Origin of the sequence: Microbacterium alkaliflavum, assembly GCF_044325405.1 — a bacterium.
Classification (GTDB): domain Bacteria; phylum Actinomycetota; class Actinomycetes; order Actinomycetales; family Microbacteriaceae; genus Microbacterium; species Microbacterium alkaliflavum.
This window is the reverse complement of the sequence record NZ_JBIQWL010000015.1, coordinates 1-86,341: the sequence shown is the minus strand read 5'-3', so window position 1 is coordinate 86,341 and position 86,341 is coordinate 1. Positions and strand designations below refer to the sequence as shown.

General features: G+C 67.7%; 91 protein-coding genes. 52 read left to right on the top strand and 39 right to left on the bottom strand.

Annotated features, from left to right (window positions below):
- Positions 1 to 674 precede the first annotated feature (674 nt).
- A complete protein-coding gene (locus ACH3VR_RS22200; protein ID WP_397558520.1) occupies positions 675 to 1,061 on the top strand; it encodes a LexA family protein in 387 nt (128 codons plus the stop codon).
- A gap of 80 nt (positions 1,062 to 1,141) precedes the next feature.
- Positions 1,142 to 2,416: a Y-family DNA polymerase gene (locus tag ACH3VR_RS22195; RefSeq protein ID WP_397558523.1), complete on the top strand. Its 1,275-nt coding sequence runs from the start codon at positions 1,142 to 1,144 to the stop codon at positions 2,414 to 2,416.
- On the opposite strand, the gene ACH3VR_RS22190 is transcribed toward ACH3VR_RS22195, so the two are convergent.
- Positions 2,413 to 2,820 carry a hypothetical protein gene (locus ACH3VR_RS22190; RefSeq protein WP_397558519.1) on the bottom strand — a complete coding sequence of 136 codons (408 nt, stop codon included), beginning with the start codon at positions 2,818 to 2,820 and terminating at the stop codon, positions 2,413 to 2,415. The two genes, ACH3VR_RS22195 and ACH3VR_RS22190, sit on opposite strands and share 4 nt — an antisense overlap.
- A 42-nt stretch (positions 2,821 to 2,862) precedes the next feature.
- The gene (locus ACH3VR_RS22185) at positions 2,863 to 3,189 is read right to left on the bottom strand and encodes a histone-like nucleoid-structuring protein Lsr2 (protein WP_397558518.1); all 327 of its coding nucleotides are present in this window, start codon (positions 3,187 to 3,189) and stop codon (positions 2,863 to 2,865) included.
- A 154-nt stretch (positions 3,190 to 3,343) separates the two neighbouring features.
- Here ACH3VR_RS22185 and ACH3VR_RS22180 point away from each other — a divergent pair, with 154 nt between their 5' ends.
- The 8 genes from ACH3VR_RS22180 (at position 3,344) to ACH3VR_RS22145 (ending at position 8,079) form a co-directional block, all read left to right on the top strand.
- The gene (locus ACH3VR_RS22180) at positions 3,344 to 3,871 is read left to right on the top strand and encodes a hypothetical protein (RefSeq protein ID WP_397558517.1); all 528 of its coding nucleotides are present in this window, start codon (positions 3,344 to 3,346) and stop codon (positions 3,869 to 3,871) included.
- Positions 3,868 to 4,110 (top strand): hypothetical protein, encoded by a 243-nt coding sequence (locus ACH3VR_RS22175; protein WP_397558516.1) that lies wholly within the window; start codon positions 3,868 to 3,870, stop codon positions 4,108 to 4,110. The genes ACH3VR_RS22180 and ACH3VR_RS22175 overlap by 4 nt, the downstream gene beginning before the upstream one ends.
- A complete protein-coding gene (locus ACH3VR_RS22170) occupies positions 4,107 to 5,042 on the top strand; it encodes a DUF3560 domain-containing protein (RefSeq protein WP_397558515.1) in 936 nt (311 codons plus the stop codon). The genes ACH3VR_RS22175 and ACH3VR_RS22170 overlap by 4 nt, the downstream gene beginning before the upstream one ends.
- A 2-nt stretch (positions 5,043 to 5,044) precedes the next feature.
- Positions 5,045 to 5,320: a hypothetical protein gene (locus ACH3VR_RS22165; protein WP_397558514.1), complete on the top strand. Its 276-nt coding sequence runs from the start codon at positions 5,045 to 5,047 to the stop codon at positions 5,318 to 5,320.
- A 176-nt stretch (positions 5,321 to 5,496) separates the two neighbouring features.
- On the top strand, positions 5,497 to 6,156 hold the full coding sequence (locus ACH3VR_RS22160) for a type IV toxin-antitoxin system AbiEi family antitoxin domain-containing protein (protein ID WP_397558513.1): 660 nt from the start codon (positions 5,497 to 5,499) through the stop codon (positions 6,154 to 6,156).
- The gene (locus ACH3VR_RS22155; RefSeq protein ID WP_397558512.1) at positions 6,149 to 7,207 is read left to right on the top strand and encodes a nucleotidyl transferase AbiEii/AbiGii toxin family protein; all 1,059 of its coding nucleotides are present in this window, start codon (positions 6,149 to 6,151) and stop codon (positions 7,205 to 7,207) included. Before ACH3VR_RS22160 ends, ACH3VR_RS22155 begins: the two co-directional genes overlap by 8 nt.
- 84 nt (positions 7,208 to 7,291) lie before the next feature.
- A complete protein-coding gene (locus ACH3VR_RS22150) occupies positions 7,292 to 7,648 on the top strand; it encodes a DUF3846 domain-containing protein (protein ID WP_397558511.1) in 357 nt (118 codons plus the stop codon).
- Positions 7,645 to 8,079: a hypothetical protein gene (locus ACH3VR_RS22145; RefSeq protein WP_397558510.1), complete on the top strand. Its 435-nt coding sequence runs from the start codon at positions 7,645 to 7,647 to the stop codon at positions 8,077 to 8,079. The genes ACH3VR_RS22150 and ACH3VR_RS22145 overlap by 4 nt, the downstream gene beginning before the upstream one ends.
- A 4-nt stretch (positions 8,080 to 8,083) precedes the next feature.
- Here ACH3VR_RS22145 and ACH3VR_RS22140 read toward each other — a convergent pair whose 3' ends face one another.
- From ACH3VR_RS22140 to ACH3VR_RS22095, 10 genes are all read right to left on the bottom strand, one after another.
- Positions 8,084 to 8,686: a hypothetical protein gene (locus tag ACH3VR_RS22140; protein ID WP_397558509.1), complete on the bottom strand. Its 603-nt coding sequence runs from the start codon at positions 8,684 to 8,686 to the stop codon at positions 8,084 to 8,086.
- 3 nt (positions 8,687 to 8,689) lie between these two features.
- On the bottom strand, positions 8,690 to 9,226 hold the full coding sequence (locus ACH3VR_RS22135; protein ID WP_397558508.1) for a hypothetical protein: 537 nt from the start codon (positions 9,224 to 9,226) through the stop codon (positions 8,690 to 8,692).
- Complete coding sequence (locus ACH3VR_RS22130; RefSeq protein WP_397558507.1) at positions 9,226 to 10,038, bottom strand: hypothetical protein; 813 nt, start codon at positions 10,036 to 10,038, stop codon at positions 9,226 to 9,228. The genes ACH3VR_RS22135 and ACH3VR_RS22130 overlap by 1 nt, the downstream gene beginning before the upstream one ends.
- The gene (locus tag ACH3VR_RS22125; protein WP_397558506.1) at positions 10,035 to 10,523 is read right to left on the bottom strand and encodes a DUF6611 family protein; all 489 of its coding nucleotides are present in this window, start codon (positions 10,521 to 10,523) and stop codon (positions 10,035 to 10,037) included. Before ACH3VR_RS22125 ends, ACH3VR_RS22130 begins: the two co-directional genes overlap by 4 nt.
- Before the next feature lie 57 nt (positions 10,524 to 10,580).
- Complete coding sequence (locus ACH3VR_RS22120) at positions 10,581 to 10,745, bottom strand: hypothetical protein (protein WP_397558505.1); 165 nt, start codon at positions 10,743 to 10,745, stop codon at positions 10,581 to 10,583.
- Positions 10,745 to 11,314, bottom strand: coding sequence for a hypothetical protein (locus ACH3VR_RS22115; protein ID WP_397558504.1), 570 nt, complete (start codon positions 11,312 to 11,314; stop codon positions 10,745 to 10,747). The genes ACH3VR_RS22120 and ACH3VR_RS22115 overlap by 1 nt, the downstream gene beginning before the upstream one ends.
- Positions 11,315 to 11,318: 4 nt before the next feature.
- On the bottom strand, positions 11,319 to 11,612 hold the full coding sequence (locus ACH3VR_RS22110) for a hypothetical protein (protein WP_397558503.1): 294 nt from the start codon (positions 11,610 to 11,612) through the stop codon (positions 11,319 to 11,321).
- 21 nt (positions 11,613 to 11,633) lie between these two features.
- The gene (locus ACH3VR_RS22105) at positions 11,634 to 12,680 is read right to left on the bottom strand and encodes a hypothetical protein (RefSeq protein WP_397558502.1); all 1,047 of its coding nucleotides are present in this window, start codon (positions 12,678 to 12,680) and stop codon (positions 11,634 to 11,636) included.
- Between the two features lie 98 nt (positions 12,681 to 12,778).
- Positions 12,779 to 15,199, bottom strand: a complete 2,421-nt coding sequence (locus ACH3VR_RS22100) for a DNA translocase FtsK (RefSeq protein WP_397558501.1) — start codon at positions 15,197 to 15,199, stop codon at positions 12,779 to 12,781.
- 211 nt (positions 15,200 to 15,410) lie between these two features.
- Complete coding sequence (locus ACH3VR_RS22095; RefSeq protein ID WP_397558500.1) at positions 15,411 to 16,742, bottom strand: hypothetical protein; 1,332 nt, start codon at positions 16,740 to 16,742, stop codon at positions 15,411 to 15,413.
- Between the two features lie 84 nt (positions 16,743 to 16,826).
- On the opposite strand from ACH3VR_RS22095, the gene ACH3VR_RS22090 reads away from it, so the two are divergent.
- Positions 16,827 to 17,825 carry a hypothetical protein gene (locus ACH3VR_RS22090; protein WP_397558499.1) on the top strand — a complete coding sequence of 333 codons (999 nt, stop codon included), beginning with the start codon at positions 16,827 to 16,829 and terminating at the stop codon, positions 17,823 to 17,825.
- Here ACH3VR_RS22090 and ACH3VR_RS22085 read toward each other — a convergent pair.
- Positions 17,822 to 18,493, bottom strand: a complete 672-nt coding sequence (locus ACH3VR_RS22085; RefSeq protein WP_397558522.1) for a TetR/AcrR family transcriptional regulator — start codon at positions 18,491 to 18,493, stop codon at positions 17,822 to 17,824. The two genes, ACH3VR_RS22090 and ACH3VR_RS22085, sit on opposite strands and share 4 nt — an antisense overlap.
- Before the next feature lie 200 nt (positions 18,494 to 18,693).
- Between ACH3VR_RS22085 and ACH3VR_RS22080 the strand changes: the two genes are divergently transcribed.
- From ACH3VR_RS22080 to ACH3VR_RS22040, 9 genes are all read left to right on the top strand, one after another.
- Positions 18,694 to 20,985, top strand: coding sequence for an exo-beta-d-1,3/1,6-glucosidase (locus tag ACH3VR_RS22080; RefSeq protein ID WP_397558498.1), 2,292 nt, complete (start codon positions 18,694 to 18,696; stop codon positions 20,983 to 20,985).
- A gap of 113 nt (positions 20,986 to 21,098) precedes the next feature.
- Complete coding sequence (locus ACH3VR_RS22075; protein WP_397558497.1) at positions 21,099 to 22,298, top strand: MFS transporter; 1,200 nt, start codon at positions 21,099 to 21,101, stop codon at positions 22,296 to 22,298.
- A 243-nt stretch (positions 22,299 to 22,541) separates the two neighbouring features.
- A complete protein-coding gene (locus ACH3VR_RS22070; RefSeq protein WP_397558496.1) occupies positions 22,542 to 22,943 on the top strand; it encodes a (R)-mandelonitrile lyase in 402 nt (133 codons plus the stop codon).
- A gap of 47 nt (positions 22,944 to 22,990) precedes the next feature.
- Positions 22,991 to 24,139 carry a zinc-dependent alcohol dehydrogenase family protein gene (locus ACH3VR_RS22065; RefSeq protein WP_397558495.1) on the top strand — a complete coding sequence of 383 codons (1,149 nt, stop codon included), beginning with the start codon at positions 22,991 to 22,993 and terminating at the stop codon, positions 24,137 to 24,139.
- Positions 24,136 to 24,477: a carboxymuconolactone decarboxylase family protein gene (locus ACH3VR_RS22060; RefSeq protein ID WP_397558494.1), complete on the top strand. Its 342-nt coding sequence runs from the start codon at positions 24,136 to 24,138 to the stop codon at positions 24,475 to 24,477. The genes ACH3VR_RS22065 and ACH3VR_RS22060 overlap by 4 nt, the downstream gene beginning before the upstream one ends.
- Positions 24,478 to 24,493: 16 nt before the next feature.
- The gene (locus ACH3VR_RS22055) at positions 24,494 to 25,489 is read left to right on the top strand and encodes an aldo/keto reductase (protein WP_397558493.1); all 996 of its coding nucleotides are present in this window, start codon (positions 24,494 to 24,496) and stop codon (positions 25,487 to 25,489) included.
- Between the two features lie 96 nt (positions 25,490 to 25,585).
- Positions 25,586 to 26,392: a shikimate dehydrogenase family protein gene (locus ACH3VR_RS22050; protein WP_397558492.1), complete on the top strand. Its 807-nt coding sequence runs from the start codon at positions 25,586 to 25,588 to the stop codon at positions 26,390 to 26,392.
- Positions 26,393 to 26,466: 74 nt separating this feature from the next.
- Positions 26,467 to 27,645 carry an MFS transporter gene (locus ACH3VR_RS22045; protein ID WP_397558491.1) on the top strand — a complete coding sequence of 393 codons (1,179 nt, stop codon included), beginning with the start codon at positions 26,467 to 26,469 and terminating at the stop codon, positions 27,643 to 27,645.
- Between the two features lie 10 nt (positions 27,646 to 27,655).
- Positions 27,656 to 28,525, top strand: coding sequence for a helix-turn-helix transcriptional regulator (locus ACH3VR_RS22040; protein WP_397558490.1), 870 nt, complete (start codon positions 27,656 to 27,658; stop codon positions 28,523 to 28,525).
- Between the two features lie 226 nt (positions 28,526 to 28,751).
- Here ACH3VR_RS22040 and ACH3VR_RS22035 read toward each other — a convergent pair whose 3' ends face one another.
- From ACH3VR_RS22035 to ACH3VR_RS22020, 4 genes are all read right to left on the bottom strand, one after another.
- The gene (locus tag ACH3VR_RS22035) at positions 28,752 to 30,032 is read right to left on the bottom strand and encodes an MFS transporter (protein WP_397558489.1); all 1,281 of its coding nucleotides are present in this window, start codon (positions 30,030 to 30,032) and stop codon (positions 28,752 to 28,754) included.
- Between the two features lie 179 nt (positions 30,033 to 30,211).
- Complete coding sequence (locus tag ACH3VR_RS22030) at positions 30,212 to 31,015, bottom strand: shikimate dehydrogenase family protein (protein ID WP_397558488.1); 804 nt, start codon at positions 31,013 to 31,015, stop codon at positions 30,212 to 30,214.
- 40 nt (positions 31,016 to 31,055) lie between these two features.
- Positions 31,056 to 33,698, bottom strand: coding sequence for a glycoside hydrolase family 3 protein (locus ACH3VR_RS22025; RefSeq protein ID WP_397558487.1), 2,643 nt, complete (start codon positions 33,696 to 33,698; stop codon positions 31,056 to 31,058).
- Between the two features lie 99 nt (positions 33,699 to 33,797).
- On the bottom strand, positions 33,798 to 34,406 hold the full coding sequence (locus ACH3VR_RS22020) for a TetR/AcrR family transcriptional regulator (RefSeq protein WP_397558486.1): 609 nt from the start codon (positions 34,404 to 34,406) through the stop codon (positions 33,798 to 33,800).
- A 206-nt stretch (positions 34,407 to 34,612) separates the two neighbouring features.
- Here ACH3VR_RS22020 and ACH3VR_RS22015 point away from each other — a divergent pair, with 206 nt between their 5' ends.
- Together ACH3VR_RS22015 and ACH3VR_RS22010 are read left to right on the top strand one after the other, a co-directional pair.
- On the top strand, positions 34,613 to 36,268 hold the full coding sequence (locus tag ACH3VR_RS22015) for an MFS transporter (protein ID WP_397558485.1): 1,656 nt from the start codon (positions 34,613 to 34,615) through the stop codon (positions 36,266 to 36,268).
- Positions 36,269 to 36,322: 54 nt separating this feature from the next.
- Positions 36,323 to 36,946: a TetR/AcrR family transcriptional regulator gene (locus tag ACH3VR_RS22010; RefSeq protein ID WP_397558484.1), complete on the top strand. Its 624-nt coding sequence runs from the start codon at positions 36,323 to 36,325 to the stop codon at positions 36,944 to 36,946.
- A 203-nt stretch (positions 36,947 to 37,149) separates the two neighbouring features.
- Here ACH3VR_RS22010 and ACH3VR_RS22005 read toward each other — a convergent pair whose 3' ends face one another.
- Positions 37,150 to 37,434, bottom strand: coding sequence for a helix-turn-helix domain-containing protein (locus ACH3VR_RS22005; protein ID WP_397558483.1), 285 nt, complete (start codon positions 37,432 to 37,434; stop codon positions 37,150 to 37,152).
- A gap of 318 nt (positions 37,435 to 37,752) precedes the next feature.
- On the opposite strand from ACH3VR_RS22005, the gene ACH3VR_RS22000 reads away from it, so the two are divergent.
- Positions 37,753 to 38,217, top strand: a complete 465-nt coding sequence (locus ACH3VR_RS22000; RefSeq protein ID WP_397558482.1) for a hypothetical protein — start codon at positions 37,753 to 37,755, stop codon at positions 38,215 to 38,217.
- A gap of 36 nt (positions 38,218 to 38,253) precedes the next feature.
- Positions 38,254 to 38,841, top strand: a complete 588-nt coding sequence (locus ACH3VR_RS21995) for a type IV toxin-antitoxin system AbiEi family antitoxin domain-containing protein (RefSeq protein ID WP_397558481.1) — start codon at positions 38,254 to 38,256, stop codon at positions 38,839 to 38,841.
- Positions 38,842 to 38,875: 34 nt separating this feature from the next.
- On the opposite strand, the gene ACH3VR_RS21990 is transcribed toward ACH3VR_RS21995, so the two are convergent.
- The 13 genes from ACH3VR_RS21990 to ACH3VR_RS21930 all read right to left on the bottom strand — a co-directional run bounded on the left by ACH3VR_RS21990 (position 38,876) and on the right by ACH3VR_RS21930 (position 53,372).
- Positions 38,876 to 39,292 carry a hypothetical protein gene (locus ACH3VR_RS21990; RefSeq protein ID WP_397558480.1) on the bottom strand — a complete coding sequence of 139 codons (417 nt, stop codon included), beginning with the start codon at positions 39,290 to 39,292 and terminating at the stop codon, positions 38,876 to 38,878.
- A 97-nt stretch (positions 39,293 to 39,389) separates the two neighbouring features.
- On the bottom strand, positions 39,390 to 40,424 hold the full coding sequence (locus ACH3VR_RS21985; protein WP_397558479.1) for a hypothetical protein: 1,035 nt from the start codon (positions 40,422 to 40,424) through the stop codon (positions 39,390 to 39,392).
- Between the two features lie 50 nt (positions 40,425 to 40,474).
- Positions 40,475 to 41,515: a TniB family NTP-binding protein gene (locus tag ACH3VR_RS21980; protein WP_397558478.1), complete on the bottom strand. Its 1,041-nt coding sequence runs from the start codon at positions 41,513 to 41,515 to the stop codon at positions 40,475 to 40,477.
- On the bottom strand, positions 41,508 to 42,173 hold the full coding sequence (locus ACH3VR_RS21975; RefSeq protein ID WP_397558521.1) for a Mu transposase C-terminal domain-containing protein: 666 nt from the start codon (positions 42,171 to 42,173) through the stop codon (positions 41,508 to 41,510). Before ACH3VR_RS21975 ends, ACH3VR_RS21980 begins: the two co-directional genes overlap by 8 nt.
- A gap of 1,427 nt (positions 42,174 to 43,600) precedes the next feature.
- Positions 43,601 to 44,317: a TnsA-like heteromeric transposase endonuclease subunit gene (locus tag ACH3VR_RS21970; RefSeq protein ID WP_397558477.1), complete on the bottom strand. Its 717-nt coding sequence runs from the start codon at positions 44,315 to 44,317 to the stop codon at positions 43,601 to 43,603.
- A 472-nt stretch (positions 44,318 to 44,789) separates the two neighbouring features.
- Entirely contained in the window at positions 44,790 to 45,188 is a 399-nt protein-coding gene (locus ACH3VR_RS21965; protein ID WP_397558476.1) for a hypothetical protein, read from the bottom strand.
- Between the two features lie 290 nt (positions 45,189 to 45,478).
- Complete coding sequence (locus ACH3VR_RS21960; RefSeq protein WP_397558475.1) at positions 45,479 to 46,654, bottom strand: hypothetical protein; 1,176 nt, start codon at positions 46,652 to 46,654, stop codon at positions 45,479 to 45,481.
- Complete coding sequence (locus tag ACH3VR_RS21955; protein ID WP_397558474.1) at positions 46,654 to 48,648, bottom strand: hypothetical protein; 1,995 nt, start codon at positions 48,646 to 48,648, stop codon at positions 46,654 to 46,656. Before ACH3VR_RS21955 ends, ACH3VR_RS21960 begins: the two co-directional genes overlap by 1 nt.
- Positions 48,645 to 51,212, bottom strand: a complete 2,568-nt coding sequence (locus ACH3VR_RS21950; protein ID WP_397558473.1) for an ATP-binding protein — start codon at positions 51,210 to 51,212, stop codon at positions 48,645 to 48,647. Before ACH3VR_RS21950 ends, ACH3VR_RS21955 begins: the two co-directional genes overlap by 4 nt.
- 5 nt (positions 51,213 to 51,217) lie before the next feature.
- A complete protein-coding gene (locus tag ACH3VR_RS21945) occupies positions 51,218 to 51,820 on the bottom strand; it encodes a hypothetical protein (protein WP_397558472.1) in 603 nt (200 codons plus the stop codon).
- Positions 51,821 to 51,853: 33 nt separating this feature from the next.
- Entirely contained in the window at positions 51,854 to 52,087 is a 234-nt protein-coding gene (locus ACH3VR_RS21940) for a hypothetical protein (protein WP_397558471.1), read from the bottom strand.
- A 22-nt stretch (positions 52,088 to 52,109) separates the two neighbouring features.
- On the bottom strand, positions 52,110 to 53,135 hold the full coding sequence (locus tag ACH3VR_RS21935; RefSeq protein ID WP_397558470.1) for a conjugal transfer protein: 1,026 nt from the start codon (positions 53,133 to 53,135) through the stop codon (positions 52,110 to 52,112).
- 3 nt (positions 53,136 to 53,138) lie between these two features.
- A complete protein-coding gene (locus tag ACH3VR_RS21930; protein ID WP_298866740.1) occupies positions 53,139 to 53,372 on the bottom strand; it encodes a hypothetical protein in 234 nt (77 codons plus the stop codon).
- A 281-nt stretch (positions 53,373 to 53,653) separates the two neighbouring features.
- Between ACH3VR_RS21930 and ACH3VR_RS21925 the strand changes: the two genes are divergently transcribed.
- On the top strand, positions 53,654 to 54,427 hold the full coding sequence (locus ACH3VR_RS21925; RefSeq protein WP_397558469.1) for a hypothetical protein: 774 nt from the start codon (positions 53,654 to 53,656) through the stop codon (positions 54,425 to 54,427).
- 348 nt (positions 54,428 to 54,775) lie between these two features.
- Here the strand turns inward: ACH3VR_RS21925 and ACH3VR_RS21920 are convergent, their stop codons facing one another.
- Both ACH3VR_RS21920 and ACH3VR_RS21915 read right to left on the bottom strand, forming a co-directional pair.
- The gene (locus ACH3VR_RS21920) at positions 54,776 to 55,240 is read right to left on the bottom strand and encodes a hypothetical protein (RefSeq protein WP_397558468.1); all 465 of its coding nucleotides are present in this window, start codon (positions 55,238 to 55,240) and stop codon (positions 54,776 to 54,778) included.
- The gene (locus ACH3VR_RS21915) at positions 55,237 to 56,235 is read right to left on the bottom strand and encodes a ParA family protein (RefSeq protein ID WP_397558467.1); all 999 of its coding nucleotides are present in this window, start codon (positions 56,233 to 56,235) and stop codon (positions 55,237 to 55,239) included. Before ACH3VR_RS21915 ends, ACH3VR_RS21920 begins: the two co-directional genes overlap by 4 nt.
- A gap of 605 nt (positions 56,236 to 56,840) precedes the next feature.
- On the opposite strand from ACH3VR_RS21915, the gene ACH3VR_RS21910 reads away from it, so the two are divergent.
- The 20 genes from ACH3VR_RS21910 to ACH3VR_RS21815 all read left to right on the top strand — a co-directional run bounded on the left by ACH3VR_RS21910 (position 56,841) and on the right by ACH3VR_RS21815 (position 73,039).
- A complete protein-coding gene (locus ACH3VR_RS21910; RefSeq protein ID WP_397558466.1) occupies positions 56,841 to 57,299 on the top strand; it encodes a hypothetical protein in 459 nt (152 codons plus the stop codon).
- 136 nt (positions 57,300 to 57,435) lie between these two features.
- On the top strand, positions 57,436 to 58,008 hold the full coding sequence (locus ACH3VR_RS21905; RefSeq protein ID WP_397558465.1) for an SAF domain-containing protein: 573 nt from the start codon (positions 57,436 to 57,438) through the stop codon (positions 58,006 to 58,008).
- A gap of 2 nt (positions 58,009 to 58,010) precedes the next feature.
- Complete coding sequence (locus tag ACH3VR_RS21900) at positions 58,011 to 58,811, top strand: hypothetical protein (RefSeq protein ID WP_397558464.1); 801 nt, start codon at positions 58,011 to 58,013, stop codon at positions 58,809 to 58,811.
- Positions 58,808 to 60,409 carry a CpaF family protein gene (locus tag ACH3VR_RS21895; protein WP_397558463.1) on the top strand — a complete coding sequence of 534 codons (1,602 nt, stop codon included), beginning with the start codon at positions 58,808 to 58,810 and terminating at the stop codon, positions 60,407 to 60,409. The genes ACH3VR_RS21900 and ACH3VR_RS21895 overlap by 4 nt, the downstream gene beginning before the upstream one ends.
- A gap of 56 nt (positions 60,410 to 60,465) precedes the next feature.
- Positions 60,466 to 61,284, top strand: coding sequence for a type II secretion system F family protein (locus ACH3VR_RS21890; RefSeq protein ID WP_397558462.1), 819 nt, complete (start codon positions 60,466 to 60,468; stop codon positions 61,282 to 61,284).
- Positions 61,281 to 62,162, top strand: a complete 882-nt coding sequence (locus ACH3VR_RS21885; protein WP_397558461.1) for a type II secretion system F family protein — start codon at positions 61,281 to 61,283, stop codon at positions 62,160 to 62,162. Before ACH3VR_RS21890 ends, ACH3VR_RS21885 begins: the two co-directional genes overlap by 4 nt.
- A gap of 61 nt (positions 62,163 to 62,223) precedes the next feature.
- Complete coding sequence (locus ACH3VR_RS21880; protein WP_397558460.1) at positions 62,224 to 62,454, top strand: hypothetical protein; 231 nt, start codon at positions 62,224 to 62,226, stop codon at positions 62,452 to 62,454.
- Positions 62,455 to 62,459: 5 nt separating this feature from the next.
- The gene (locus ACH3VR_RS21875; RefSeq protein WP_397558459.1) at positions 62,460 to 62,873 is read left to right on the top strand and encodes a TadE family protein; all 414 of its coding nucleotides are present in this window, start codon (positions 62,460 to 62,462) and stop codon (positions 62,871 to 62,873) included.
- Between the two features lie 50 nt (positions 62,874 to 62,923).
- Complete coding sequence (locus ACH3VR_RS21870; protein WP_397558458.1) at positions 62,924 to 63,322, top strand: TadE/TadG family type IV pilus assembly protein; 399 nt, start codon at positions 62,924 to 62,926, stop codon at positions 63,320 to 63,322.
- Positions 63,319 to 63,738, top strand: a complete 420-nt coding sequence (locus ACH3VR_RS21865; protein WP_397558457.1) for a pilus assembly protein TadG-related protein — start codon at positions 63,319 to 63,321, stop codon at positions 63,736 to 63,738. Before ACH3VR_RS21870 ends, ACH3VR_RS21865 begins: the two co-directional genes overlap by 4 nt.
- Before the next feature lie 9 nt (positions 63,739 to 63,747).
- Positions 63,748 to 64,359, top strand: coding sequence for a hypothetical protein (locus ACH3VR_RS21860; protein ID WP_397558456.1), 612 nt, complete (start codon positions 63,748 to 63,750; stop codon positions 64,357 to 64,359).
- A gap of 79 nt (positions 64,360 to 64,438) precedes the next feature.
- Entirely contained in the window at positions 64,439 to 65,416 is a 978-nt protein-coding gene (locus tag ACH3VR_RS21855) for a hypothetical protein (protein WP_397558455.1), read from the top strand.
- A gap of 11 nt (positions 65,417 to 65,427) precedes the next feature.
- A complete protein-coding gene (locus ACH3VR_RS21850; protein WP_397558454.1) occupies positions 65,428 to 68,793 on the top strand; it encodes a LysM peptidoglycan-binding domain-containing protein in 3,366 nt (1,121 codons plus the stop codon).
- Positions 68,793 to 69,386 (top strand): prepilin peptidase, encoded by a 594-nt coding sequence (locus tag ACH3VR_RS21845; RefSeq protein ID WP_397558453.1) that lies wholly within the window; start codon positions 68,793 to 68,795, stop codon positions 69,384 to 69,386. Before ACH3VR_RS21850 ends, ACH3VR_RS21845 begins: the two co-directional genes overlap by 1 nt.
- Before the next feature lie 14 nt (positions 69,387 to 69,400).
- Positions 69,401 to 69,772, top strand: a complete 372-nt coding sequence (locus ACH3VR_RS21840; RefSeq protein ID WP_397558452.1) for a hypothetical protein — start codon at positions 69,401 to 69,403, stop codon at positions 69,770 to 69,772.
- Between the two features lie 4 nt (positions 69,773 to 69,776).
- On the top strand, positions 69,777 to 69,995 hold the full coding sequence (locus ACH3VR_RS21835; protein WP_397558451.1) for a hypothetical protein: 219 nt from the start codon (positions 69,777 to 69,779) through the stop codon (positions 69,993 to 69,995).
- Positions 69,992 to 70,393 (top strand): hypothetical protein, encoded by a 402-nt coding sequence (locus ACH3VR_RS21830; protein ID WP_397558450.1) that lies wholly within the window; start codon positions 69,992 to 69,994, stop codon positions 70,391 to 70,393. Before ACH3VR_RS21835 ends, ACH3VR_RS21830 begins: the two co-directional genes overlap by 4 nt.
- A gap of 23 nt (positions 70,394 to 70,416) precedes the next feature.
- Positions 70,417 to 71,460, top strand: a complete 1,044-nt coding sequence (locus tag ACH3VR_RS21825) for a PDDEXK nuclease domain-containing protein (protein ID WP_397558449.1) — start codon at positions 70,417 to 70,419, stop codon at positions 71,458 to 71,460.
- Between the two features lie 7 nt (positions 71,461 to 71,467).
- On the top strand, positions 71,468 to 72,295 hold the full coding sequence (locus ACH3VR_RS21820; protein WP_397558448.1) for a hypothetical protein: 828 nt from the start codon (positions 71,468 to 71,470) through the stop codon (positions 72,293 to 72,295).
- Between the two features lie 33 nt (positions 72,296 to 72,328).
- Positions 72,329 to 73,039 carry an SOS response-associated peptidase gene (locus ACH3VR_RS21815; RefSeq protein ID WP_397558447.1) on the top strand — a complete coding sequence of 237 codons (711 nt, stop codon included), beginning with the start codon at positions 72,329 to 72,331 and terminating at the stop codon, positions 73,037 to 73,039.
- Here ACH3VR_RS21815 and ACH3VR_RS21810 read toward each other — a convergent pair.
- The 3 genes from ACH3VR_RS21810 to ACH3VR_RS21800 all read right to left on the bottom strand — a co-directional run bounded on the left by ACH3VR_RS21810 (position 73,036) and on the right by ACH3VR_RS21800 (position 75,928).
- Positions 73,036 to 73,767: a hypothetical protein gene (locus ACH3VR_RS21810; RefSeq protein ID WP_397558446.1), complete on the bottom strand. Its 732-nt coding sequence runs from the start codon at positions 73,765 to 73,767 to the stop codon at positions 73,036 to 73,038. The genes ACH3VR_RS21815 and ACH3VR_RS21810 overlap by 4 nt on opposite strands.
- Before the next feature lie 87 nt (positions 73,768 to 73,854).
- Positions 73,855 to 74,328, bottom strand: a complete 474-nt coding sequence (locus ACH3VR_RS21805) for a hypothetical protein (protein ID WP_397558445.1) — start codon at positions 74,326 to 74,328, stop codon at positions 73,855 to 73,857.
- 43 nt (positions 74,329 to 74,371) lie between these two features.
- Positions 74,372 to 75,928, bottom strand: coding sequence for a hypothetical protein (locus ACH3VR_RS21800; protein ID WP_397558444.1), 1,557 nt, complete (start codon positions 75,926 to 75,928; stop codon positions 74,372 to 74,374).
- Positions 75,929 to 76,416: 488 nt separating this feature from the next.
- On the opposite strand from ACH3VR_RS21800, the gene ACH3VR_RS21795 reads away from it, so the two are divergent.
- The 4 genes from ACH3VR_RS21795 to nrdH all read left to right on the top strand — a co-directional run bounded on the left by ACH3VR_RS21795 (position 76,417) and on the right by nrdH (position 82,927).
- Entirely contained in the window at positions 76,417 to 76,656 is a 240-nt protein-coding gene (locus ACH3VR_RS21795) for a hypothetical protein (RefSeq protein ID WP_397558443.1), read from the top strand.
- A 1,105-nt stretch (positions 76,657 to 77,761) separates the two neighbouring features.
- Positions 77,762 to 81,961, top strand: a complete 4,200-nt coding sequence (locus ACH3VR_RS21790) for a telomere-associated protein (protein WP_397558442.1) — start codon at positions 77,762 to 77,764, stop codon at positions 81,959 to 81,961.
- Positions 81,962 to 81,980: 19 nt separating this feature from the next.
- Positions 81,981 to 82,637 carry a helix-turn-helix domain-containing protein gene (locus tag ACH3VR_RS21785; protein WP_397558441.1) on the top strand — a complete coding sequence of 219 codons (657 nt, stop codon included), beginning with the start codon at positions 81,981 to 81,983 and terminating at the stop codon, positions 82,635 to 82,637.
- Positions 82,638 to 82,693: 56 nt separating this feature from the next.
- The gene (nrdH, locus tag ACH3VR_RS21780) at positions 82,694 to 82,927 is read left to right on the top strand and encodes a glutaredoxin-like protein NrdH (protein WP_397558440.1); all 234 of its coding nucleotides are present in this window, start codon (positions 82,694 to 82,696) and stop codon (positions 82,925 to 82,927) included.
- Between the two features lie 31 nt (positions 82,928 to 82,958).
- Here the strand turns inward: nrdH and ACH3VR_RS21775 are convergent, their stop codons facing one another.
- The 3 genes from ACH3VR_RS21775 to ACH3VR_RS21765 are packed head-to-tail and all read right to left on the bottom strand — an operon-like array spanning position 82,959 to position 84,290.
- Positions 82,959 to 83,636, bottom strand: a complete 678-nt coding sequence (locus tag ACH3VR_RS21775; protein ID WP_397558439.1) for a hypothetical protein — start codon at positions 83,634 to 83,636, stop codon at positions 82,959 to 82,961.
- Positions 83,626 to 83,844, bottom strand: coding sequence for a hypothetical protein (locus ACH3VR_RS21770; protein WP_397558438.1), 219 nt, complete (start codon positions 83,842 to 83,844; stop codon positions 83,626 to 83,628). Before ACH3VR_RS21770 ends, ACH3VR_RS21775 begins: the two co-directional genes overlap by 11 nt.
- The gene (locus ACH3VR_RS21765) at positions 83,844 to 84,290 is read right to left on the bottom strand and encodes a hypothetical protein (protein ID WP_397558437.1); all 447 of its coding nucleotides are present in this window, start codon (positions 84,288 to 84,290) and stop codon (positions 83,844 to 83,846) included. Before ACH3VR_RS21765 ends, ACH3VR_RS21770 begins: the two co-directional genes overlap by 1 nt.
- A gap of 154 nt (positions 84,291 to 84,444) precedes the next feature.
- On the opposite strand from ACH3VR_RS21765, the gene ACH3VR_RS21760 reads away from it, so the two are divergent.
- From ACH3VR_RS21760 to ACH3VR_RS21750, 3 genes are all read left to right on the top strand, one after another.
- Positions 84,445 to 85,482, top strand: coding sequence for a hypothetical protein (locus ACH3VR_RS21760; protein WP_397558436.1), 1,038 nt, complete (start codon positions 84,445 to 84,447; stop codon positions 85,480 to 85,482).
- 83 nt (positions 85,483 to 85,565) lie between these two features.
- Positions 85,566 to 85,799 (top strand): hypothetical protein, encoded by a 234-nt coding sequence (locus ACH3VR_RS21755; RefSeq protein ID WP_397558435.1) that lies wholly within the window; start codon positions 85,566 to 85,568, stop codon positions 85,797 to 85,799.
- Positions 85,796 to 86,065 carry a hypothetical protein gene (locus ACH3VR_RS21750; protein WP_397558434.1) on the top strand — a complete coding sequence of 90 codons (270 nt, stop codon included), beginning with the start codon at positions 85,796 to 85,798 and terminating at the stop codon, positions 86,063 to 86,065. Before ACH3VR_RS21755 ends, ACH3VR_RS21750 begins: the two co-directional genes overlap by 4 nt.
- Positions 86,066 to 86,341: the final 276 nt, after the last annotated feature.

Below are 86,341 nucleotides of genomic sequence, written 5' to 3'. Positions count from 1 at the left end.
CGGAAACAACTGGTCATCCCACGGTGGCCCTTCATCGTCAGCGACGACGAGAGCCCCGCAGGAATTGACACCACGCTATGGGACTCACCCGCCGGCACCGGCGACATGGGCGGAGTACGAACGGATCCGACCGCAGCTGATCGACACACTCGGGCGGCCTCTCGTCAGCGCCTGGTGCGACCGCTGCCAATGCCGGCACTTCACCGTCGACCCCTGCGTGGCGGAGGTCCCTTGCCCGACCTGTGGCTCGACGCGCACCCGGTGCGTGCGTCCCTCCGAGCATGAAGCCGACAGCTGGCACAAGGAGCGACGTGCCCGCTTCGAGCAGCTGCGCAACGAGCGTGAAGCTGCAGGCATCCCGCAGGTCGCACGCTGGCCCCTCCGCAGCTGAGGAGCCACCTGATAAATTGAAGACCTGGCGCCCGGCCGTTGAGCGGAATTTCCTTCGTGGATCTCCTCTCGAGTTAGTTGACTTGACACTTGATTAGCTCCGGCCGGGCGTCTTTCTTTGCCCGCGTGACCCCGCAGCGGCTCGCCCGGCATGCACGCCATGACTGGCGAATGTTTTCGAAGGTCGATAGATGCGCGCATACTTGGAATCGGTTCTATGTTCTGAGAGTGCGGGAGGCGTGATGCTCGCGACGTTGCCGCGACTCGTCGACGTGGAAGCTCGAATGGCTCTCCTGGCCGCGCCTGTCGCGGTCGCCTGCGGCTTCCCCTCGCCGGCACAGGACTACTACGACGGGCCGATCGACCTGACCGACATGCTCGTCGACGACCGCGCTGCCACCTTCATCGTCCGGGCCTCGGGGCATTCGATGACCGGCGCCGGCATCAGCGACGGAGACGAGCTGCTCGTCGACCGCTCGAAGCATCCGCAGCATGGCGACGTCATCGTGGCCGTGCTCGACGGCGAGCTCACCGTGAAGCGCCTCGAGCTCACGCCGGCCGGCGTCGTGCTGCGCTCCGAGAACTCGGAGCATCCGGACATCATCGTGCCGGAGCTGAGCGACCTTCAGGTGTGGGGCGTGGCCATGTACTGCATCCATCACCTTCGGTAGCCCGATGAGCAAGCGGGCGATCTCTCTCCGGCCGCGACTGCAGCGCGGCCTACTGCGTCGAACGCACCAGGAGGCCTGAAATTCTCCTCCATTGCGATATCAACAGCTGCTACGCGAGCGTCGAGCGGGTGTTCAATCCATCCCTCGAGGGGCGCCCTCTCGTGGTGCTCAGCAACAACGACGGCATGATCGTGGCCGCATCGAAAGAGGCGAAGGCCCTCGGTCTGGATCTCGGCAAGCCCTGGTTCGAGCTGCGCCCGCACGCGCAGCGGCTGGGCGTCGTCGCGGTGTCGAGCAACTATGAGCTCTACGGCGATATGAGTCGGAGAACTATGGAGGTCCTCGAGCGGTTCACCCATGAGCTCGACGTCTACTCGATCGACGAGGCCTTCCTGACGGTCGATCGCCGCACGGCCGCCGACGTCGACGCGATGTCGCGCCTCGGCCGCGAGATCAAAGACGAGCTGCGCAGGCTGGTCGGGGTGCCGGTGTGCGTCGGGATCGCACCGACCCGGACCCTCGCCAAGCTCGCCAACCGGACCGCGAAGAAGCTGGATGTCTTCGACGGCGTCTGCGTCTGGCCGGCGACGCGCCCGCAGTGGCGTGAGAACCTCATGCGTCGGCTACCCGTGTCCGAGGTGTGGGGCATCGCCTCCCGCCTCGAGCGTCGCTTGAACGGCTACGGCATCACGTCGATCTGGGATCTCGCGACGGCCGATCCCGTTCAGGTGCGCAAGTGGTTCAACGTCGTGGTGATGCGCACCGCGTTGGAGCTGCGCGGCGTCGCGTGCATCGGCCCCGAGGAGGACCGCACCGGCAAGAAGGACCAGCTGATCATCTCGAGGTCCTTCTCCGAGAAGGTCACGACACAGGATGGCATCCGGCAGGCGCTCTCGATCTACGCGCAGCAGGCAGCCGCGCGCCTGGTGCGCCACTCCCAGGTCGCGCGCCGCGTCGACGTCTTCGCCGGCACGAGCCACTGGACCGAGCAGAAGCACTACCCGAGCGTGCGCGTGCAGCTCCCGTTCCCCACCGCGGATCCCGTCGAGCTCACACGCGCAGCGCACCAGCTGCTCCCCCAGATCGAAGACGGCATCCGGTACGCCCGCGCGGGCCTGATGCTCACGGATCTGCTGCCCGCCGGGGTGCACCTGCCGTTGGAACCCTTCCGCCGCAAGCACGAAGACGCCGGAATCGCCGCCCTCGTCGACGGCGTCCAGAAGAAGGCAGGCAAGGACGCGCTGGGCCTCGGCTACGGCGGATTCCGCCCCGGCCCGTCCTGGCAGATGAAGCGCGGGATGCTCACGCCGCGCGCGACGACGCACTGGGACGAGCTCGTGCGCGTCCGCGCCTAGCTGCCAGGCTCCCCTGCTGCAGCAGCCTCGGGCGCCCGAGCGAACAGGTGTGGGCTCTTCCGTGCGAGCTCGAGGTTCCACATCGACGTGAGCGCTCGATAGTGCGAGATCTCCCGGCCGGCGTCGGCCAGGTAGTCGCGGTTCTCGTGGAGCAGCTCGCGGCCGCGGGCGCTGGTGCCCCACCGGTAGTCGACGTCGGGCGGGTCGTCTTCATAGCGGACCCTGGTGATCAGGCCTTCGCGCAGCAGCACCCGCACGGTGGCGATGTTCACGATGACGAAGTTGGGGGCCTCGAGGTCCAGCGACGCCGCGAAGCGCTCGTCGATCTCGGACTCACGCATGACGAGCCCGCTCAAGTGAATGCGCGCGAGCGCCTTCAGCTGAGTCGGGGAGAGCTTCCGCATGCAGTGAGCATAGGGCGCGCTCCCGCTTTGCCGAGGGCCGGATCAGTGGGCGGCGTGGTACTCCGCGACGATCGGGGCCGGGATACGGCCGCGGTCCGAGACCGCGTGCCCGTTGGCTGCTGCCCACTGACGGATCGCTGCCGTCTCGCCGGCTGCACGGCGGGTGGAGGCGGAGCGTGATGCCGTCACTCGACGGCCAGCTCGCACGTAGCCGGCCAGCGCTTCGCGCAGAGCGGCCGCGTGAGCGTTCGACAGGTCGATCTCATACGCGATGCCATCGATGGAGAACAGCACGGTCTCCCCTTCGTCGTGCTCGAGAACTCCGCCGTCCAGGTCATCGACGAGCTGGTGAATGATCCGCTTTGCCATGCGGACACCATATCGGCGGGGTGCCGGAGGTCAGGCCGGCGCGGCCACGTCAGGGATGCAGCGAAGCCACCTTCTCCAACTGGGTTGACTATCTCGTATTTGTTCCCTATATTGGTATGCGTCAAGTCAACTATAAATTGAGAGGGGTTCCACCATGGCCATTCTCCTGGCACCCAAGGACACCATCGACCTCATCGTCACCGCCGCGGTGCTCGGCACCCGCAGGGACGACGACGCGGACTACACCCGCCAGCTCGTGCAGCGCGCCGATCAGATCGGTCAGCAGCTGTGGGAGGCGAACTACGCCTCGGCGAGCCACGCTCGCGGGATGGAGCTGCCGGCCCCGGCCTACACCTGGGAGCCGGTGTTCGATCTCATCTGGCAGGCGGCGACCGACCAGCCCGACTACTCGCTCACCCCGCAGCAGACCCTGCAGGTGGAGCGCTGCCGGCTGTTCCTGAGCGAGAACTCGCGTGAGCACCCGGACTGGGATGACTCGGCGGCCCGGCTGTTCCTCGAGCAGCTCGGCGCAGCCGTCGAATCCCGACTGCGCGGCTGGCCCACCGGCCCGGGCGAAGATGCCGGCGTGCTCGAGTTCCGCGGGCTCAGCAACGCGCTTCCCCGATGGACGCGCACCTCCGGTTTCCCGCAGCTGACCTCGGCCCCGGAGCGTGCGTCGTGACCGCGCTGCCGCAGCAGAGAACGGGCGAGGCTCAGCAGTTCGCGCTGCAATCCTGGATCCGCAAGACCGGCACGACGGCGATCTTCCTCCTCACCGGAGCGGTGAGCATCCTGCTCGCGATCGTCTTCGGCACCGACATCTGGCGCATCCTGCTCACCGGCATCCTGCTCGTCATCCTGCTCGTCTCCCTCGTGGTGATCGTGATCGGCGTGGCCGACATCTTCCGGGACGACTCATGACGGCGCTGACGATCACGCACACGGCGGCCGCGGGCACGCTGCTCGAGGGCACGAACAAGGGCGACGGGTCCGCGGAGATCCTTCGCGGGACCGGATGGCGCTGGTCTGCCCGGATCGCGAGCTGGTACGTCCCCCGCTCCCGCGATCGCGCACCGAGCCGGCATCTGATCGCCCGGACCGCGCAGCTGCTCGAGGAGGCCGGGTTCGAGGTGGAGGTCGAGATCGACGCGACACCCCGCTCGGCATCCGATGTCGAGCAGGACCGGCATGATCGGGCAGCGCAGCGCGTCGACGAGCTCACCGCGCGAGCAGCTCACCAGGGCGATCGGGCCCAGCAGTCCGAGGCGGTCGCCAGGCGCATCGCCGACGGCATCCCGTTCGGGCAGCCGATCCTCGTCGGCCACCATTCCGAGGCGCGCCATCGTCGCGACCTCGCCCGGGCCCAGCGGGCGCGCGACATCGAGCACGACGCGAGGACGCAGCAGGAGGACCTCGAGCGGCGAGCCGCAGCGACCGCGGCCGCGGATGCCGCCCGCTCCGAGCCGAGAGCTGTCGCCCGGCGGATCTCCACGCTCGAGACGCAACTGCGGAAGATCACCCGCTCGATCGAGGGCTACCGCAATCACCTCGGCGATCAGTTTCCGCCGGCATCCGGCGATCAGCTGACCCGGCTGCGGGATGAGCTCGCCCACGTCGACGAGGACCTCGCGCACTGGACGCGGGTACGCGCGCAGCAGATCGCCGACGGCTCCGCGATCGCCCTCACCCGCGACGACGTCGCGTGCGGAGATCTCGTCGCGTATCGCGGGCAATGGTTCCCGGTCCTGCGCGTCAACGCGAAGTCGGTCTCCGTGCGCAGCCTCGCCGGCGGCTCATGGACGGACACGATCCCCTACCACCAGATCAGCGGGCACCGACCGAAGCAGGTGTGATCGTGCACGTCACCATCCGCTGGGAGACCAGGCTTGAGCACATCGCTTCGGTCGACGTCGACGAGCTCGCCATCGCGTCGTGGGCAGTGCGGGCGCTGCCGATCGGGACACTCGCACCGGACGAGCCGCGGCCGCCCACGGTCGAGGAGCTGCAGGAGGCCATGGCCCGGAACGGGCATCTGCGGATCCGGCTCACCCAGCTGTACGTGATCGCCCACGGCGGCGCCGAGCCTGATCCCACGACTCGTCGGGACGGAACGCCCACCGAACAGAATTGACCCCCGAGAGGATGCAGCGCCTCTCGGGGGTCCTGGTATTGCTTGGGCTCTCAAAGTGTCTCATATGTCTTACGTCTCCTCAACCCTCGTGCCCCGATCCGGCCCCGGGATCCACCGATTCATGGCCGAATGATGAGCTACAGCATTTGTTACCCTTTTCGGGTACAATTGCTGTCATGGCTGGAAAGACGATCGCGGAGCTCGGTGAGCTCGCTGCTGAGCGGTGGGGCATGTTCACCACCGCGCAGGCGGCGGGCGCCGGCGTCTCGCGCAAGACCCTCTCGGGACTGAGCACTTCGGGCGCCATCCTCCGGGTCGCGCAGGGCGTCTACCGGATGGCCGGGGCGCCGGAGCCCGAGCACGAGTTCATCTACGCTCCCTGGCTCGCCCTCGGTGGCGCGACCCTGCCGCCGACCGCCGAAGGCGTGCCGGCGGTCGTCGTCGCCGGGGAGACCGCGGCGATCGCGCACGGCATCGGGGACTGGTTCCCCGGCGTCGTCGACGTGCTCACACCAACGCGGCGCACCACCAGGCTGCCCGACGTGAGGCTGCGCACGCGCCACCTCTCCCCCAGTGACGTCGTGTACCTCAACGGGCTGCCGGCGCTGACCGTCGAGCGCACGATCGCCGACCTCCTCGAGCAGTGGGCGGATCGCTCCCTCGTCGTCGACGCGCTGCGCCAGGCCGCCGAGCAGGGCAAGCTCCTCTCCCCTCGCCACCTCGCCGAGCACCTCGCACCGATCGCCGCCGCACACGGTGCGGAGTCAGGTGCGGATCTCGCCGCGCAGCTGATGCAGGAGGCCGGACTGCAGGCCGGGGCAGCCGCCCATGGCTGAGGAAGCCGGCTACCGCAGCTGGCAGGGGATCTCGCAGGCCATCAAGGCCGAGGCGGCCCGGGCCGCGAAGACCGGCGACAGCAACCTCAACGTGAACGAGCAGATCGTCCAGGCCAATCACGACCGGTTCCTCTCGCGGGTCTTCGCGGATGGACAGGACTCCGAGTGGCTGCTGAAGGGCGGGACGGCGATGCTCGCCCGAGTTCCGAAGGCCCGAGCCACGAAGGACCTGGACCTGGCCGCGACCAACGCGACGGATCTCGACGCTGCGCAGGAGGCGCTGCAGCGTGTCGCCTCCCGTGACCTCGGCGACCATATCCGGTTCCAGCTGACGGGCGTGCGCGAGACCGGGCTCGGACAGAATCAGCCCGGGGTCGACACACGCCGGCTGGTGTTCACCGCGCAGGATGCCGGCACTGGTCGGAAGCTGTTCGACGTGCCGATCGACGTCGTCGTGGGCCCGCCGCCCATCGGCCGGGTGGAGACCGCGGATCCGTCGAACAGGCTGCAGCTCGGCCGGCCGATCCAGACTCATCCCTATCGGCTGTTCCCGATCGCGGATCAGATCGCGGAGAAGGTGACCGCGACGATGGACACCTATGCCGGCAGGCCGAGCAGCCGAGTGAAGGATCTCGTCGACCTGGTCACGATCGCCAAGACGCAGACCGTGGACATGCGCGAGCTGCAGATGGCGATCGACGCCAAGCGCGCACTCTCCCGCACGCCTCCGTTCGACGAGTTCGCGGTACCCGACGAGTGGGAGCGCAGCTATCGCCCGCTCGCGATGAAGACGCCGGCCGCGCGCGACCTCAACGTCCAGGAGGCCGTCACCCTCGCCAAGCAGCTCGTCGACCCTGCGCTCGTCGACGAGCCTGTGGCCGCCGGGCTCACCTGGGTGCCCGGCCACGGGTGGACCGATGATCCCGACGCCGCGGCCGCACAGCCGGACCCGACGCCGCCGGCCGGCGACGTGCATGTGACCAGCCACGTCAGGGGCGGGCATCCGGTCACCGAGCACTGGCGAAGCGCACGGGGCAGCGGCAAGAGCTGACGAAGTCTCCAACCGGGTTGACACCGCCTGACGGAACCCCTATATTGGTAACCGTCAAGTCAACTACCGGATAGGGGTTTCATCATGAAGGTCATCAAGCTCAGCACAGACGGCACGGTCGAGCAGCTCACCATCGACGACGAGCACAAGCTCACCGCGCTGCAGCAGCTCGTCGGCGGGTACGTGCAAGCGATCTCGCTCACCGAGAACGTCGACCTCGTCATGCACGAGGAAGAGAAGTTCATCCGCGGGCACAAGGCCAACCCGGTCGCCGGTCGTCTGCTGCACCACTTCGACATCGCACTGACGCCCGGCGACTACATCGCCGGGGACGCGGTCCTCGTCGGCGTCGACGGCCCGGACTGGATCTCCGTGCCCGACTCGACGCCCGGAACGCTCGAGTTCCTCGGGTTCCAGATCACACAGAAGGACGACGCATGAACATCGACACGACAGCGCTGAGGTCGCGGCTTCGCGGCCTCAGCGCCACCCTCAAGAAGATCGATGACGAGCAGCGGGCACTCCGCGAGGAACAGCTCGAGCAGCTGCGCATCGCGCTCGCACACCGCGGCACCGTCGGCGAGGTCGCGCAAGCGAGCGGGCTCAGCCGCGCGTACCTGCACAAGATCGGGCTGCACCTGCAGCGCAGATCCGTCGACGACCCGCAGACCCACGACAAGGCGATCGCACGGGCGGGCGAGATCCGCGAGGAGATCGCGCAGCTCGAGCAGGACGCCGGCAACGCTCGAGCGGAGCGCGATCAGGTGATCCGTGAGCTCGGGACGACGATGAGCACCGCCGAGATCGCGAAGGAAGCCGGGATCTCCGGCGAACGGGCCCGGCTGATCCTGCAGGACGCCGGCAAGGCGTAGGCGATCAGATCTCGACGGTGCGCTCGGCGGCATCCAGCTGCAGCATCGCCGTCACGACCACACGCTGCGCACCGTCGAGCACCTCGAGGACGTCGTCACGCGACATGGTCCCGCCGAGCGCGGCAGCCGCGCGGCGCAGTTCATCGGCAAGGTGGAACAGCCGTGAGCTCTGTGCGAGTCCGGACAGCGCGGCCGCCCGGGCGGCTTGCCGGTCGGCGGACTGCGCGAGGTCGTTGAGGGTCTCGCGCAGAGTGGTGTGCTCCTGGCGGCGGCGTTCCTGCTCGAGTTCCGTGGGGTGGTTCTGCCGCCACGGCTCGAGGGTGTCGTCGGTGAGGATCATCAGTTCCCATCTTGCGTGATCGGGTTTCGGCCGGACCAGGTCGTGCACGGCGATCTGCACCAGGTGCCTGGGGCAGAAGAACAGCTCACAGCCGTCGTCGACGCCATGTGCGACGCAGCGGAAGTCGCGGCCACGGTTGATCTCCACCTGGCAGGTGGGCCAGTCGCAGAAGGCCGGCACCCGTGAGCCGGCCCAGCGGTCAGCGGACCAGTCCCGGTAGATCTCATCGCTGACGGATGCCGCGGCGGAGCCGTAGAGGGCGGACACGAGTCAGCTCGCCGGCTCGAAGGTCAGCGCGCCGACGGCGCGCATGGTCTGGGCCAGCGAGGCCGCCTCGGCGAGGACGTCCACCGCGGCGGTCGGGGCGCTGGTGTGCTCGACCTCGTCGGCGAGCTGCTGCAGGGTGCGGTCGCCGTCGATGAGACGCAGGATGCGGCCGCCCGTCTCGGACACGATCACCTTCTCCCCGGCGTCGTCGAACCGCACGATGCAGTCGGCACCCAGGTGCTCGGCGAGGCTCAGCGGTCGGCGGGTGAACGGCACGACCGTCAGCCCGTGCGAGATCGGACACACCGCCACGATGTTGCTGTCATGCAGCGCAGCGAGCAGATCCCGGTCGGCTTCGGACAGGTCGCGGTAGAGGGCCCGGATGTCGATCGACGTGAGGTACTCGTCGACGTCACGGCTGATGGAGTACTCCTGCTTCGTGGAGCCGGGTCGATCGCCAATCGTGAGCGTGATCCGCGCCCCGGTGCGGGTGGTGTACCCGAGCGGCACGACGCGCAGCGGCTCCGTGAAGACGACCATCAGAACAGCGCTTCCGCTGTGGCAGGGGATTCCACCGCCGACCCCAGGAGGGCGTGGAATCGGGCGCTGCGGATGCTGCCGGCGGTGCGAAGCTCACTCTCGATCGCGGTCATGAACAGACCGTCGGTCTCGGCAAGGATCGCGCGAGCTCGCTGCGCAGCGCTGGCGATGACCGACGAGATATCCGCCGCGGCTGAGCCCTCGACCGCGCGGTGGATGATGATCTCCTCCGCCGTCGCCGAGATCTCCGCGAACCAGCTACGGCGCTGCTCGTCGACCCGGAAGTCGGTACCAGCTACCAGGGACGGGTTCGCGAGCTGCACAGTGAGACGGTCGTATGCCTGATCGGCCGTGGACGGACCGCCGTTCAGACGCACGGTGTAAGACCAGCGCATGTCGCCGCCGCCGAGGATCCCCAGTTGCAGGGCGACGGTCTCGGCGCCGATACGCCGGGCGACGACGGCCTGCGCGACCAGGTCGCGGGCGATGATCGTGCGACTGCGGCGCTCGTCGGGGTCGTCGCGCACCACGCGCAGCAGGGCCCGGATCAGGCCGATGATCGCCCCGACGATGGCGCCCAGTCCAACGAACGCCGTCCATGCTCCCCAGACCGCGTCGACGGAGGTGAAGGCGAGGGCGCCGGCGAGGTGCACGACCGCGATGATCAGCCCGGCCGCGACAACGCCGAGGACGCCGTAGGCGACGGTGAAGATCCCGATGTACAGCAGCGCTGCGACGGTTGCCGTCGTGGCGCGACCGGTGAAGCGGGTGCGCGGGTGGAGGTCCAGCCAGGTCTGAATGCGGTCGATCATGAGGTGCTCCCTGCTCGGTTGGTGATGGTGGATAGGTCGTCGTAGATGCGTGCCCACTCGGCCTCGTGGTCGACCGGGTTGAGGCCCGCGGACTCGAGAGCGCTGAGCCGGTCGGTGTACTCCTCGAGGAGGCCCATGTCGCCGGAGAACTGGGGTCCACGTTTGGTTCCCCGTGCCCTGACCCGGATGCCGTGTGCGTCGGCGAGCGTCGGCCGGGCGAGTAGCCAGGCCCCGGCGACGATCGCGGCGGTGACGAAGGCCCCGAACCCGAGCGTCCACCAGATTCCACCGGCTCGGATCGGCGCCGGGGTGAGGAGCACCGCGAGCACGGCGACGGATACCCACAGCTTGTTGACGACGAGCTGGCAGTAGAAGCTGACCTTCGCGCGCTCGGTGGCGGTCGTTCCCGGACGGAAGACAAGCAGTCGGATGGTGGCGCTCCCGAAGGTCTGCGCACTGATGCGGTCGAAGTCGATCCGGTCCACTGCGGAAGGATTCCTTCGGCCGTGCGGGGCGCGGATTGCGGTTGTGGAAGGTGACCATCAGCGCATCGCCCCAGCCAGTGCGAGCTGCGCCTCGTCCGCCCGGCGAGCTGCTTTGCAGTCCTCGCAGGTGACCGTCACCCAGCTGTGGTCGATCGTGGTGGCTCGCCGACCGCAGGCGGCCCGGCCGCCCTCCATGGGTCCGTGGATCTTGCTCTCGCTCATCAGCGCTCTCCTCGGTGAAGGACGACCTGGTCGCCGGTCTGGGCGTCATAGAAGTTGGGGGCACCGGCCGCGATCGCCGCGGTGCGCGCTGCGCTGGCAGCGGTGTAGCGGTCGGCGCCGGTGTCGGTGAGGACGTAGAACCCGAGCGCCGGCGTCTCACTGATCTCGGCCGGCGGCGCGGGGTGACGAAGACGGCGCAGCGCCTTGTCGGCTTCACGGGACTCTTCGACGGCCGATCCGCCGCGGGAACGGGCGAGAGCTCGCTTCTGGTCGACCCGGGTGATCCGACCTATGGCGAGGCGGGTGCGCAGCTCGTCGACGGCGATCGCAGAGGGATCCGCCGCGGCGGCGATCGCGGAGCGCAGATCGGACTGGCCTCGAGGTGATGAGTCGTAGGCGGCCAGCTTGCGGGCGACCTTCTCCTCCGCCTGGCGCAGGCGCTGCTGGGCGTCGACGTCGTCGGGGCGCTCGGCCGCTTCGAGCTGTGCCGCGGTGCGACGCTCCTCAGCTGCCTGCAGCTCCTTCATCGTGTCGGCGCTGCAGCGTGCTCCGGGGCGTGGATCGCACATCGAGTTACCGCCCTTCGCGGCGTCGACGCGATCGGGCGATCGCGATCGACCCGGCTACGAACAGCACGAAGATGCCGGCGACGATCAGCGTCCGCCAGATGTCGAGGCCTACCCCGTCCATGAGCGGAATCAGCACGGCATCGCCGCGAACGAGGAGCCCCCATTGGACAGCGAGGTCGCGGGCCGGAGCGACGAAGGCGCCCAGGGAGAACAAGCCCATGCCGGACACTCCGGTGAGGAGCATGAGGAGGGCGATCCAGTCGTCTGTGGTGTCGGGTTGCTGCTGGGTGTTGGTCATGGTCTGGGTCCTTTCGGCGGGTCAGTGCTCGGTGATCTCTTTGCCGAGGACGGCGATCGTGCTCGTGGAGCACTGCTCCTGGCGGATCGGCTTCTGGATCACGAGCGGGGAGTTGTAGGTCGTCGTGGTGCAGGTCTTCTCGGTCGTGAGCTGCCAGTCGTCTCCGTACCGGTAGCGCGACGTTGAGAAAGTCCGGACTCCGTCGTCGGTCTTGACCAGGCCGGAGACCTCGGCTGAGGTGCCGCCGAGGATGATGCCGAAGTAGCTGCCGGACTTGAATGTGACGGATGAGGGGACGATCGTCTCGGTGGTGATGGCGGTCTGCTGCGGTTCACCAGGCGTCTCGAGCCAGATACGGAACATCGGCGTGGACAGTCCGAGGCCGACAGCGACGACGACGAGCGCCATGGTGGCGGTGCTGAGCAGCAGCCAGAACCCGCCCACATCGAGACGCTGGCCGAGGGATTTCTCGCGGAGAGCCTTGCGGAGGATTGCGGGGATGCTGAGGGTGACGAGGACCCCGATCGCCCACCAGCCGGCGGTGGTGAGTCCTTGCAAGTTGTCCGTGCCCGGGAATCTCCATCCGGTGAGAAGCAGGAGCGCGATGATGGCTGCTCCGACGATGACAACGCCCCAGCCGATCGCCTTTCGCTCGTCGAGGTCCTCGAGCTCGTCGAGGGAGCGCGTCGTCTGTTCGGTGGCCGAGCGCGATGACGCGGGGTCGTCTGATCCGGATGCGGGGGTTTCAGTAGCGGGCGCCGTGTCGATCGTCGCTGTTGCTGCTGGCTGGAAGTAGTCGAAGATGTCCGCGCGCGACTCGGCGGCTCGGGGTGTGTGCACCGAGCGTGCATCGACGTCGACGTATCGGGTCTTCGTGGCCGGGGTGGCTGCCCGCTGCACGGGGCTGGGCGACTGGTTGCGGGGTGCAGGGTGCGGCGTGGGGCGGCGGCGCAGTCCGAGATACAGCAGGCAGAGCGGGAGGCCGGCGAGGAGGAGGTACGGGAAGTACTCGTAGCCGGCGAAGGCGTTGCCGAAGAGGTCGAGCTCATCTGTGGCCTGAGTGAACATCCGTGACGCTCCTATGGGTGGTGCGGTCGCGGGGTTGCGACCGTCACCACCCATAGGTGCGCGGATTGGCTCAGATCGGACAGCCGGTTTCGTCTTTTTCAGACGAGGATCGCGGACACGCTCTCGGCCTCGGGGACCGTCATCATCCGGCCGTCGCCGTCCTCCGTGACGTAGGAGATCGTGAGGCAGTCCGGGTCGCTGGTGTCGACGTCGATGGTGTCGATCGTGGCTCGGCAGGAGATCCCGTCGACGTCGACGAGGATGTCCATCCCGACTTCGAGTTCGGACACGGCGACGTCGAAGGTGTGGATGTCGGCGCCGCCGCGATCGGTGATCTCCTCGACCTCGGTCGGTATGAACCGCACATTCTCGGACGGACGAGGGCGGCGGCGCTTTGCCTGTGTCTCGACCGGCTTGGGCGCCTCGGTCGGGGTCGACTCCTCGGCCGAGGGTGCGGGCGCTTCCCCGCGCAGCTGGGCGAGGACGGTGGGCAGCTCGTCAGGCTCGACGAGGACCTCCCGCCCCTTCGCCCCACGGGAACGGCCGAGGACCTTCTGCTCCTCGAGCAGCTCCATGATCCGGGTGGCCTTGGCGAATCCGACGCGGAGCTTTCGCTGCAGCATCGCGGTGGACCCGAACTGCGACGTGATGATGAGCTCGGCCGCGGCGAGCAGCAGCTCGAGGTCCTCGCCGGTGACAACCGGCTCGACGGCCGGCGCTTCCTCAGCTCCGTCCTGGTCGACGGCGTTCTCGTCGGCCTCGTCCTCGTCGAGGTCGTCGTCGAGGTCGTCGTCGACGGCCGTTCGCGCCCGCGGGTCCACGAATCCGGGATCGTCGGGGAGCAGGATGCCGAGGCCGTGGAGGATCTCGCGGTCGGCGTCGTTGATGCCGGGTGCCAGCTTCGGGGTCCAGAAGATCTGCGCGTGCTCGGGCTGCATGCCCATGCCGACGCTGACCCAGGCGCGGCCGGGCCGGTTCTCGAGGCCGGAGACGGCGGCGAGGCTGCCGAAGGTCATCATCGAGGTGGACTGCTCGAGGTTTCGCAGGGCGATGCGGACCGCGAACTGGGATCGGCTCGAGGTGCTCAGCCAGGACGATGCCGCCTGCTGGGAGGCGAGGATGACGTGCACCCGACCCTCGCGGCCGAGGCGGAGGATGGATCCGAACGCGGTCATCACCGGGTGGGTGCTGCCGGTGGGCGCCTTCTCGAGCCCGAACCGCTGCATCCAGTCGAGTTTGCCGTCGCCGGAGCGCCACCAGTCGTTGAGCATGTCGACCATCTCCTCGCCCTCGTCGACGACGAGGATGAGCGGGTTGAGCTCGGCGCGCAGGTGCGGTCCGTTCTTCTCGAGGTACTCGTACCGATCGTCCATCTTGCGCTTGACGCCCAGGATGTAGTCGACGATCGCGGACTCTCGGGTCGCTGCGCGCTTCGCACCGGGGATCAGGTCGAGGTTGAACAGGCCGAGCCGCTTCGGGTCGATCGGCCAGACCTCGGCGGCGATCGCGTCTTCCTCGCGGACCCACTGACCGAAGGCGTCGCGGCGCAGACCGTTCGGCAGGGCGGTGAGGATCGACAGCAGCAGGACGGTCTTTCCACCACCGGTGCCGCCGACGATGAGCACGTGGGGCAGCGGGTCGTCGAGGTTCCAGATGCAGGGGGTGCCGTCGCGGAACTGTCCGAATGCGACCTTCATCGGCTCGGCGTCATCGCGGGCCGGGTGCGGGATGACGTCGGGGAACGGGACGAGCGGTGCGGACACGGCTCGCTCCTGGGTGAAGTCGAAGTCTGTGTCGAAGGGCTGACCCACGGCGATCTGGATCCCGTCGGTCAGCTTCCTCTGGATGAACTTCGTGCTGACGCGGGAGGTCTGCGACGGCGGCCACCGCAGCTGGATCTCGGAGATCTCGTCGACGTCGTTGCGGGAGATCTCCTTGACGGTCATGCCCGGCACGATCGACTGGACGATGCTCTCAAGCTTCAGGTGGTCCGGGTCCGGGGCCGCGGCCTCCTCCGTGGTGTCGAGCTCGAGGGTGACGATGCAGGTCTTCGAGTTGTTCTTCTTGATCCGGTACGGGATGCCCATCCGGTTCGTGACCTGGCCGACGAGGGACTCGAGGAACTTCGGGTCGGCGTCGACGACGTCAGCCGGGTAGGTCACCCTGATCCGGGTCGGGTATCCGATCCAGCCTCCCTTCCACCGTGACGGGCGGACCAGGTCGCGGGTCGGGGCGGCCGCGCGGACGACGGCGTTGACGGCCTCGATCATCTTGTCGATCGACCGCCCGCGCATCCACCGCCGCACACCGAAGACGACCACGAGCGCGGCGGCAACCACCGTGGCGGCGATCGTGATCGGGATCATCTTGTCGTTGCCGGTGACGCCGTAGATCCCGATCACAATGACCGCGGCGCCGAGGATCAGGGCGAGCCTTCCGGGCCAGATCCACGGGCGCCGCGGCAGCGCGCGGACCGCGATTTTCTCGACCACCTCGGGCCTGATCTCGGTGCGCAACATCGTCTCCTCGCATCCCGACGCCAACATGGCGCCTCATAGACGCATAGGTATCGCCAACCCCTCTAGATCGGACACGCCTGTCCGATTCCAGTGAATTTGTCACCCGATCGTCTTGCTGAACCGCGTGATCTCGCGGGGCGTGGGCGCCGCCGACTGCAGGGCCGGGCCACGCATCGTGTCACCAGTAGAAGCACATAGGTCAACGCATCGGCTACTGACCAGGTTCGTCACCGGGCGCGTCGCCCATAAGCTTGGCGATCGCGGCGATCCAGTCTCTGTGGTCGATGGCCAGGTCTAGCTGTCCTTCCAGCACGTCGTGGACGTCGCCGGCTGTTAGGGTCCATCGACCCGTGACGGGAGCTTGAAGCTCTGATCCGACGAACGCGACAAGCACGACCTCGTCCATGTCAGTGACGAAGGTCTCTTTGGCTCGCAGCAGATCTAGCGAGAGGGAAAGGCGGGCAGGAACTGACCGTTCAATCCATAAGACTCGGTTCCGGTCACGTACAGCGAACGGCCCGAACGAGCTTGCGGCGAGCAGCGGGACAATGCTGTCGCTGCCCCAGGTTTTCGGCCGCTCAGGGAAGAGCGTCACTCGGGCATGCTCATCGTCGCCGTCTTCCCAGCGAAGAGCGCGGATGGGCTCATCGAACTCAACGTCCACGCGCACATCACGGAGCGAGACCTTTTCCGGGTTCGTCACGCGAAGGCGAATGCCAACGGCGAACCTTGCCGCGATCTCCTCAAGGCCCGATTCTGGAGCGGCCAAGGCGGCTTCGCGCCACCTAGCGACTTGGCGCCGAAACTCGTCCTTCGACCTACGCTCCGTGACCCCGAGACCCGAGAGTTCCCATCCGAACGGAGAGGGGCGCTTCGGCGCGTCAATCTCTCGCAGCAATTCATGGGCGCTGTCTTCGATGTATTTGCTGAGTCGCTCCCGATCGAATTGAACGACAAGGGCCTGCTCAAGCACATCCACCGTAATCGAAGGGAGTGCCGACGATGCCCCCGAGACAGCAACTCTTGTGAGCATCACTTGCAGTTCGGCGCCGGTGGCCTTCTCGGTCTTGCCGTCGCCGCGCAAATAGACGTCGCCATTGAACAGCCCGTCGCCGTCCGCCAGTGCGGGCCAGATTCGGCCAGTGGGCGGATCAACGATGATCGCGATCACGACCTGGCCTGCGGCGACGGGTATCTGCTCGTAGTCCCAGCCCGGCCCCTCCGCACCAGTGAGCTTCTTGACCTCACGCTCGAGGTCCTTCGCTTCGAACGGGACGATCCCGTCGGCACGACCGCCTCCAACGCCGATCAACATCACGGCGTAGCCTCCGAAGCGCTTGGCCGCCTTGACGGGGTCCCGGTTCGCTGCGCCGAGTATGAACTTCGCGACCTTATGCTGGCCCCGCTTGCTCGACAGATCCACATCGGACTTCAGCTCGAGGAAGTAACGCTCCTGACTATCGTCGGACCGAGTAGCCCACCCCACGAACTCGCCCCAGCCGCGCGCACCCGCCGGAAGCTTGCTCAGATCGATCTCCGCCACCTTTCGATCGAACCACACCACAGAACAACCGCTCCGCCCCACTGTTCTGCGATCATGTCAGTGGTGTCATCTATGGTGACCGTCATGAGCGACACCCCCGCCTCACCAATCAGCATCTCGCTCGACGGATTCCCCGAGGACTCCGGCGACCCGGAGCTGGCCAGCGCACTGACGTTCATGATCGAGCAGCAGGGACTGCTACAAGCCCTGGTCGCGGGGATCATCGAGTTGGTTCCCGACACCGCGCTCTGGCGATTGACGCTGACCGGCGACATGGTCGCGACCGTGAATCGGATTACCGAACGCGCCGCCGACAACACCTACACCACGGACCGCGGCGCCGGCTACGCCGGCGCGATCACCCTCCCGCGCGACGACGGCACATTCGACATCGTGATCTCCGCGCCCGTGCTGTTCGCCACCTCGGAGGACGTCGGCTCGGTAGAGGCGCTCATCGAGCACGTGATCGCCGCGGCTGAGCATCTGAGCCGACACGAAGCCGGACATGCCGCGTTGCGGCTCCGTGGCGAGGACGCTGACGCCTACCAGCACGTCGAGGGGCTCAGCAAGACCGACGCCGCCTGCCGCAAACCGCTGGCCGCACACGTCGACGACCACCGCATCGAGCGATACACCGCCGCTCACGCACCGTCGCCGTTCATGCACGTCGACCATCTCGCGGACGCGATCACCCATCTACGCGCGGAGCTCAACGAAGCCACGCGCATCTGGCGCACCGATATCGGTCAGGCCGCCTCCCGAACCCTCAACGCTGCGAACGGTCTGGTCCGAGTGCTGGCTTATCTCGCCCCCGAACTCGGGCTCGACGAGAGCGGCAAGCCCTACCGACCCGAACCGCTGCCAGAGGGGTGGACCGATTACGTGGAAGACAGCTGGGATGCTTGGAGCTTGACCTTCCATCGGCTGCGACCTGTCGACGAAGCCATGACCACCGAGGAGCTCGGTGCGGTACTTGCCGATCTCTGCCGGCTGATGGTCGCCTGGCAGCGTTCCATCGGCATCGAATGGGGTCTCACCGACGACGACCGGGAATACATCTTCTGGGAGAGGGATCGTTACTAGGGCGACGCCGGATCGAGTCCTGCTGCACCTCTGCCCTTCATCGCGCCGAGCTCTCGCGCTGCCTCGTAGCCCCACGCGCCGGGGACGAAGAGTGCGGCGAGGTAGTTGTCGAGATCGTCTACCACGTCGACGCTGTCGGGGTCGGTGAGCGATTGGATCTGGAGGCCGTCCATCATCGCGACGATCGCGCGTGCCGAGCGTGTGGGTTCGATACCGGGGCACAGCAGCCCTCGCGCGTGACACCGGTCAAGGATCTCGGTGAGACGCTGACGCATGAGCGCGTACCGTTCCACGCAGTAGACGCGGGCGGCATCGTCCTGAGGAGCCGGGCGCGACGTCGTGATGCCTTGCGGCGCGATCACGCCCGGAAACGGCAGGGTCTGCACCGCGAAGTCGACGAAGCCCTGCAACTCATGTAGCGGATCATCCGGATCTCGCGGCGACAGGCGGAATGCGAGGTCATCGCGCCGCTTCAAAACCGCTGCGAACAGATCCCCTTTGGAAGGAAAGTAGTACCAGACCATCGCCGTCGTGAGCCCGGCACGGCGGGCGATATCGGTCACGGACGAGCAGTGATACGCGGTCGTGGAGAACACCTCCTCTGCGGCGTCGAGGATCGCGTCCCGGCGAGCCGCAGACTTTGCGTACGGTCCACGTCGTCCAGCCATCTCTCCTCCCTCCAACAGTCCGCGTGGTAGCGCAGGCCAGGTTCTGCCATGTGGATGAAATTCCAGCGAGGGGGTTGGCTGAATTTCTTACGCGTGGCATACTTTAGCGTCGGTGCAGGCCGACGCAGCGAAGAGCCTTCGTTCCGCCGGCAGGCACTCCAGCCTGGGGCTCGTCCCCTGGCCGCACGAACGGAGAAGACGTGACTGACGCCGACTACCTTGATCCGAGCCTCGCGATCGACGACCGGATCGCCGACTTGTTGAGCCGGATGACGATCGCGGAGAAGGTCGGGCAGATGATGCAACTCGACGCCCGCGACAACCTCGAAGACCAAGTGCTGCGAACGCATGTCGGATCGCTGCTGCACACCTCACCGGAGCGCGTGCTGCGCGCGCATGACCTGACAGAGCGGTCGCGGCTGCGCATCCCCCTGCTGATCGGCGAGGACTGCATCCACGGCCACTCGTTCTGGGAGGGTGCGACGATCTACCCCACCCAGCTCGGCATGGCCGGCTCCTGGAATCCCGCCCTCGTGGAAGATGTCGCCCGCGCAACCGCCGTCGAGGTCGCCGCGACCGGCATCCACTGGACCTTCTCTCCCGTCCTGTGCATCGCCCGCGACCTCCGCTGGGGCCGTGTGGGCGAGACGTTCGGCGAAGACCCCTTCCTCATCGGCGAGCTCGCCTCGGCGATGGTCCGCGGCTACCAGGGAAGCGGTCTCTCCGACGACACCGCGATCCTCGCGACGGCGAAGCACTTCGCGGGCTACTCGGAGACACAGGGCGGGCGGGACGCGTCCGAGGCCGACATCTCACAGCGCAAACTGCGTTCCTGGTTCCTCCCGCCGTTCGAGCGGGTTGCCCGCGAGGGCTGCCGCACCTTCATGCTCGGCTACCAGACCACCGACGGCGTGCCGATCACCGTCAACGACTGGCTGCTCAACGACGTCCTTCGCGGCGAGTGGGGCTACACCGGCACCCTCATCACCGACTGGGACAACGTCGGCCGCATGGTCTGGGAGCAGAAGCTGCAGCCCGACTACGCGCACGCCGCCGCAGCCGCTGTCAAGGCGGGCAACGACATGGTGATGACCACCCCGGACTTCTTCGACGGCGCCCAGGAGGCGATCCGGACCGGGCTCCTGACTGAAGCCGACCTCGACCCCGCCGTAGCCCGCATCCTCCGCGTGAAGTTCGAGCTCGGGCTATTCGAGAATCCGCGGCGCCCCGATCCGGAACGCATCGATCGGGAAATCGGCGCCGGGTCCCACCGCGCGCTCAACCTCGAGATCGCTCGCCGCTCTCTCGTGCTGCTCCACAACGACGGCATCCTGCCCCTCGACGGCGGGCTCCACGTCGACCCGACCGACGAAAACGGTCGCGCTGCACGAACCGGACGGCCGCCGATGCGTATCGCAGTCATGGGCCCTCTCGCAGACGACGCCCAGCAGCAGCTCGGCGACTGGGCCGGCGGCTCCGGGCAGGGCGGATGGCTCGACTCCCAGCCGCGCGACATGATCACCACGGTGCTCGACGGCCTCCGCGCACACGTCCCGCAGGACTGGACCGTCACCCACGCGCAGGGCGCCGACATCCTCACCATGGCGCCCGACCCGCACGGGACGCACTTTCCCGACGGCCAGCCTCGGCCACCCGTTGTCACCCCGTGCCCGCCCGATGAGCAGCTCATCGCCGATGCCGTCGCCGACGCGGAGCGCGCGGATGTCGTCATCGCCGTCGTCGGCGACCGGATCGAGCTCGTCGGGGAAGGGAAGTCCACCGCGACTCTCGACCTGATCGGCGGTCAGATCGCCTTGCTCGATGCCCTCGCGGCGACCGGGACCCCACTCGTCGTGATCCTGATGGCCTCGAAGCCGCTCGCGCTGCCCGCGTCGGTGACAGATGCCGCCGCGGTGATCTGGGTCGCGAACCCAGGCATGGAAGGTGGGCGGGCGATCGCCGAGCTGCTGCTCGGGCTCATCGAACCATCCGGGCGGCTGCCGATCTCGTTCGCCCGCCACGTCGGCCAGCAGCCGACGTACTACAACCAGCTCCGCGGGCAGCACGGCGACCGGTACGCCGACCTCACCCAGAAACCCGCATACGCCTTCGGTGAAGGCTTGTCCTACACGTGGGTGGAGTACGAGCATTTGGCCCTCACCCACGATCAAGTCAGCCTCGGAGACACGCTCCGAGCGTCGCTGACGCTCCGCAACCTCGGTGACCGACCGGTCCGGGAGACCGTGCAGGTATACGTCAGCGACCTCGTGACCTCCGCGAGCTGGGCCGATCAGGAACTGAAGGCATTCCACCAGATCGACCTCGCGCCGTGGGAGGAACGACGCATCGATGTCGAGGTCCCCGTCGCGGAACTCACGATCGTGAACAGCAATGGTGACCGCGTCGTCGAGCCCGGCGAGTTCGAGGTGCGCATCGGACGGTCCAGCCGCACCGAGGACCAGCTCCGGGAACGATTCCATGTGACCGGGTAGGCCGGATGGGGGTCCCGACAGAGCCTGCCGGCTTCGGCCACGCCACCGTAGCGTGAAACGAATCCGATGGAGGAGACCCGAATCGACCGATCGCCGATGACCGAAGGAACACGATGTCCGCGACTCGAGATGACAACACGCGGCGGGAGCCGTCGCGAGGAGCGCGCGTCTCCGTGCAGACGGCGGCGTTCACGTGGGGTCTGCAGTTCGCGTTCCTGAACCCAGCCCTCGCGCTGCTGCTGTCCACGCAGCTTCATGCGACCGACGCGCAGGTCGGCCTCGCGCTCGCCCTGTACAACGCAAGCGGGTTCGTCGCGTCGCTCATCATCCCCGGCTGGGCCGACCGGCGCCGCACCTACCTGAACTGGATGCTGGTGTGCGGGTTCCTCACGCTCGCTCTCGCCGGCGTACTGGCCGTCAGCGGTTCCCTGTCGGTCGCGATCGTCGCTCTCATCGTTCTGGGCGGGCCGGCCGGAGTCGGATCGTCCCTCTTCTTCGCCCACCTGCGCTCCGCCGGATTCGGGCCTTCCGACATCCTCAGCACCCGGGCGATGGTGTCCGTGGCCTGGGTGGCCGGGCCCCCCGTCGCGATGCTGCTGGCCGGATGGATCGGCACGCGCGCCGTGCTCGCGGCGATCGTCGTCATCTCCCTGGTGGGAATGGGTGCGATCCTCGGGATGCGGCGCCACGGCAAAGAATCCCCAGCGTCGGCGCGAACTGCCGACGACCCGTCCGTACCGATCTCGAAGGTGCGCATCGCGGTGATCGTGACCGCTTTCGTGGCACTGCAGGCGACCAACGCGACCGCATCGTCGATCATGACGCTGTTCACCGTCAACAGCCTGCACCTGAATGCCATCTGGGGCGGCGTTGCGCTCGGAGTCGCGGCCCTCGCCGAGGTTCCCGCCCTGATGCTCCTCGGCCGCCTGACGCCGCGCTTCGGGCAGGTCCCGCTGCTGCTGGTCGGATGCGTCGTCGGCATCCTCTTCTACGTGCTGATGGCCATCGTCCACGACCCGGTCACCCTGATCGCCGCTCAGCTGCTGAACGCGTGGTTCTTCGCGACCGTCACCGGCATCGGCCTGACCTTGTTCCAAGACATAATCCCGCGGCCAGGCCTCGCGTCGGGACTCTTCACGAACACGCGGCGAATCGGCGCGGTCGTGGCCGGCGGCGTGATCGCGATCGCCGGGACCAGCCTCGGTTTCCCGGGCGTCTTCACGGCCTGCGCCATTCTCACCGCGCTCGCACTCATGCTCGTGATCATCGTGTGGCGCAGCATCCGCATCCGCCAGAAGGTGCAAGAGACGTGAAAGACGTCACCGCCACCGTCGGTACGCGACACGTCCGGCCCGACGTATTCAGCCCCCGCGAGGTTCCACGACCCCCTTTCGGCGTGCGAGCGCGGAAGGGGCGGATGAACCATGGTCTGAGGGGTCCTGGCTCGCACCGTTCGGCCCGGCGTAGCGTCGAAACGATCCCCCACGAAGGCATGTCGGCCAGGAACCCTGGCGGTGTGGTGCGCGAGGAACGCCGACGAGAGAGGACACGAAACGATGGAGATCCTGCCGAAGCCGGCGACGGTGAAGAATCCGCCGGAGCAGTTCACGGGCGATGTCTGGCTGGACCTGATCGCGGTCCCTCGGGAGCCGGGGCAGCAAGCTGTCGTGGGGCGTGTGAGATTCGCGCCGGGCGCCCGGACCGCATGGCACTCGCACGACCGCGGTCAGACGCTGCACATCGTCGAGGGGGTCGCCCTTGTCGGCCGCCGTGACGGCACCGTTCTGGTGGCTCTTCCCGGTCAGACGGTGTACACGTCGCCCGGTGAGGAGCACTGGCACGGCGCGACGCCGGAGGACTTCATGGAGCACCTCGCGATCACTGAGAACGGCGACGATCCGGCTGCGACCACGGTCTGGCTCGAGCATGTCAGCGACGAGGACTACCGCCGCCCCTGATGCGAATCCGATCACATGGTCATCGCGACACGAGAGGAGGCTCCGTCATGCGCGGAGCAATGATGTACGCACCCGGCGATGTCCGGGTCGAGAATCGAGATGACCCGACGATCGAGGAACCTACGGACGCCGTGATCCGGGTGGTCGCCGCGTGCGTGTGCGGGTCGGACCTGCACCCCTATCGTGGGCTCGACCGCGTCGACGGGCCGACGCCGATGGGCCACGAGTACGTCGGCATTGTCGAGCAGATCGGCGACCTCGTGACGTCCGTCAAGGTCGGTGACTTCGTCGTCGGCTCCTTCTGGGCCTCCGACAACACCTGCGAGATCTGCCGGGCCGGCTACCAGTCCCGGTGCGTGCACGCCGTCCTGATGGGCACCCTCGGCGCCCAGGCCGAACGTCTGCGGGTGCCGCTGGCCGACGGCACCCTGGTCGCCACCCCCGGCCCGCCCGACGACGACCTGATCCCTTCCCTGCTCGCCGCGTCCGATGTGCTCGGCACCGGCTGGTTCGCCGCCGACGCGGCCGAGGCCGGCCCGGGCAAGACTGTGGCGGTCGTTGGGGACGGCGCTGTCGGGCTGATGGCGATCCTGGCCGCGAAACAGCTGGGCGCCGAGCGGATCATCGCCATGTCACGGCATGCGGATCGGCAGAGCCTCGCCCGCCAGTTCGGCGCAACCGACATCGTCGAAGAGCGCGGCGACGAGGGCGTCGCGAGGATCAAAGAGCTCACCGACGGCCTCGGCGCGCACTCGGTCGTCGAAGCCGTCGGCACACAGGAGTCGATGATGCAGGCAATCCGGTCCGCCCGGCCCGGCGGGCACGTCGGCTTCGTCGGCGTCTCACACGACGTCGCCCTGCCCGGCGGCGAGCTGTTCTTCGCTCTCGTCCACCTCACTGGTGGTCCCGCGCCGGTGCGTCGCTACCTGCCCGATCTGATCCAGTTGATCTGGGACCGCACCATCGACCCCGGCAAGGTCTTCGACCTCGCCCTCCCGCTGGAGGACGCCGCCGAGGGGTACCGCGCGATGGACGAACGTCGCGCGGTCAAGGTGCTGCTGCGCCCGTGTACCGAAGCGAAGACACACCACCACCTGCAGCGAGGCAGCATCCGACTTGGGGACCTCGGCGACCGCGGACGAGGTCCGACTCGCTGCAGCCCCATGAACCGAGCGAGAAGAAGGAGACCATCATGACGGATCAGCCCCTCCAGGTCGGCGGTGGCCGGAAGACACTCGGCGACTTCGCGCCGAAACTTGCCGAGCTCACCGACGACGTCCTGTTCACTGACGTGTGGAACCGGGCACAGCTCCCGGCCCGCGACCGCAGCCTCATCACCGTGGCCGTCCTTACCGCCGGCGGAGACACTGACCAGCTGCGCTTCCACCTCGGCCGCGCCATCGAGAACGGCCTCACCCCTGACGAGCTCATCGAGGCGATCACCCACGTCGCCTTCTACGCCGGCTGGCCCAAAGCCATGGGCGCGATGGCCGTCGCGAAGCAACTCTTCACCGCCCCCGACACGAACGCCTGAACGAAGGATCCAGCACATGAACACACGCACACTCGGAGCCAGCGGCCTGCAGGTCTCCGCGATCGGACTGGGCTGCATGAGCATGACCGGCGGGTACAGCGGCCGTCCCGACCGAGACCAGATGATCGCCCTCCTCCGTACCGCAGTCGACCGCGGCGTCACCTTCTTCGACACCGCGGAGATCTACGGCCCGCACGCGAACGAGGAGCTCGTCGGCGAGGCGCTCGCCCCGTTCCGCGACCGGGTCGTGATCGCGACCAAGTTCGCGAATCACGTCGACCCCGCAACACGCAAGCCGACGGGGCGCATGCTGACCCCTGACGAGGTGCCCGAGGTCGTCGAGGGTTCACTTCGGCGCCTTGGAATCGACACCATCGACCTGTACTACCAGCACCGCATCAATCCGGAGTTCCCCGTCGAGGACTTCGCCGGAGCGGTGAAGAGGTTGATCGAACAGGGCAAGGTCCGCCACTACGGGATGTCCGAGGCCGCCGCGGGCACCATCCGGCGCGCGCACGCGGTCCAGCCGGTCACCGCGATCCAGAGCGAGTACTCGCTGTGGTGGCGTCGCCCCGAGGAAGACGTGCTCGATGTCTGCGAGGGTCTCGGCATCGGCTTCGTGCCGTTCAGCCCGCTCGGCAAGGGATTCCTCACCGGCACGGTCGACACCTCCACTCAGTTCGAAGTCGGCAACGACATCCGTGCGACAATTCCGAGGTTCACCACTGAGGCGCTGCAGCACAACCTCGCCCTCGTCGACGAGGTCAAGGCTGTCGCGGAACAGAAGGGGGCCACTCCCGGGCAGGTCGCTCTGGCGTGGCTGGTCTCTCGCAAGCCGTGGGTTGTGCCCATCCCGGGCACCAGGAAGCTGCACCGGCTCGAGGAGAACCTCGCCGCGGCGGACGTGGTTCTCACCGCGGACGAGGTCGAGACGCTCACCCGAGCGTCGTCCGCGATCAGGATCGAGGGCGCCCGCTACCCCGACTTCCTCGAGGCCCAGACCAACCTCTGAACCCGAGCGCCATTACGTGAACTCCGGACCGTCCTGGTTCTGACGTAGCCCTATCGAGACAGTTCGCACGGACGCTGATCCTAAGGAATCCGAACCATGAACATCCAACTCACCGGCGCAAGCCGTGTCTTCCCGATCATCGGTGATCCGATTCGATTCGTGGAATCCCCCGTCTGGCTTACCCGCACCCTCCAGAGTCGCGGGCACAACGCCGCCTGCGTCCCGCTGCAGGTGCCCGAAGGTGACCTCGACGCGGCCATGACCGCGTTGGCCGTGATGCCGAACGTCGACGGCATCCTCGTCACCATGCCTCACAAGCAAGCCGCGTTCCGGTACTGCACGACAACCTCGGATCGAGCACGGCTGCTGGCGGTGATCAGCGTGATCCGCCGCAATCCGGACGGTACGTGGCACGGCGACATGCTCGACGGCCTCGCGTTCGTGAAAGCCCAGCAGGATCACGGTGCCCGGATCGAGGGCGCTCGTGCACTCCTGATCGGTGCGGGCGGGGCCGGGAGCGCGATCGCCATCGCCCTGCTCGACGCGGGGGTGAAGGAGCTGGTCATCCACGACACCGACCTCGCTCGCGTCTCCGGCCTCATCGAGCTGTTGAGCGACACCGACGCGGACAAGACGCGGGCGGGCTCAGCCGACCCGACAGGGTTCGACCTGGTACTCAATGCGACCCCGATGGGAATGGCCGACGACGACCCGCTCCCGGTGGATCCCACCCTGCTCACGTCGTCGATGTTCGTCGGTGACGTGATCTCCGGGCACGGCACGACCGCGCTCATCGCCGCGGCACAGGGCGCCGGATGCGGCACCGCCACCGGCGGGCACATGGTCGAAGCAGTGCAGGAACTGATGGCCGACTTCCTGCTCGGGGGTGGGACCGCGAAATGAGCAGCACGAGCACCCGAAGACCTTCGGTACCCATGACGAGAAGCCGCGGGTTCACGATAGCGACCCTCTCGTTCATGGGGGTGTTCGCTGCAGGCTCGACCGCGATCCCACTGTTCACCACCTATCGCACCGTCGACGGCCTCACGGACGCGGACTTCTCCGTAGTCACGGTCGCTTACTTTCTCTGCGCCGTGCTCTCGCTGCTGGTGCTCGGGCGCCTGTCGGATCATCTCGGCCGACGCCCCGTGTCGATCGCGGCGCTGCTCCTCGCTGCGGCGGGGACCCTCACCTTGACCACGGTGCACGGCCTGTGGCCGTTGCTGATCGGGCGCATGCTGCAGGGCATCGCTGCCGGGCTCGCGGCCAGCGCCATCGCCGCCTACGCCGTGGACACCGCTCCGCGGAACCCGAAATGGCTCGTCGCGACGGTCACCAGCATGGCGCCCAGCTTCGGTCTGTCCATCGGCGTGTTCGGTTCCGCGATCCTCGTCGAGTTCGCGCCGGCACCCCGCGTGCTCGTGTTCGTCATCGTCGCCGGACTGCTGCTCGTGTGCGCGGGAGGGATCGCGGCGCATCCCGAGACCGTGAGACGCAACCCGGGAGCCCGCCGCTCGATGGTCCCGCGGCTCACCCTTCCCGCCAGCGTGCGACCGTTCATGCCCGTGGCCGCGGCGATTTTCATCTCGACCTGGGCGTTCGGCGGCTACGTCACCGCGTTCGCCCCCTCCGTGGCGTCGGGCTACCTCCACTCCACCAGCCCCGTGATCGCCGCCGCCGTGTTCGCGTCCTACCAGGCACCCGGCGTGCTCGGCGGACCGCTCAGCGGCAAGCTCAGGCCCGCCACGGCGCAGCGACTCGCCATGGGCCTCGTCGTCATTGCAGCCGCGGGCTTCATCGCTTCGCTCCTCGCCGGCAGCGCGGTGCTGTTCATCGCGGCCGGAATCCTTGGCGGCATCGGCATGGGCATGGGCATGTCGAGCAGCATGCGAATCCTGTTGCCGCTGGCGACACCTGCACAACGGGCCGGTCTGCTCGCTGTGATCTACGCCATGTCATACCTCGGTGCCGCCATCCCCAGCCTGATCGCCGGGCAGCTGACCCGCACACTCACCCTGCTCGACATCACCGTCGGATACGCAGCACTCGCCGCGGTCGCCGGAGTCATCGTTCTCATCGGTGCACGGAACCCCGCCGCCCGCGCTTCCCATCCGACGGCGGCCGATGCGTCGGCGACCGAAGATGTCCACGGTTAGCGTGATGACCATGGACACCCGCTCCGAGATCAGCAGCTTCCTGACCTCCCGACGTGCCAAGCTCAGTCCGGAACAAGCGGGCGTCCCGCTGTACAACGGCTCACGCCGCGTCCCCGGGCTGCGCCGAGAGGAAGTCGCCCACCTCGCGGGGGTGAGCGCCGACTACTACGCCCGCCTCGAACGGGGAAAGATCTCCGGAGCCTCCCGTGAGGTCCTCGAGGCCATCGCACGAGCTCTGCAGCTTGACGACGACGAACGCAATCATCTGTTCGACCTGGTCCAGATCACGCAGCGCTCCTCTCCACGCAAGAAGGGCCCGAATCGCACCGTCGTTCGGGAAGGCATCCAACGGGTACTGGACTCCATCGAGACGCCCGCCTTCGTACAGAACGCGCGCTTGGACCGGCTCGCGTCGAACCCGATCGGACGCGCGCTGTACTCGCTTCCGGCGGACGGATCCCGAGACCGGTTCAACTACGCCCACTACCTCTTTCTTGACCCGCGAGCGGAGCTTTTCCACCGCGACTTCGAGCTCGCGAAGCACAACGTGGTCGCACTCCTGCACACCGCATCGGCACAGGACCCGTACGACCGCGACCTGATCGAGATCGTCGGCACACTCTCGACGCAGAGCGAGGAGTTCCGCACACTGTGGGCGACTCATGACGTGTTCCGGTACCGCTCCGGCATGAAGCTGCTCACACACGCCGACGTTGGCGACCTCGAGTTCGGCTACGAATCGTTCGAGCTCTCCACCGACCCGGGGCTGGTCATGCTCATCTACACCGTCGAGGCAGGAACGCCCACCGCTCAGGCCATGAGACTGCTGGCCAGCTGGAGCGCGCCCGCCGCTGTCAGAAGCGCCTCCACGGCCACCTGACGACCCACGTTCGCAACTCGAGTCGTTCAGCGCCCGCCGCCGGATGCAGATCGGGCCCCACGCGCCAGTCGCCCACCACGCCTCCCTGGATGGCTGGTATCGGTGAGAACGAAGGTGGACTCTCCGACTCCGCAGAGTCGAAGAGTCCGGAGACCCGCCGCGCACGGCAGAGCTCCCTGTCGCCTCCGCGTCGACAGGGAGCTCCGGACCAGGTGCTGGTGCTCGATCAGCGGACTTTCTTGATGGGTATGAGCACCAAGCCTCCGATCACCCCCATGATCCCCGCCACAATCAGGAGGAGCGTGTAGTTCTGACTCACCGCGCTGCCGACGCTGAGCAGCAAGGCTCCGACCAGCGGCCCGGCGGACTGCGGAACGGCATTCGCGATGTTGAAGACGCCGAGGTCCTTGCCGGGATTCTCCGGGTCGGGCAGAACGTCCATGACGAGCGCGAGGTCGACGCCGACGTACACACCGTAGGCGAGTCCGAGGATGGCTTCGACGACGTAGAAGATCTCGACGGTGTGTGCGGTCATCAGCAACGCCGTTCCGATGCCGAAGATGATGCCCGACGTGATCACGAACGGCTTGCGACGCCCGACCTTGTCCGACAACTTGCCCGCGATCCACGCGGAGGGCATGAGCACCAGGGTGTAAATCAGCACACCGAGGGCGACGGTGCCCGCTGCCTCTTCAACGCTGAGCCCGATCTTGTCCTTGATGAAGAACAGTCGGAACGTCGTGAACAGGTTCGTCGCCAGCACGATCATGAACTTCGACCACCAGGCGAAGGCGTAGTCGGGATACGTGCGGGGGTTCACCCAGAAGGTCTTCAGGACCGCCTTGAAACCCTCGCGCGGCGGGCGCTCGGGCAGCACGCGGTCAGGGAGCACGAACGCGTACGCGATGATGACGCCGAGGGCGATGAGCGATGGCGCGACGAACAGGATGATCAGCTGGTCCACGAAGATCTTTGCGACCCAGGTGGACGCCATGATGCCGAGGTTCAGTGCGATGCCCAGCGATGCCGTGACCTGACCGCGCTGGAAGGACGGAACCTGGTCCGCGACGCTGGCCGTCAGGGGAGACAGCGCGGCGTTGGCGCAGAACTGGCAGAACGCCCACGCGACGACGGCAGTCGGGACATTCGGGGCGAGCGCGAAGCAGATGAAGCCCACCACAAGACCCGACATACCGGCGACGATCCAGGGCCGCCGACGGCCCCACCGTGAGGTGGTGCGGTCGGAGATGCGACCGAAGACGGGGTTCGCGATCGCTGCGGCCAGGGCCCCGAATCCGGAGATCCACGCGAGCGCGGACGCTTTCTCCGACTCCGGGACGATCGTCAGGACCTTGACTCCGACGCCGACGATCGCGGGGCCGAGCAGCGCGGCGTAGAAGCAGAACCACGTGATGAGCAGCATCACGATGTATCCCGGCCGTGCGGCGGTCGCTGGCACGGTCGCGGTGGGTGGGGCACTGAGCCTTGAGGCCGATGAATCCGACATGGATTCGTCCTTTCATCTTCGAAGGGGGCGGACGCTTGAACGTAGCATGAATTTTTTACGTTAGGAAGAAGTATCCAAGTGTAAGAATTTATGGGTGGTGTGCGTACTCGATGATCATCCGGACGGCACGCCGAGGACGGGTGTGAGAGCCGTGCACTCACACCCGCACTGCAGCGGGCTCAGCCGATGTCGGCGCCCAGGAGGAGGTCCGCCATGATGTCCTGGACGGCGTCGACCATGTCCGTGCCGTTCGCCGTTCTGCAGCCGGCGGCCTGAGCGGCGGCGATGAACGGTGTCGTCCCATGCCCGGCGATGACGTCTCCGACGAACATGTCTGAGGACAAGAGGGCGCCGTCGACCGGCATCGGGTCGTCGTCCGCCATGCCCATGGGGCTGGCGTTGAACACGAGGTCGAACCCCGTCGGATCAGCCGGCCCCACGGACACCTGCGCCTCCCCGAGGTCGGTGACGAGAGCCCAGAGCTCCAGGGCGCGTTTCCCGTCCGGATCGTAGATGACGAGTTCCCGGACTCCTCCGCGCACGAGCTCGATCGCGATGGCGCTCCCGGCGCCGCCGGCACCGATCAGCAGGGCCTTCGACCCCTCAATGCGCGCGCCGTGGTCTCGCTGCGCTTTCAGGAAGGCGAGACCGTCGAGCGTATCGCCATGCCAGGTCCCGTCCGGGTTGCGCCGGATCGTGCTCACCGCGCCCAGGAGTCGGGTGCGCTCGGACACCGTCGCGCAGTAGGCGGCCGCGGTGAACTTGTGCGGTTTGGTGACGAGGATGCCGTCTACATTCGTGGTGGCGGAGAGCGCCTGCATGACGATGTCGAGAGCGTCCTCGGGTGCCTCCATCGGGATGCAGGCCGCGTTGTGGCCGCGCTCGGCGAAGGTCCGGGTGAGGGAGACGGGCGACTCGACGTACCGAATCGGATCGCCGATGATCGGGAACAGTCGGGATGCGCCGTTGGGCTGGGTGGGCATGTCGGATGCGCCTTTCCTGTGGCTGCGAGAGGGGTTGTCGTCACATCGCGGCGGGAGCCGGGACCGCCTCCTGAGCGACGTAGGCGTACGCGGTTCCACCGACTTCCGTCGTCGGCTCGGGGATCGGGTGGATCTCAAACGTCGCCGAGAGGGGAAGGTCTCGAGACGAGGATCCGACGCGCACGGTGTACACGCCGCCGATCGTCCGCCACAGGTGCGCGCCGTTATCCCACCGCGCCAGCGGGTATGTGACGTCGAACGGATCGATCACGAGCTCCACCTCGGTGGTCTCCCCTGGCTGCAGGAAGACCTTGCGGAAGGCGACGAGCTTGCGGACCGGCTCGCCGTGCCCGTCGGGCACTTCGAGGTAGGCCTGGGCGACCTCCGCGCCCGCGGTCTCCCCCACGTTCGCCAGCTGGAACGCGACACGGATGGGCTCGAATCCGTTCGAATGCTCCGGCGTGACCACGATCCCGTCGAACGCGAAGCGCGTGTAGGATAGGCCGTGCCCGAAGGGGTACTGCGGGACCAGCTCGTGGCGGTCGAATCCGCGGTAGCCGAGGTGCAGCCCCTCCACGTAGTGCACGTCCTTGCTCCACTCGGTGCGCACCGGGTTTTGGATGCCGATCCGGGCGTACTGCTGTTCGCTCTGCGCCATCGTGTATGGCAGCTTGCCGGAGGGGTTCACCTCGCCGAACAGCACGCTCGCAATCGCATGGCCCTGTTCCTGGCCGCCGAAGTAGGCGTGCAGGATCGCGGGGACACGATCGGCCCAGGGCGTCAAGACGGGCGCGCCGGTGCCGAGCACGACGATCGTGTGCGGGTTCGCCGCGGCGACCGCCGCGACGAGCGCATCCTGGTCGCGCGGCAGCGAAAGGGTGCCGGAGTCCTCGTTCTCGCTCTCCAGGGTCCGCACGAAGACGACTGCGGCGTCGGCTCCCGCCGCCACCTGCGCGGCGTGCACGATCGCGGGGCTGTACGCGCCCTCCGGATAGGTCCAGCCGAGCTGGACGGAGCCGGGCTGGCGGCCGTCGCGGGCCCCAGTTGCGCGGAATTCGAGGCGGAGCTCGTGCGTGGAGCCAGCGTCCCAGACCAGCTGATCAGAAGTGGATACTCCTGACACGTGCGGCGCGTCCAGGCGCGCGACCTCGACGCCGTCCACCCACAGCTGCGCGGAACCCCATCCGGCGAGGGTGAACGTGTAGGCGCCTGTTCCCGGTGCGGTCAGCACCGTGGTCGCACGCAGCGATCTCATGAACCGCGGCGGCTCGGAGCGGATGGCGTCGTGGAACGAGGATGGCGCGAAGTTGTTGAACGTCATGTCGGGGTCGATGCGCACCTCGATCGGATCCCCGGTGAGGTCGAAGCTGCCGAAGAACTCGGCACGCACCCCGGGCACGTCCGGGTCGCCTGGCACGGACTGCAGCGAGGAGGAGATCGGCTGTGCGCCGAGGAACACTCCGTCGCCGAGCACGATGCGGTCGGTTCCGGGTGCCGTGCGCACCTCGACGTCTCCGGCCACGCGTTCGCTGATTCCACGGAGGATGCCGACGAGATCGGACGGGATGGTGACGAAGCTCGAACCGCCCAGCCGTGCCGGCCGGTCGGTGTCGGCACCGATGACCGCGATCGACCGCACGCGTTCGGTGCTCAACGGAAGGGTCGCACCATCGTTCTTCAGCAAGGTGATGGCCGCCTCCTCGACGGCGCGGGCGACAGCGGCGTGCTCGGCGTACGGGATCGGCTGATCGGTCTCCGGGAGCGGGGTGTCGAACAGCCCTGTCGTGAACATCGCCCAGAGGATCCGGGTGCAAGCGCGATTCACGACGGCCTCGCTGATCGAGCCGGTCCGCACCGCCCACACCAGATGCTCCGCATAGAAGGTGGGCTGCAACGGCAGGCCAGGCAGTTCCATGTCGAGACCGTTGCCGGGCACCATCGCGTGATTGGCGAAGTAGTCCGACATGATGAATCCGGCGAAGCCGAAGGCATCCCGGAGCAGCTTGTTCTGCAGAAAGTCGCTCTCGCACGCGAACTCGCCGTTGATCTTGTTGAACGACGACATGAGTGAGACGGCGCCCGCGCGGATCACCGCGTCGAACGGCGGCGCGTACACCTCGCGGATCGTGCGCTCGTCGGCGATCGAGTTCTGCCCGGATCCACGGTTGGACTCCTGGTTGTAGAGGAGCGGATGCTTGTACGTGACCATCACGCCCGGTCGCTGGACGGCCGCGGGAACCTGCTTGCTCATCTCCGCGGCGAGGAAAGTGTCTTCGCCGACGCTCTCCCCGATCCGTCCGGCCCACGGGACGCGGGCCAGGTCCGCGTTCGGGCCGAGCAGCACGTTGTGGCGCAGCAGGTAGCACTCATCCGCGACCACACGGCCGTACGGTGCGCCGAGTTCTGGTTGCCAGGTGGCGGCGAGGGCGATCGGCGCGGGCATCGCTGTGGTGGCGGAGTATCCCGCCGGGCGCCGCATGCCGCTGCCGGCATCCGCCATCCGCAGCGGCGGGATGCCGAGCCTGTCGATGCCGGCGGCGCTGAAGCCCTCGACCCCTTCCAGGAGATCGCCGGTCATGAGATCGACCTTCTCCTCCAGCGTCATCTCCGCCAGCAGCAACGCCGCGCGCTGGCCGGCCGGCTGAGCGACATCCATCCAAGGCTGCTCGTTCACCGCGTTCATCGGGTCTCCTTCCGCGGGAAAGCGACCGAACCTCCGAGGCGCCTTCACCTAAGGAGAACTTCTACCACAAAAATCTTCCGATAGGAAAACTTACGTCGGTTACTCGGTCCAACCCGCAGCGGGGACGAGCAGCCCTTCGATGTGGTGAGCGACATCGCCGACGAGGTCGACCGATTCGCTGTCGGTGAGCCACTGGATCTGCAGCCCATCCATCACTGCACCCAACGATCGCGCCGCGCGCGCTGGGACGACGCCGGGGGCAAGGAGCCCCAGGCGCTCACACCCTTCGAGGATCTCGGTGATCCTCTCGCGGAAGAACTCGTAGCGGCGGATGTAGAACTCGTGGGCGGGGTGCGCGGGGTTCGTGGCCTCGATCGAGGTCATCGTGTGCAGCGCGATGACGCCTGGGATCGAGAGGTTGCGCTCGGTCAGGCGCACGAGTCCACGCAGCGCCTCCACGGGGTCGCTGACGTCGAGCGGTGAGACAACGAACGCCAGCGTGTCCCACCGCTCCAAGACGCCCGTGAAGAGCTCTTCTTTGGAGGGGAAGTAGTACCGGAGTGCGGGCTTCGTGACGCCGACCTCGGTTGCGATCTCCTCAAGGGAGCCGTTCCAGTATCCGTTGGTGGCAAACACCTTGAGGGCGGCATCGAGGATGGCATCGCGACGCATCGCCGACTTGGCATATGGACCTCGACGCTGCGTCATGGCGACCCCCTCCCGGCGTGAGCTTACCCGGCCGAATACCCCCCCTCCGTACCCCCGGTACCCCCCGGGGGTACGGAGTGTCTCAATTTTTTCCTACCGTGTGAGTTTGTGATATCGTCCACCCACCGCTGGTCTGCTTCGAACGGCCCTCGCAACGATGCGCGCGCTGCGTCCGGCGTACCGGATTACCCGAGTTGAGGCACGCGATGGCATCCGATGTCCCTGATGGACCGCCCGAGCCGGGCCCGTTCGCGCCGCTGAAGCAGCCGGGCTTCCGTTGGCTATGGCCGGCCGTCGTTGTGAGCTACGTCGGCGTCTGGGGGCAGACGATCGGCGCCCAATGGCTGCTGGTGAACGGACCGAATGCAAGTGTCACGGTCGCGCTCATCCAGACCGCGGCGACGCTGCCGATGATGTTGTTCACGCTTCCCGGCGGCGTCATCGCCGATCGGTTCGACCGGCGATGGATCATCCTCATCGTCCAGGTCTACGTCGCCGTTGCCGCGCTCTCGCTCGCGGCGCTCACCGTGGCGGGGCTCGCATCGCCACCCGTGGTGCTGCTCTTCACGTTCCTCGTCGCCCTCGGCGGCGCATTCCAGGTGCCTGCCTGGCAGGCTACCCTCCCCGAGATCGTCCCCAAGGACGAGCTCGCGGCCGCGACGCGACTCGAAATGGTCGGCGTGAACTTCGGGCGCTCAGTCGGTCCCGCGATCGCAGGTCTGCTCATCGGCCTCGCCGGCGTCCCTTGGGTGTTCGTCCTCACCGCGGCGACAGCGCTCGTGCTGGCGGGATCCCTCCTCACGTGGCGCCGCCCGCCCCTCACCGTCGCGCCGCCCGCACCGGAACGGTTCCTCCCGGCGCTGCGGGCCGGCGTCCGCTATGTCCGACACGCACCCATGGTCCGCCGCATCCTGCTGCGCGCCATGATGTTCATTGCCCCCGCAACGATCCTCTGGGCGCTCATCCCCCTCGTCGCCCGCGAACGGCTCGACGTGTCGGCCGGCGGCTACGGTGCCCTGTTCGGCGCCCTCGGCGTCGGAGCGATCGTCGCGGCCCTCACCATCGGGCGCCTGCGGGGTGTGATGTCGACCAACACTCTGCTCGTGCTGTCCGGGATCGTCTACGCCGGAGTCCTCGTCACCCTCGTGCTCGTACCCGTGTTCTGGGTCGCGGAGCTCGCCCTCGTCCTCGGCGGCGCCGCGTGGACCGCCACGATCTCGAGCCTCAACGCCGAGCTGCAGCTCGTCCTGCCCGCCTGGGTGCGCGCCCGCGGGCTGTCGGTCTACCTTGTCACCTTCACCGGCTCCCAGGCGATCGCCTCGGTGCTGTGGGGACAGCTCGCGGCCGTCACCGGCGTCGTCATCGCCTTCCTCGTCGCCGCCGCACTGGTCACCGCGACCTCGATCGCCGGCATCTTTCTGCGGACGCCGAACGTCGCCGACACCGATCCGACCAAGGCCTCCTACTGGGGTGACGTGGTCGCCCCCATCGGGCTCCAGCCCAGCGACGGACCCATCGTCGTCACGGTCGAATACACCGTCGCGCAGCCCGACCAGGCCTCCTTCCTCGACTCCACCGCGCAGCTGCGACGCTCGCGGCTGCGCAACGGCGCCAGCCGGTGGGAGTTCTATCGCGTCGCCGAGACCCCCGACACCTTCGTCGAGAACTTCACCGTGGACTCCTGGGAGGAACACCAGGCGCAACATCGCGACCGCCTCACCGCAACCGACGAACAGATCGAACAGACGACCCAGTCCTATGTCAGCACGCCCGTCCGCGCCCGGCATCTGATTCCGCCGACCATCGCGGACGACACACCGGCCGAACCGAGCCCCTCACGCCGACGGCAGCGCCGATCCTGACGGCAACAATTTTCCACCGCGCACGCAGAGCCGAAGAACCACGAGCGGGTGAGCATGACATACATCGCTGCGACCGAGACAACCATCCGGGCCGAGACCAGGCGGAAGCATTCGGAGATTCTCGATGCGGCAGTCGAGGTCTTCGGCAGCAAGGGCTACACGAACGGCAGGCTCGCGGACATCGCAGATCGCGCGGGCATGACGCACGCAGGTGTGCTGCATCACTTCGGCTCCAAGCAAGAGCTCCTGGTCGAGGTCCTCGCGTACTGCACCCACGCCAACGACGAGAATCCCGACGAACAGCCCATCCCAGACAGCGCGGAGTTCTTCCTCGACCTCGTCCACACGGGGTTCGCCGACGAGCAGCGACCGGACATCGCGAAGGCGTACGCGGTACTGTCCGCCGAATCCGTCGCCGACGACCATCCGGCCCAACCGTTCTTCGAACGGCGCTACTCACGATTGCGCTCCGAGATCGCAGAGGCCCTCGTTCGATTGTGCGACCAGGAGGGCGTGACAGAACGGGAGAACGTGGAGGCAGCATCGGCGGCGATCCTCGGCATTCTGAGCGGTCTGCAGGCTCAATCGCTCCTATCTTCGAGCACCCTCGAAGTCGGCCCAGCGTCGGAACTCGCCATTCGCGCCATCGTCAACGCAGTAGTGCATCCCGGCTTCTAGACTCGACACCTTGTCAGCTCGCATCCTCCGCAGGCCGTTCGGCGTGATAACAAGGCCACCGATTGAAAGGGCTCACAGGACTGCGGTTCTCGCCGTCCCCGGGTTCACTGGCAGTGCGGGAGACAGCGGCAGGCAGATCGGCGGAGATCCACCATGTTCGGGCTCGCCCTGCACGTCATGTCGCAATGCGCGCTCGTGAGCATTCATCGCAGGCGGAGGTCGGGTGCCTCTTCCGGTAGCAGCTCGACGAGCGCGACATTGAGTGCTTGGCAGAGCGCGAGCAAAGTGCGGATAGTGGGGTTCGCTGGGGTCCCCGGCTTCGACTCGCCCTTCTCGTACTTCTGGTACGTGTACCGGGTCAGGCCTGCGGCGTAGGCGACGTCTTCCTGGCTCAAGCCGCGCTCGAGACGGATCCGGTGGAGGTTCACCGCCAGCTCGTTCGCGTACGCACCCCACGCCGCGTCGTCCGGTCGGGTGCGCTTCGCCATCCACCCAGCGTTTCGAGATGCCTGCTTCGGTATGGCCTAGTCGGTATGGCATAATCCAGGAGGCCATACGAAACAATCTCTCTTTCTCGACCGCCGCGCTCGCGCGGGATGTCGGCTTGCACGTGTGCTGCTGCGACCCGCCGACTGAGGCCGACCGTCGAGCCGCAGCTCCATGCACCGTCGGCCGTGATTGTCGAGGTCTCGGTGGCTATCGATCCACGTCCGATCTGGTGGAGGTCCGTCGACGGCCCGCCGCCGACTCCCTGGGTAGACGTGTTCGCGTCCTTCACCGGACCCGACACCGCAGACGAATGGGGATTGGCTGCCGCGATCTTCATCGCTCAGACCCGACGCCGCACAGGCATGGGGCCGACGTTCTCTGAGATGTTCCTCGAGCTCCTGCCCGATACCGACGGCATCCCGTCGTCGATCGCCGAGGAGTTCGACTATCGCCAGCGACGCCAGCTCATCGGAGACTTCCGGATCCATGCCGCCATCGAGTGGAGGCGACGCGGCTGGATCAGCTGGGAGCGTGGAGTCGAACGTAGTCTGCGCGTCGGCAAGGTGTTCCGCGCACATTCGCGAGGGTTCCAAGCGGAGCGGGCGGCGAGGATCCGCGCGTGGGAGGAGATGACCGCGGAGGAACTCGCGCTCGAAGCGCCCAATCCTCAGCCGGGAGATCGGGCCCTCTACGGCGCGGAGGCGGCAGAGTTCGGTGCGCGGCTCATTGCGGAAGCCCTCGAAGACGATGACGGATGCGGGGGTGGAAGTCACGGCGAGTGATGGTCAGAATGTCCACGGAATCGGTAGTGTTTTGACGTGGCGTCGAACGCGCTGGCCCGGGACATGCTGTGGGAAGCCGCGTCGGGTCAACACGGCTACATCACCGCGAGCCAAGTAGAAGGACTCGGCGTCACCCGCCGCGCCCTCAATCAACTCGCCGTTCGCGGAACCCTCGAACACGCCTCCTACGGTGTCTACCGGTTCGTGAAGTACCCGTTCGACCAGGCCGACCCCTACATGCGGGCCGTGCTGTGGACCGGCGCTCCGGAGGCCGCATTGAGCCACGAGACCGCACTGGATCTCTTCGAGGTCAGCGACATCAACCCAGGGCACATCCACCTGACCGTCGGCGCGCAGCGAAGGATCCGACGCAGCGGCGGCGTCCAATACGTGGTTCACCGGCAGGATCTCCACGCCGAGCAGATCACCTGGTGGCGCGAGGTGCCGATCGTGACCCTGGCAGCCGCGATCCATCAGTGCGTTCGCTTCGGAACACCGACATACCTGCTCAGCCAGGCCATCTCCAATGGGCACCGCGACGGCCGGCTCACGACCTCGGAGCGCGACGAGCTTGTTGCGCTGACAGACGCGCGATCGGCCGCGGCGGCGGAACGCCGAATCTAGCGATATCTAGGGCTGTATAGCGAAACGCTAGATTTCAGCGGCGCGCCGGACGTTCGACTTCTGACTGAGCGTTCTTCTCTGCCGCATGCTTGGCGCAGAGGGTCCACACCCAGAGGTGGATGACGTACTGACCGCCGGGCTCGCCGCACTCCTCACAGGTGCGGGTGCTTTCCCACTCCGCGGCGCGTATCGCCTCGACGAACTCCTCGTTGTAGATCGACGGGTCGTCGCTTGGCTGCGCGTAGAAGCTCAGGGCGCCGAACTTCGACTTGCATTGGTGGAGCTCGTAGTCGGGCGCGATCTCGGCCAGCTGGCGGTCCAGTCTGATCAGCAGCGGATGCCATCCCGCGCCGACGTCGAGAACCGCAGGCCAGTCCGGCGCGAACCTGCGTAGGAGGTTCACAAGCCCCTCCGGTTGTTCCGACATCTCCGCACTCGCGTTCAGTCCCATGTCAAGAATCATGTGTCGAGATCAGCCCCGATGCGAACATCGTCTCATCGGTCCTGCTTGACGCGCGTCGTCATAGACGGCAGCGTTGCGATCGTCTTCATGTTTCCGAGGCGAGCGACTCGCCGTTCGGATGCCAAGGCTGAACGTCCGGCTTCAGGTCGGCACGGTTGAGGACGTCGGTCGGGGGCGCGGGCCACCACAGTGGTGTCTCCCACCCGCTGGGCACGCGAACGGTGTCGAGGTGGCGGAGGAGGCAAGCGCGTGTGGAGCGGGCAGAGGCGATCAGTGCCTTGTCGAAGTCGCAGCGGATGGTCTTCACGCCGTAGCTCTTGACCGCACCGTAGGCGACCATCATCGCCTCGCGGCTGCGGTCGACGACCATCGTCGCGGTCTCGTGCAGGGCACGGCCACCGACGCCGTGGAGGACACCGGCGACCGCCGCCTGCATGATCTCGACCTGATCGACGGCGGTGAATCGAGGCGTGAGGAGGCAGCGGAGGAACTCGGGATCGATCAGAATCCCCGTCAGAGCGACCGCCTCCGGGTAGGTGCAGAGCAGGGCGTCTTCGTAGGAACCCTCAAGGTCGACGCTGAATTCTGCTGCACGTCCGGCGGGTGCAGTCGCACCGTCGGCGTCGTTCATGGCAGCGAGGATGAGACGGACGGCGAGTTGCAGTTCGCCCGTATGGAGGGCAATTCCCCGTAGCCAGAGCTTCCCGCTCAACCACCGCTCCGCGCGGCCGTACTCAGGATGCGCCGTCAGGTCGACATCGAGACCGTCGAGGTGCCACCGATGGTGGTGCAGGCACACCGCTCCCCCGCGACGCCGCGTCGTTGTATCCGCGCCGGCCGCGCACCGGCGACACTCGGTGCGCGGAGCCTGCGGTCGTGAACAGGTGCGGCATCGCAGGGGGCGCCAGTCGTAGTGGCTGCACCGTACGCACATGCCGTGCCGACGCCCATCCGCGGCGAAGTAGCCCTGCGGGAGCCCGCCGAGCGCTTCGACGATCTCGGGAACCCGCTCGACGTTGGGTTTCGTGACGGACAGTCCGCCCAAGTCGCGGATGTGTAGCTTCAGGTCCTGGAACGAGAGCGCGTTGGCGTGCGCGAGCCGACCGGTGTACCCGACCACGGTCTCGCCGGGAAGCGGGCGAGTGGAGATCGGCAGGCGCGGCGGGAGCTTCATGCCACCGGAGCCAGCTCGCGTTGTCGGGCCGCCTGTCGTCGCCGGTCGTCGTCGATCACGGCGCGAAGCCTGGTGAACCGGAGCCGCTCGGTGCCGGACTGCATCGCCTCGATGGTCGCGAGCTGGATGATCCCGGCGACCTCCCCAACACACCCGTGCGTCGCATCCCAGAGGAGGGCCGCATCGTCGAGGATCTTGCCGGGCGGCTGGCTGACGAGTTTCGTGTTTGCCTCCAGGTCTTCCAGCAGCGCCGCCCACCGGTCAAAGCTTCCCTGACCCTTCAGCGGCGGCGGTGTGAGGTCCATGATCCGGAACCGTGTCGCAACCTGCGCCGCCCACCCGCCGTCCAACAGCCCTGACCTCTCCACGTTCGCACCGGCGTACACGAACGTGGCCTGGCACTTCTCGGACAGCTGCTTCAGATAGTTCGTCGCGTCCTTCGCGCCCGGACGGTTCTGCTTGAGGTTGTGGATCTCGTCGATCACGATCAGATCGGTGCGACAGTCCGCGACGACCTCGGCGAGATCGTTCAGCAACTCCGGCGCCGTCATCCGCGGCCGTGTCGGCCGCCCCAGAAACGCGTGAAACTCCTTGAGCAGCGACTTCGGGGTGCAGTCCGCCGGCGTGGAAACGTAGATCACTGGGATCGGGCTGTTCACCCCGCGCGGGTTCCCACGTTCCCGACGCCGGATCTCGAACTCCTTCGCCAGCCAGGTCACCGTCGTCGACTTCCCCGTGTTCGGCACCCCGTTCACGATGATGCCGAGCTTCCCCCCACGCTTACTCGCGTTCGCGACCATCCTCAACCGGAGCTCGTCCCGGATGTCACGCACCTGCGCGGTCAGGGAGATGCGGCCGTTCTCCATGTACTCCAACCGCCGCATGCAGTAGTCGATCCGCTGCGTATCTGTCAGGGCGTCGAGCTGGGGGCGGGTGAGCAGCTCGGGCTCGTCGAGGCGTTCGCCGACGAAGTCCGCCCACCCCTCCTTGGTCTGCCAGTTCGGTTTCCGCATGGCCGCGACGTCGAGATCAATCATCGAGACGCTCCCGCACCGGATCGCTCTGCCCGGTGAACCCGCCCGACTCCACCCAGAGGGCCTCGTCGCCGGGGTCCCCCGCAGCCACCGCGTCCCCGGCGCCGTCGAGGAAGCCGTTGCCTCCCGTGCGCCGGAACCGCGGGTCGGGTGCGACCTCGTCTTCCTCTGCCGGCGGGGCCGGCATCGCCTCGAGATGGCGGGTCAGCGCCATCGGGTCCTCGAGCGCAGCGCGGGCACGGGCATCGCTGCGCGCCGCAGCCGGGTCCCCATACCTGCCACGACGCAAGCCCTCCTTCAACGCCGCCGACTCCCTCGACGTATCGACACGGGGTGTCCCGTCGGTCGCACGGAGGCTACGCAAGACCTCATCGCGGAACGGCATCTGAGCATCGCCCGACCGCCAAGTCAGCGGCACGAATTCCTCCCCGTACTCGAGCCACACCGTGTAGACATTCAACGGATCGCGACGGATGTTCCACTTGCGGCGCGCCAGACCGGGTGTCGCAGCCGCGATGTCCCGGAGCCGGGCCGAAGAGTACCGGCGGTACCCGATGTTGATGCCGTAGTCCTGAATCGTGCGCTGCTCCCGTGGGAGCAGGCTGATGTACTCGTCGAGCCCGAACGGGATCGGCAGCTCCGGGGTGATCTCACGGAGCATCGTGACGGTCTCCATCGGGGTGAGCTTTCGTTTCGGCCGCAAGGGGTCCCGCAGCCCGTCGTGGGGGCGGTGCATCCAGTGCACGACGATCCAGTCGTCCAGGAGTTCCTGCGCCTGCAGCAGCGTCGGTGCCGGGTGCGGGGCCGTGTCCTTCCCGCGGTGCTCGACGCTGCGGCCGACATAGCTGCGCAGGTACTGGGCGAACTGCTCCGCGATCGTGCCGAAGTTCGGCTCCACGTGCGGCTTCCCGGTCGGCGTGTACGGGTTGCACTCGATGATCGAGATCCCCAGCCGCGCGCACGCCTCCGTGAATGCCACCGAGGTGAAGATCTTCCCGTGGTCGACGGTGATCGTCTCCGGGAAGATCACGGGCATCATCATCCGGAACCGGTCCAGCTCCTCCTGCGTGATCCCATGCGGTTCGGCCCACGCCGCCGACACCAACTCCCGCGTCTCCCGTGCACCTTGCGGACGACGCTCATACGGGGTCAGCGCGCGAGCAAGGAGGGTGACGAGGTCGACAGCCTTCGTGCCCCCCGCCCGGAGGACCGCGGCCAATGGTGTTCGGCTGCGGATCTCCAGCAGGATCGTCATCTCCGGCCGTTCCGTGCCACCGCGCATCGTCACTCGGCCGTCGTCCAGCATGATCTCGGCATCGAACTCCGTCGTGTCGATCTGCACATGCTCGCCCAGCCGCGGCGACTCATGCTGCTGGAACTCGTCCTGCGGACGGTTTGCGAGCGACGCACGCGTCTTCGCCGACCTCGTCAGATGCTTGGCCCGCGGCATCTCACTGAGGATCCTCTGCAGTGTCCGGTCGCTCGGCACGATGAACGGTGGATTGGCCCCGTAGCGGTCGGCGATCGCATACCGGATGTCATCGACGGATCGCCCGAGAGTGCCGGTCGCGTCGCGGTCCGCCGCACGGCAAACTTCAGCGACGATCTGGACGAGGGATAGATCCCGCTGCCGCGCAACGGTCGTGCGGTGGCTCTTGTGAACGAACCCGAGTGCGCCGAACGAGCGGTACGCCTTCAGCTTCCGCCATACGGTCCGCGCATCCACTGTGCCGCCCGGCAGCTGGGGCCCGACTGCCTGAACGATACGGTCGATCATCTCCGCCGTCCGGCGAGCATCGCTCGTCTCGGTCCTCAGGAACTCGTCGAGCGCCGCGATGTGCGGCAGCCAAATCTGGACCAGCCGTTGCTGAGCCGGCGGAAGAGCGCTCAGCGTTTTCGGGTCGAAAGTGCGCACCGCGCGCAGATCGCGGGTCGGCCACTGCACGTCCGGATCGCGCAGGAGCTCGGCGACCAGCACAACCCGGATGTAGCCGGCCTCGGTCGCGCGCAGCCGTGCGGTGGTGGCATCCAGAGCGATGAGCTCGAACGTGACGTCGTCCCAAACGAGCTCGTCACCCAACTTCAAGTTCATGTCCAACCCCTCCCCGTACAGACCGCGTCGACATCCAGTTCCAGTCGTTCCGACAGGTCGACGTCCAAGGCCCCGTGCCAGATCGCGGCGAGAAGCAGCCCTCGCGTCGGGATATCGGCCCCATCGAACAGCCGTGCCCAATCGCGAAGGGGGCGAACTTCCCCCGCGCGCTGCGCGAGCAGCTGCGCCACCGGCTGCGGGCAGCACCAGCGCGCGTACCGGTATCCGGCCAGCAACCGGAGGTTCCAGTCCTGGACCTTGCTGAGATCTGCGAAGAGGCGGTAGTCGATCGCTAGCGACGAGCACCACGTCGCGGTCATCTCGAAGGTCACCAGCGCGCGCTCCGTGATCCGCGGCCGCGGCCGCACGTCCACCAGCAACCTGGAACGATCGACCCGCTCAGCGAGAATGTCGGGCACGTGGCCCTTACGGCCGCCCCGGCTGACCCTGAACGGTTGCGTCGCGATGTTCACGATCGCAGGATCGCGGTCCAGCGCCGTCAGCGCCGACTTCTCGTACAACGACTCGAACCAGTGATGGCGACCGGTCGTTCTTGCCCAGTACACCCCGGAGTAGTTCCTGCGGCCCGGGTACGCCTTCGAGATGCGGACCGGCGCGATCCGATCCAGCGCAAGATCGACGAGGTCACCAGCGCCGAAGTGCCGCAGCACCCCGTCGTACTTCACCTCCACCGTCGCACCCAGATCCGACATGCTCGGATCGGCTGGCGCAACGGTAGTCAGAAACACCGCTCGTAGTCCCCTCGCGCTCGAAGGTGGTGAGCCTGACAACCGCGTGTTCGGTAACGCGCTCGGCGTCAACGTACGTCCGCCCGACATCGCGGCCACCGGCGGCACGCCGAGCTACTGACAACTTCCTGGCGCTACTGACAGCTCGATGGCGGCCGCTGACACATCAGGTGGCGCTACTGACAAGTTCCGTGGCGTCGGACAACGCCAATGAGAAATCAGGGGTTGCCTACTTGGCACCTACTTGACAACTGTGTTACGCTCGCCGCGACGCGAAGCCAAAGCGGAGCGAGCGAATCCCAGCAGCAAGAGAGATAGAAGCGGGACGCCTCCCAGACGTTCGAGGGTCGCCAGGTTCACGCCAACTCGGCCGCATACCTCGCATCTGCCAGGCGCAAGGTCACTCTCCGTCTCGTCTGAGACGGGATCCGCGGGGCTACTTCTCCGAGTGCGTCGACCGGCGTTGCTGCCAGATCTCCGACATGATCTCGCCTTGCCGGCGGGCGGCCGTCGGGTCGACACCTCGGGCACCAGGCGGTGCCGGCGGGAACGGCTGGCCGTCGTTGAACTCTCGCTCGAGCCGATCGGCTTCCGCCTCGAGGAGCTCCGCGGCCAGGGCCGACACTGATGCTGCGACCGGCTGCTCGGTGCGAGTTCCCACCCAGGCCGACACGAATCGCTCGTGCACGGACAGGGGCAGGTAGTACGTGTGGCTCTCGCCGTCGACACCTCGAGCGCGCGTGGCGCGAGGGGCCGCCACGATCGGGAACGGCTGGCCGTCGTTGAACTCACGCTCGCGTCGGGCGCTCTCCGTCTCGAACACGGACACCACCACGGCGCTCAGCGTCGGGTGTTCGCGAGTCGCCCACCATGCGGCTTTCAGGCGTGCGTGCAGGCCCTTGGGTAGGTAGTAGGTTCTGCCGGCATTGGCAGCGGTTTGGGGGGAGCCATCGGCGGGCATCCGCGCTCGGCCTCCTTGCAGGGGGTCTGGAATTTTCGGGTAGGACGAGTCGGGTTTCGTCTTTTTTCGCGGGGGGATGACCAGGATACCGAGCCGCCCACGGATCCCTCTGATTCCGCGGGTACGGGCGGTGTCCGCCCGATATTTCGAGACCCTCGAACGACCTACGGAGACGGGAAATTCAAGGGGGTGTTGGGCTGCCGGACCTCGACATGGAGGTGGGTGCAGTCGTCGGGGAACTGGATGAAGTTCGTCAGCATCAGGCTCACTCCGTGCTCGGCACGGCAGTCGGACTGTCCGATGCCGGCCAGGCCCGCCGGCATGTACGGGTTGAGCAGCTGGGCGAGCTTGAGGGAGTTCGGGTCCCAGCCGTTCAGCGCCCGGCCGTTGAGGGCACTGAAGTCGACGGCCTGTCCCTTCCAGTGGTACGAGCGGGTGCCGGCGCCGGGCGTCTCTCCGGTGCATCGGCGGTTGAGCGAGCTCACGGTGACGGTGTCGAAGTGCTGCAGGGCGAAGGTGATGATCTGCAGCACGGCGACGTCGTCGAGGCAGTCCGGAGTGGCGGTGCCGGCGGCCATGTCGCGGATCTGCTTCTCGTGCGCGCCGTAGACGCTGAGGCGGCCGCTGTCGATCGCGGTGACGAGCCCCTGGGCGAGCTGCCTGGCGTCTGCGCCGATGCCGGCACCGTCGCAGACGATCGACCCGGACATGCTGTTGATGATCGTCTCGGCGGCTCCCGCCCACTGGTCGTAGGCCTCGGGGAACGCGCTCACCTGGACGGCCTGTGCGGCCGCTCCCGGGCTCATCGTGTCCCACCCCTTGATGTCGAGCAGGCCACGAGGAGATCCGCCGTTGGGGCCCTTCGGGCCTCCGAAGAACGCGCGGATCGCGTAGGCGGCATCCATGCGGTCGGCGAGCGTCCCCCAGCCGGCACGCTGCTGGAACAGGTTGACCGAGTCGTGGTCGCTGCCAACGCCCTCATGCGGGTAGTCGAGCGACGCGGGGACCGTGGAGTTCGCGAGCATCCGCAGCTTCGACTCCTGCAGCGCGGTCATCAGCGCGATCTTGAGGCCGGCGGCAGAGACGCCCTCCTGGGTGCCGACGGTGATGATCTTCGCGGCGTTGGCGAGCTGCTTGTCGTCGAGGGCGAGGGAGTCGCCGCCGGTGGTGGTGACGGTCAGCGCGGTGCCGGCGTCCCCGACGGTGCAGGCGCCGGTGCCGGCGTTCGCGGAGGCGGCCTGCCCGCCGATGATGGCGAGCAGGCCGAATGCGATCCCTCCAATCACGAGTATGGGGACCAGGACGGCCGCCGCGATGATCGCGAGGAGGCGAGGGTTCATCAGGCGGCCCTCGCGTCGGCGAGCCGGGCGCGGAAGGCCTCACTGCGAGCGGTACGGGCCGGGTCCGGCGGGAGCGAGGTGACGTCGGCGACGCCGTCGACGATCGGAGCCGGCCTCACGATGTGGCCGGTGCCCGACTCGTCGACGACGATCCGGCGGGCCGGGACGACGAAGCTGGCGGGCTGCGTGGGCTGGCTCTGCGGGTGAGGCTTGGGTCCCGCGATCGAGCTCAGCGCCCGGTTCCCGGCCTTCGAGGCGACTCGGCCTCCGACCTCGAGTGCGGCGGCCCCGACCAGGCCGGGGACTCCGCCGGCGGCGCCCTTCGCAAGCCGGGTGGCCGTGAACGCGACATCGGCGGTCTTGCCGACCTTGCCGGCGCTGAGGGCCCGCGGCACGCCACCGGATCCGCCGGCGGGCAGCGGGGTCGGGGCAGGGCCACCACCGGAGGGCGGGGCCATCGGGGTCAGGGGCGTGACGGGGCCGCCGGTGTTCGCGCCGCCGGGGCCGAAGAAGTTGATCGAGCGGCCGTCGACGGCGGTGGTCCGGTCGGGGCGGCGCAGCGCGGCCGCGGCGACCGTGGCGCCCATCGACATGATCGCGAGGGTCTTGGTGCCGTCGCGCTGGCTGCCGTTGCTGCCGCTCGAGAGGCCGAGGCGGGAGAGGTGGTCGGCGAGGCTCTGCCCGGCCTTCTTGGCACGGATCTTCGCGCGGATGAGCATCACGATCAGGACGAGCAGGAAGATCGTGGCGAGCATCATCACGGCGGTGATCGGGATGCCCATGCTGTTGAGGCCGGTGAGGAACGCGACCATGAGCCGCAGCGAGGCGGCCATCAGAACGATCAGGAAGACGATCGTCGCGGCGCCGACGAACATCCCGCCCAGCGAGCTCCATAGGGCGTGCCGGTTCACCGGGAGGATGCCCCAGTAGACGTTCCACATCGTCTTCAGGGCGTCGAAGAGCGTCTTGATCGCGGTGCTGAAGAACAGGATCATCAGCGCGATCGGGAAGCCGAAGATGACCATGCCGCCCGGGGCGATCATGAGCGCGGAGATCACCTGTCCGAAGTTCGGGTGCTCGACGAAGTTCTTCGCGGCCTCGTCGCAGCTGCTGACCGCGTCGCGGACGTCGTTGCCGTTGCTGATGACGGGGGCCTTGGTGAGCATGGTCTCGTCGAACTTCTGCGCGCACTCCCCCTGCAGGGTGTGGCCGAAGGTGAGCGCCTGGGCGGGGATCTTCACGAACACGTCGACGAGCTGCATGCTGACCGTCTCGGAGAGCACGTCCTGCGTGTTGAAGTTGACCTTGTTCAGGTCGTCGGTGGCGACGGCGCCGGCGAGGGTGTTGCCCCAGCTGCGGGCGGTGTCGAGGGCGCCGCCCGCGCTGGTGAGGGTCGCGACGGGGTTGGCGAGCATCCCGACCGCGAGGAAGGCGAGGAGCGCGGAGACCAGCATTTCGATCCAGCCGGAGGCGACCTTCTTGCCGGTGAGGATCGCGAGGCCGGCGACACCGGCGGTGATCGACAGGGCGAACGGGATCCAGTTCAGGCGGCCGAGGGCGTTCTGCAGGAGCTCGGCGAGGGCGTTGAACGGGACGGTGAGCAGCTGCAGCCAGTCGAAGCTGATCACCCAGTTGCACAGCCAGATCATCCAGGCGAACGCGCCGATGTGGCCGGTCCAGATGAAGTCGAGCGGTGCGGTGACGATCGCCTTCCCGAAGTCGAACACTCCCCCGCGGTCCAGCGGAAGCACGATGTAGTTCGCGAGCGGGATGCCGGCGGAGTCGTGGATGTTACCGCCGGGAAGGAACGGCGCGACGATGCCGTTTCCGCCGTCGGCGGCGTGCGCGGCGACGTTGCCGAAGATCATCAGCAGCAGGTCGAGGGCGAGGACCGTGAGGATGCGCCGCCACCACTTGTGCTCGGCGAACCAGACCCGTGACGACCACAGCATCCGGGAGACGAGGTCGAGCGATGACAGCGCGTAACGGATCATGCTGCTACCGCCTCGCTCGGGGTCGAGAGGACGGCGGCGCGGCGGTCGGGGTTCTCGGGGAGCGTCTTCTGGAAGATGCCCATCCGGCCGGCGACGTCGAGCATGAGGCCCTCGCCGCGGCGCTGCGGGGGCACCTTGCCGGTCGACGGGTCCAGCGGGCTCAGGTTCTTGGTGACCAGGTCGAGCATGGCCTCGTCGTTCTCGAGGCCGTCGGAGAACCACTGCAGGGCGCGGCGGGCGAGGTTCCGGTCGCGCTGGCGCATCAGGTAGCGGGTGGCGATCAGCCCGCGGGCCCGCTCATCGCCGAAGTCCTCGGGGTCGTGGGAGCCGACGGCGGCGAAGGCGTTGTGCTTGCGGTCGTCCCGGTAGAAGTCGGTGAGCTCGGCGGCCCCTTCGGGGCTGGCGGTGATCGCGTGGCACTCGTCGAAGAACGCGCCGGTGAGGGTGGTCTTGTCGCGGAAGCAGAGCTGCTTCACGGTCGCGGTGAGCATCGCGTAGACGGCGCGACCGAACCGCTTCTCGATCGGCATTTCCTGGAACAGGTGCTTCTGCTCGAGCTCCATCTTCTTCGGCAGGGTCAGGCCCGCGGTGAGGAACACGATGCCGGTGGCGCGGGTGTCGACCGGAGGCAGGGCGTCGTTGAAGAGGACCTCGCCGATGTCCTTGCTGGCGATGACCTTGATGAGCATGCGCAGGTCGTTGGCCTCGGGCGAGCCCGACAGGTCGCGCTCGAGGTGCTGCAGCAGCTTGCGGGTGCTGGTGATGTCGTGGCTGGCGAGGTACTCGCCCTCGAGGAGGCTGGACAGGAACACGCCCTGCTCGCTGAGGACGGGGATGCCGAGCATCGCCGCGAACAGGCTCTGCAGGATGCGGGCGCCCTGGCGGGGGCCGAACATGAGCAGCGGGTCGATGTTCCACTCGGGGCGGATCACACTGCCGTCCTCGTCCTCGAACTCGAGCAGGTTCGCGATGACGGTGTGGTCGGGGCGCAGCGCCTTGGCGAAGGTGCCGTACTCGTGGGCGACGGTGCGGTCGATCGCGTAGCCGCGGCCGCCGCGGTCGACGGTGGTGCCGAACTCGCACTTGAGGAGCACGGACTTTCCGGCGCCCTTCTCGGCCACCACACCGAACGATCCGGAGATATCGGCCTTGTTGTTGCCCTCGATGTCGCGGAAGATCTGACCGCGGCGGCCGTTGGTGATGTTGACGGCGAACCGGGCGCCGCGGATGTCGCCGAGTTCGCTCGAGACGATCGGGGTGCCGGAGGCGAGCTCACGGCCGGTGGTGATCTGCGCGAGCTCGCGCACGAGCCGAGTAGTGGGTACGCCGGGCTGCATCGCCCACCAGAGCTCTTCCTGGCCGCCCAGGGGCGCCTCGAGGAGGAAGTCGTGGGCCTTGTACTGGTCGGCGAGCACCCGGGCGCGCAGCTTGGCTTCGTCGGGCGTGGTGCCGGCGACGGCGAAGATCACCGTCACCTGAGCCTCCACCTCCTTGTCGGAGTGGTTGAGGCTCGCGTGGTACGCCGTCAGCGTCTCGGCGACCTCGGCCAGGTCGTTGCCGGTGCCGGTGATGCTGTTGGTGCCCTCCTGCTGCGAGTACTGGTCCTTCAGGGCGTCCTCGGCGCGCTTGTTGCGCTTGCGGACCTCGGCGGCCGGCGAGATCTGCAGGCGCAGGGCGAAGTCGACGTCCATGGGGAGGTTGTCGACAGCGCTGATCCACTCGACGCCGGGGGTGCGCCATCCGGCCTTCGGGCCGGTGACGATCGCCTGCAGCACCTGGTAGCTGGACTCGTCGGCGTAGGGGCTCTGCACCTTGAGGTACTTGCGCTTGAACGGGAGGAACTGCTGTCCCTTCGCCAGGTCGCTCTGCCCGCCCTCGTCGAGCCACGGGTTGGGCATCCCGGCGGGCAGCTGGAACTGGGTGAGGTCGGTCTCGAACAGGCGTGCGTCCTCCTTGGCGGCGGAGGGCAGCGGGACGGATCCGTCGACGGCGAGGCCGCGCTGCTGGTTGTGCAGCGCGATCCAGATGTTCTCGGCCGGGGTAGCCGGGGTGGCCTCGAAGATCGCGGGGATCCGCTCGGCGATCTCGTTCGCCATCCGGCGGGCCGCGGCGACCTCGGTCTCGCGGGGCAGCACGCGCGGGAGCGCGCCGATGTCACGGACCTTGTTGTCGGCGGCGCGGATCATCGACCAGGCGCGGTCCTTGATGTTGGCGGTGGACATCGGCACGGACAGCCAGAAGGCCCGCTCCCCCATCGGGACCTGCTCGAGGGCGTCGAGGGTCCGCTCGACCTCGTCGACCCAGTCCTTGGTGTCCTCGCTGATCTTGACGCCCTCGAGCATCCGCTCGACGATCGTGACCGGGTCGAGGTCTGCGCACAGCCCAAGGAGCAGGGCCTCGCCGCGCAGCTCCTGGAACAGGGCCTGGTGGTGCAGCTTGGTCATGGTCTTCATCTGGTGGGTGCCGAAGCCGCCGGAGAGGGGCTTCAGGCGCCACGTCGCCCAGGTGATCCCGGACCGGGTCCACATCAGATGATCCGCCATAGCGGTGGTGGGGATGCGCACGATCTCTACTCCTTCTTCGATCCGCGGGCCTGGGCGAGCAGGCGCTCGACACCGGTGACCGGCATGCGGGCCGGGGCGGTGCCGGCGGACACGAGCTCGGCGGCCTGCGCGGGGGTCTCCTCGACGGCGGCGATCGCCGGGACGGGGATGACCGGCGCCGGCGTGCCGGTGGTCTGGGGGCGGGTGGTGGTCGACGTCGCGGTCATGCCGCCGATCGTCGTGGTGCCGCCGGCGAAGTGCGGCGGGCGCAGCCGGACGGTCTGCTCCTGGTACTTGCCGAACGCGGGGCTGAAGACCGCCCCGAACGCGCCGAGCACGATGCTGGCGACGTTGCGGCGGGTGGCGGGGAGGCGCCCGGCGCCCCAGGCGCCTCCCCAAGCCACCAGCAGCACGATGGGGATGTCGACGAGGATCGTCCCCGTCCCCCACAGTCCTCGGGTCACCAGTCCGAGGACGAGCAAGACGGCTGCGACAACGCCCTGCGTGACCGTGTAGGGCCCGCCGGGGATCTTCGTGCCGTCGTGCAGGCGGCCGATGAGGCGCGGAAACTTGCGGCTGCGCGTGTAGAACCGCGCGACCTCGGTCTGCTGCTGCTTCTCATCGCTCATGGCCGTCCTCCCGTCGTCGTAGCTGCCTGTCGGTTACTTCGCGGTCTGGACGGTGTTGCCGAGCATCCCGGAGACCCAGTCGAGGCCGCCGGCGACGAAGAAGATCACGGCGGCGGCCATGATCCCCGTGAGGAGGGTGGTGCCCACGGCCCAGCGGACCTTGGATGCGACGACGAAGAAGACGATCGCCGCGCCCAGTCCGACGACGCCGCGGAATGCGACGCCGGCCTGGTTCACCAGGTTGTTGATGGTGTCGAAGATGTTCATTGCTGTTTCCTTTCAGGTGACGTCACCGGGACGGCGACGGGGTCGGTGCGGGAGCCGCGGCGGAGGTGGACTTCGGGATCTCCGCCGGTGCCGGGTCGAGGGCGGACACCTCCCAGCGCGTGGCGCGGGCGGTGAGCGTGAGGGCGTAGGTCGACGTGACGGTCTGGTCCGTCTGCGAGGTGAGGGTCACGGTCGCGAGCACCTGCAGCCGTGTGCCGTCCTTCGGCGTCTGCGGCACGTCGGTGTCGACACGCAGGTCGACGGACGACACCGCGATGTACGGGGCCGGGGTGATCGGCGAGATCTCGGATCCCGGAGAGACGTACACGCTCAGGTCCCCCTTGCCGGTCGTGTAGGCGCCGAGGAACGCCATCACGGTCTGCGCGGCGGGGTCGGCCGAGGGCAGCGGCTTGGCGTAGGCCAGCTGCACGCTGCCGGTCGACGTCGGCGCCGCCACGGGGACGGGCAGGCCCACCGGGCGCATGCCGGCAGCGGTGACGACGATCGGGACCTGGAAGTACCGGCGCGGCCAGACCTCGATCGCCGCGCCCTCCTTCTTGGGGTCGGGCCCGAGCTCCTTCACGCTCGCCGAGACGACGACCGTGACGATGTCGCTGCCCTTGTTCGGCGTGATCGTCGCGACGGTCAGGTCGCGGTACGAGGAGGGAACCTCGGAGAGGGTCCGCAGGGCGTTCACGTCGACGTAGTCCCCGAGCTGCCCGGGGTGGTCCTTCCACGCGCCGAGCCACTCGGACACGAACCCGGCGGCGTAGGCGCCGGCCTCCTGCTGCGGGGCGGTCAGCCCACCCGACGAGACGACCGGTGCCGCGGCGACCGGACGGGATACGGCCTGCCACGACATGAACAGGCTGAACGGGGCGCAGACGATCGCGGCGAGCATCAGGACCGAGATCACATGCGCGCCGGTCTGACGACCCTGGGTCCACGTCGACCCCTGCGGCGTTGCCTCGGTCTTGGCCGGCTTCGGCTCCCCCTTCGGCGTCTTCGCCTTGGGGGCTTTGCTCGGGTTGTTCGTCCAGAAGCCCATGAGTCAGACCCCCTCGTCCGCGCTCACCCGAAGGCTCACGATCCGGCCCGCGGCCGCGTTGACCTCATCCATCGAGGAGGGGTCCAGCACCCGACGCATCCGCTCCTGGGCGGCCTGGTCGAGCGGACGGTCGGCGAGGACGGCTGCGGCATGCGGGATGTCCTCGATCGCGCGGATCACCCTCGCGGTGTCCCGGACGAAGCTCTCCGGAAACTGCTCCTCCGCTGCCTGTGCCATGGCTATCTCCTCGGTCCCAAAGGTCTGATCGGCGGGCCGATCGGCACGCTCACAGACCATGGGTGCGGAAATCAGCCCAGATCGGACAAGGGCCCAGAGATTTTTCTTCCGTCTTTTTCTGACCCCACCTGGAAACCGGCTTGGATCAGGTGTTTTACAGACGATTCGAGAGGCGATTCCAGACCCTCGAACCCTGCCGCTCGGAAATCGTTCAAGAGTTCACACCAGAGCCCGTGAGGAGCGTGCCCTGTGTCCATGCATCGACACAGGGAGCTCCGCTCATGTCCACCACCACCCCCACGCAGACCGGTCTGCTGGAAGCCCTCCGCACCGAATGGTCGGGATCTCTCACCGACCGCGAACACGACTTCGCCGGCATCGGCATCCGCTCCTGCAGCGAGCTCGAGCTCGAGCTGAAGGCCGCCACCGGTCGCGAGCAGGATCGCCTCCTGCACGCGCTGCTCACCGCCGGCCACGACGGCGACGCACTCGCCGAGCGGGTCGTGCTGCAGCACATGCTCCCGAAGGCCGTGCACCTGGCTCGCACGTGCCGCGGCCTGCGCGCGCTCACCCTCAGCGACCACACTCCCGTCGACGCGGTCTCGACGGCGATCGGCGCCATGTGGGAGTCGATCCGCCGCTACCCGCTCAACCGGGTCGAGAAGGTCAAGGCCAACATCGGCATGGACGCGCTGCTCATCGTGAACAAGTCGATGAGCCCCGGCGACCCCAGCGAGCACGTCACCGAGGACGTCTACCTCGAGCAGGCGCTGCAAGAGCAGGGCAAGTCCGCGACGCTCGAGCCCGAGTGGGGTGACGACACGTTCCACGACCTCGTCACGGTGCTCACCTGGGCGATCGACACTGAGGCACTCACGCCCGACGACGTCCGCCTCCTCGCCCGGTTCGACCTCGGCGAGCTGCACGAGCGCGACGAGCTGGCCGAGGACCTCGGCATCGGCCGGGCAAGCCTGACCCGCCGCGTCTACCGGATCCGGGTCAAGCTCATGGAGGCCGTGCAGGCCCACATCCGCGAGAACGGCACCTGGGCGTGACGCCGCAGGAGACGATCTGAGGGCCTCAAACCCTCCCGACGCCCAATGACAGCTGAAACCGCCCGTTAGGAGCTCCACGCCCCCTCAGCGCCTCTCCCCTGATGCATAGACGATGAAGGCCCCTCCCGGATCTCACCGGGAGGGGCCTTCATCTGTGCTTCGAGGCGGGCAGTCAGATCGCCGTCGCGAGCTGGCGGGGGTTTCGGGCCGTGGTGTGGTCGAACCCGGTCTGCTCTCGATCGAACGCCATTCCGGCCGCACACGTGGCCATGTGCAGCTGGCGGCCACCCGGGAGCACTCGGAGCACGAAGCATCGCTGGTCGCAGTAGCGGCAGTAGGCCCCGGCCATCACAGACCTACAGACTTCCGAAGTTCGGCCTCAGTGCTGCCCTGCAGCTCGTCGACGCGCGACAGCAGCAGGTCGATCGCGACGCGGATCAGCGTGTTCTCGGTGATCCGCGGGGCCGGCCCCGTCTTCGCCTTGTTCAGGCGTCGCGCGTGGGAGGTGAGCTCTCCGATCTGCCCCTCGCGCAGCCGGGTCTCCTTGCGCTCGAGGTCGAGGTAGCCGGCCTCGGACTCGTCGGCCTCGGCAGGCTTCCGGGACGTCCGGCGCGGAGCGCTCGTCGTGCCGGCGGCCGGCGCGGGAGCGGGCTCCGGGGTGGCGACGTCCTCGACAGGGGCCGGCTCGAGCTCGGCCGGCTCGTCGACGGGGGCCTCCTCTGCCTGTCGGTTGCGGGCGAGCATCGTCTTGGGGTCAACGCGACGCGGGCGAGTGGCGAGGTTCGCGATGCCGCGGGATGTGGTGTCGCTCATGCGCTTGCTCCTTCCAGTACCTCGTTCTCCGCCTCGAGGAGGCGGTCGTTGATCTCCTGCGCGATCGTCTGCAGGTCGTCGGCGACGGATCCGGCGGTCGCGCTGGTGAGCTGCTTGTTCTTGAGCTCGCCGCTGCGGATCTTCCACCAGGCGATGCCGGCCTTCGCTTCCTGCTTCGCGCGCTCGTCGAGCTCGTGGACGAGCAGGCCGGCCCGGCCGGACTGGCTGGCCACCGCCTCGCTGTGCCGGATGGCCTGGTTGAAGACGATCTCGCGACCGATGCCGCCTTCCTCCCCCACCCCGAACATCGCGTCCAGGTCGGCTCGTGCGTCGCGCTCGGCGTTCTTCATCACGACCGTGCCGTCCTTGCGCTCGGAGGCCGTACCGACCGCGAAGAGGACGACGCCGAGCAGGTCGATCGCCCCGTTCACGTCGAGGACCTGGTCGATCCGCTCCGCGACCTTGGCGACGCCCTTGATGTCCTTCGCGCCGGTCCTGGTCGGCACCAGCACCCAGCGGGCCGCCGCCAGGGCTGCGAGCTGCAGGACGCCGTCGCCGGGAGGGCAGTCCAGGAAGATGAAGTCGTAGTTGTCGACGACGGGCGCGAGGATCTTCGCGAGCGCCAGCTTGGCGTTCTTCGCGTCGCTGCCCATCTTCGAGCTGAGGACCGCGGTGACGCTGTGGAGGGCGCTGCCCCCGGTCCAGACGTCGAGATTCTCGCGGACGTTGGTGATCGCAGCGACCTCGCCGCCGAACATCAGCGCCTTGGCCAGCGACTCCCCCTGGTCGTTTCGCTCGTCGTCGGCGTATCCGAGGTCGTCCTCGAGGTTGCCCTGCGGGTCGAGGTCGACCAGCAGCACACGAGCGCCCGACAGGGCGAGGTAGCCTCCGATGTTCGCGGTGATCGTCGTCTTCCCAACACCTCCCTTGAGGCTCTCGACGGCGATGACCCGTCCGAACGAATCCCGGTCAATCGTGGGCTCCGTAGCTGCCATGTCTGTTCCCTCTTCCCTCTCAGGGTCGAACCAACTCTGTAAGTCCGGAACTTCCGGAGTCTGCAAGCTTCGGGTTGCCGCCCTACTTACAGACTTCCGAACTTCCGAGCTTCCAGACTTACGACGTTCGTAAGTTCCAGACTTCGGATGTTCGGTAGTTGCAGAGTAACAGACTTCGGAACTTCGGCAACTACAGACTTCGTGACTTCCAGAGTTCCAGAGTCTGTATGTCTGTTACTTCGTAAGTGGGGGGGAGTGCGGAACTTCCAGACTTCCGGAGTCTGGAAGTTCCGGAGCTTCGCCAGGGGGGGGGAGGAGGAGGGGGGGTTTCTTGGGCGTACTCAGCGGTGATATTGGCACACCCGCCATTCCTAGATGCGTGAACTACCGCCTACTTGACTTGTTCTGCCAGATTTTGCCGCCTACAAGGCCGTTTATTGGCGTCGTGTTGGCGTCCTGTTGGCGTCCTGTTGGCGGGCTGGTTGCATGTAGGTTGCGTCGGGTTGCCGTCATAAAAGTATGGTGTTCGCGGGCTGTTGGTGTTACCATGCCGTCATGCAGCTATCAACTGGGCAATTTGGTATTGGGAGCGGGGTGCCGCGGTGGTGACGACTGACGACGTCGGCGCGGCCGACGCCTCGAACGAGGATCGGGCAGAGAAGCCCGGTCGAGCCGACAAGGGCGTGCAGGTGACGCTGGAACAGCCCGTCATGGACATGCTCACCGAGTACAAGGCGCGTACCGAGATGTCGCACCCGAACATCCTGTTCGACGCGCTCGAGTACAGCTATGACGAGCTCGCGGACCTCATCAAGGATCGAGCGACGCGGCTCGAACCCGATCGCAAGAAGCTCTTCGAGCGTCCCTCGTCGCCGGCTCGGCACGAGGACGTCAAGACGGAGACCTTCGTGGTGCGCATGACCCAGGCGAACAAGGACGTCATCGAGGACATGTGGAAGCGGCTCGAGGCGCCGAGCCGAACGGCGATGCTCGCGGCCGCCTACAAGCACTACCTGACCGCAATGACCAAGACCGACGAGCCCGAGCGGAAACGCTCGAAGTAGATCACGAAGCCACCGGAGGAGAGCAGCGATGAGCGATACAGCAGTCAAGGAGAAGCGGGGCCGGCGAGCAGAGAAGCCGCCCCAGGACGCGATTACGCCGGCGGTGCTGCCGCCGACGAAGAGCCGCCGGCGTCCCATGCTGATCGCGGCGGGTATCGCCCTCGCGGTCGTGGGCGGGCTGGGCTCCTGGTACTTCTTCACCACGGTCGGGAACACCACCACGGTGCTGACCGTGACCAAGGACATTCCCCGCGGCCAGCAGATCACCGCGCAGGACCTCGGAACGCTGCAGATCGCGGGGGATCAGGCCACGAATGCTCTGAAGGCAAGCCAGAGCCAGGAGGCGATCGGCGAGGTCGCCATGGTCGATCTCCCCGCGGGGTCCCTGGTGACCTCGTCGACGGTCGGGAAGAGCCTGGTGGTTGCGGATGGCGACAGCATCGTGGGCGTGGCGCTGACGTCGGCGCAGATGCCGAGCCAGACCCTCGTCGCGGGGGACAAGGTCCGCCTCGTCGACACCCCGATTGCGCAGGGTGAGCCGCCAGCCACGACGCCGCAGACATTCACCGCCACGGTGTTCTCGGTTCGTCAGGACACGCAGAACAACCGCTGGATCATCGACCTGGTCGTGTCGCCCGAGAAGGCGCCGGACATCGCTGCTCGTGCAGCCACGGGTCGCGTCGCGCTCGTGCTCGATGCGGGGAACTGACCATGGCCGTCATCTACCTGACTAGCGTCTCCGGGTCACCCGGCGTCACCTCGGCAACAGTCGGCCTTGCCCTCGCATGGCCGCGCCCCGTGGTCCTCATTGAGGCAGACATCGCCAAGCCCTCGGGAATCCTGACCGGGTATCTGAGAGGGCAGGTGAACCTGTCTCACGGGCTCACCCCGCTGTCCGTGCAGCACCAGCGTGGAGAGCTGACACCGAACGCCGTCATGAAGCAGACCGTGGGGCTGGGCCCGAACAAGGTCCTCGTCCCCGGCTTCTCCAACATCAACGCCGCCGCGGGAGCAGGCACGTCCTTCTGGGGCGGCCTGGGAAACGCGCTCGCTGCGATCTCTGCCCAAGGGACCGACATCCTCATCGACGGCGGCCGGCTGGGACCGCGGGATGACCGGGCCGTTCTGATGCAGACGGCCGATCTGGTTGCGTTGGTTGCTCGTCCGGTGATCCCCGACTTCTTCGCGATCCGAGCACGGCGAGCGGAGGTCGGCGAGACCCTGGCGCGGGTCGGTCACGATGACTGGATGGGCCTGCTGCTCATCGACGCGCACGACGAGGCGTTCACCGACGCGGAGGTCTCCAAGGCCGTACAGCTGCCCGTGCTCGGACGCCTCGCCAACGACCCTCGCGCCGCCGCGGTGTTCTCCGTCGGCGCTGAGCCGACCGCGAAGACCAAGAAGAGCGCCCTGACGCGGGACCTCACCCTCCTGCCCAATGTGCTCGACCAGGCCATCCGTGAGCGCCGCAACAAGCTCGGCGCGATTCCCCTCGAGGAAGTGAACGCATGAGCAACGACTTCGACATCACCCGGCTGCCGTTCTTCAACGACGGCGTCCCCGACGCGATCGAGATCCCCGACGCACCGCCCGCCACCGGGCCCGCGCAGCACCTCCTCGCCGCCGCCGGCGGGCAGCCGGCCACCGCTGCTCCGGCGGCCGAGACCGTGCCGGCGCCGGTCACCGAGGCTCCGGTGACGTTCAGCCGGCGCTCCGTCCAGAAGGTGGATGCCACCCGCGCCTACGAGCTGTCCCGCACCCTCGACTGGGACGTGATCACCCGGCTGCGCGGCGAGGTCTCCGACATGCTCACCGCGTCCGAGCAGGCTCGCGGCGGGATGTCCGACGCCGATCGGCACGAGGTCGCCCGCGCCCACATCGCCGAGGTGACAGCCCGGCACGTCGACGACATGATCACGCACTCCGGCGAGAAGGGCGCGTGGGACGAGGAGACGATCGGCGCCGCGCAGCGGGCCGTGTATGACAGCCTGTTCCGCCTCGGCCGGCTGCAGCCGCTCGTGGATCTCCCCGAGGTCGAGAACATCGACATCTACGGGTATGACAACGTGTGGGTCAGCTACGCCGACGGCCGCATGATCCGCCACGACCCGGTCGCGACCAGCGATGCAGACTTCGTCCGCGAGATCCAGTTCCTCGCAGCCCGCGGGGGAGAGGATGGCCGCTCGTTCACCGCGACCAGCCCGATCCTGGACATGGACCTTCCCGGCGGCGCCCGTCTCGCCGCCGTCCACACCCCGATCAGCCCGCGCCCCAAGGCAGTGATCCGTCTGCATCGCTTCGTCGACATCCTGCTCGAGCACCTCGTTGAGCAGAGGACCCTCACCCAGGACGCTGCCGACTTCCTCTCCGCCGCAATCGCCGCCGGACGATCCGTTGTCGTCGTCGGCAACCCGGGCGCCGGCAAGACGACCCTGCTGCGCGCACTGGCGAACGTGATGGACCCGCTCGAGAAGATCGTCACCATCGAGAAGGAGCGCGAGCTCTACCTCGACCGGATGGGCGACAGGCACCTCATCGTGACATCGCTGCAGTACCGGCCCGGTCAGGGAGAGCGGCTCCCGGACGGCAGCAGGCCCGGCGAGATCTCCCTCATCGACTGCCTCGAGGAGGCCCTCCGGCTCGATGCGCAGCGCATCTTCGTCGGCGAGGTCCGCGGTGGCGAGATCGACGCGATGTTCCAGGCCATGCAGGCCGGCGTCGGCTCGCTCAGCACCCTGCACGCGAACGGGACGACAGATGCCATCGAGCGTATGGCGACCCTGACACAGAAGAACCTGGGCACCACAGATACCTACGCCTACCGGCAGATCGCCCGTCACATCGACCTGATCGTGATGATCAAGCGAGTCATCTACAAGGACCCGGAGACCGGGGCCCGACGCATCCGCCGTGTCGTCACCGACATCAGCGAAGTGCAGGCCGGCGAGGCCGTCGACGGCGCTCGACCGATCGCCGCACCGATCTTCCGGGCACACCCGCGCACCTTCGAGCTCGGACCGGGCGACGGACGCCCCACACCGGAGCTGCTCGAGGATCTCAAGCACGCCGGGTTCGACCCGCGGATCCTGCTGAGAGAGGACGCAGCATGAACGGCGCACTGGCAGCGGTCGCGACAACGATCGGGATCCTCGGTCTGCTGGTCATCGTGCTCGGGCTCCTGCCTGCGCCTGTGCACGAGGGGCCGAAGCCGCCCAGCCGACTTCAGGTCGCGCTTCATGGCGCGCGAGTGCGCTTCGGTCGACAGCGCCTGATGCTCGGGGGTATCGGATTCATCGGCGGTGTGATCCTGTGGCTATTCACCGGATGGATCGTGTGGGTGGTGATCGTCCCACTCGCCACCATCGGTGTGCCGTGGCTACTCGATAACGGGCGTGAGCAGCAGCGGCTCGATCGGCTCGAGGGGCTCGAAACGTGGACTCGCGGACTCGCCGGACTCACCATCGCGGGATCCAGCCTCGAGCAAACAATCAATGCCTCCGTCGGCAGCGCCCCCGTCGCGATCCGCGAAGAGGTGTCCCTTCTCGCGGCCAGGCTCAACGCGCGCTGGCCCACCTGGGCCGCACTGCGGAAGTTCGCCGACGACCTCGCCGACCCCACCGGAGACCTCATCGTTGCGCACCTGCTCCTCGCAGAACGAGTACGCGGCGCCGGCCTCGCGAACGCGCTCGAGGATCTCGCGCAGAGCATCTCCGAAGAGGTTGGTGTCCGTCGCGAGATCGAAGCTGACCGGGCCAAGCCGCGGTCCGCCATCCGCTTCACCACGTTCGCGACCGTGGGCCTGCTCGCGGTGATGCCCTTCATCAGTCAGTTCATGGCGCCCTACAAGACCCCGTTTGGACAGCTGCTCCTCGCGTTGTGGATCGGGCTCGACGTGGTCATGCTGCTCTGGCTCAAGAAGATCAGTGCAGGCAAGCCCACGCCGCGAATTCTCACGAACCTCTCCGACCAGAAGGCAACGTCATGAATCCGCTCGTCTCCGTCATCCCCGGCGTGATCATCGGGATCGGGCTCGCTGTGGTGCTCGCCGGCTTGCTCCCGGTCCGACCCGCACTCGGCGCCGCACTCGACCGGCTCGGCTCCACAACGCCAACGCAACACACCGCTGGGCAATCCGTCGAGGTCCGCGTCGGCACCTGGGTGCACCGTCAACTTCCCGATCTGCGGTTCTTCACCATTCCGGCCAAGGACCTCGCCCTCGTCGGGACCCCCGTCACGAAGTACCTCTACGACAAGACCCTCCTCGCCGTCGTCGGCCTCCTCGCCCCTCTGCTGTTCGGCTTCGCCATGCAGGCGATCGGGGTGCTCCCATTCTGGCTGCCCGGAGCTGTAGGAATCCCTCTCGCGATCGCCCTCTGGTTCGCCCCCGACCAGGACCTACACGCTAAGGCTCGCGACGCCCGAGAAGAGTTCAGCAGGTCGGTCGCCGTCTACCTCGAGCTCGTCGCCGCAGAACGTCGACGCGGAGCTCCCGCCGGACGCGCCCTCACAAGCGCCGCTGAGATCGGCAACACGTGGGTTTTCGCGCGGCTTCGCCAAGAGCTGAGCCGTGCCAGCTACGCCGGCGTCGCACCGTGGGATGCCCTCAGGGACTTCAGCGAAGAGATCGGCGTCCCCGAGCTTGGAGAGGTCGGGAACATCGTCCGGCTCGCGGGCGAGGAGGGCGCTAGCACATATGAGACACTGAGGGCCAAGGGCAAGTCCCTCCGCGTACAGCTCCTCAACAACGAACACACGAAAGCGAATCAGGCATCCGAGCGCATGAAGCTGCCGATCATCTTCTCCGCAGCCATCTTCGTCGCGATCGTCCTCACCCCGCTCGTCATGAACCTTTTCACCGCCTGATGTCCGATCAAGCGGGAAATCCGTACCTATGGTCAACAGCAACCAGATTGGGGAAGAACCAATGAACACTCTCAAGACCAAAACCAACCGGCTGGTCATCACGATCATGCTCTTCATGCAGGACTTCGTCTTCGGCGTCCGTCGGCGCTGGGCCGCGATGAAGGAGAACCCGCAGGCTGGCTACTCGGCCGTCGAATGGATCGTGATCGTCCTCGCTGTCCTGGCGATCGCCGCGATCGTCATCGGCGCGATCACCGCATTCGTCAACGCTCAGACCGCGAAGCTTCCCTGACACTCATGAGCCGCCTCGCCGCATTCCGGACCACCGTGCGCTTCCCGCACGGTGAGAACGAACGCGGGTCCGCGGCAGTCGAGGCGATCATCATCCTCCCGGTGGTGTTCCTCATCATCTTCGGCATCATCCAGGGAGCAGTGGTCATGCAGGCGAACAATGTCGCACAGGCAGCGGCATCCACCGCCTACAACGCGGCACGGCTCTACAACGGAACCTCCGAAGACGGCGTCAGCGCAGGAGACGCCGTGCTCACACAGGCGGGCACGATCCTCGCCGGCACCAACGTCGTCGTGCAGCGAGCACCCGAGTCGGTCACCGTGACCGTTTCAGGCACAGCCGCAAGCCTCATCCCCGGAGTACCTCTGACGGTTAGCCGCACCGTCACCGGGCCCACAGAGAGGTGGGTGGGACCGTGAAGCTCCACTCAGCTCTTCGACGCCTTCTCCGTCGAAACGACGGGGGAAGCATGGCTGTCGAGCTCGTGCTGCTCGCACCCATCATCGTGCTCATCATCCTGTTCCTCGTCGTCTGCGGTCGGATCGCGCTCGCATCCAACGCCGCCGAGGCGGCGGCGATCGCCGCGGCACGCGAAGCATCCCTGTCCCGGACAACGTCCCAGGCGCAGACGGACGCGAACACGGCCGCGCAGACCTCGATGGCACAGAGCGGGTACGCCTGCATGACCCTCAGCGTGAAGATCAACGACGCCGGACTCAACGTGCCTCTCGGGCAGGTCGGCACCGTCTCCGGCACCATCACCTGCACGCTCAACCTCTCCGACGTCGCCCTCCCCGGAATACCCGGATCCTGGACGATCACCCGCAGCGCACAGTCGCCCGTCGACGCCTACAGGGAGCGGCCATGACCATCAGGAACAAGCTCGAGCAGCTGCACAACGACGAGCGCGGATCCGTGTCCGTCCTCCTCATCACGATCGTTGTAGCTCTCGTCGTCATCGTCGGCCTGGTCGTCGACAGCTCCGGCAAGTACCAGTCCACGCAGGCCGCCCAGATGGTTGCAGCCTCCGCTGCACGCGCCGGAACCAACGCGGTCGCCGGCGAAGCGATCATCAATGGCAACCTCGCCCTCGACAGCACCAAGGCCCAAGCAGCCGCCGAGAACTACCTCGCAGCATCAGGGCTCACCGGGACCGTGACTGTCATCGGAAACACCGTCACCGTTAGCGTCAAAGGCACGTACACGACGAAGTTCCTCTCGCTGATCGCCATCAACAGCCTCCCGATCGCAGCGAAGAGCTCGGCCCAAATCATCACCCAGTAGGAGCTCCCCATGACCAGCAAGCGCATCATCACTGCACTCACGGCTGTCGCCCTCAGTGGGCTGCTCCTCACCGGATGCACCACCACGACCGGCCCGACCCCTGGCCCGTCGACGGCATCTGCAACACCTACGCCCACGACCGGTGTGAAGGTGCCGCCGCCCGCCAGCGAGGACGAGGCGATCAAGGCTGCCGACACCGTCTTGAAGCAGTACTTCGTAACGCGCGGAGAAGTCAACGCCGCCGGTGGAAAGAACACCGCGCCTCTGAATGCGGTGGCGACCGGTAAGGCGCTCGACGTGGCGGTGAAGGATGCAGAGCGCATCTCGACGGGGCCAATTCTCAACGTCGACCAGAAGAACATCGACGGCCCCGGCAAGACCGAGGGCGCGATTACGTATGAGCGGCTCGCGGCATACGGACAGCAGTGGGAGAAGGTCGATAACGGTCTCGTCACGATCCACGCCTGCCAGGACGCGAGCAAGTACAAGGTCTGGGCGAGCGACGGATCCGAGGCGCTGCGTCCCGACGCGCGCAGCTTGTTCGACTACCAGGTGATCTACGACACCAAGAGCGAGACCTGGCTCGTCTACAACCTCGTCAGCCTCGGCCAGAGCTGCTGATCATGGGTCGGGGGGTCTGATGATGAAACGAGTGTTCGCAGCGATCACGGCGGCAATCGCGCTGATTGCGGGATCCGTGATGGCAACGACTGCACCTGCCAGCGCAGCTGGCGGTGTTTGGTGTGACCAGCAGACGACCATCTGCTATCTCACGATCTCCCTGCCCTCTGACCCCGCGCCGCGTCCCGACGCCAACGGCTGGACCCCTGGTGCACCGACTTGCTACTACGAGAACTCCCAGTCCGGCCTGCTGCAGCTCGGCTGGAAAGAGGATCAGATCCGCGTCTACGACGCCGGCGATTACCAGCACTTCTACGCGATCATCGACTGCGGCTCTGACACGTCTTATTGGAGCAATACCCGCCAGTGCTACGTAGGCATGCAGAAGGGGCAGTGGCCACCCCGACCGGCGGGCTATTCGCCGGAGGCCGGCTACTACCTCTGCATCATGTTCCAGCCCGGCGGCGGCGGAGTTCCCGGAATCGGACAGCAGACGAACTTCTGGAGTGAGACCGTGCCTCCGGGCCTGAAGGTCCTCACCCCTGGCCGGGCAGCTGCGCAGCTCATCGCGTCGTTCCAGCTCCGCGGTGTGGATATCGGCATGGCGCCGGAGGTAAACCCTGCCTGGGGCCACCGCCGCAGCTATGTCGGCATCCCGGTGTGGCTGTGGGTCAACAACCCCCAGCCGCTGACCTGGGGTCCCTACACCGAGACCGCGACGCTGGGCGGGCAGACGATCACCGCGACCGCTCAGGTCACCGGCATCCGCTGGAACATGGGCGACGGTCATGAGGTCGTCTGCGGCAGCGTCGGCACCGCCTACTCGATCGGCTACGGGCTCAGCGACAGCCCGACCTGCGGATTCCGGTACGACCGCACCTCTGCGAACCAGCCTGGCGATCGGTACACCGTGACTGCGACGAGCCAGTGGTCCGTCACCTGGACGTCGGTCTCCGGCGCCAACGGCACCGTCAACCTCAACACCTCGAGCTCGACCCAGCTGGAAATCAACGAGATCCAGTCGGTCAACGTCAAGCCCACCACGCCGAACGGCTGAGGAGGAACACAATGAAGCGCGTTCTTGGAGGCCTTGCCTCTCTGGTCGTCCTGATCGGGCTGCTGGTGGGGATCCCCGCCGCGCTCCTGTTCCTCGCGGGCAACCCGTTCCCGACCGGGGACGAGCTCGCCCGCGTGCTGTCCGGTCCGGATATCGGAGGCGTGTTCTTCGTCGGGACCGTACTCCCGCTGATCGGCTGGGTCGCATGGGCGTCGATGGCGATCGCCATCGTCGTCGAGATCCCCGCGCAGATCCGCAGGATGCCCGCGCCGAGGATCCCGGGCCTGGGCCTGCAGCAGAAGGGTGCATCCGTCCTGATCGGCGCGATCGTGGCGATGGTAACGATCGGCGGGGGAGCCACCGCGGCGACCGCGGCCGAGCTGCCCGCCGCCCCGACGACAGTGATGTCGCAGTCGTTCGTGCATACGTCGACGGTCTCGGCCGACGCGAGCTCGCACGTCGCCGCGGCGGCGCCCGCGGCCGCGCAGCAGACCGGCCCGACGTACACCGTGCAGGACGGCGACTCGCTGTGGCACATCGCGGAAACCCAGCTCGGTCAGGGCGAGCGCTGGCACGAGATCGCCGATCTCAACTACGGCGTCGAGCAGGCCGACGGGCATGCCCTGGACAGCCAGCACTGGCTCAACGCCGGGTGGGTGCTCAAGCTCCCCGCGGATGCCGCGGCGTCGACCGCGCACACCGCGCCCGCAGCGCAGACCGAGCAGCACACCGTGGTTGCCGGCGACACGCTCTGGGGCATCGCGCAGGAGACCACCGGGAACGGCGAGAACTACCACGAGATCTTCGAGGCGTCGAAGAACACCGACCAGCCCACCGGCCACAAGATCACCGACCCGAACCTGATCTATCCCGGCGACGTCGTCACCATCCCCGGAGCCACGGCATCCGTCACCCCGGCCCCTGCTGCGGCCCCCGCACCCGTCGAGGCGCCGGCTCCCGCAGCTCCGCAGGCCGAGGCGCCCGTGCAGCAGACCGCACCGTCCGCGGAGGGTGCTCCTGCAGCTCACGCACCGGCAGCGGATGCCGCGTCCCCGCAGAGCGATCAGGCGAAGGTCCCGGATCTGTCCGGGCTGGGCCTGGGCACCCCCTCGACGTCGACGAAGACCCCGGCGGATGAGAAGCCGGCGTCGACCACGGCCGAGCACGCTTCGGTCGACGAGGGCGACGACTGGATCGACGAGCTGTTCAACGTGCGCACCATCGGCGGGCTCGGCGCGATCGCCGCGGCCGGTCTGCTCACGCTGCTCGGCATCCGTCGGATGAAGCAGCGTCGCCGGCGTCGTCCGGGCCAGCGGATCGCGATGCCGCAGGGCGAGGCCGGGACGATGGAGCTCGAGCTGCGCGCCGTGGAGAACCCGATGGGCATGGAGCACGTCGACCACGCGCTGCGCCACCTGGCCATCTGGGCGCAGGACACCAACAACCAGCTGCCGCAGCTGTACGCGCTGCGCCTGTCGGATGCGGAGATCGCCCTCTACCTCGAGGAGCCCTTCGACCTGCCGGCGCCGTTCGCTCCGGTCACCGACGACAAGACCGCGTGGACGGTCGACCCGGAGCAGCTGCCCGAGCTCGAGCGGATCCCCAGCTCGCCGTGGCCGGCGCTGGTCACCATCGGCCAGGACCAGGGTGACGCGCACCTCATGGTCGACCTCGAGCACATCGGCGCCCTGAACCTCACCGGCAACCCGTCGACGATCTCCGGTGCCCTCACGGGCCTGGCCGTCGAGCTCGCAACGAGCCAGTGGGCGGACGACCTGTCGGTCACGCTCGTCGGGATCGCCCCGGGACTGCCGGCAGCGCTCGACACCGGCCGGATCCGTCACATCGACGACGTCGACGAGCTGATGCGCGTGCTGCGCGCGCAGGCCGCGTCGACGAAGGCCACGCTCGACGAGCTCGGCGTGACCTCGATCGAGGAGGCCCGCTCGCTCGGGATGTTCGCCGAGGCATGGACGCCCGAGATCGTCATCCTCGGCGCGATGCCCGACGAGGCCACGAAGGCAGAGATCGCTGACCTGGTCACGCGCGTGCCGCGCGTCGGCGTCGCGGCGATCGCCGCCGGCGAGCTCGCGGGGGAGTGGACACTGCACCTCACCGACGACAAGACCGCCAACCTGAACATCCCCGCCGCCGGCGCGAGCCTCCCGCTGACCCCGCAGATCGTGAACGAGGACGAGCTGCGCCGGATCATGGAGCTGTTCGCCACCACCGAAGAGGCGCCCACGCAGGCGTCCGCGTACAGCGAGGCGGAGATCTCGCTCGAGGAGATCCCGGCCGTGGTCGCCGAGCAGCTCGTCGACGAGGCACCCGCGGCCGCGTCGACCGACTGGCGGACCTCGCTCGGCATCGCCGAGCTCACGGAGCAGACCGACCAGATCGACGTCGACGAGGCGGTCGAGGCCGAGCCCGCGGCCGACGTCGCCGACGTCGCCGACGTCGCCGACGTCACGGAGGCCGAGGAGGCGCCGGCCGCCGAGGCCGAGCCCGTCGCCGACGTCGTCGACGACGACGAGGCGATCGAGGCCGACGTCGCCGAGGAGCCCGCCGCCGTCGACGTCGAGGAGATCTTCCCGGCCGGTGTGCCGTGGCTGCAGATCCTCGGCCCGGTGCAGCTGCACAACGCGCAGGGTCCGGAGCCGCGCACCCCGCAGACGTCGGAGATCAACCGGTCCGCTGTGGTCCGCTCGACGGAGCTGCTGACGTTCCTCGCCCTCAACCCGGGCGCTTCGGCGATCAGCGTGCACGACGCGCTCTGGCCGGGCAAGCTCGCCACCGGCAAGCAGGCGCAGCAGAACCGCAACGGCCTTGTCTCCAAGGCCCGCAAGTGGATCGGCGTCTCGGCCGACGAGGAGGAGTGGTTCCCGAAGGTCGGCGCCCAGGGGTACCGTCTGCACGAGCTCGTCCGCACCGACTGGGATGTGTGGAACGAGCTGATCGGCGAGGACCTCTCGCAGACGTCGACGGAGAACCTGATCGCCGCGCTGCGCCTGGTACAGGGACAGCCGTTCAGCGGCGTCCGCGACAAGTACTACCGCTGGGCCGAAGTGCTGCGCACCGAGATCATCCAGGCGATCGGCGACGCCGCGCACGAGCTGGTCACCCGCTCGCTGCGCACCGGCCGCATCGCGGATGCCCGCCTCGCCGCCACCGTCGGCCGCCAGATCGACCCGGTCAACGAGACCCTGTGGCGCGACGCGATGCGCGCCGAGTCCCTCGCCGGCGACAAGGACGCCTTCGAGCGCATCGTCAGCCAGCACGAGGACGAGCTCGACAGCTTCGAGGACGGGTACGAGCCCGAGCCCGAGACCGTCGAGCTCATCGACCAGATCCGCGGCCGCCTCACCCTGAGCAGCTGATGACAGCGACCAGCCCCGCCGACGTGCCCCAGACCCGGAACCCGAATCCGGCCATCTGGGCGCTCACCGGAGCCGCCGGCGGGGCCACCGCTCTCATCGCGACCACGATCACCACCCTCGCGGCCGACCCTCTCCCGATCCTCGAGTGGCTGCTCGTCGGCGCAGTAGCCGCCATCGGCGCCTGGCTGGCCGTCTACGACTTCCGAGAGCACCGCCTGCCCAACCGGCTCGTCTGGCCGCTCTACGCCGTCACAGGCGTCCTGGTGGGCTCCTGCGGCATCGTCAGCGGGGATCTCGGCCGTGTGGGCGTCGCTCTGCTCGCCGGCGCCGCGCTCTGGGCGATCTACTTCGTCCTCGGGCTCCTCGGCGCCGTCGCATTCGGTGACGTCAAGCTCGCCGGAGCGCTCGGTCTCGCCCTCGGCTGGTGGGGCATCGTCCCCGCCCTTCTCGGCGCCGCGGCCGCCTATGTGCTCGCCCTCCCGCACGCCGTGGCCCACGCCGCCGGCCGCCGCGGCCGCCAGATCCCCTTCGGCCCCTACATGGTCGCCGGCACCGTCGCCGTCGCCCTCTGGCAGATCCTCACCACCAGCTGAACGGAGCACCCGCCATGACCACCGATGTGACGATCCCGTACACCCAGTACCGGTCGTTCTTCGAGAACTCCGCCGCCCACTTCGGCCAGCTCGACGCCCGGCAGACTGCGCACCTGGGCACCTTCCACCCCGGCGACAACATCGGCCGTCTCCTCAGCCGCGTCTGGACCGTCAACCCCGACGACGCGGGCCTCGCGTTCGCCGCGTACCTGGTAGCGCTGAACAACGAGTGCGATCGCCTCGAGGTGCCGCGACCCGGGCTCAAGAAGGTCGGCGCCGGCCTCCCGCTCGCGGTCAACGAGAACGAGTTCCCCGGCGTCGACGTCGCCAAGATGGTCGCCACGGTCACGCGCGAGGCACCCGGCTACTACAGCGAAGCGGTGTGAGCTGATGCTCGCCGAGATCCCCGTCGACGTCCCCGAGGGCAGCGAGCTGCTCGCCGTGGCCACGTTCCTGCGCGCGGCCGATGGAGAGCTCACGATGCGCATCGCGAACGTGACCGGCGTCTCCTCGCCGTGGACCCCGGCGGAGCAAGCCCGGGCGCTGCGCATGCTTGCCACCGGAGTCGAGGCTGAGGCGATCGCGCAGCCGGCCGGCGATCGCGCATGAGCGAGATCGACTTCGAGACCTACGTCGCACGGCTGCGCAGCACCGGTGGCATCGCACTGCTGCAGCAGGAGCTGCCGGCGCCCGTCGCCGAGTTCCGCCGCGGTCTGCGCCGTGCAGCGCGCGCGGAGGGGATCCGAGTACTCACCTCGCATCAGGGCGACTCGTTCATCGCGTGGGATCCCGCGTTCCAGGTGCCGGCGGAGACGTTGCGCGCCGCGATGGACGCGCTGAGCTTCCTCCCGTCCACGGTCCCGACGTGCCCTGACGACCTGGTCGTGATGCGCGACGCACCTGGTGGCGGCTGGGTCTGCCCCGAGTGCGGCCGCCGTGTCGATCTCCCGCCGTCGACGCGACCGAAGCCGGACGACACGGGGATCCCCGGGATCAACGGCGGCTGAGAGCCCCGTCCTACGGTGGAGCCATGACAGACCTGGTGCCCGACGACTACGCGGCCACGCTCGAGGAGCTGAAGCGGCAGGTCCACGAGGCGCGCCTGCGCGTGCAACGAAAGGCGAACACCGAGCTGCTGCAGCTGTGGTGGAGCATCGGGCAGACCATCCGGGCACGCCGAGCTCAAGAGGCCTGGGGGACGAACGTCCTCGCACGACTCGCCGCGGACCTGCGCGCGGAGTTCCCCTCCATGAAGGGGTTCTCGCCCGCCAACCTCCGGTACATGCGCCGGTTCGCGGAGGCCTGGCCCGACCTGTACTCAATTCGCCAACGGGCCGTTGGTGAATTGCCGTGGGGGCACGTGATCGAGCTGCTCGACAAGCTCGACGACCAGGAGCTGCGCGACTGGTACGCCGCGAAGGACGCCCACCACCAGTGGAGCCGCGGCGTGCTCGCCCACCAGATCACGACCCGGCTGCACGAGCGGGAAGCGGCCGCGCCGAGCAACTTCGCCGGCGCGCTCGAACGGCTGGACTCCGACCAGGCGCAGGAGATCACGAAGGACCCCTACGCGCTGCAGTTCCTCGCCGTCGACGGCGACGCCTCCGAACGCGAGCTCGAGCAGCGCATGGTCGACCGGATCCTCGACACCATGCGCGAGCTCGGCCCCGGCCTCGCGTTCGTCGGCCGCCAGGTGCACTTCGACATCGACGGCGATGACTTCTACGTCGACCTGCTGTTCTTCCACGTCGAGCAACTGCGCTACGTGGTCATCGAACTCAAGACCACCAAGTTCGACCCGCGCGACGCCGGGCAGCTCGGGTTCTACGTCGCCGTCGTCGACGACCGCCTCCGGATCCGCGACAAGCACCTGCCGACCGTGGGGATCCTGCTCGTCGCCGGCAAGAACGACACCGTCGTCCGCTACGCGCTCGCGTCGACCACGCAGCCGGTCGCGGTCAGCAGGTACGAGCTCACCGAGGACGCCCAGAAGGCGCTGCCCGACGAAGAGGCGATCACGCGCGTCTTCGCCGACGAGCTCGCCCGGGAAACCGACCTCGACGTCGACGAGTAGGGGAGACGTGGACGCCGCACTGGACGCCGACGGGAACCCGGTCACCATCGACCAGGTCCGCGGGCTCGCCGTGCTCCCGGATCTCTGGTGCCCCGGCGAGCTGCCAGACGGCACCGAGTGCGGCGCCAAGGTCTGGGCGACGTCGCTGCAGAGCACGAAGCGCGCCGCGGCGTTCGCCGCTCACCATGGCGACGGGTGCGACGAAGGATCCGAACGGTCGAAGGACATCCCGGGCGATGCCGGCCACGAGCACCCGCAGGGCACCCGGCCGATCCAGTGGCGGATGCGCCTCGGGCTGCCCGAGCCGTCCACCGGTCCGGACGGGCGTCGACGTCCCGACTCGAAGCGTCCCGGGCAGCTCACCCGCCGGTACCGCACCGAGCCGGCCCAGCAGGAAGCGGACACCGCCGACCAGCGCTCGCTCTCGACGATGCTGGTCAACCTGATCGCCGGCACGATCCCGGCCGGCCTCGAGCTCGTCATCGGCACCCGGGATCCGGTGCCGGCCGACCAGGTCATCGTGCACGCGCGGGATGCCACGATCGCCACCTGGCTCGACACGGATCTCATCATCTGGGGGAAGGTCTCCGGCTACACCCGCACACAGTGGGACGGGCTCATGCTGCGCCTCGTCGACGCGGCCGACCAGGTCGCGATCCTCGTCGACAAGAAGAACCTCGCCCGCCTGCAGATCACCGACGCCGATACGCTCGTCGGCCGACACGTGATCGCCTACGGCCACTACACCCTCCCCGAGGGCTCCCGGCGGCCACACGTGCGCGCCGCGGCCGCCTCCGTGGCATTCAACCCGCGGGTGGTGCGTCGACGCCGCTGAGCCGCCGTCCGTGGCCGGTGAGAGGATCGTCGCATGTGCGGACGATTCGCGATGGACAAGCACACGGACGAGCTGATCCAGGAGTTCGTCGCCGCCGGCGGCCGTGCGCAGGACTGGGCGGGCAGCTACTCGATCGCACCGACTCAGTCGGCGCCGATCGTCCGTGAACGCCTTGAAGACGACGTCGTCGACCGGCAGATAGAGCTGGCCCGGTGGGACTGGGACAGGCCCGCCAGCCGACCGACGGTCCCGATCATCAACGCCCGAATGGAGAAGCTGCCCGAACGGTTCTGGGTCGGAGCTTTCAGCCGTGCCCGGTGCATCGTGCCGATGCTCGGCTACTACGAGTGGACCGGAGAGAAGGGCTCGAAGACGCCGCACTGGATCCACAGCGACGAGCTGCTCGCCGCCGCAGGGCTGACATGGACGGCCGACGTCGCCGGCGAACGGCGCCGCGTCTTCGTCGTCGTCACCCGAGAAGCACGCGATGCGTCAGGTGAGATCCACGACCGGATGCCAGCATTCCTCACCCGCGACCTCTGGGACGCCTGGCTGGACCCGCAGCCGCTCACCGTCGACGGCGACACCGCGACGTCGAAGCGGAACCGGCTGCAGCTGCTCGACGAGCTCGAGGCATCCTCCTCGGCCGTCGCGACGACGATCCGCACGCATGTCGTCGACCGGAAGGTGAACAACGCACGCACCGCGGACCCGTCAGATCCGACGCTCATCCAAGCGGTCTAGTCTTCGGGGTCGTAGTATTCCGGGTCGAACTCCTCCGACCCGTCTTTCTCGGTGTCGTACCACGCCTTGAGGCGGGTAAATCGGGCCCGATCCGGGTGCTTACGGTGGGAGGCGAAGTAGGCTCCGAGCTCGGTGAACTGGTACTTCATCGGCCACTCGTGCAGGTAGTGGGTCCAGGTCTCCGCGAGTTGCACCCACGCGGCGGCCGCGGTCGCGCGCGCGTTGTCCAAGTCTCGCCGGGCCTGTTCCACGGGGACCCCCGGGAACAGGCCCCGCGCCGCCGCATCGGGCGTTCGCCAGAGCCGGTGAGTTCCCGCCTGGGCCTCACCAAGGAAACGCAGCACCGTGTGCGCGGCGACAAGCGACGGACCATAAGCGTCGGCGGGGTCGTACACGAAGCCCCACATCGTGAACGACTGAATGGGGCTCAGGTTGCCCGATCGGACCGCCTTCCTGTGCAGCTGGATCCGCCACCCCTTTCCGACAATCGCCTCGAGGGAACACCGAAGCGTCGGGGTCACCATGAACCAGCCGCCGGCATCCACCGTGAGATCGGCGAGAGCTGCTCGTTCGTCTTCGTCCTCGATCTCGTCGCAGTCGGCTGCCGCCACCTGCGGCGGCACGTTGATCGGCCAGACGTCATAGATGTCCCGGAACGCCTTCTGGATGTGCAGACCGTTGAGCCTGCGCTCGTCCTCGCACGGGTAGATCTCGTAAGTGATCGACATCACACACCTCTCGTCGCGTGGAGAGTACCGCGCCGCGATGCCGGAGAGCGGATGAGATCCGGAGGGTCTGCGATCGGCGTATCCGAGCTATTCGGCAACGTCGGACGCGCGGCGCAGCTGGTAGTACCGCTCCCGGGTGATCCCGGCCGCCAGCGCAACGGTGGTCACCTGCTCGCGCTCGTCATCGACCGCGCGACGCATGAGAAGCATCCGATGCGCCTCCATCCGGGCGAGTTCGGTGCGCGCCTCCTCGATGGCGATGCTCGTCTCTCTGATCTCACCCAGAGTCCCCGTGCTGAACGAGATCTCGACATTGCCGCGTGCGTGGCGCATCGGCCGCGGCTTCCCGAACCGTGCGAGCGCCTTTGCGTCCGGGTCGCCGGTCGCGTCGAATGCCTCACCCTTGGGCACGGCCATCATCCGCGCGATCAGACGCTTCGCTGCGGCGAGCTCCTCGGCGGTGACGTCGTGGTGCTCCGCAGCTTTCCATGCGGCGTCGAGTTCGCCGGTCGGTGTGCCGAGTGCCAGCATGACGGTGCGGAAAGCGGCGGAGGCGTTCATGATTCCAAGTGTGAACCCCACTTCACATAGTGTCAAGAGGTCTTCACACTGCCTGTGGCGAGGGCTCCGCGCCAGCTGCCTCGAGGAACGACAGCGGCAGGTTCCAGACCCGCATGCCTTTGCCGTCGAGGCGGCGGAAGACGGTCCAAGCTCCGCCCGTTGGACGCTCTATCCATCCTGATTGCCCCAGGGCTCTCCCGATTGTCTTCGGGCCAACGTTCCGCACCTGGTGCCGCTGCAGGAGTTCTCTCGCCGCGGACGGGATGATGAACACGCGATCGCCCTTCACCCTCCCGAGTTCGACGGCATGATGCTCGGCCTCGTCGGGCTGCGCCTCGAGCACTGCCTCGCCAGAGATGAGCGCCGCTCGGATCACGCTTCGGATGTCGGAGATCACTTGCACGTTCGTCCGGTACTCCCGCGCGGGGTAGTGCGTCGGAGCGAACTCGTTCTCGTGCACGCTGCCGAGGATCTCGATGGGCAGGCTCCACACCCGGGTCAGCTGGTCGTCGACGCGGCGGGGGATCGTCCATGTGCCGTCGGCCGGCTGGTGGAGCCACCCTGCCGCGTTCAAGGAGCGTGCGATCTGCAGCGTGGATCCGCTCATCAGGCCCGAGCTCTCGACGAGCCCGTGAGCGACCTTGGGCACGACGTAGAACGCATCGTCGTGAACACGACCCAGCACGGGGAGGTGCGCGAGCTCAGGACCGCTCTGGTGGCTGAGGCGCACCCGCCCTGTGGCGATCGCGTCGATCATCAGATCTCGGGTGAATGTCCCGAGCGAGGCATCGACCGCTGCCGGAGGGCGCCGGCGTGACTTGGTGGATTTGGTGCTTGTCGCCTCGCTCGCGGGCACCATGTGCACTGAGCGAGCCGGCCAGGGGATCTCCGTCTGGACACCCTCGACCGAGAGGAACCTCGCGAGGATCTCCCGACCGACTGAGAGCGCGTCGACCGGAGTGAGTGTCAGCGCGTCGAGGCTCTGGAAGTACACCGATTCGCGCTCCACCCAGATCCATCGACCGATCCGCCGGCCGAGCTCTCTACGCGCAGCTGCAGCCGACGGTGTAGCCACCCTCAGCTCCCGAGGCCACTCGTTCGTCTTCAGCTCGATCGGCAGAGCACGCTCGAGGTACTTCTGCGGGAGCGGCTGCGCGCCCGTGATGACGGAGAGTCGGATCCGCTGATCGGGGTTCGGTACATGGCGCGGCAGCTGCGACAGCTCCATCGCCGTGAGAATGTGAGGCAACCAGCGTCGCCACTCGACGTGCGCATTCCTGTCGAGGTACGGCGGGACGATGTAGGGGAACAGCAGCGGATCCGGCCCTTCATAGGCTGCCGGGCGGCCTTCGACGTCGATCCAGTCGCCATAGAAGTCTCCGTTGCGCCCAGCAAGCTCCGTGGCCGCTCGAGCGAGCGTCCCTGGCGCTGACGGCAGCGTGGGGTCGATGGCGTCGTGGAACAGGTAGACCGGCATGGGGAACGGGCGCCACCACGAGAACACCGCGGCGTCCAGCATCGGGCGCCACTCGGCGATCCGACCCGCAACACCGAGAGCACGGTCGTACAACTCGGCCGTCGACGCCGTCACCAGGTCCATCTGTGCCTCGATTCCTTCGGATGGGGCACTTCCTGCCCGCCTGATACGGCGGCCCGGCAATCCACCCCACTACATCTGCCCCACGTCGAGGCAAGCCGAATACACCTGATCAGAGGCTATATCGGCAGGGTGCAACGAGTCAACGTTACAGTTTCTTGCAACAACTGAAACAGTAAGGTCGGATCAGTCAAAATGCCCCTGACCTGGGGTTTTCCTGTGCCGATACGGTGATCCGGGTCTGGCGAAACAGCTCTTCATATGGGAAAAATCGCACCATCGGCGCCAGACCCTCGAAAAACTTCTGACCTTGATGTCCGATCTGCGGCTGCCGGCGCACCTATGGAGGTCATGGGCACTTGGATGGTTGCGCGACGCGCCGGGCTAAATCTGTTTCTGTTTCAGGCCCTGGGTGCTATACATGACCCATGGTCGATGAAAGGAAGCCTGGTCGACGCGACCGGGGCGCGAGGAAGAACCTCCTCTCGCGCGTGCCTGACGATCAGTACGCCGTCTACGAAGCAGAAGCAGAGCGCCTCGGCATCCCGATCGGCTCGTACAGCACGATGCGTCTGGCAGAGATCCACCACCTCCCCGTGCCGGACTACATCCTCGAGGAGATCCGCGCTGCTGCCGATCGTCGAGCAGCTGCTGCCGCTAAAGCGTCCCGCGACCAGATCGCAGGTTTCGACTCTCTTGAAGGAGGCCGGCCTTTGGCACGCAGCGCCTAGAACGAGGAAAGTCTCCCGGTCGGCAAACCGAGAGACTTTCGAAGAGTGTGGTTCGAACCTTGCTGTCCAGGCGTCCGGTTCGAGGTTTTGAGTTAGGTCCCCGTGAGGGGGCTTCGACATACCCGAAAGGGGGTGTGCACGTCTATGGTAGCCCAATTTCGTCTTTTTTCGGTCTCTGATACCGAATTTCACCGCATCCGCCGTCGCGCACCTCGCGCGGGTGGATGCTCATGACCCTGATCTCGACCCCTGAATCCGCACGCAGCGCGTTCGACCGCGTCTGGGACGCCCTCGACGTCAACGGCTACAAGCCGGAGTCCCGCCGCGGCGACCAGTTCATGGCGCTGTGCCCCGTGCACGGGGACAGCCACCGTTCCCTGTCGGTGAAGAACGACCGCGCCAACGAGAAGGTGCTGCTGAACTGCTTCACCTGCCACGCCGACGTCCGCGAGATCACCGCGGCGATCGGCCTGGGCGTCAAGGACCTGTTCGACTCCCCGCTCCCCGAGCGCAACGAGGGCCAGCCCCGACGCAAGCCGAAGGTGCGGTTCACCGCGGCGCCGAAGCTCCCGCCCCGCCTGACCAACAAGTCGACAGCCGACGTCGACAAGTTCAAGGGCGCGAAGTGGGAGCGGGTCACGACCTACCCGTACTTCAACGCCGAGGGCACGCTCATCGAGGAGGTCATCCGCGAGACGGCCACCGTCGACGGCGAGACCCGCAAGCGGTTCAAGCAGCGGTTCCTCGGCCCGAACGGCCGCATGGTCGCGAAGAAGCCCGATGACTTCGTGTCGGTCCTGTACCGGCACCCCGAGGTGCTGCAGGCGATCGAGGCCGGCACCCGCGTCTGGCTCCTCGAGGGGGAGAAGGACGTCGAGAACGCGGAGAAGGCCGGCCTCGTCGCGACCACGAACGCACAGGGCTCCGGATCCTTCCCCCGCGAGCTCGCCGAGATCTTCCACGGCGCCGACGTCGCCGTGGTCGCTGACCGCGACGTCGCGGGATACTCCCGGGCCGCCGAGCTGCACAAGCTGCTCGGCGGTGCCGGCGCCACCGTCACCCTGTACCGGCCGGCCGTCGACGACGACAAGGCCGACNCGTCGCCGTGGTCGCTGACCGCGACGTCGCGGGATACTCCCGGGCCGCCGAGCTGCACAAGCTGCTCGGCGGTGCCGGCGCCACCGTCACCCTGTACCGGCCGGCCGTCGACGACGACAAGGCCGACCTGACCGACCACCTCGAGGCCGGCTACACCGTCGACCAGCTCGAGCAGCTCACCCCGAACGCCGCGCAGCTGCTCGCCATGCTCGGCGAACTCCACAAGATGCTCACCGGCGAGGGCCGCAGCGACACCGTCCAGGTCTGCCGCGACGAGATCGACGCGCAGCTGGCATCCGGCGCTGACTCCCACGAGGTGCAGCGCAACGTCGAGCTGTGGGCGGGGGAGTCCGTTCGCCGTGTCGCGAAGATGCGGGATCACCTCGAGCACACCGTCGCCCTGGTGCCGGCGTCGACGCCGATCGAGCGCGCTGCCGTTCACGATGCCCGTCACGTGATCCAGGACGCCGTCGTGATCGCTCGTGGCGCGCACGAGATCGCTGATCTGCCGATCCCGGATGCCCTGGCCGCCCCAGTCACCCCGCTGCAGCCGGGCGGATCCGGCAGCGGTGACGACAGCGAGCCGCCCCGGTTCGACGGCAACCAGTTCTTCCCCGGCGACGACGGCTCCGCGAACGAGGGAACCCGGTTCGGTGTGCGCCTCGGGCAGACAGTGCAGATCAAGGTCGAGCGCGACGGCGACGACTTCCGCAACCGGTACATCCGCGTCTTCGACGGCTGGGGCGAGGTCCTCGCCGCCAGCTACGAAGACTCCGGCCACGAGACCCACTCGACCCCGCCGACCACCGAGATCACCGTCGCCTTCCACCGCTGGGTGCGCGATCCCGAGACCGGCAAGCCAATGCGCGACGACAACGGCGACATCCTGATCGAGGACGCCACGGTCGTCTGGGATGACGAGCAGATCCGCGACGGCTCCTGGGCGAACTCGCTGCCGTGGCTCGGCATGCTTGAGTCCACCTCCCGCCGCGGCAAGGACCTGTTCTGGGATGCCCTCTACGGCGCCCGGCCGACCCCGTCGCAGCGCTCCAAGGTCTACACCGGCACCGGATGGCGCGAGGACAGCGCCTTCGGCCCGTACTTCGTGCACGCCGGCGGAGCGATCACCGCCGAAGGGTCCATCCCCGTCTCCACCCGCCTCACCGGCGGTCTGCAGCGCCTGCACCTGCCCGACCCGACAACGGAGGCGCAGCTGCTGCGTGAGGCCTGGCTCGAGTCGACCGAGATCTTCCGTGGGAAGATTCCGGCCCGCGTGATCGCTCCGCTGCTGGGCCTGGTCTGGCAGGCACCGTTCAGCCCCGTCCCGCTGATCACCTACGTGTACGGCCCTCCCGGCGCCGGCAAGAGCTCGAGTGCCCGCTGCGCGATGCACTTCCTCGCCCCGGAGCTCACCCAGGAGAACAGCGAGGCGCCGAAGACGATCCTGTCGGCCACGAGCGCCGGTGACTCCGCGATCGCCATGACGCGCATCCTCGCCAACGCCCGGCACATGGCCGTCCTCGCCGACGACTTCGTCGACACCGACATCCGCAAGGCCGTCGCCCGGTTCGAGTTCCTCGTCCGCGCCGTGTTCGACCGTGAGGGCCGCAAGGTCGGTGGACAGCGCGGCGGCATCCGCGAAGCACCGCAGATCGACGCATCGGTCATCGCGACCGGACAGATCGGCCTCAACGGATCCGCGCTGCAGCGCACGTTCTCGATCGGCCTGAACCCGGGTGAGATCGAAGATCCCGACCTCACGTTCGGGCTCCTCGAGCAGAGCGGACGCCGCAACAGCCGGGCGCTGCTCGGCGCGTCGCTGATCCGCTGGCTCGCCAAGCACCGTGAGGCTCTCCGCGAGCACTACTTCAGCGGCTCGGAAGAGGCCATCCACACGAAGGCACAGCTCGCGAAGCTGTGGCGAGAGCGCACTGCCCCGCTCCCTCACGACCCCGGCGCCAAGGGGCGCATGAAGGACGCGGCGGTCAACGCGGATCACGGCATCCGGCTCATGCTGCGCATGCTCGTCGAGGTCGGCGCAATCTCGACGGAGGAGGCCACCGACTTCCACGAGTGGGCCGATCAGGGCATCTGGGACGCGCTTGTGCGCCAGGAGGGCGGCCAGAGCAACCCCGGCATCATGGCGATCGAGCTGCTCCGCGAGGCACTCGCCTCCGGTGCTGCGCACCTGGTCACCACAACCGGTGAGATCCCCGAAGAGGCGGAGCAGCTGGGCTGGACGCGCCGCGGCATCCCGCCGCAGGACACCTGGTCTCCGAACGGGGTCCGCATCGGTGCGATCAAGTACAACCGTGACGGCGAGTCGCGCCTCTACCTGCACCCGAAGGTGATGATCGACGTCATCACGCGCATCGCCGCCGGCACCGGAGAGCCGATCACCGACTCCGTCCACTCCATCGGCGGAAGCTTCATCGCCCACGGCTGGACGAAGACAGACGGGGAGGGCAACCAGACTCTCGGCCGCCGTGTCGAGGGCCGTTTCACCCGCGTCTGGGACATCCCACTCAGCGTTCTTCTCGGCAACGACGGCCCCGGTGAGGATGACGACGAGACCGGCGACCACACCCCGCAGACGCCCATCGGCGGCCCTAGCGCTGCCCTGTTCGACGTTCCGCCGACACCGCCGGCCGCACCGTCCTCTCCGGCCGCTGAGCAGCCCGCTCCGGCTCCTGACGCCGCTCCCGCGGCCGAGGCACCCGCGGCAGCCACTCCGGCGCCTCAGAAGCCCGCAGCGCGCCGCGCAGCGGCGGGCGAGTTCGCCGCGGCCGCCGCGGTGCTGGACACCGATGGCCTGTGGATGCCGGACGGGACCCTGGTCCCGCTCGAGCGGCCGATCGAGCACCTCGGCAACATCGCCGAGCTCGTCGCGCAGCTGCGCCTGGGCACGAAGAACCAGTGGAAGAACGAAGCCGGCCAGATCTACGCCACGGCGGATGCTGCCCGTGCGCTCGGGATCCCCGTCGACGAGCTGCCGTCGCCCGAGCGTCGCCTCGGCTCGATCCTCCACGACCGCACCGTGGACCACCCGCTCGTCCTGGGTGCCCGGGAGGCCGGCTACGAGGTCGGTGGGCAGGACAACGCGCTCAGCGCGACCACCCGCATCTGGAAGCCGGGCGAGAGCCGGCTGCAGGCGCGATTCGTGATCATCCCCGCGCTGCGCGACGACTTCCAGCACCTCATCGGCGACGACCCGAGCCCGGCCGTCCTCGCACACCGTCTCGACCTGTTCGCCAGCGCCCTGCAGACGCCGTATGCGGTGAACGCCTCCACGACCGGGCAGGACCTCATGTTCCACCTGGCGCCCTCGAAGGAGGAGCGCATTGCCCGGTTCACGCCGCACAAGCCCGTCGAGCCCGCGACGATCCCGACGCTCGAAATGGACATCAACTGGCACCGCCAGCCGACCGAGGAGGAGCTGCAGCACCGCTGGCTGCACGCCTACGACCGTGGCGGCAGCTACCTCGCCGGCGTCAGCGGCTGCGAGCTCGGCATCGGTGAGCCGTCCTATCACCCGAACGGGGTCGCGTTCGATCGCAAGCTCCCCGGCTACTGGAAGGTCAACCTTCCCGAGCGTGCCGAGTGGCTCGTGCCCAACCCGCTCGACCCGATCAACCGCGACAAGAGCCTCGCCGGCCTCGAGTCCTGGGTCTCGACCCCGACGCTCGAGCTCGCGATCGAGTGGGGCTACGAGTTCGAGATCCTCGAGGCCTGGACGTGGGAGAACCACACCCGGCTGCTGGACACCTGGTACGAGCGGATCCGCAACGCCCGCACCGAGCTCGACACCGCCGACCCGGACGCGCAGGCCGCCCGTGATCTCCTCAAGGAGGTCTACGTCCGCAGCCTCGGTCTGATGGCCAGCTTCGAGCACCACGAGGGCAAGCCCGGCTTCGCCCCCGAGCGCTACCACGCGATCCAGGCGCGTGCCCGGGCGAACATCCTCCGCCGCGTCAAGAAGATCGGCGACGAGACCGGCCGCTGGCCTGTCGCGATCACCCGCGACACCGTCCTCTACACGTCACCGCTCACCGACCCGGATGCCGCATGGCCCGGCGATCAGCGCAACTACGGCCGCGGGCTCGGCCAGTTCAAGTACGAGGGCTCAGCCATGCTGCAGGAGCACCTGCAGTTCCTCACCGGCAACGGCCGCTACGAGGGCAAGTCCCACCTCAGCGAGCTCATCTGATCCACGAAAGGAGTAGACCATGGCAACCGACGACGATGCGCTGAAGCAGCGCAACACCCTGTTCCAGGCGATCAGCTGGCTCGGATCCGAGTCCGAGCCGTCGACTCCGGGGACCGAGGGAGCAGAAGCCTCCGACGTGGCGAAGCACCTGCGCACGCTGTACTCGACGACCCGCACGATCACGACACCGGGCGGCGTCAAGAAGGCCGTCACGAAGATCTCTACGGCCGACGCGGCGAAGGCGCTCGGCGTCAGCCAGCGCACGGTGCAGCGGTGGCTCAAGGGCGTCCATACCCCCAAGCAGACCGTGATGAACAACCTCAAGAAGAAGGCTCGTCAGGCCGTCACCACCAAGCGTGGCCGCCAGCAGATGGTGCGCCGAGCTCGAGCGAACCAGCGGATCCCGATGGGCGGCGTGAAGGTCTCCGTCACCGGAACCCAGGGGCCGCGTGACTACTCACGCGATCGCACGATCCAGCAGAAGCTCACGCCTGAGGAGTACGAGAACTTCCGCAGCGCTTGGGCGATGGGCGGCGACGTCGCAGCCCGCGAGTACCTTGAGGCCGTCCTCAGTGAGAAGTACGTCGACGACTGGAAGATCGGCAAGATCTCCGGGATGAGCATGAACGGCATCGACGCCGGCGACGACCGCAGCGACCCCCGGGCATCACGATGACCGGGCACCAGACTTCCGAAGTTACAGAGTTCGGAGAGAGAGGAGGTGAATCGCATATGACCGTCACCGTCTACACCAAGCCGTCGTGCGTGCAGTGCAACGCGACCTATCGCGCGCTGGACGCGAAGAGCATCGACTACGAGATCCACGACCTCTCTGAGGATCCCGCAGCGCTCGAGCAGGTCAAGGCCCTCGGCTACCTGCAGGCGCCCGTCGTCGTCACGGACGAGGGCCACTGGTCGGGCTTCCGTCCCGACAAGATCGACGAGCTCGCAGCACGTCTCGCGTGAGCTGCCCACAGGGGAGAGCCCCGGTCCGGATTCACTCCGGCCGGGGCTCTTTCTTCTTGCGAGGCTTGGTCACCGGGATCCTCACCTGCGGGTGATCTCGCAGCCACTCGAGCGTCGGCCGCGGCGCCGACGCCAGCCAGGCCTGCGTGCGGCCGCGGGTCATCCGCCCCGAGGGGACGATGACCCGGGAGGGCCCGACCGCCTCGAGCAGCTCGCCCTTGGCGACCTGGGCGCGGAACCTGTTGCGGAACTCGACCTCTTCGATGACCTCACCGCCGTCGGCGCGCAGCCGCCGGCTCGTTTCGCCGCTGTCCGGGTTGGTGAGCCGCACCACGAGCACCCCGCGATCGCGCAGCTCCACCACGGTGAGCAGATGAGGCCGCAGCCAGCCGTCCCGCTTCCAGGAGTCGCTGATCGGTGCGCCGCGGCCGGCGATGTCCCACAGCGCCTCACGGGCGAATAGCAGCTCGCGGCGCTCACGCTCGAGCACGGAGGTCTCCGGAGCCACGAGGGCAGCGACCTGGTCGCGGCGCCGTTCCGGGATGCCGTTGCGGACCCAGCGGCGCACCGTCGACGGGCTGACGCCGAGCTCTTTCGCCGCAACGTTGGCATCCAGCCGTGTGCGGTGCCCGAAGGCGCCCAGAGCGTTCGCGAGGACGCTCGCGAGCTGCCGGTCTGCCCAGGGGTCCGGGGACGTCTCATCGGTCACGAGGGGCCTCCGATCGGTGCACCACGACACGTGCCGGCCGGCGAGGCTGGAACGCTCGAATGATCGTGACGATCGCCACGATCAGGATGCCCACACCGCTCGTCGCGACCAGGATGATGGCGATGATCGGCCAGCCGCGCATGCCGACGATCGCCACGAGGACGACGACGCACAGCGCGATGGCTACGAGCGGGATGAGCGGGGACATCAGCGGCGGATCCCGGTGAGCTCTTCGAACGTGGTGCCCAGCCGCTTCGCGAACCGCTCGAGCTCGGCCTCACGCCACGTCGTCTTGCCGGAGAAGCGCTGGCGCAGCGCGTTGTCGGAGATCTCGGCTAACGCCACGAACTCCGCGAACGTGCCGGCAGCGCGGATCCGCTGCTCGATCTCGACGTTCCTCTCGGCCGGCAACTTGTAGCGCTTGGTGCCCTCTGCAGGCGGTCGACCGGCGCGGCCAGACGTCCTCGCGCCACGCTGCTCGATGTACTTCAGCATCACCTGCCGGTCCCAGCCGGGGGAGCGCAGCGAGGGCGGCGTTATCGGCTTCGGGAAGCTCGGATCCGTGCGCGCCGCCTTCATCACACCGGGCACGGAGATCTTCATCATGTCGGCGATATCCGCATAGCCGACGATCTCACTCTTCGCCATCATCACTCCTAGTTTTAGGCGGTTTACATGCACCAATATAGGGCATCCGTCCGACGGCCGCACTAGACTCACGCGAACACACGGGAGACACTAGTTTTTGCGTTGTGAGCGTGACTAATATAGGGATCGTCAAGTCACCTAACCCACGGGAGCAGAGCACATGTCGTTCCTCACCACCCTCACCGCCACGTCAGCCCCAGACGACGGGTCCCACCTCTTCGACGTGGTCGACGTGCTTGCCTCGTCGATCTCGACCCTCATCACACCCATGCTTCTTCTGATGGCCGGCGTGATGGTGATCATGGGCGTGGCCCGCCTCTTCCGGAACCTCAACAGCGGCTACAGCGACGGCTCCGGGTGGGGCTTCCTCGTCATGGGACTGCTCGCCGTCGCCGGCGCCTTCGGCCTGCCGTGGCTCATGGGCTCCTACGACGCGCCCAAGGGCGGCACACCGACACCGCGGCCGACGTCGACGCCATCCACGAGCGCACAGCCCACCACGACGCCCGAGCAGACCTCGCAGCCCCTGGATCTCACTTGGCTGCTCATCGTCTTCGGCGTCATCGGCGCTCTGATCCTCACCGTCCTGCTGATCTGGATCATCACGATCGCCGCCGGGCGCGCTCGCCGCAGCATCCGTGCCGCGCACAAGTCGGCCGAGGCGCAGCGCGTGGCCAAGGAGCGAATCGCCGCAGCCTGGCAGGGCTTCCACGACCGCCACAACGAGCTGCTGCGCAAGATCGTGCACTCCGAGACGGACTGGGACTCGCTGTTCTTCCTGCCGGCACTCACCGACCCGAACGTCCCGCAGACCTACGCGATGCTGCGGGCCATGCGCGCCGCCGGCACTCAGCGCGACACCGCCGGCGAGCTGCCCGCAGACCTGCCCGCGGGCGTCGATCTGACCACGCTGCCGTACCCCAAGGCCGTCGAGGCCTTCGCGGTCGCGTGGGACGCCGCAGAACGCAACGCACGCCGTCTCGGACAGAAGGGCGTGCCCCTCGCCGAGCGGAAGCTCATCAAGGAGATCCGCACCCTCCTCGACATGGCCGAGAACTCCGCCGCCTCGCAGACCGAGCGCACCCTCGCCTACCGTCGAGCACAGAAGCTGATCGAAAGCCTCGAGACCATCCACGTCCCCGAGAAGGCGATCGCGCAGCTCGAGGAACGCCAGCAGCTCATGATCACCGCGAACTGAACCCCCCACCGAGAGCCGATCAAATGACTTCACCGACCGAACCCCACGCCGAGACTGCCACCCTCGAGCGAGCGAGGGCAGCTGTGGCCGCCCTCGCCGGGAACGTGACCCACCGGCCCACCGACCACGAGATCGAGCTCTCAGAAGCGCTCTCAGCGCTCCTCGCCGTCCATGCGGCACTGCAGAGCGATGTGCAGGAGCGATGCGCCGTGGCATTCGACCGCGGCGTCGACGCGGAGCTCGAGGCGGCCATGCACCCGGATCCCGTGGAGGGATACAAGTTCCCATCGAACCCCTACCGGCAGGAGCACCCATGAGCCTCAACGAAACCGAGCCGGTCACGGTCGGCATCACCGTCCCGTCGATCGCCCCGCAGGACCTCCTCGACCGGGTCACCGCCATGGCAGACGATCTCGCCGCGGCCGGCATCAGCGTCGAGCTCGACGTCATCCGCACCTGCCGCAGCTGCGGATGCACGGACGACCGCGCCTGCTTCCTCGGCTGCACGTGGGTCAGCGAGACCGAGGACCTTTGCACGAGCTGCGCACCCGCCTCGAGCACGCCGGCGTCCGACCATGGCTGAGTCCACCGGCGGATGGATCAACGAGCCCGGCGGTCCCGAGCTCTTGCGCCTCATCGGCGAGGCATTCGGGCGCGCAGCGGCCGCAGACTCACCGCGGCCGCCGGATCCCCCCACTCCTGGGCCTGGGACGGTGATGACCCCCGAATCGAACGCGCCGGATGCAAGGAGCTCAGAGACGCCCACACCGGCAATGCGCTCCGGGCCCGGCCGAGCCTGAACGCCGGCCAACCGATCGCCCCGGCTCTCACCACTGAGAGACCGGGGCGATCTGCTGCC

Excerpts from the sequence above, each read along its gene's own strand:
- ACH3VR_RS22200 (WP_397558520.1), top strand. The coding sequence starts at position 675 with ATGGCTCTCCTGGCCGCGCCTGTCGCGGTCGCCTGCGGCTTCCCCTCG.
- ACH3VR_RS22190 (WP_397558519.1), bottom strand. The coding sequence starts at position 2,820 with ATGCGGAAGCTCTCCCCGACTCAGCTGAAGGCGCTCGCGCGCATTCAC.
- ACH3VR_RS22185 (WP_397558518.1), bottom strand. The coding sequence starts at position 3,189 with ATGGCAAAGCGGATCATTCACCAGCTCGTCGATGACCTGGACGGCGGA.
- ACH3VR_RS22180 (WP_397558517.1), top strand. The coding sequence starts at position 3,344 with ATGGCCATTCTCCTGGCACCCAAGGACACCATCGACCTCATCGTCACC.
- ACH3VR_RS22170 (WP_397558515.1), top strand. The coding sequence starts at position 4,107 with ATGACGGCGCTGACGATCACGCACACGGCGGCCGCGGGCACGCTGCTC.
- ACH3VR_RS22160 (WP_397558513.1), top strand. The coding sequence starts at position 5,497 with ATGGCTGGAAAGACGATCGCGGAGCTCGGTGAGCTCGCTGCTGAGCGG.
- ACH3VR_RS22155 (WP_397558512.1), top strand. The coding sequence starts at position 6,149 with ATGGCTGAGGAAGCCGGCTACCGCAGCTGGCAGGGGATCTCGCAGGCC.
- ACH3VR_RS22150 (WP_397558511.1), top strand. The coding sequence starts at position 7,292 with ATGAAGGTCATCAAGCTCAGCACAGACGGCACGGTCGAGCAGCTCACC.
- ACH3VR_RS22145 (WP_397558510.1), top strand. The coding sequence starts at position 7,645 with ATGAACATCGACACGACAGCGCTGAGGTCGCGGCTTCGCGGCCTCAGC.
- ACH3VR_RS22135 (WP_397558508.1), bottom strand. The coding sequence starts at position 9,226 with ATGGTCGTCTTCACGGAGCCGCTGCGCGTCGTGCCGCTCGGGTACACC.
- ACH3VR_RS22130 (WP_397558507.1), bottom strand. The coding sequence starts at position 10,038 with ATGATCGACCGCATTCAGACCTGGCTGGACCTCCACCCGCGCACCCGC.
- ACH3VR_RS22120 (WP_397558505.1), bottom strand. The coding sequence starts at position 10,745 with ATGAGCGAGAGCAAGATCCACGGACCCATGGAGGGCGGCCGGGCCGCC.
- ACH3VR_RS22115 (WP_397558504.1), bottom strand. The coding sequence starts at position 11,314 with ATGTGCGATCCACGCCCCGGAGCACGCTGCAGCGCCGACACGATGAAG.
- ACH3VR_RS22110 (WP_397558503.1), bottom strand. The coding sequence starts at position 11,612 with ATGACCAACACCCAGCAGCAACCCGACACCACAGACGACTGGATCGCC.
- ACH3VR_RS22105 (WP_397558502.1), bottom strand. The coding sequence starts at position 12,680 with ATGTTCACTCAGGCCACAGATGAGCTCGACCTCTTCGGCAACGCCTTC.
- ACH3VR_RS22100 (WP_397558501.1), bottom strand. The coding sequence starts at position 15,199 with ATGTTGCGCACCGAGATCAGGCCCGAGGTGGTCGAGAAAATCGCGGTC.
- ACH3VR_RS22090 (WP_397558499.1), top strand. The coding sequence starts at position 16,827 with ATGAGCGACACCCCCGCCTCACCAATCAGCATCTCGCTCGACGGATTC.
- ACH3VR_RS22085 (WP_397558522.1), bottom strand. The coding sequence starts at position 18,493 with ATGGCTGGACGACGTGGACCGTACGCAAAGTCTGCGGCTCGCCGGGAC.
- ACH3VR_RS22075 (WP_397558497.1), top strand. The coding sequence starts at position 21,099 with ATGTCCGCGACTCGAGATGACAACACGCGGCGGGAGCCGTCGCGAGGA.
- ACH3VR_RS22070 (WP_397558496.1), top strand. The coding sequence starts at position 22,542 with ATGGAGATCCTGCCGAAGCCGGCGACGGTGAAGAATCCGCCGGAGCAG.
- ACH3VR_RS22065 (WP_397558495.1), top strand. The coding sequence starts at position 22,991 with ATGCGCGGAGCAATGATGTACGCACCCGGCGATGTCCGGGTCGAGAAT.
- ACH3VR_RS22060 (WP_397558494.1), top strand. The coding sequence starts at position 24,136 with ATGACGGATCAGCCCCTCCAGGTCGGCGGTGGCCGGAAGACACTCGGC.
- ACH3VR_RS22055 (WP_397558493.1), top strand. The coding sequence starts at position 24,494 with ATGAACACACGCACACTCGGAGCCAGCGGCCTGCAGGTCTCCGCGATC.
- ACH3VR_RS22050 (WP_397558492.1), top strand. The coding sequence starts at position 25,586 with ATGAACATCCAACTCACCGGCGCAAGCCGTGTCTTCCCGATCATCGGT.
- ACH3VR_RS22045 (WP_397558491.1), top strand. The coding sequence starts at position 26,467 with ATGGGGGTGTTCGCTGCAGGCTCGACCGCGATCCCACTGTTCACCACC.
- ACH3VR_RS22040 (WP_397558490.1), top strand. The coding sequence starts at position 27,656 with ATGGACACCCGCTCCGAGATCAGCAGCTTCCTGACCTCCCGACGTGCC.
- ACH3VR_RS22035 (WP_397558489.1), bottom strand. The coding sequence starts at position 30,032 with ATGTCGGATTCATCGGCCTCAAGGCTCAGTGCCCCACCCACCGCGACC.
- ACH3VR_RS22030 (WP_397558488.1), bottom strand. The coding sequence starts at position 31,015 with ATGCCCACCCAGCCCAACGGCGCATCCCGACTGTTCCCGATCATCGGC.
- ACH3VR_RS22025 (WP_397558487.1), bottom strand. The coding sequence starts at position 33,698 with ATGAACGCGGTGAACGAGCAGCCTTGGATGGATGTCGCTCAGCCGGCC.
- ACH3VR_RS22020 (WP_397558486.1), bottom strand. The coding sequence starts at position 34,406 with ATGACGCAGCGTCGAGGTCCATATGCCAAGTCGGCGATGCGTCGCGAT.
- ACH3VR_RS22015 (WP_397558485.1), top strand. The coding sequence starts at position 34,613 with ATGGCATCCGATGTCCCTGATGGACCGCCCGAGCCGGGCCCGTTCGCG.
- ACH3VR_RS22010 (WP_397558484.1), top strand. The coding sequence starts at position 36,323 with ATGACATACATCGCTGCGACCGAGACAACCATCCGGGCCGAGACCAGG.
- ACH3VR_RS22005 (WP_397558483.1), bottom strand. The coding sequence starts at position 37,434 with ATGGCGAAGCGCACCCGACCGGACGACGCGGCGTGGGGTGCGTACGCG.
- ACH3VR_RS21990 (WP_397558480.1), bottom strand. The coding sequence starts at position 39,292 with ATGGGACTGAACGCGAGTGCGGAGATGTCGGAACAACCGGAGGGGCTT.
- ACH3VR_RS21980 (WP_397558478.1), bottom strand. The coding sequence starts at position 41,515 with ATGATTGATCTCGACGTCGCGGCCATGCGGAAACCGAACTGGCAGACC.
- ACH3VR_RS21975 (WP_397558521.1), bottom strand. The coding sequence starts at position 42,173 with ATGCTCCGTGAGATCACCCCGGAGCTGCCGATCCCGTTCGGGCTCGAC.
- ACH3VR_RS21970 (WP_397558477.1), bottom strand. The coding sequence starts at position 44,317 with ATGTCGGATCTGGGTGCGACGGTGGAGGTGAAGTACGACGGGGTGCTG.
- ACH3VR_RS21960 (WP_397558475.1), bottom strand. The coding sequence starts at position 46,654 with ATGAACCCTCGCCTCCTCGCGATCATCGCGGCGGCCGTCCTGGTCCCC.
- ACH3VR_RS21955 (WP_397558474.1), bottom strand. The coding sequence starts at position 48,648 with ATGATCCGTTACGCGCTGTCATCGCTCGACCTCGTCTCCCGGATGCTG.
- ACH3VR_RS21945 (WP_397558472.1), bottom strand. The coding sequence starts at position 51,820 with ATGAGCGATGAGAAGCAGCAGCAGACCGAGGTCGCGCGGTTCTACACG.
- ACH3VR_RS21940 (WP_397558471.1), bottom strand. The coding sequence starts at position 52,087 with ATGAACATCTTCGACACCATCAACAACCTGGTGAACCAGGCCGGCGTC.
- ACH3VR_RS21935 (WP_397558470.1), bottom strand. The coding sequence starts at position 53,135 with ATGGGCTTCTGGACGAACAACCCGAGCAAAGCCCCCAAGGCGAAGACG.
- ACH3VR_RS21930 (WP_298866740.1), bottom strand. The coding sequence starts at position 53,372 with ATGGCACAGGCAGCGGAGGAGCAGTTTCCGGAGAGCTTCGTCCGGGAC.
- ACH3VR_RS21925 (WP_397558469.1), top strand. The coding sequence starts at position 53,654 with ATGTCCACCACCACCCCCACGCAGACCGGTCTGCTGGAAGCCCTCCGC.
- ACH3VR_RS21920 (WP_397558468.1), bottom strand. The coding sequence starts at position 55,240 with ATGAGCGACACCACATCCCGCGGCATCGCGAACCTCGCCACTCGCCCG.
- ACH3VR_RS21915 (WP_397558467.1), bottom strand. The coding sequence starts at position 56,235 with ATGGCAGCTACGGAGCCCACGATTGACCGGGATTCGTTCGGACGGGTC.
- ACH3VR_RS21905 (WP_397558465.1), top strand. The coding sequence starts at position 57,436 with ATGCTGATCGCGGCGGGTATCGCCCTCGCGGTCGTGGGCGGGCTGGGC.
- ACH3VR_RS21900 (WP_397558464.1), top strand. The coding sequence starts at position 58,011 with ATGGCCGTCATCTACCTGACTAGCGTCTCCGGGTCACCCGGCGTCACC.
- ACH3VR_RS21895 (WP_397558463.1), top strand. The coding sequence starts at position 58,808 with ATGAGCAACGACTTCGACATCACCCGGCTGCCGTTCTTCAACGACGGC.
- ACH3VR_RS21885 (WP_397558461.1), top strand. The coding sequence starts at position 61,281 with ATGAATCCGCTCGTCTCCGTCATCCCCGGCGTGATCATCGGGATCGGG.
- ACH3VR_RS21880 (WP_397558460.1), top strand. The coding sequence starts at position 62,224 with ATGAACACTCTCAAGACCAAAACCAACCGGCTGGTCATCACGATCATG.
- ACH3VR_RS21875 (WP_397558459.1), top strand. The coding sequence starts at position 62,460 with ATGAGCCGCCTCGCCGCATTCCGGACCACCGTGCGCTTCCCGCACGGT.
- ACH3VR_RS21870 (WP_397558458.1), top strand. The coding sequence starts at position 62,924 with ATGGCTGTCGAGCTCGTGCTGCTCGCACCCATCATCGTGCTCATCATC.
- ACH3VR_RS21865 (WP_397558457.1), top strand. The coding sequence starts at position 63,319 with ATGACCATCAGGAACAAGCTCGAGCAGCTGCACAACGACGAGCGCGGA.
- ACH3VR_RS21860 (WP_397558456.1), top strand. The coding sequence starts at position 63,748 with ATGACCAGCAAGCGCATCATCACTGCACTCACGGCTGTCGCCCTCAGT.
- ACH3VR_RS21855 (WP_397558455.1), top strand. The coding sequence starts at position 64,439 with ATGGCAACGACTGCACCTGCCAGCGCAGCTGGCGGTGTTTGGTGTGAC.
- ACH3VR_RS21850 (WP_397558454.1), top strand. The coding sequence starts at position 65,428 with ATGAAGCGCGTTCTTGGAGGCCTTGCCTCTCTGGTCGTCCTGATCGGG.
- ACH3VR_RS21845 (WP_397558453.1), top strand. The coding sequence starts at position 68,793 with ATGACAGCGACCAGCCCCGCCGACGTGCCCCAGACCCGGAACCCGAAT.
- ACH3VR_RS21840 (WP_397558452.1), top strand. The coding sequence starts at position 69,401 with ATGACCACCGATGTGACGATCCCGTACACCCAGTACCGGTCGTTCTTC.
- ACH3VR_RS21835 (WP_397558451.1), top strand. The coding sequence starts at position 69,777 with ATGCTCGCCGAGATCCCCGTCGACGTCCCCGAGGGCAGCGAGCTGCTC.
- ACH3VR_RS21830 (WP_397558450.1), top strand. The coding sequence starts at position 69,992 with ATGAGCGAGATCGACTTCGAGACCTACGTCGCACGGCTGCGCAGCACC.
- ACH3VR_RS21825 (WP_397558449.1), top strand. The coding sequence starts at position 70,417 with ATGACAGACCTGGTGCCCGACGACTACGCGGCCACGCTCGAGGAGCTG.
- ACH3VR_RS21815 (WP_397558447.1), top strand. The coding sequence starts at position 72,329 with ATGTGCGGACGATTCGCGATGGACAAGCACACGGACGAGCTGATCCAG.
- ACH3VR_RS21810 (WP_397558446.1), bottom strand. The coding sequence starts at position 73,767 with ATGTCGATCACTTACGAGATCTACCCGTGCGAGGACGAGCGCAGGCTC.
- ACH3VR_RS21805 (WP_397558445.1), bottom strand. The coding sequence starts at position 74,328 with ATGAACGCCTCCGCCGCTTTCCGCACCGTCATGCTGGCACTCGGCACA.
- ACH3VR_RS21800 (WP_397558444.1), bottom strand. The coding sequence starts at position 75,928 with ATGGACCTGGTGACGGCGTCGACGGCCGAGTTGTACGACCGTGCTCTC.
- ACH3VR_RS21785 (WP_397558441.1), top strand. The coding sequence starts at position 81,981 with ATGGCAACCGACGACGATGCGCTGAAGCAGCGCAACACCCTGTTCCAG.
- nrdH (WP_397558440.1), top strand. The coding sequence starts at position 82,694 with ATGACCGTCACCGTCTACACCAAGCCGTCGTGCGTGCAGTGCAACGCG.
- ACH3VR_RS21770 (WP_397558438.1), bottom strand. The coding sequence starts at position 83,844 with ATGTCCCCGCTCATCCCGCTCGTAGCCATCGCGCTGTGCGTCGTCGTC.
- ACH3VR_RS21760 (WP_397558436.1), top strand. The coding sequence starts at position 84,445 with ATGTCGTTCCTCACCACCCTCACCGCCACGTCAGCCCCAGACGACGGG.
- ACH3VR_RS21750 (WP_397558434.1), top strand. The coding sequence starts at position 85,796 with ATGAGCCTCAACGAAACCGAGCCGGTCACGGTCGGCATCACCGTCCCG.